This is a genomic window from Posidoniimonas polymericola, from assembly GCF_007859935.1.
Classification (GTDB): Bacteria; Planctomycetota; Planctomycetia; order Pirellulales; family Lacipirellulaceae; genus Posidoniimonas; species Posidoniimonas polymericola.
Window position 1 is genome coordinate 1 of the sequence record NZ_SJPO01000005.1, and the last position, 115343, is coordinate 115343.

The following is a 115343-nucleotide window of genomic DNA, read 5'->3' on the forward strand; positions in this document are numbered from 1 at the left end:
ACCGCCTCTAAGGCGACCAAGCCACCGCATCAAGACCAATCTTACTACTGTCAGAGGGTTAACGGCGTAAAGTGCCACCCGCCGGGCGTCGACGAGGTCGTCCTGCTCGAGGTAGTCGACCACGCGGCTGACGCCCCACGCCCAGGCAGCGATTGAGCCCCACGCGTCGGGATTGCGGGCAAGCGGGTCGCCCTCGGCGTAGAGGGCCCTCACCCCGTGGGCCGCGGCTGCGGGCGCGTCGACGTCGACGTCGCCGTAGCAGAAGCGGACCAGGCCGAAACCCTGCTCGACGATCTGTTTGGCCGGGACCTTGCCGAACCGGCTCGGCGCGGTCGCCGCCACCCGTTGGTTCGTCTGGCGGTCCCAGGCCCGCCCCACGCGTACCTCAGGGTCGTCGACGACTTGGTTGTTGGCGATGAAGCCGATCGACATCAGGACCGGCGCGGGCACGGCCGAGCTAGTCGGAGTGTAGATCAACACGTCGACCCACGGCGCAGAGTCGCCTTCCCCAAAGTGGATCGCCACCTGGCGGCGCACGGCGGCGCCGTCGAAGGCAGCCCCGCGGTCCTCGACCACCTCGTACCGCACCTCGGCCGGCTTCCCCGGCGCGTGGCCGAACTGGTAAGATGCGAAGTGCGCATGGATTTCCGCCCGCCGCTCATCCCACCATTGATCGGTGGTGGCGACCCGCTCGCCGCTGTCGGTCGCCAGCGGGTCGGGCAACTCGGTCCCGCCTGCTTTCGAGTCGGTGTAGTTCACGGCGATGCCGGCGACCTCACCGTCCGGGTAGTCGGGCAGCTCAGTGGCTCGGCAGTCGGCTACTACGCCAATCGCCAACGGCAGCAGCGTCGCCGCGAGCGATGCCAGGAAGTGTCGTGTGTTCATGCGGATGAGTTTGTTTGCTTCAAAGAAGGTTAGTGGGGCGACAAGATCCGCACCGGTCCGAGGAGGCCCGACGGCTCTAGCGTGAGCGGTCCAAAACGCAGCGTTTCGCGGGATCCCGGCAGCACGGGCGCCGCGTCGGGATCGGCGAGGTCGCCGACAATCCGGTTGGTCCACTGGTTGGTGACCTTGATCTCAATGAGGTTTTCGCCCGGCTGCAGCGAGGCTCCGGCGTCCCATCGGTACGGCGGTTTCCACTGCAGACCTAGTCGGTCTCCGTTGATCCAAACTCTTGCCAGGTCGCGCACGGCGCCCAGGTCGATTACGGAGCCGTCTGCCAAGGCCGCCGCGTCCGCAGGCAGCGTGAACCGCCCTCGGTAGGTCGCGACGCCGGAGAAGTGCTTCACGCCGGGGTCGTCTACCTCGGTGAGCGAACGGAGATCGTCCATCACGAAAGTTGGCGGGGCGCCCGAGTTGGGGGCGAATTCTATCTCCCACGGCCCATCGATTGTGGCGAGCTCTTGCAGCTCTAGCGAACGACGCGCGGGCAGCTCGGTTTCGCCGTCCGTGAAGACGACAAAGAGCGTCTCGTTCCGCTCGAGCTCGAGCCCGACCTGCGCCCGCCGGTCGGCGGCCACTGCCGGCAGCGACTCGATGGCGCCGGTGTCAGGGCGCCAGAGCTCGGCGTTGGCTCTCGCAGTGCGGAAGCGGGCTTCGAGTCTGACTGGCGTGTCCGATAGATTGGAAAGGTAGTACAGGTCAGCATTGTCGGTGCGACGGTGCGTCCACGCGATCTCGGCGCCGAGCGGGCCCGACCACTCCAGGTCCTCGCGGAGGCCGATCCGGTCGAGGGTCTTGCCGAGCGACCGCCCCCATACCACCACGCCCTGGCCGACGTAGCGGATGGTGCGGCTGGCGCCGTCGAGGTCGCCCCACAGCGAAGCGGCGAGCGTTTCGAATCGCGAGTCGGCGTCCGGCTGCCCCATCAGGCTCGGCGATCCGACAGGCCGGGGTCCGTAAATCGTCGCCCCGCGTTCTGCCAGGCTGAGCAGCTTGGCGATGACCTCGGGCCGCATCCGTGGCGCCTTAGGCAGGACGAGCACTCGGTAGCGCATCCCGTCGGGCAGGACTAGGTCGCCGTTGTCGGCCACGTCGATTCGGCTGAGCAGCGCGTCGACGTTGATGAAGTCGTGCTGGTAGCCAGGCGGCGGCGGCGGCGACACGCCATCGCCCCAGATCGGCGGCGTCGACGGCGCGCCCTCCGGCAGCAGGTACGCCAAATCAACCACCGCCCTGCCCTGCTGCAGCAGCCAGCAGATCCGGGCGAAGTACGCGTTGAGCGGCCGGGCCTGCTCGGCCCAGGTGATGTTGCGGTGCAGGTGCGTGCCGACCATCGCGTTGCAGGGCGGCGTGTCAAGAGGCTGGTGCGCGGAGGTGTGGTACACCAGCCGGTTGATGCCCAGCGACAGCCAATAGTCCGCGACCCGTTTGAGCGTGAACGGCGACTCGTAGCGGCCGCCGGTGAAGGCCTCGGCGGCGATGATTGGCTTGCCGTACGCGTGAGCGGCCGAGGCGGCGCCGCGGACGTCCTGCTCGTACATCAGCCTGGGGTGCAGGTCCCGCACCCAGAACTCGCCCATCGGGATGTCGACCCGGCTCTTGTTGAGCAGCGTGTCCTCGAGGGTCTCGAGCGACACGCCGGAGGCCTCGGAGTAGAGCCGCAGGCCGTCGGCCTGGAGCCGCTCCTGCAGCACCCCGTAGTGGTGCTCGGCGAACAGGTCGGCCAGCGTGCGGCGGAAGTCCCACAGGAACCGGTCGCTGGTCTCGGCGTCGCCCACAACGCGGCCCACCAGCACGGGCAGGTAGGGAGTTGGGTCGTAGCCGCGGAGCCGCTCAAACTCTTGCGGAAGTCGGTCGGTCCAGTTCTGGGCGCCCGCCTCCCAGCTGTCGACCAGCCAGTGGCTCAGCCGCGTGCCGTAGAGGTCGCCGACCGCCTGCCTGAGGATCGCGGAGTACGCGTCGTAGTAATCGTTGACCGCCTGCCGGCTGAGCTTGTCGACCTCGTAGCCGCGCCCCGCCGGTGCGGCGGGCCGGTTGCGGGCGCCGGTCAGCGAGTAGCCCAGCCGCAGCACGGTCCAATCCCCTTGCGGCGGGTCCCAGGCGAGCGTGCCATCCGCTTGCAGCCGGTCGGTGAGGTCAAGAACTTGAGCCGGGTCGACCGCGCCGTCGGGCCCGATCGGCTGGGTCGCGACACTGTCGTACTGGAACAGGTGTCGGAAGCCGGCCTTCTCCTCCCAGCGGTGCACCCGGGCGCCGCGGTCGAGCCGCCACTCGCACAGCGAGTAACGCTCGGCCGCGGTCGGGCGGGCTTCGCTCATAGTCTCCGCGGGGCGGATGGGCGCCCCCGTCAGATCGAGCCGGAACCGCCGGGCGGTCGTCGGCGGCACGGCGAACGTGCGGACGCGGCACTGCCGGTAGAGCTGCGGGCCCGGCAGCGTGAGCAGCGTGCGGTAATGCTCACCATCGTCGCTGGCGAGGACCCGCCCGACAGGGATGCCGCCGCGACCCGCGACGGTGATCGCCCGGATGGTTACGGGTTGATCGAACTGCTGCTCGACCCACGCCTCGGCCGTGCCCTGCGCGTCGATCTCCAGAGACGCCGCGTAGCTCGCGTCGTGCGGCAGGCCGGCGTCCTGCTGCCGGTCGCTTGTGACGACCCGGGCCGGCTCCAAGGGCCCGCCACGATCCGCCGTCGGCGTTGGGTAGGCGATCACGCGAGTGTCGCGGTAGAAGCCGGGACGGCTCGCGGCGAGGTCCTGAAACTCGCCCTCCGAAGTAGGGGGCAGCGGCAACGCGATCGGCCGGTCGGCCCCGGCGGTCACCTGAACCTCGCTCCAGACAAGCTTCTTCATCGCCTGTTCTGGCTTCACCCACGGACCGCCGGTCATGCTCCAGCCGGGCGAGCTAAACACCGCCATCTCGAGCCCCAGCCGGTCGGCCTCGCGGGCCGCTTTGCGAACGGCAGAGAGCCACGTGGCCGACCCGAACTCGACCGCCGGCTCGACCGACTGCCCGCCGCCCAGGTTCACGTCGGCCAGCTGGAAGCCGGCGATGCCCGCCCGCTTCATCCACTCAAGGTCTTTGGTGATCCCTTCTTCGGTCACCGCCCCCTTGGTCCAGTGCCACCAGGTCCGCGGCCACGCCTCCGACGGTGGCTCGGCAAAGCTGCTGCGCAGGTCGGCGAGCTCGCTGGCTCCGCCCGTCAGGCACGCACCGGCCAGGGCCGAGCAGAGAAGCACAAGCTTGGTGAGTCGAGCCATCGATGAGACCCAGCGGACCGGATGAGAAGAGGGGGCGGACGCCGCGAACGAGACAAGATCGTAACACACCACCCGCGCGGGTGCCGAATCGCACCGTCGGTTAGAGGCGTCCAAGCGTCGTGTCTCAAAAGCGACTTGAGCGTCGGGCGGGTGGTCCCTACGTTGCAGGTTTCTCTTCCCAGCCACGCCCGCCAAGGAACGCCGCCTTGCAATCGACTTCTCGCCGCCAGTTCCTCGCCACCATGACGTCGGCGGCCGCGTTCGCAACGGCGCCGTCGGTCTTCGCCGCCGACTCCACGACGCCTCGGTACCAGATCGGCGTGTGCGACTGGATGATCCTGAAGCGTCAGAAGCTCGGCGCGTTCCCCCTGGCCGAGGAGATCGGGGCCGACGGCCTGGAACTCGACATGGGCGGGCTCGGCGACCGGCCGACCTTCGACAGCAAACTCAACGACGAGGCGGGCCGTGAGCCCTTCCGGCAGGCGGCCGCGCAGCACCACCTGCGGATCTGCTCGATCGCGATGTCGGGGTTCTACGCGCAGTCGTTCGCCGAGCGTCCCACATACCGCCGCATGGTCGGCGACGCGATCCGCACCGCCGAGGCGTTCGGGGTCACCAACACGTTCCTGCCGCTCGGCGTGAAGGGCGACCTCGTCCAGCGCCCCGAGCTCCGCCCGGCGATCGTCGGCCGCCTGCAGGAGTTAGCGCCGCTAGCCGAGCAGGCGGGCGTGGTGCTCGGGCTCGAGTCCGCGCTGGACGCCGAGGGCGAGCGGCGGCTCCTCGAAGACGTCGGCTCGCCGGCGGTGAAGATCTACTTCAACTTTTCCAACCCGCTGCAGGCGGGCCGCGACCTGATTGGCGAGCTCCGCACGCTCGGCGCCGCACGCATAAGCCAGATCCACGCCACCGACCAGGACGGCGTCTGGCTCCAGAACAACGACCGTCTCGACATGCATCAGGTCCGCGCTACCCTCGACGAGCTCGATTGGCAGGGCTGGCTGGTAATCGAGCGTTCCCGCGACGCCAACGACCCGCGCAACGTGCGGCGGAACTTCTCAGCCAACGTCCGCTACCTGAAATCGGTCTTTCAGTCGTAGCAGGCAGCGGCCGGCGGCGTCCTAGGCTCTGCGCCGCCGGCGTTTGCCCTTCTTCTTCGGCCCACGGCAGGCGTCGCGTGCGGCCCGCGCGTAGACACGGTCGAGCCGCACCAGCTGGCAGCCGCGCACGTCCAGTGTGCGGTGCTGACCGCACGGCCGCTTGACCAGCACGAACGGCAGGCAGATCGACCGCACGCGGAGCGGCGTGCCCGGCTCCTGCGAGCGGATCACAATCCGCACCGGCTGGTCCGGCGGCAGCAGCGAAGGGTCGGCGTTCCAGCAGAACGAGCCGACTTCCACTACCTCGTTCAGCACGGCCACGTACTCTCCCACGCGGAGCTCCTCCGGAGCCAGCGTCTTGGCGAGCGTGGGCGTGTTGGCTTTGGTCGTGAGCACGGCAATGACCCAACGAGCGGCGCGGCGCCGCCCCTCCGAGGGCGGCCGATTCAACGCTAGGACGTTCAGCCCGGGGAAAGGTTCGCGGGCCGGACCGACGGCGCCTTCCCGACGCCCGCCCGAGCGGTAGACTTGCGGGGGTCGATCATTCCCCCCGGAGCAACCGCCGTGGCATTCACCACCCTCCTCTCCCCCGCCGACGCCGCGGCCGGCGTCGGCCGTGCTGATTGGGTCTTCGTCGACTGCCGGTTCGCCCTGGCGGACCCCGAGGCGGGGCGCAACCGCTACGCGCAGGGGCACATCCCCGGTGCGGTCTACGCGCACCTCGACGACGACCTGTCGTCGCCGATCGCAGAAACCTCGGGCCGCCATCCGCTGCCGACCCCCGAGGAGTTGGCCGCAAAGCTCGGTAACTGGGGAATCGGCCAGGGGGTGCAGGTCGTCGCCTACGACGACGCGGGCGGCGCGTTCGCGGCGCGGCTCTGGTGGCTGCTGAAGTGGCTTGGCCACGAGCTCGCCGCGGTGCTCGACGGCGGCTACCCCGCCTGGCAGGCAGCCAGTCTGCCGACGTCGACCGAGCCGGCCCGACCCGCGCCGGCAATGTTTGCCGCCCAACCCGACAACGCCCTCTGGCTCGACGCGGCGGCGGTCCAGAAGGCGGTCGATTCGGGCGGAGCCGCCCTGCTCGACGCCCGCGGGGCCGCCAGGTACCGCGGCGACGAAGAACCGGTCGACCCGGTGGCGGGCCACGTGCCAGGGGCGATCAACACGCCGTTTGCCGAGAACCTCACCGCTGACGGGGCGATGCGTCCCGCCGAGGAGTTGCACGCCCGCTTCGCACCGATCGCTGCCGGCACCGGCGAAGGGGGCGTGGTTCACATGTGCGGCTCGGGCGTGACCGCCTGCCACAACGCGCTGGCCATGGCGGCGGTTGGCCTGCCGATGGGGCGTCTGTACGCCGGCTCATGGAGCGAATGGATCCGCGACCCCGACCGGCCGGTGGCCAAGGGGTCCTGAGCGACGGGCAACTAGCCTACTTGGCCGTGAGCCGCTCGTACATCGCCGCCAGCTGGTCCTGGCTCCGCTGGCCGTCGTGCAACACGACCAGGTAGCGGAGCTTGAACGAACCGCCCGGCTGAAGGGTGACCGGTCCTTGTGGGGCGAGGTCGCTCGCCGGGAAGTGCCGTACGCCAAACGGGTTGGCGGCGAACAGGCCGTAGGTGCGGACGTGCCACAGGCAGGGGTCGTGGTCGCTATCCGGGCAGCTGAAGATGGCGATGCCCGACTGCTTGCCGTCGGCGGGACCTGAGTAGTCGACCCAGTTGGCGGCGCGGCCCCACGCCTCGCTGTCCTGCTGACCTGCGCTATTGACGATGTGCCCGCCCTGCTTGGCGTCGACCTTCATCGTGCCCGCGACCCGCACGGCGAACGCGCCCTCCTTGGTGTCGCCAAAGGTGACCGGCTGGTCCCCGGCGATGAGTTCGATCGTGCAGTCGATCAGCCGCACGCCCGACTCTGGCGCCGAGAAGCAGAACGAGCGGCGGTCGGTGCACTGCGATTCGCCGCCCGCCAGCCAATCGTTGCGGGTGACGATCGTCGCGACCTGGCCGTCGCTCTCGAGGGTCTCAAACCCCTCGTGCTTGATGAGGCAGCCGTCGTCCCCCTTGGGCTCTAGCCAGAAGTCGGCGTCGTTGACGATGCCGTGGGCGAACCACAGCGAGCGGTGATGCGGGTGGTCATCACGCTCGTCGGCGCCGCGTTCGCCGAGCGGGTAGGACCGCGTCAAGCGGTTCCCCTGGGGACCGACCAGCGGCCAGATGGCGGGCTGGTGGCCGGACCGGGTCAGGTACTCGGCGAACAGCTCACCGTCGACCTCGACAACAGCCCCGGCGTCCGATGGCTTCACGGTCAGCTCACCGCATGCCGGAGTCACGACCGCCGCGAGCAGAACAACAGACAACACCAGACCGTGGGGCTTCATCGACGCATCCTGTAGGGGTTCGCTGCGTGGGCCAGCGGCCGCCTGTGCGGGCAGCCCCCCATAGGATACTCACGCGGCAAGTCGTGCCGCTAGGATTGCAGAATTGGGCCGCCAGAGTGCGGATGATTGGCTTGCGGGCAGACGGCTGCTACTCGCCGTCGAGCAGCCGGTTCGCTTCGACAATCGCCTGCGGGTTTGTGGCGAGCACGATGTCGTCAAGCAGCCAGGGCCCGCCGTCGTTCCCAACGCCGACACGCAGCCGGTCGAACATCAGCGTGGCGTTGAGGACTTCGGCGTCGGGGGTCGCCTCGATTAGCCTGCCCGGCGCGACGTCGTACCAGACCGACACCTTGTCCGAGCGCTCGCCAAACACCATCCGCATCACCCACAGGTGCGGGGCGGTCCCTACCTGTGAGGCGCCTACCCCGATGGGCCGGTCGATGGAACGGCTGCCCACATTCGCCACGACGCCCAGCTGGTCGGTCGAGTCGATCAGGCCAACGAATAGCGGCTCGTTGAAGCGGCGGTCTTCACCGAACATGAGCGACAACCCGGCGTAGGCGCCCAGCCGCCGCGGGCTGCTCGCGCTGGTCCGCCACGCGAGCCACAGCTCGGTGTCCGAACGTCCCACCATCCCGCGTTCGGTCAGCAGACCGGCCCGCGCGAGCGAAGACTCCGGCGAGGTGTCGAGCGTCAGGAAGACCGGGCTAGTGTGCTCGACACGCAGCGATCCGGAGGAAGACATGCAACCGACCGACAGGTCGCGTTCGAAACGGAGGTCACGATCGCTGCGGAGGGCAGGCTCGGCGAACGCCATGCAGCGCTCGCCGCCAGCCGACGGGATGTCAAAGCCCTGGAAGCCGAGCAGGCCTTCGATCCGCTGCAGCTCGTAGAAGCAGACCTGCTCGCGGGCCTGCCGCGAGCCTCGCTTCGCCTCGCGCAGGTCGGCGATCTCGTCGGGGCGGACGTAGCCCCGCGTGTGCGGCAGGGTCTCGATGGTCCACCGGAGCCGCCCGTCGGCGTCGACGTACCCCGACCGGCCGGCCCGCAGCGTCCGCGAAACGGGCGGCTCGCCGGGCTCTTCCCCGACCAGGCTGGCGAGCTCAACCTCGCCCTCGTAAACCTCAACGCTCGTCTCGCCCGACTCGCCAACGCCCACGGCGAACTCGGTGCCGAGGTCGATCACCCTGGCGGTGGGGGTAGTGACGACCAATTGGTCGTCGCCGTCACCGATCCGCGCGGTCAGCCGGCCCGACCGCAAGTCGATCGACGCCGACTCGGTGAACGACAGCCGCGCTGGCGCCTGCACCACGACGTCACTGCCATCGGCCGTGGTGACCGACAGCAGCCCGTCGGTCAGATTGATCGTTTCACCGCGGAGGAGCGTTGTCCCGCGGGTCAGCACACGCGGCCCGTCCCACATCGCGTCGAACGAATCGAGCACCGTGGCGACTACGGGAGCGGTCGCCGGCTGCAGGGCCGCGGCGTCGGGTTCAGCGGTCGCCACAGCGAGGACCGATTCGTTGTCGCTGATCCCAGGGCCCGCGGAGGTCCAGACCAGGGCGGTTACCGCCACCAGCAGGCTCGCGGCCAGCAACATGCCGCTGACTGCGAGCGGCGCAGTCCACGTGCGGGCAGGTCGCTGGGCGGGGTTGGGAGTCTCGGCGCGGGTCTCGACCCAGTCGAGCGACGCCCCGATTGAGCGTTTCAATGCCGGGTCGGACGTCAGCGCCAGCTTGTCCAGCAGCCGTGGGACCGACAGGATGCTGTCGGTCAACTCGTGGACCATGCCGAGCTCGACCACCGCCCGGCTGTTTTCGGGGGTCTCCTTGACCCACGCCGACAGCCGACGCGCTTCCTGGTCGGAAAGGCGTTCGCCGTCAAAGTGAGCGTTGAGAAGTTCCAGCGGCGCTCTCACGTCGCGTCCCCCGATAGTTTCATGCGTCGCCCGATGCACTGCTTAAGTCCATAACGCACCTGCGACAGGCGAGTGTACACCGATCGGACCGTCAACCCTAGCTTTGCCGAGATCTCTTCCACTGAATTGCAGGCCAGGTACCGCAGATCAATGAGCCTGCGGGCCCGCTCTGGCAGCTGTTTCAGGCACGACTCCAGGGCGTCGTGGTAGTTGTCGAATTTGGACTCTGCCGCCAGGAAGCTTGCTTCGATGTGCTGCACGGTCTCGACGTCAAACACCATCCGCTTGTCCCGGTCGCGCTTGCGGAAGTGCTCGAACACCCGGTTTCGCGCGACCCCCACCGCCCATTCCAGGAACGGCCGCTGCGGGTCGTACTTCTCGAAGTCCCTAGCGATCGCCATGGCGGTCTCCTGCATGACGTCGTCGGCGTCGTGCACGGACGGAACAAAGATCCGTACGTAGGTCCGTAGACGCGAGTACGACTCGGCCCAGAGCGCGGCAAAGTCGCAGCGGCTATCGGTCTCATCGGGACGCTCTGCCATGACATCTGTTGTATGGCGTCGACCGACTGCTTTCATAATCAAGAAACCTGCGAAAGGTCTGAATTCACTAAAAAGAGCGGCGGTTTTCGCCCCACACCCTAGTCGAGATTCTAGTCTGTTCGGCCGCCAAGAAGAGGCACCCCCGCATGAGGTAACCCGCGAGCGATTGGGGGCGGACCGCAACCCAGGCCGGTTTCCCGCTCCGCCCGCGCCGTCGGCGTGCTTGTTTGGCCAGCGGTGCGCAAGCTGAAGGTGTTCGTGTGAATTATTGAAGGTTTTTCATTTAACTCTGAGAATCGTGCCCGCATACACCAGTGAGAGGCGGAAGATCAGGCCCGCGACCCGTTTGCGTGCCGCGGCAAGACTCTTCTAACTTTTCGGACGACAGGCCGCTGGCGGTTGGAACCCACGCGGCGTCTCGCTCGGTTGGACCCTTTTTTGAACACCTGGCTCCTGGACAGGCACGGCCCGCATTCAGCGGAACGCCGGCCAGGCCCATCAGCGGACCTCCTCGCCCTCTCGGCTGGACCTCCGGTGGGCAAGCCTCATCACGGCGACTCGGCGCAGCCTCGGCGGCGCAACCTCTTGGCACTATGTCTACTCTCTGCATCAGCATTCGAAGCGCCGCAGTCCAACTCAAGGCGATCATCGTCCTGACGCTGTTCGCCGCGTGCACCGGCCCGCAAATTGCGGCCGCGGCCGACGGGGGTATGCAGACACGCTGGGCCAAAGATCTCGACAAGAATAACGTCCTGCCTGAATACCCCCGCCCGCAGCTGGTGCGTCCGGATTGGACGAACCTCAACGGCGAGTGGGACCTGCGGGTCACCGAAGTGGGCGCCCCGCAGCCCGAGTCGTTCGATGAGCGGATCCTGGTGCCTTTCCCGGTTGAGGCCCCGCTCTCTGGGGCGACCCAGCGGATCGATGAGAATCAGGCCGTTTGGTACCGCCGCCAATTCGAGGCGCCCGAACTAACCGGCGGGCGGCTGCTGCTGCACTTCGGAGCGGTCGACTGGGACGCCACGGTCTGGGTGAATGGTCAGCAGGTTGGGACCCACCAGGGCGGGTTCGACGCCTTCTCATTCGACATCACCCAGTCGCTGCGGTCCAGCGGTCCGCAGACGCTGCTGGTCAAGGTCCTGGACCCGACGAACCGCGGCAACCAACCCCACGGTAAACAGGCGCTCGAACCTGGGAGCATTGTCTACACCGCCGTCACCGGAATCTGGCAGACGGTCTGGCTCGAGCGGGTGCCGCCAACCTACATCAGCTCGCTCAAGCTCACGCCGGACGTCGAGGCTGGCGAGCTAGAAATTGTCGCTCGGGTCATTGGCCCGAACGCGCACAACGCGGTCATCCGCGCCCGCGTCCCGCAGGGCGACCAGCTCTTCTACCGCAAGACGGGCCGCGCCGACAAACCGTTCCGCCTGAAGATCCCCAACGCCGAGCTCTGGTCGCCCGAGTCGCCCAAGCTCTACGACCTGCAGTTCGAGCTGGCGGTCGACGACGCGGCGGACGGCCGGGAGGTGATCGACTCCGTAGAGAGCTACTTCGGTATGCGTCGGGTCGAGCTCCGGATGGCCGACGACGGGTTCCAGCGGATCCACCTCAACGGCAAGCCGGTGTTCAACTTCGGCCCGCTCGATCAGGGCTGGTGGCCGGACGGGCTGTACACGGCCCCCACCGACGAGGCTCTCAAGTACGACATCGCAGTCACCAAACAGTACGGGTTCAACATGTGCCGCAAGCACGTGAAGGTCGAGCCGGCCCGCTGGTACTACTGGTGCGACAAGCTCGGACTGCTGGTCTGGCAGGACATGCCGAGCGGCGACCGCTACATCGGCTGGAACGAGCCCGACGGCGAGCGGACCCCCGATTCGGAGCGGGTCTTCCGCACCGAACTGCGGGAGATGATGGACGAGCTGCACAACTTCGCCTCGATCGTGGTGTGGGTTCCGTTCAACGAGGGCTGGGGCCAATTCAAGACCGAGGAGATCATCGGCTGGGTCAAGAACTACGATCCCAGTCGCCTGGTTGACGGCCCGAGCGGCTGGGCCGACCGCGGCGTCGGCGACCTTTACGACAAGCACGACTACCCCGGCCCCGCGATGTTCCCACCGGAACAGGGCCGCGCGTCGGTGCTCGGCGAGTTTGGCGGGCTGGGCCTGGCGGTCGAGGGGCACCTGTGGCAGGAGTCCGGCAACTGGGGCTACAACTTCTACGAAACCCGCGAAGAGCTCAATACCCAGTACCAGCAGCTTATCGACAACCTGTGGGTGCTCAAGGCCGGCGGCCTGGCCGCGGCAATCTACACCCAGACGACCGACGTCGAGGGCGAGATCAACGGCCTGATGACCTACGACCGCGAGGTCCTGAAGATCAACCCGGAACTGGCGGCGCCGCTCAACACACGGCTCTACGCCCCGGCGCCCAAGCTCACAACCATCGTGGCGACCTCGAAGGACCCCGAGGGGCACGGCGAGCTGTGGCGGTACACCACCGACGCTCCCGGTTCTGACAACTGGACCGATCCGGCCTACGACGACTCCAGCTGGAAGTCGGGCCGCGCCGGCTTCGGTGCGCCCAACACGCCCGGGGCGGTTGTTCGCACCGAGTGGACCACCAGCGACATCTGGTTGCGGCGTGAGATCGAACTCAGCCCCGCGGCCCTCACCGGCCACCTGTACCTGTTCGGACACCACGACGAAGACGCCGACGTGTACTGCAACGGCCAGAAGATCGCCACGCTCAGCGGCTACACCGAAGGCTACCGCGTCATCGTTATCCCGAGTGAGGCCCGCGAGCTGCTGCGGCCGGGACCCGCCACGCTTGCGATTCACTGCCGGCAGTTCACCGGCGGACAGTATATCGACATGGGACTAATCACCTTGGGCGACGCGCCCGAGGCCGCGAACGCCACGGCAGCGAATCCTCGAAGCCAACCGAAGTAGTGCTTTTCAGACGCCGGGGATTCCCCCAAGCGTCTTCCAAGTCAACGGCCACCGCCCGCGACACCCGACTAACTCATCCCGAGCGAAGACATCACCGCAATCAGGAGGAAACCCCAAATGCTACTCACCATGCCCGCACGCCGCACCGCTACCCTGCTCGCTCTCGCAGCGACCGTGGCGACGGCGTCCGTCTCTCAGGCAGTCAAGGTGCACAGCTACACCTTCAACGACTCTACCGCGAACGACTCGATCGGCACCGCCCACGGCACGCTGGTCGACCCTTCGGGCATCGCGTTCTACCAGGGTGGCCAGCTCCGCCTGACCGAGAACAACAACGCCAACAGCAATCAGGACTTCAGCCTCCCGGAAACCGTCGGCGCCTACGTCGACCTGCCGAACTACATCATCAGCGACGCCGCCTTCTTCGGAACCAGTGGTCAGCTGTCCCTCGAGTTCTGGGCGACCACTCAGCAGAACCGCAACTGGGCCCGGCTGGGCGACTTCGGCAACTCGATCGGCGGCGAAGACTTCTCGACCGGCGGCGGCACCAGCGAGTACATCATCGTGGTGCCCCAGACGGGCCGCGCGGGCAACACCTTCGCCACTTCGACCCACCAGCCGGATGGGCTGGGCGGCGGCCTGGAGAACTTCGTAGAGGGGACCGGCCCGCTGAGCGTCGGTGAGGAGCACCACGTGGTCGTGACGCTCGATCAGGTGGACACCTCCGTCAACCCGAACGGCACGCTTAGCCTCTACCTCAACGGCGCCCTGGTCAGCAGCGGCCCCGTGGTTGGCGATGGCAACGATGTGCCGTTCGACGCCGGCCTGATGAACGACGTCAACAACTGGCTCGGCCGCGCCCAGTGGCCCGACCCGCTGTTCGACGGCAGCTACAACGAGTTCAACGTCTACGACCACGCCCTCTCAGCCACCGAGGTCAGCGACGCGTTTGCCGCCGGGCCCGTAGCGAGTGAGGCGATCCCCACGCTGATCGTCGACCGCGCCACCGGCGAGATGACCCTGACCAACCTCGAGGGTGATTCGCTCTCCCTGGCCGGCTACAACATCAGCTCCGCAGCGGGCGCGCTAGACAGCGCCGGCTGGACTTCCATCAACGCCGGCGGGACGTTTGATCCCAACGGCAATTGGGTTGCTTCGTCGACCACCGCCGAGCTGATCGCCGAGGCCGACGGCGGCGACGGCGGCGACCTCTCGAGCGGCGAAGAAGCCTCGATCGGAGCGGCCTGGTCGCCCTCCCGCATTGAGGACGTCGCGTTCAACTTCACCCTCGTCGGCGGCACCGAGATGATCGGCGAGGTCCAGTATGTCAATGTCGACGGCGGCTACGCCCGCTCCGACCTGGACGCCGACGGCGATGTCGACGCCGACGACTTCGCCGCGTTTGTTGCGAACTCTGGCGCCGACCTGTCGGGGCTTTCGCTGTACGAGTCGGCCGTGTCGGGTGACCTCGACGGCGACGGCGACAACGACTACCGCGACTTCCGCTTGTTCAAGGCTGACTTCATCGCCGCCAACGGCAGCGTCGCCTTCGCGGCTCTCAGCGGGGCCGCGGCCCCGGAGCCGGCAGCCGCCACCCTGGCGCTGCTGGTGACCGGCGTAGTGGCCGGCGTTCGCCGCCGCCGCTAGAGCGAACCGGCGATCGAAGCCACCAGAACCGACCCAATCATATAAAGCATCGTGGAGATACAAGAAATGACGATTCAATCTTTCCGCAGCCGCGCCGCACGGCTGACCCTCGCGGTCACCGCCTCGGCGGCGATCCTCGCAGCAGGCAGCAGCCAGGCCAACACGGTCGCCTACTGGCGGTTTGAAGACGGCTCGGCCGGCGCCAACGTGGTGCACCTCGCCGGCGACGACGCCGGCAACACCTACTCGGCCGACATCGCCGACGTGTCTGGCAATGGCAACGACCTCTCGGCATGGATCACCGCCGGTTGCTGTGGCTTCGGCTACCGCGACGACACGCCCGTCGGTCAGATCGCCGCCACCGGCGAGACCAACAACCTCAGCATCCAGAACACCGGCGGCGGCCCGGGAATGTTCACCGGCGCGACCGGCATCCAGACGATTGCCCCGGCGGCCTTCACGATTGAGGCCTCGTTCAAGCCGGAAAACGGCGGCTTCCGCACCATTGTTGGCCGCGACAGTCAGGGAGCCGCCACCTCCAACGGCGACCTGGCGGCCGTCTACTTCCAGATCACTCCCGCCAACGAGCTCGCCTTCAAGTTCACTGACCAGGCCGGCATCTTCCACGAGGCCATCTCGGCGCCGGACACGATCCAGGGCTACAACTTCCCCAATTCGGCTGACGGCACCTGGTACCACGCCGCCGGCGTGAGCGACGGATCGACGATTTCGCTCTACCTGGCCGACGCGCAGCAGAACACCGGCTACCAGCTCGTGGCCGAGCTGGACCTGACCGCAAGCGGCAGCACCAACACCGCCCTGACCTCGGGCGCCGGCGACGGCGGCGACTGGGACGCGGGCAACTGGACGGTCGGCCGCGGCATGTACGCCGGCGGGCACGGTGACCGCTTCTACGGCTTCATCGACGAGGTCCGCATCTCGGACGACGCGGTTGCAATGAGCGACTTCCTGCACTTCGGCGCGTTGGCCAACCTGACGCTCGAGGTGAACACCACCAGCGGCGCGGTCACGATCCGCAACACCTCGCCGGTCGCGGTCGACCTCGACTACTACGAGGTGACCAGCGCCTCCGGCGCCCTCTCGACCGCTGGTTGGGACAGCCTAGAAGACCAGGGCGTGACCGGTTCGCTCGATGGCGACTTCAATGCCGACGGCACAGTCGACGCCGCCGACTACACCGTCTACCGCGATGGACTGGGGACCACGTACGCCGAAGGCGACTACACCGCCTGGGCGAACAACTACGGTCGTACACTCGCCCCCGGCGACGACACATGGACCGAAGCGGGCGGCTCCGACGCCAACCTGCTGAGCGAGCTGCTGCTCAATGCTGACGGCACCACCCTGGCGCCCGGCGCTTCGCTGAGCCTCGGAAATGGCTTCAGCACCGGCGGCCTGCAGGACCTCGCTTTCAGCTACGGCAAGCCCGGCGTGAACCTGTTCGCCGGCGCCGTTAGCTATGTTTCCAGCGCCTCGGCCGCGACCGCCGCTCCCGAGCCGTTCGCCGGCACGCTGCTGGCCGCCGGCATGATGATGATCGTGGGACGCCGCCGCCAGCGGTAGGGAACTTCCCGACGATTAAAGCTTCTAACCCTACCTGGATAGAGATATGAGCATCGACAGGAGTTGTGATTCTGGGGCCGCCCGGCGTGGGCAGTGTGTCCGCACCCGCGGGTACACCGGGCGGTCCCCGTTTTCTGGTCAGGCGAGCCGGGGTTTTACCCTGGTGGAGCTGCTGGTGGTGATCGCCATCATCGGCATCCTCATCGCCCTGCTGCTGCCGGCCGTGCAGTCGGCGCGAGAGGCGGCCCGCCGTACGGGTTGTACCAACAACCAGAAGCAACTTTCGCTCGCCTGCCTGAACTACGAGTCCACGTACGGGCACCTGCCGTACGGCCGCAAGGTCGACCGCTGGGACTCCTACACTTGGAGTCAGTACGTGCTGCCCTTTATGGAAGAGCAGGCCGTGCAGGACCTCTACCACGATCTGTTCGACACCAGCGGCGAAAATGCCTACCGCCCTGCCGGTCACGTCGACGCGATGAAACGTCAGGCCCGTGAGAGCTTTGTCGCCGGCTGGTACTGCCCGTCGGACCAGACGCCGGTCGGCAATGAACTCGAGTCGCCGACCTGGGGCTTCCTGCGTGGCAACTACCGCGGTTGCGTCGGCTCGGGCGACATGTACGGCAACACGCCGCTGGCCCGCGATTTCCGACGCGACGTTCAGAACGGTGTGGTCGGGTTCGGCCCTGGCTGCATGGCGATCAAGAATCTCCAGGGATACCCTGGAATCGACCCCGCCTTCAGCGGCGGGCCGCCGACTAAGGTGCGACTTGCGAAACTTTCCGACGGCACGTCCAAGACGCTGCTGATCTCTGAGGGAGTGGTTCCCACCGAGAACCTTGGCTGGGGCGGCGTGTTCGGCGAGATCATCTACGGCAACATGGGCGGCGCCCTGTTCAATACTACCTACGGCCCCAACACGGGCGAATCGGACACCGTCTACAGCCCGTGCCCAGCTTTGGAGAGCGATTACCCGTTCCAAGATCGGTGCAAGGGCAGCGGCCACCCTGGGGCGACATCTCCTGGCGGCACTGACACAGTTGCCGCGGCCCGCAGCCACCACAACGGCGGCGTGATCGGCGCAATGGCCGATGGCTCGGTGCACTTCTTCACAGAAGGTATTGAGCTACCAATCTGGCGCGCTATTGGCACGCGTGCGGGCAACATTGTTGGTGCGCCTGAAATCGCCAACGTTGAATTCTGAACCTGACTGACGCAGCCTCGCTCCGCCGTGCTATCCCATGGCCCTAAGATATGAAGACCACCTGCAACAAAGCTCCGTTGACTGCTTGGCTCGCGGCCCTGATGCTGACCGCGGCCGGGTGCGGAGGAGATTCGAGCTCCGCCTCGGTGCATGGAGTCGTGACCCTAGACGGGCAACCGCTGGAGTACGGGAGCATTCGATTCGAGATTAGCGAAACCGAGAGCTTCTCCGCCCCCATCGAAGAAGGCAAGTACACAGCGCCGAAGGCGACGGCGGGCGAGGCCACGGTTACCTTCACGTCGGACCCAAAGCCCCCGCAGGTCTCGAGCCGCGAGGAACTTGAGAAGACGGCAGGTCAGAAGGTCAACTTCCGTCCCATCCCGCCCGACAATCCGAATCAGCGTCAGCAGGTGACAGTCGAATCGGGCTCCAACGAACTGAACTTCGACCTGTAACTTCTGGGCGTCTCGACCCGGCATCCCCAAGGGTTAGTTTCCGCCTGCTGCATGTTGCGGCTGACGGGAGACAAGCCCGGGGCACGCGCCGACTACCACCCTAACAGACCGCAATGTCCCAACTAAACGCCACCTGCCGCGCACTGCTCAAATGCATGCCCATGCTGGGCGGCATGGGCCCGCGTCGGCTCGGCAGCAGCAGCATGTTTGCGGTGCTGCGTGAACCGTCCTCTACCCCAGCAATGGCGCACGTCGGGTTGATCCCCACCAATTACGGACCAGCCATCGGGCGCCCCTGGGCTCCCGCCCTGGCGTACGCGGTGGCACGCCCGACTACTGTTTTTTGACTCAGATTTCCCGCCCCCGGTGTGATTACCTACTCCGGCTCTCCCCTACGCCCGCCGCAATGGCGGAAGATCAACCCGTTTGAGACCAAGCCATGCGGAATTCCATTCTCCCACTCACGAAGTCGGCAGTGATCGCCGCGGCCGCCCTCGCGTGCCACGCCGCCCAGGCCGTGCCCCACGAGTCGGCTCCCCCGGCGACCCCGCTGATCGCCTGCGACCCGTACTTCAGTGTGTGGTCGCCCGGGCCTGAGTTGGCGGCCGCTAACACCGAGCACTGGACCGGCAAGCCGCACCGCCTGGCGAGCATCGTGACGGTCGACAACAAGCGTTTCCGCGTGATGGGCGCCGATCCCGCTGGCGTGGCGGCCATGCCGCAGACCGGGCTTGAGGTCTCGCCGACCCAGACCCGTTACACCTTCGCTGGTGCGGGCGTCGAAGTAGAGCTGAAGTTCACCACGCCTTCGCTGCCCGAGGACATCGACCTGCTGTCGCGTCCGATCACGTACCTGACCTACACGGTCCACTCGACCGACGGCGCCGAGCACGACGTGGCGATCGACTTTGTCGCGTCGTCCGAGCTGAGCGTCAACAACAGCCCCGAGGAGGCCACGGCCTCGACGACCGAGGAGAATAGCCTGGCGGTCGCCGCCATGTCGGCGGTGAACCAGCGGGTGCTGCGGAGCCGCGGCGACGACATCCGCATCGACTGGGGCACGTTCTACGTCGCCGCCAAGGCCGACCAGGCCGACGTGCAGGTCGGCAAGCGGAGCGAACTGATGAACGATCGCGACGGCGGCGGCGAGACGCAGGCCCCGGCCCGCTCGCTGGCCGGGCGGGTGTCGTTCCACCTGGACGCCGTCGGCGCCGAGCCGCAATCGCGCTGGCTCATCGCGGCCTACGACGACCTGTACTCCATTCAGTTTATGCACCAGAATCTGCGGCCCTACTGGCGTCGCAACGGGCTGGACGCGTCGGGGCTGCTCGCTGAGGCCGCGACCGACTACGCCAGGCTGCTCAAGCGGTGCGACGCGTTCGACGAGGAGCTGACCGCCGACCTCCGGGCGGCTGGCGGCGACGACTACGCCTACATCGGCTCGCTCGCCTTCCGCCAGTGCTTCGCGGCCGGCAAGTTCGTCGCGGACGCCAACGGGCAGCCGATTCAGTTCTGCAAAGAGAACCACAGCAACGGCTGCATCGGCACCTCGGACGTGTTCTACCCGATGGCTCCGCAGTTCCTGCTGTTCGGCCCGACGCTCGCCAAGTCGTTCATCGCGCCGTTCATGGAGTACGCCGCCAGCGACCGCTGGACCTTCCCCTTCGCCCCGCACGACCTGGGCACCTACCCCAAAGCGAACGGCCAGGTGTACGGCGGCGGCGAGACCAGCGAAGAGAACCAGATGCCGGTCGAGGAGAGCGGCAACATGCTGATCCTGATGGCCGCCGTCGCGCAGCTCGAGGGCAACACCAGCTTCGCCGACCGCTACTGGCCGGAGCTGACCCAATGGGCCGAGTACCTGCGTGAGGAGGGATTCGACCCCGACAACCAGCTCTGCACCGACGACTTCGCCGGCCACCTTGCCCACAACGTTAACCTGTCGGCCAAGGCAATCTGCGGCCTCGGTTCGTACGCCAAGCTGTGCGAGATGCGGGGCGACGCCCCGACCGCCAGCGAGTACCGCAAAGTCGCCGAGGAGTTCGCCGCCCGCTGGGTCGAGGCCGCCGACGACGGCGACCACTTCCGCCTGACCTTCGACCGCCCCGGCACCTGGAGCCAGAAGTACAACCTGGTGTGGGACAAGGTGCTCGGCCTGAACCTGTTCCCCGAGGCCGTGCTCGCCAAGGAGATGGCCTACTACAAGCAGGCGCAGAACGAGTTCGGCCTGCCGCTGGACAACCGCAACACCTACACCAAGCTCGACTGGGTGCTGTGGACCGCCAGCCTGACGAACAACCGTGAGGACTTCGCCGCGTTGGTCGCTCCTGTCGTCAAGTTCCTCGACGAGACCCCCAACCGCCAGCCGATGACCGACTGGTACAAGACCGACACCGCCCGCAAGGTCGGCTTCACCGCCCGCCCGGTGGTGGGCGGCGTCTTCATGCGGATGCTGTACGACGACAAGGTTGTCGAGAAGTGGGCGTCGCGTGAGAAGGTCGACGCGGGCGACTACGCCCCGCTGCCGATCCCGCCGGTCGTAACCGAGGTGGTGCCCACCGCCGCCGACCGCGGCAAGCAGGCGCCCGAGTGGCAGTACACCTTCGACCGGCCCCGCCGCGGCTGGTTCAAGCCGGGCTTCAACGCCTCGAGCTGGAAGACCGGCGCCGCCGGCTTCGGCAGCCGCGGGACCCCCAACGCCCGCAACAACACCAACTGGACCGGCGGCGCGATCTGGATCCGCCGCGAGTTTGATGTCGACGCGTCGAAGCTGAAGAACCTGCAGCTCTACGTGCACTACGACGAGGACGCCCGCGTGTACATCAACGGCGAGCTCGCCGCTCGGCTCGACGGCTACAGCACCGACTACGAGCTCGTGCCGATTTCCCCGGCGGCGATCGCCACGCTGAAGCCGACCGGCAACACGCTGGCGGTTTCGTGCCGCAACCAAAACGGCGGCCAGTACATCGACGTCGGCTTCGCCACCGTTGAGAAAGCGGGCGACAGCGTCGCCTCGAAGGAGTAGACCTAGCTAACCGCTCCACAAACAGCATGCGACAGCACCACGGTGACAACTCGATCTCCCGGCGGGGGGCGCTCAAGACGCTGGCCGCGACGACGCTCGGCGCGGCCGCGGCGTCGCGCGTGTCGGCTGCCGACGGCAAGGGGTCGGTCTTGGCGGTCGACCCGACGCCCGGGCACGAGATCTCGCCGCACCTGTACATGCAGATTATGGAGCCGCTGGGGGTTACGGACAGCTCGGTCGAGGCCTCCTGGGACCACGCCCGCAACGACTGGCGGCCCGACCTCGTCGAGGCGACCCGCCGGCTCGGGCCGGGCATGGTCCGCTGGGGCGGCATCTACACCGACTTCTACCGCTGGCGCGAGGGGGTCGGGCCACGCGACCAGCGGCCGCCGATGCACAACCTGCAGTGGGGCGGCATCGAGTCGAATCAGGTCGGCACCGCCGAGTTCGTCGACTTCTGCAGCCGCGTCGGCGCCGACCCGCTGATGTGCGTCAACTTCGAGTCCGACGGGCGGGAGCGGTACATGACCGCCGCCGGCAAGCCCCGCAGCGGCGACGCCCGCGAGGCGGCCGACTGGGTCTCGTACTGCAACGACCCGGTCAACGCCGAACGCCGCGTCCACGGCTTCGAGCAGCCGCTAACGATCAAGCACTGGCAGATCGGCAACGAGACCTCCTACGACCGCCACGGCTTCGACCTCGAGACCACGGCCCAGAAGACGGTCGAGTTCGCCCGGGCGATGCGCGAGCGCGACGCGTCCATCCGGCTGATCGGTTGGGGCGACAGCGGCTGGGCGCCGCGGATGGCGGAGGTCGCCGGCGAGCACCTCGACATGCTCGCCTTCCACCACATGTTCGACCCCGACGACCGCCGCGAACCGGTGCTGCGGGGCGAGCGGTACCGCCGCGACCCAACCGCGACCTGGGAGGTGCTGATGCGCGCCTGGGAGCACAACGACCACAAGATCCGCGAGGTCCGCGACAGCCTGGACGGCGCCGAAATGCCGTTGGCGATGACCGAGTGCCACTTCGCCATCCCCGGCCGCAACCGCTGCGACGTGCTGTCGACCTGGGCGGCGGGCGTTTCCTACGGGCGGATCCTCAACAACCACCAGCGCCACGCGGACGTGCTCAAGATCGCCACCGCGGCCGACTTCTGCGGAAACCGCTGGCAGGTCAACGCCGTGATGCTGCCAACCCCAGCCGGCTCGGGCGAAGCGTACCTGATGCCGGTGGCCCGCGTGATGCGGCTCTACAGCCACCACATCGGCACGCACACGGCCCGCGTCTCGCAGACCCCCGACGGGCTCGACGTCGTGGCGAGCAGGGCGGGCGACAAGCTGTACCTGCACGTGGTGAACTGCCAACAGACGCGGGACATCACGGCCGAGTTGGCGATCGCCGGAGAGCGGCCCGCCCGCGCGACGGCGGTGCAGATCGTGGAGGAACCGATGGTGGAGGTCTCGCACCTCAACAGCAAGGAAGTGATGACGGAACGTCGGATAGACCTACCGAGAGATGAACCTTGGCGTTTCCCGGCCGCGTCGGTGAGTGCGGTGGAGGTGTCGCTAGCGGGCTGACCTCGGCCCGCCGGCCGCGACGCAGCCGGATTGTTTTTTTCCCTTCTGTTTCCTCTTTTCAACTGTGGACGAAGCTCATGAGAATGTCATTTGTAAAACTAACGCTGTGCGGCCTGGTCGCCGCAGCGCTGACGCCGTGCGCGTCGGCGAGCACCGTCGCGCACTGGCGATTTGAAGCCGGCCCCGCCGACAGCAACATCGCGCACCTGGCCGGCGACGACGCCGGCAACACCTACTCGGCCGACGTGCCGGACGTCTCGGGCAACGGCCACGACTTGTCGGCCTGGGTGACGGGCGGCTGCTGTGGTTTCGCCTATCGGACCGAAACCCCGGCCGGCTCCGTGCCGGCGATTGGCGCCACCAACAACTTCAGCGTGCAGAACACCGGCGGCGGCCCGGGCATGTTCACCGGCCCGACCGGCATCGAGTCCATCACGCCGGGCGCTTTCACGATCGAGGCTTCTTTCAAGCTCGAGAACGGCGGCTACCGCACGGTTGTCGGCCGTGATTCGACCGACGTCGTGGACGCGAACCGCGAGCTCGCCGCGGTCTACTTCCAGGCGATGCCCAACAACCAGTTCGCTGTCAAATTTGCCGACCAGGACGGCTACTTCCACGAAGCGATCTCGCCGGAAAACGCGATCATCACTTGGGATCCGGGCTCGCAAACTTCGGACGACGCGCACTGGTACAACGCCGTTGGCGTGAGCGACGGTTCGATGCTGTCGCTGTACCTGGCCGACGCTACCCTCGGCACGGGCTACCAGCTCATCACGACCACCGACCTGACCGCTAGCGGGAGCACCAACACGGCGATGGCCACCCCGGCCGGCGCCGGTGGCGACTGGATCGCCGGCAACTGGACCGTTGGTCGCGGCATGTACAACGGCGGCCACGGCGACCGCGGCTACGGCTTCATCGATGAAGTCCGCATCAGCGACAGCGCCCTCGCCCCCAGCGAGTTCCTGTTCGCCCCCGAGCCCAGCTCGGTTTTGCTCGGACTTATTGGCGTACTCTCTTCCCTATCGGCTGCCAGGATCCGATAGTGGTGGATTGTGACCGGCGCCCCCGCCGCTTGCGGCGGGGGCGCTTCGTTTTACGCACAGTCCACGCTCCCTGGCCCCCTCCTTCCGCATGACGCCCCCCTCCCCACCCCGCGTCGTGGCCTGCCTGCTGGCGGCCCTCGCTTTGTCCCCGGCGACCCGCGCCGGAGAACCACGCGACCTCGTGCGGCACGTCAATACGCTGCAGGGCACCAACTCACGCTTCGAGCTCACCCGCGGCAACACCTACCCGACCTGCGCGCTGCCGTTCGGCATGCACACCTGGACGCCGCAGACCGGGCACAACGGCGACGGCTGGAAGTACCAGTACCACCGCGACCAGATCCGCGGCTTCCAGCAGGCGCACCAGTGCAGCTCGTGGAGCAACGACTACGCGGTGTTCTCGCTAATGCCGGTGGTCGGCGAACTGGTTGTCGACGAGAACGCCCGCGCGAGCCGGTTCCGCCACGACGACGAAGTCGGCAAGCCCCACTACTACCGCGTGACGCTCGAGAACGGAGTGGAGGTCGAGATTTCGCCAACTGTCCGCGGGGCCATGCTGCGGTTCCGCTTCCCGCCCGACCAGCCGGCCCACCTGGTGCTCGACGGCTACCTCGGCCGCAGCAAGATCCGCGTCGACGACGATCAGGACCGCCTGGTCGGCTGGGTCCGCAACGGCCGGAACCAGCCCCGCGGCTTTGTGAATCATTTCCTCGTGCAGTTCGACACGCCGGTCGAGTCGTACGGGGCGTGGCGCGGCGGCGCCAAGGGCGTGTCGCCTGGGCAGGCCGAGTCCTCTGGCAACAAGGCCGGCGCGTACGTCACCTTCGCGCCCGGCTCGGTCGTGCAGGCGAAGGTCGCGTCGTCGTACGTCAGCGCCGAGCAGGCCGCGCTGACCCTCGACCGCGAGCTCGGCCGCTACGACCAGCTCGAAGAGGTCAAAGAGGCCGCCGCCGAGGTCTGGAATCAGCACCTCGCCAAGCTGACCGTCGAGGGAGGACCGACCGAGCGGCTCGAGACCTTCTACTCGTGCTACTTCCGCGCGAGCCTGTTCCCGCGCAAGTTCTACGAGCGCGACGCCGAGGGCGAGGCCTACTACCGCAGCCCGTACGACGGCGAGGTCCACCGCGGCTACCTCTACACCGACACCGGCCTGTGGGACACGTTCCGCGCCCAGATGCCGCTCAACGCCCTGCTCTACCCGCAGATGCACGGCCGCTACATGCAGGCGCTGTTGGCGGCCCACCGGCAGTGCGGTTGGCTGCCGAGCTGGTCGTTCCCGGGCGAGGCGGGCAGCATGATCGGCAACCACGCGATCTCGCTGCTGGCCGACGCGTGGGCGAAGGGGATCCGCACGTTCGACCCGGCCGAGGCGCTGGCCGCCTACGACCACGAGTCGAGCCACAAGGGCCCCTGGGGCCCGGCCAACGGACGCGGCGGCGCCGACGTGATCGAGCGGATCGGCTACCTACCCTACCCCGAGTTCCGCGAGGCGACCGCCAAGACCCTCGAGTACGCCTACGACGACTTCTGCGGCTACTGGCTCGCCAAACAGACCGGCGACGAGGAGCTGGCCGAGAAGTTCGCTAAGCGGATGTACAACTACCGCCACGTGTTCGACGGGCAGACCGGTTTCATGCGGGGCCGCGACGCAGAAGGCGGCTGGGCGCCCAACTTCGACCCGATCGAGTGGGGCGGCCCCTACACCGAGGGCTCCGCCTGGCACTGGGTCTGGTCCGTGTTCCACGACCCGCACGGCCTGGGCGAGCTGCTCGGCGGCGACGACGCGTTTGTCGAGAAGCTCGACGCCGTATTCGCCGCGCCCGCCGAGTTCAAGCCGGGGACCTACGGCGCGCCGATCCACGAGATGCGTGAGATGGTCCTCGGCCAGATGGGGCAGTACGCCCACGGCAACCAGCCGATCCAGCACATGCCCTACCTGTACTGCTACGCCGGCCAGCCGTGGAAGACACAGCGGTGGGTCCGCGAGGTGATGCAGAAGCTCTACAACGCCACCGAGGACGGCTACCCGGGCGACGAGGACCAGGGGCAGACGTCGTCGTGGTTTGTGCAGAGCGCACTGGGCTTCTACTCGGTCTGCCCGGGCGTCGACCAGTACGTGCTGGGCAGCCCCGCGTTCGAGAAGGCGACCCTCCGCCTCGAGAACGGCAAGCGGTTCGTCGTCGAGGCCCCGGGCAACTCGGCGGAAAACGTCTACATCCAGGCCGCGACGCTCAACGGTGCGCCGCTCGACCGCAACTATCTGACGCACGATGAGATTGTCCAGGGCGGCGTGCTGCGACTCGAGATGGGCCCGCAGCCGAACCTCGACCGCGGCGTCGGCGTTGACGCCCGGCCGTTCTCGGTGTCGACGGCCGATCGGCCCTAGCGGTCGATGGTCCGCGCTAGTGGGGCGGAGGTCGCGGGCAAGGCCCCGGCGCCTTGCCCAGGGCGACGTCCAGCGACAAGATGGGGGGACCCTTTTGCCCCGTCTGTGTTTGAAGCCGTCGCATGATCTGGATCGCTCGACTCGCCACCGCCTTTGTCGCCGCCGCCACGCTGCTGCCGCTGCTGCCGTTGGGGGCCTGGTACGTGCGGGTGTGCGACTTCCCCCGGCTGCAGCTGGCCGCCGGGGCGGTCCTGCCGCTGCTGGCGGTGACGCTGATCCCCGGCATGGGCAACTGGTTCGGCGAGCGCGGCCTGCTGGCAACCGCGTGCCTGCTGGTCATCGCCTGGCAGACGTCGCACGTGATCCCCTACACCGGGCTGGTCCGCACCGAGGTGGCCGCGCCGTCGGAGCAGGACTCGGACGCCAACCGGCTGCGGGTGGTGGTGGCCAACCTCGACTACGAGAACGACCAGAAGGACGCCATGCTGGCGGCGTTGCAAGCCGAGTCGCCCGACCTGCTGCTGCTGATCGAGTGCGACCAGGCGTGGCACGATGCGCTGGCGCCGCTCAAGGAACGGCTGCCCCACGAGTGCGGCAAGGTCCAGGGCGAAGGGGTCGGGCTGATGCTGTGGTCGCGGCTCCCGCTCGAAGAAGCCGAGGTGCGGTTCCTGATCACCGAGCGGCGGCCCTCGATCCACACCCACGTGACGCTCGAATCCGGAGACCGGGTGCGTGTGGTCTGCGTGCACCCCACGCCGCCGGGCCTGCAGGACAGCACCGGTGAGGATCGTCGCGACAGCCGCGTCCGCGATGCAGAGCTCGTGGTGGTCGCCAACGAGATGAGCCAGAGCGGCAAGGAGCCCTGCATCGTCACCGGCGACTTCAACGATGTGGCGTGGTCGGCGACCACCCGCTTGTTCAAACGGCTCAGCGGCCTGCAGGACCCGAGGGTCGGCCGCGGGCTGTACAACACCTACCCCGCCAGGCACGCGCTGCTGCGGTTCCCGATCGACCACGTGTTCTTGTCGCCCGGCTTCGCTTTGGAAGAGCTGCGTCGCCTGAAGCTGCCGGGCTCCGACCATTTTGGCGTCGTGGCCGAGGTCTACGCCCCGGCGACTACCGACGAGCAGGTCGAGGCCACCCCGGAAGAATTCGAGCAGGCGGAAGAGATCCTCCAGGAGGGCAAGGAAGACGCCGAGGAGCGCGACATCAAGTCGGACGAGGCCGAGCAGCACACCCTGAACCGGCCCGCCGACCTACCGCGTCCCGCCTAACGGCTCCCCCGCCCCGCCAGGAAGAACGATGCCCGTCCCGCTACCTCTGCTGGCGGAACTCCCGACGATCTCGATCCCGAAGCTGCTGATCGCGCTGGCTCCGGCGTTGGGGGTGCTGTTCGTCCTGGCGCGGTGGTCGCTGCGGCCGTGGGCGTCGGTCACCGCGTTGGCGCGGATGCTGCTGCAGCTGCTCGCGATCGGCTACGTGCTTACCGCGGTCTTCGAGACCGACCGCCCCGAGGTCGTGGGGCTGGTGCTGACGATCATGCTGCTCGCGGCCGGAGGGATCGCGCTGCGGACCATCAACGGGCCGAGTCTGCGGCAACGCGGCATTGCGATCGCCGCGATCCTGTTCGGCGCCGGCGTGCCGCTGCTGCTCTGCACCCAGGTAGTGCTCACGCTCGACTCCTGGTTCAGCCCGCGGTACATCATCCCGCTCTCGGGCATGGCCCTGGCGAACGCCATGAACACCATCAGCCTGGCAGCCGAACGCTTCCAGGCAGAGGTCGACCGGGGAGAGCCGCGCGGCGTCGCCCGCGACGCCGCGATGCGGGCGAGCCTGATCCCGGCGACCAACGCGCTCTTGGCGGTTGGGCTGGTGTCGATCCCGGGCATGATGACCGGTCAGGTGCTGGCCGGCGTCGACCCGCTGATTGCCGCGCGGTACCAGATTATGGTGATGGCGATGGTGTTCAGCTCGGCCGGACTGTCGGCGGCGTGCTACCTATCGATTGTCGCGCGGGACAACTTCGGGGCCGCCGCGCCGCGGTAGAGCAGCCGCGGGACGCTCACTCTTGCTCGACGTCCATCCCGTTGCCCGCCCGGAACTTGCACACCAGCTCGAGTTGGTCCTTGGCGTCGTAGAAGCGGAGGATGCTGCGGACGTGGTCGCGGACCGTGTTCTCGGAGATGCTCATCGCCTCGGCAATATCGGGGCGGCGGCGGCCGTCGAGCAGATGAACAAGTACAACACGCTGCGTCGGCGTGAGCTGCGGCACGGCGTTGTCGCGGTGCTCGGGCAGGCCCGCAAAATGCAGCCAGTCGACGTTCGACAGCACGATGTGGGTGATCCGGCGGCGGCGGTCTGAGAACTTTTCCCGCCCGACGTGCCTGTAGAGGCCGATCGCGCTGCACATCTCGACACCCCCCAAGAGTGGGTAGATGCTGTACAGGAAGTCGTCGATCCCGCGGTCGAGCCGGTACTTCTTGACCGTGGGGTGGTTGTACCAGTCGTCGTCTGAGACAAGCTGGTCGCGGGTGCGGGTGTAGTGCCGCCCCTTCGCCATCTCGACAGTCAGCGGCGCATCCTCGGGCGGCGGCAGCTTGCAGGTCTGACTCGCCTCGACCCAACCATCGAACTGCGATTGGGTGAGGTCCTCGTGGATCACGCCGACGCTCATCGGCTGTTCTTTGGAGTGGTCGCAGAAGGTCATGGACCAGAGCCAACCGTCGGCCCCGGTCAGCTCCTTTAACCTCCGCATTAGCAACCGCTTACGCGCATTGACGTCACCGTCGTGGCCGGCGACTTCCCCGAGGAGCCTGGCGATCGCCACAGCGTCCTCAATGGGAATCATGCCGTCTTGTTGTTGAATCGAGTTGCCCTCGCCCACCGGAGCTGCTTTCACTTACAAACTTAATAAAGTTTTAAACTGGGTCGTTTACGGCGGCATCCCCCCAGGGGGTGATTGGAATACGCAGCGTAGCGAACAAAATCGTGCCAGGAAAGTGAGCGCGCGAATGAATCAAGGGTCTCCGCGTTTTTTTGTGGCGCCAGACGCCGTGAATAGCGATCTAGAAAGCGGAACGACAATAGGCGCCAAGACCGGCCCGCCGGCGGCGAACTGCTAGCCGAGAAAACGGCGCGCAGTGGGTCCACGGGGGGGTAACGGCGCCCTGGGCCGCCCACAACCCTGCCAGCGGGAATACTTGCCAGCAGACCATGAGCGACAGCCGTTGCGCCGCGTCCCGGCTCAATGGCGTCTGATCTACGGAACAGGCCGAAGCGAAAGCCTCCGGGGTAGACCGAGATCAGGCGCCATTCAGCCGCGGCGCGGCGGCGGCATTTAGCCGCGGCGCGGAGCCGGCGCTCAGTACGCGTTTTCCTGCTTGAGCACCACCAACGCGGTGCGGAACAAGATCTTCAGGTCCATCCAGAGCGACCAGTCGCGGATGTACAGGTGGTCGTAGCGGACGCGGCCCTGCATCTTGTCGAGGGTCTCGGTCTCGCCGCGGAAGCCCATCACCTGGGCCAGGCCGGTGATGCCCGGCTTCACCTTGTGCCGTAGCATGTAGCCGTCGATCAGGGTGCGGTACTGCTCGTTGTGGGCCGTGGCGTGCGGCCGCGGGCCGACCAGGCTCATCGTGCCCTGAAGCACGTTAAACAGCTGCGGCAGCTCGTCGAGCGAGGTCTTCCGTAGGATGGCGCCGAGCGGCGTGATGCGGCTGTCGTGCTTGGTCGCCTGGCGGACGACGGGGCCGTTGTCTTCGGTCCGCATGGAGCGGAACTTCCAGACCATAATCTCGCGGCCGTCTAGCCCGTAACGCTTCTGACGGAAGATCGCCGGGCCGCGGCTGGTGAGCTTCACCGCGGCGGCGATCAACGCCATCGGTACGGCCAGCAGGGCCAGCAGCAGCGACCCGAAGAACAAGTCGCAGCTTCGCTTGAACAGCCCGTCGACGCCGTGCAGCGGGTTCTCGTGAACGCTGACCGCGGGCAGGCCGTCGATGTTGGTCCAGCGGGCGTGCATCAGCTCGAAGACAAAGAAGTCCGGCACGATGTAGACGCTGGCGGTGGTGTCGGAGAGCTTGCTGAGCACGCCGCGGATGCGCTGCTCGGCACGCATCGGGAAGGTAATGTAGACCGACTCGACCTTGCCGCTGCGGCAGTCGGCGACCAGCTGGTCGAGGTCGCCGGTGCGGCTGTTGGCGTTCTGGGCGACGCGGCCGACTTCGGCCAGGCGGTCGTCGTAGAAGCCGCCGACCCGCAGGCCGAGGCTGGGGCAGCCGTTGAGGTTCTCGGCGAGCTGCACGCCGAGTTCATTGGTTCCGCAGATCGCGACCGAGCGGGTGTTGTAGCCGCGGCTGCGGAGTGCGGCCTGGGCGCCGCGGATCGCGACCCGCACGCCCATCATCGCGGCGGGGGCTCCGAGCAGCCAGGCGATCTTGGTCTCGTAGCTGAAGCGGACGTTGTAGTGGGTCAGCAGGCCGATGCCCAACAGGCCGGCGACCGCGTAGCCCCAGGTCATGGCGATGCAGGCCAGCTCGCGACGCAGCCGGTCGCCCCGCCAGCTGTGGTACAGGCCGGTCGCCTCGGCCGCGACGTGCATCGCCAGCACGGCGGCGGCGGTAATGATCACCAATTCGTTAGCCAGCGAGTTGCCCGCCTCGCCTCCGACCGGGGTCGCCTGGAGGGCGACGAACAGGACTCCGGCAATCACGGCCGCGTCCAGCAGGCGGTGGACGCTGTGCAGGACCGAGCTGTGCTGACGGATGCCGCGGGAGATTGGGTTCATCGACGAGTGCCGGGCTGAGGTCGGGGGGTGGAACACCGGCAGACAGTGCAACGCCGGCGCCAGAACCCGCGGCGGGCAGAATACACGGCGTTTTCGGCCCCGGAACGCCCTGCAGGGCCCGCCGCGATGCGAATTGTCAACACGGCTGTCGCCGCCCGCCAACAGCGGCGGGCCGGCTGTGGCAGGCCGTTGGCGGCGCCGCAGGGAACTCCCTGCTACCTCAGAGCGTCTGACTTGCGTATCCTGTCCCTCGACGGACCTCCCCTGCCTAACGGAACACTCAGGCGCCATGATCCCACGGAAGAAGCTGTTTCTGCTGTTGCTGCCCGCCGCGGCCCTCCTCTCAATGGCCTTCGCCCAAAACCAGCCCCCGCTGCCGCCGGCCGGCGGGCAACAAGCCGCCGAAGACGGCAACTGGCGCCAGGCCTACAACGACCTGCGCAGCGGGCTGCTCAACCAGACGCTGCCCGAGGGCGAGATCACGCCCGCGATCGCCCAGGCGGTCCGCTGCCTGGCGGAGCTGAACCGTGTCGCCGAGAGCGACGCCTTCCTGGAGGACGTCGCGGGGCAGTACCCGCAGAGCGCCGCGGTGCTGCTGAAGGTCGCCCAGCAGTACGAGAACCTGCCGCACTACGGATCGATGGTCAGCGGCGAGTTCCACCGCGGCAACATGCGCGGCCGCGCCCAGGTCGCCAACGCCTACTCCCGCGACCGCGTCCGGGCGTTGCAGCTGCTGCGCGAGGCGACGCGGCTCGAAGGCGATCCTTCCTCTGCCGCGGCCGTGGCCCGGTCGCTGGCCGATGTCATGATGGGGAGCCGTTTTCAGAGCCAGCCCTGGCAGCTGCAGCTGCTGACCGACATCGACCAACTGCCCGACTACGAGGAGGGCTGGGGGCACTCGCGTGGGTCGAACCAGGGCGCGCCGGTTGGCGCCGATGGCGAGCCGCTGTTCTACGCATTGCCCGAATCATGGGACGCCGCCCGCAACGACGGCGAGCGCTGGCGTTGGGCCTGGGAGCAGTACGCCCAGCAGGGCGACTACGAGCGGACGCAGGAGCAGCTCGCCCGGGCGAGGTTCCTCGAGAGCCAGTTCGGCGTGCCGACGCTCGCCCAGTACCTGCCGCTGCTGGCCCGCCAGGGCGAGGGTGACTCCGACGCCAGCATCTTCACGCTGCACACGCTCGCCGAGGACGAAACGCTGGCGCGGCTCGCGACCGGCGTGCGGCGATTCAAGCTGCCCGACGAGCACAACCACTTGAAGCTGTACCAAGAAGTCTTGGCCAGCGGCGCCGCAAAGTCGCTCAAGCAGCCCGCGCTGGACGCCGCCAACCAACTCGCCGGCCTGTTCCAGAACCGCCGCCAGTACCCGCGGGCGGTGGAGTACCTGGACCAGGCGATCGAGTTCGCCCCCAGCGAGCAGCATCCTAGTCTGAAGCAAAGCCGTGACCAGATCACCAAGCCGTGGGGCGAGTTCCAGCCGGCCGAAACCCAGCCCGCTGGCCAGGGCGCCACGGTCGAGCTGCAGTACCGCAACGCCGAGTCCGTGGAGTTCACGGCCCGCCCGATCAAGCTGCCGCAACTGCTCGCCGACGTGAAGGCGTACCTCGAATCGCGGCCCGACAAGCTCGAGGGCGAGCGGCTCAACATCGACAACCTCGGCTACCGCATGCTGCAGGAGGGGCAGGAAAAGCACCTCGGCCCGGCGGCGGCCGAGTGGAAACTCGACCTCGCCCCGCCGGCCGGCCACTTCGACGACCAGGTGACGGTCACCACGCCGCTGCAGCAGGCGGGCGCCTACTGGGTGACCGCCAAGCTGGCCGACGGCAACACGTGCCACACGGTGCTCTGGCTCGCCGACACGGCCATCGTCCGCAAGCCGCTCGACGGCAAGCAGCTGTACTTCGTCGCCGACGCCAAGAGCGGCCGGCCGGTCGCCAACGCCACGGTCGAGCTGTTCGCCTTCCGCCAGCGGCCCGACGAGAACCAGCCCAACCGCTACTTCGTCGAAACACAGAAGTTCGCCGAGAAGACCGACGCCAACGGGATGATCGAGGTCGAGAACTCCAAGGACGATGAAAACCGCGGCTACCAGTGGCTCGCCACGGTCGCCACGGCCGACGGGCGATACGCCTATCTTGGCTTCGACGGCTTCCGCCGCGCGACGCTGCTGCACGGCAACTACAACCAGACCAAGGCGTTCGTCGTGACCGACCGGCCGGTCTACCGCCCCGGGCAGAAGGTGCATTACAAGGCCTGGATCCAGCGGGCCCGCTACGGCGTCGACGACCCGGCGTCGGAGTTCGCCCACAAGTCGTTCCGCGTCGAGCTGATCGACGGTCGCAACGAGAAGGTGCAGCAGCTGACGCTCACCGCCAACGCTTACGGCGCAGTCGAGGGCGAGTACGCCCTGCCGAACGGCGCCACGCTCGGCGGCTACCGGCTGAACGTGCTCGGGCACGGCTCGGGCGGTTTCCGGGTCGAGGAGTACAAGAAGCCCGAGTACGAGGTCACGGTCGACGCGCCCACCGAGGGCGTTGCGCTGGGCGAAGAGTTCACCGCCAAGATCCAGGCCAAGTACTACTTCGGCGCGCCGGTCGTCAACGCGACGGTCGCGTACAAGGTTACCCGCACCAAGAAGCAGGCCGACTGGTTCCCGCCGCGGCCGTGGGACTGGCTGTACGGGCCGGGCTACGGCTGGCTCGGCTGCGACTTCGACTGGCACCCCGGCTTCCAACAGTGGGGCCTCCGCTGCCCGTCGCCGGGCTGGCTGCCGTGGCGGCAGCCCGACCCGCCGGAGATCGTCGCCGAGGCCGAGTCGCCGCTCGACGCCGAGGGTTCGCTCGAGGTCAGCATCGACACCGCGCTCGCCAAGGCGCTCTACGGCGACTCCGACCACAACTACCACATCGAGGCCCAGGTCCGCGACGAGTCGCGCCGCACGATTGTTGGCACAGGCGATGTGCTCGCCGCCCAGCAGCCGTACCGCTCGTACGTCTGGACGACCCGAGGCCACTACCGCGTCGGCGACCCGGTGGAGGTCCGCATCGCGGTCCGCACGGCCGACGGCCGCCCGCTCGCCAAGACCGGCGACCTCAAACTACTGAAGCTCGCCTACTCCGACGACAACCAGCCCCCCAAGGAGACCGAGGTCCGCAAGTGGGAGCTCGCCACCGCCGCCGACGGCGGGGCGGGCCTGCAGATCAAGGCCTCCGAGCCGGGGCAGTACCGGCTGTCGTTCAAGTCGCAGACCGCCGCGGGTGAGGTGATCGAGGGGGGGCACGTCTTTTGCATCGCCGGCGAGGGCTTCGACGGCGCCGGCTTCGCTTTCAACGACCTCGAGATCGTCCCCGACAAGGCCGAGTACCGCCCCGGCGAGAAGGTCCGCCTGCAGGTCAGCACCGCGCGGACCGGCTCGGCCGTGCTGCTGTTTGTGCGTCCCGAGAACGGCGTCTACCCGGCGCCGCGGCTCGTCCGGCTGGACGGCAAGAGCACGTTCGTCGAGATCGACGTGCAGCCGACCGACATGCCAAACCTGATCGTCGAGGCGACCGCCGTTGGCGGAGCCCGCGTGCACCAAGCGGTCCGCGACATCGCCGTGCCACCGGTCAGCAAGGCCCTGAAGCTCGAGGTCTTGCCGGGCGCCCAGGCGTACAAGCCGGGGCAGGAGGCGACCGTCAAGCTCCGCCTGACCGACCGCGACGACCAGCCCGTGGTCGGCGACGCCGCGCTGACGATCTACGACAAGAGCGTCGAGTACAGCTCCGGCGGCTCGAACGTCGGCGACATCCGCAAGCACTTCTGGGACTGGCGCCGCACCCACTACCCCAACCGCACCGACAACCTCGGCCAGTACAGCTACAACCTAACCCCGCCCGGCGAAATCGGCATGCGCCCGCTCGGAGTGTTCGGCGGCCGCGTGCCCGCCACGGAGACCATGACCCGTGACAAGACTTTGACGTTGTCGCGGGCCATGCCGATGCGGCGTGGCATGGCGGGGGGCGATATGTACTTCGGCGTCCCGATGGCGATGGCGGCCGAGGCCGCTCCAATGGAGGACGCGGAAGCCGACGGCATCGGCGGCGGTGGTGGACAGGCGCCGCTAGTCGAAGCGACCGTCCGCACCGAGTTTGCCGACACGGCCCTGTGGGACGGCACGCTCGAAACCAATTCCGACGGCATCGCCGAGGTAACGCTCACCATGCCCGAGAACCTCACCACCTGGCAAGTCCGCGCATGGGGTGTCGGGCACGGCGCCCGCGTCGGCGAGGGCGCCGCCGAGATGGTGACCCGCAAGAACCTAATCGTGCGGCTGCAGACGCCGCGGTTCCTGGTCGAGACCGACGAGGTCGTCCTGTCGGCCAACGTGCACAACTACCTCGGTGAGGCGAAGCAGGTCACTGTGCGGCTGGAGCTGGAGGGGGGCGTGCTCGAGTCGCCCTCGCAGCTCAGCCAGCAGATCGAGGTCCCCGCGGACGGCGACCGCCGTGTCGACTGGCGGGTGTCGGCGATGAAGGAGGGCGGGGCGGTGGTCCGGGCCTTCGCCCTGACCGACGAAGAGTCGGACGCCATGGAGCTGACCTTCCCGGTCCGCGTGCACGGCATCCTCAAGCAGGACGCGTTCAGCGGCGCGATCGCCGCCGACGGCAGCCGCGGGACGTTCGAGATCGACGTCCCCACGAAACGCCGGCCCGAGCAGACCCGGCTGGAGGTCCGCTACTCGCCGACCCTGGCCGGAGCGATGGTCGACGCACTGCCCTACCTGATCGACTACCCGCACGGCTGCACCGAGCAGACGCTCAACCGGTTCCTGCCGGCGGTCCTCACCCAGCAGACTCTGATCGACCTCGGGGTCGACCTCAAGGCAATCCAGGACAAACAGACCAACCTCAACCCGCAGCAGTTGGGCGACGCCGCGGAGCGGGCCACGGGCTGGAAACGTTACGACCGCAACCCGGTGTTCGACCAGGCCGAGCTCGACAAGATCGTCAAGGCGGGCGTCCGAAGGCTGACGGACATGCAGCTTTCGGACGGCGGCTGGGGCTGGTTCAGCGGCTACGGCGAGCACAGCTCGGCCCACACCACCGCCGTGGTGGTGCGGGGCCTGTCGGTTGCGCGGCAGAACGATGTGGCCCTGCTCCCCAACACGATCGAACGGGGGGTGGAGTGGCTGAAGAACTACCAGCAGGGTGAGCTCGCGAAGCTCCGCAACGTCGACTCCGACGGCAACCGCATTGACGACGCCAAGCCCGCCAAGCAGAAGGCCGACAACCTCGACGCCCTCGTGCACCTGACCCTGGTCGACGCGGGCGGCTCGGACGCCGCGATGCGTGACTTCCTGTATCGCGACCGGACCTCGCTCGCCCCGTACAGCCTGGCGACCCTCGGCCTGGCCCTGCACCAGGAGGAGGGCCAGACCGACAAGCGTGACATGGTCATCCAAAACCTCAAGCAGTACGTCCAGACCGACGACGAGAACCAGACCGCCTGGCTCAACCTGCCGGGCGGCTCCTGGTGGTACTGGTACGGCAGCGAGTACGAGGCCCACGCCTACTTCCTGAAGCTGCTGGCCGCCACCGAGCCCGACGGCGACCTGGCCGCGGGGCTGGTGAAATACCTGCTCAACAACCGCAGCCACGCCACTTACTGGAACAGCACCCGCGACACGGCCCTGGTAGTCGAGGCGATGGCCGACTACCTCAAGGCGACCGGCCAGGCGAAGCCCGACCTGGCGGTCGAGGTCTGGCTCGACGGCGAGAAGCGTAAGGCAGTCAAGATCACCGCCGACAACCTGTTCACGTTCGATGGCGTGCTGGTGATCGAGGGCGCCGCCCTAACGCCGGGCCGCCACACGGTCGAGATCCGCAAGCAGGGCGATGGCCGGCTGTTCTACAACGGCTACCTGCAGAACTTCACGCTGCAGGACGACATCCGCCGCAGCGGGCTCGAGGTCCGCGTGACCCGCGAGCTGTACAAGCTCGAGCGGGTCGACAACGAGGAGCAGGTTGCCGGCGGCCGCGGCCAGGCGGTCGGCATCCAGACCGAGAAGTACCGCCGCCAGCGGGTCTCCAACCTGGCCGCCGTGGCGAGCGGCGACCTGGTCGAGGTCGAGCTGACGCTAGAGAGCAAGAACGACTACGAGTACCTCTTGATCACCGACCCCAAGGCGGCCGGCTTCGAGCCGGTCGAGGTGCAGAGCGGCTACAACGGCAACGAGATCGGCGCGTACGTCGAGTACCGCGACCAGTCGGTCAACCTGTTCGCCCGCCAGCTCGCCCGCGGCAAGCGGAGCGTCAGCTACCGGCTGCGGGCCGAGACGCCGGGCAAGTTCAGCGCCCTGCCGACCCAGATCGAGGCAATGTACGCCCCCGAGCTGCGGGGGAACAGCGACGAGATCAAGGTGCGGGTGATTGACGGGGGTGAGGGGTAGGTTGCCTGTCGCCGTCGGAGACGCCTCCTACCAAGTTGTGAGAGCGATCTCTGACCGCGATAGAAGCGTTGCCTGAACGCGGCGGATTCTTGTAGAGGCCCTCTGCTATCCGTGGTCTAATGCAGGCACGCGCGAGCTCTCTAGCCTCGCGCCCGCCAGACCGCTTTAGCCGCGGGGCGTTAGCCCCCGGTTAGAAACGCACAAACCGGGGGCCAACGCCCCGCGGCTGGTGAACTGCTGCGCGATGTTAAAAACTCAAGAGCCTCTGGTGACGCGGTCGCCGTCGGAGACGCCCCCTACCAAGCTGTGGGAGCGGCGGACAAAACCCCGGCCTCGCCCCGGAGGACCATCGCCAAAAACATCACTATGGGAGCCTGAAACGCACCTCGGGGCCAAACTCGGCCGGGGGTTTTGTCCCCTCCGATCGAATATTCGGACTCTACCCGCGCGGCCACGCCAAACCGCTGCCGGCGCCCCGGTGATGCGTTGGCCGGGGCGCGTTAGAATCGCCCGTTCTCACCACGAACCACCCCCGTCAGGAGGACAACATGACGCTGGTCGCCGAAGAACAGGTGCTAGTCATCCCCACCGAGCTGTTCCACTCGCTGGGCCACTTCCAGGGCTTCTCGCCCGAGGTCGACCGCTACCTGAAGCCGATCCTCGAGAGCGGCCAGATCAGCTACCGGCCCCGTGGCCAGATGGAGGCCGACCCCAGCTTCAAGCAGCTCATCCCGTACTGCGTGTTCCGGTTCGTGGACGCGGATGGCGTGGCGCGGATCCTCAACTACCAGCGGGGCGGCGGCGGGGGCGAGGCCCGGCTGCGGGCCAAGCGGAGCGTCGGCGTGGGGGGGCACATCTCGACCCTCGACCACCAAGCGAGCGAAGCCGCAGAGCACTCAAAAACTCAGGATTCGGCCGCGGTGTACCGGGCGGGCCTGATGCGGGAGCTCGACGAGGAGGTGTCGATCAACGCCGGCCACACCGAGTCGTGCATCGGCATGATCAACGACGACGAGACCGACGTCGGCCGGGTGCACCTCGGCGTGGTGCACGTGTTCGACATGCAGCAGCCGGCGGTCGACGCCCGCGAGGACGACATCCAGGACGTGCGGTTCACGCCGCTCGCCGAGATCGCCGCCGACCTGGACCACTACGAAACCTGGTCGCAGATCGCGGTAAGAGCGTTGGTGGAGCAGCAGAAATAATCGCTACAACGCCAAGTAGGGGGTTCCCCTCTGCAGCCTACGGCGGAAGCCTTAGGTTTTCGTTCGCAACACTGTTAGCGCTAGCAAACCCGCGGCTTCCGCCGTGGGCTGCTGGGCGGATGCAAGCGTAGCCCAAGAGTGCCCCGATGCGCGTCTACATGGACAACCACGCCACGACGCGCGTCGACCCACGGGTCGTCGAGGCGATGCTGCCGTACTTCACCGAGGAGTACGGCAACCCGGGAAGCGTCGGGCACGAGGCGGGCGACGCCGCCCGGGAGGCGGTCGAGCAGTCGCGGGCGACAATTGCCGCGGCGATCGGCGCCATGCCTGCAGAGGTGGTGTTCACCAGCGGCGCGACCGAGAGCAACAACCTGGCGATCGCCGGCGTGGCGACCCGTCGCCGCCGGCGGGGGGACCACCTGGTGAGCGTCGCCACGGAGCACGCCGCCGTGCTCGGGCCGCTGCGGCGGCTCGAGAAGCAGGGGTACGGGCTGACGCTGCTCGAGGTCGAGCAGCACGGCAGCCAGAGCGCCGGGCGACTGCGGCCCGAGGATCTGGCCAGCGCCCTGACCGACGAGACCTGCCTGGCGAGCGTCATGCTGGCGAACAACGAGATTGGCGTCGTGCAGCCGGTCGCGGAGCTGGCCCTGTTGTGCCACGGACGGGGCGTCCCCCTGCACTGCGACGCCACGCAGGGCGTCGGCCGCCTGCCGGTCGATGTCGGGCGGCTCGGCGTCGACCTGATGAGCTTCACCGCTCACAAGCTGTACGGGCCCAAGGGCATTGGCGCGTTGTACGTGCGGGGTTCGGGGTCGGGGGATCGGCCCGCCGTGCGGCTCGAGCCGCAGATTGTCGGCGGTGGGCAGCAGCAGGGTCGGCGGAGCGGCACATTAAACGTGCCCGGCATCGTCGGCTTCGCCAGGGCGGTCGAGCTGGCGGTGGAAGAGCTGGCGGCCGAAGTCCAACGGCTGGCCGCATTGCGGGACGACCTCTGGCGGCGGCTCGAGGCCCTGGGCCTGGGCGCCGAGTTGTGCGGGCCGGGCCTCGACGCCGTGGACCAATCGGGGGGTCCGCTGCGGCTGCCGGGCAACCTGGACGTGACGTTCCCGGGCCTGGACGGCGAGTCGCTGCTGCTGCGGCTGGGCGGTTTGGCGGTCAGCAGCGGCGCGGCCTGCTCGTCGTCGGACCCGTCGCCGAGCCACGTGCTGCGGGCAATCGGCCTGAACGAGGACCAGGCCCGCAGCAGCCTGCGGTTTGGGCTGGGGCGGTTCAATACCGCGGGTGATGTCGAGTTTGCAGCGGAGAAAGTAGCGGCGGCGGCGGCCGAGCTCAAACGCTTGGGCTAGCCACGGGGCGTTTCCCAGCTCTTCCCGCTGTGGCCGGCGTGGTATAATCTAAGAGTTCATGCGCCGCCGGGCTCGCAGGTCTTACCGGACGGCCACACTAACGCGGAGGAGAATAGAGATCATGGGAGTCACCCTCACCGAACGCGCCGCTCAAGAGGTGCAGCGGATTGTCGAGCAGCAGAAGCTGGACGAGGGGCACGTGCTCCGCGTCGGCGTGACTGGCGGCGGCTGCAGCGGTTTTAGCTACGCCCTGGGCTTCGACGACAAGTTCGACGAGTCGGCCGATAGCAAGTTCGAGTGCCACGGCGTTGCGGTCGTGGTCGACAAGAAGAGCGCCCTGTACCTCGACGGCACCACGGTCGACTTCTACGACGGCATCGAGAAGCGCGGCTTCACGTTCGACAACCCGAACGCGGTGAAGTCTTGCGGCTGCGGCAGCTCGTTCCAGGCCTAAGCGGCCGGGCGACAGAATATTGAGCACGGTCATCGGAACAACCGAGGCCGGCGGGTAATGCCCGCCGGCCTTTTTTTGTCGGCCTGTGCGGCACAACCGCTACGACCGGCTTGGTGGCGACGCGGACTAGTGCAGGCTGACGCGTTATCGACCCGGGTCGGTTGCCCGAACCGAAAGTAGAGCTAGGCTTCCAACAGAGGGCGAGACCCTCTCGAGGGTGTGGAGCTCGGGCACAGCCACACGACTCGCCGCGTGTCAGCCCCGCGTAGGAAGCCGCGGGGGGCATCCTTCACCACCAACCTGTGCCACGCCAATGCGCCAAGCAATCCTCACATTTCTGAAGAGCGAAGACGGGCCAACCGCGGTCGAGTATGCGGTGATGCTCGCGATGATCGTCGTGACGTGCATCGGCGCGGTCAACGGGATGGCGAACGCCACCGCGGACAGCTTCGACGACTCCTCGACTGCGATCAATTCCGCCCTGGGCTCCTAGGCCCCCGCAATTGCCCTGTGGGAGACCTTGCGGCCTCGCGCCGTCGGATACCACGGGTCTGGTTTGCAAAGCAGCGATTGAATCGATAAAGTCCAGATCTGCAGTGGTCGATTATACGATCAGAGGTTGGCAAGGTTGCCTGCTTGAGCACGCCCCGGCTGCTCGCACAACCGCCACCACGATCCACAGCGGCTCTTTCAGGTCTGGGATTACCTGCCCCAATCCCCGACGGAAAGGGCCGCTTTTTTTATAGGATCAGCATGGCGTCGCCGTAGCTGTAGAAGCGGTAACGCTCTGCTATCGCCTCGTGGTAGGCGGCCCGGATCAGCTCCGGCCCGCCAAACGTCTGGACCAGCACCAGCAGCGTGGTCGACGGGAAGTGAAAGTTGGTGAGCAGGGCGTCGACCGCCCGGAACTGGTAGGGCGGGCGGATAAACAGGTCCGTTTCGCCGCTCCAGGGCTGCAGCGGCCCGCCCTCGGGCGAGTGGCCCGCAGCGGTCTCCAGCGTCCGCACGGCGGTCGTGCCGACCGAGATCACGCGGCCGCCAGACTCGCGGGTGGCATTGATCTCGGCCGCGGCTGCGGCGGAGAGTTCGCACCACTCGGAGTGCATCTGGTGCTCCTCGATCGAGCCGCCCGAGATCGGGCGGAAGGTCCCCAGCCCAACGTGCAGCGTGAGGGCAGAAAATTCCACCCCACGACTGGCGGTTGACTTGAGCAGCTCCTTGGTGAAGTGCAGCCCCGCGGTTGGCGCCGCCACGGCCCCCGGCCGCTTGGCGAACACCGTCTGGTAGCGGGTGACGTCCTCGTCGACCATCTGGCCGCCGCGGATGTAGTGCGGCAGCGGCACCCGGCCGAGCCTCGTGAGGGCCTCTTCGGTGGGCTCCTCGGGCTGCAGGTGGGCCAGCCACTGCCCTGCCTCGAGGCGTTCGAGCAGCCACAGCTTGCTCGACGGGCGGCCCTCACGGTCGTCGAGGACTACCGACTCGCCCGGCTCCAGCCGGCCCCGGGTCTTGCACACGACGCGCCAGTGGCCCTCTTCGGTGGAACCGAGGTACAGCCCCTGCCAGCGGCCACCCGTTGCGGCCCGCCGTCCAGCAAGCTGCGCTGGGACGACCCGCGTGTCGTTGAGCACCATCCGATCGCCGGGCACCAGCAGCTCCGGGAGGTCGCGCACATGGTGGTGCGATACGGCCTGCTTCTGCCGGTCGATCACCATCAGGCGGGCGTCGGCCCGGTTGCGCAGCGGCTGCTGGGCGATCAGGTCGCGGGGCAGGTCGAACTCGAATAGCAGCGGGTCTTGAGGCATCCAGTAGCAGCGGGTCGTCGGTGTAGTACGGGTTCAGGAACAGACCTCGCATGGTATCGCATCAGGCCCCGGGCCGCGACGCGCACGCTGCTGCGGGCCGGCGGGAAATTTGCGAAAAAAACCTCCGGGGCCGGTGGGGGTTCGTTTCCCGGGGATCAGCTCGATTCTGGTCTGCTGTCGCTGAACAGACGCGCAGACCTGCTGGCGCCGCGTGATGTTGACCGACGAGCAGGGGGTTCTATGTTGTACCGATGGCTCCTCCGGCGGGAGCGCAAGTCCCGCCGCAACGGCCGAACGGCCTGCCGCGGGCGGGGTGATCTGGCCACGTTCACCCCGCCCGCGCGGCCCCGGCCACTTCTCTCGGCACGCCAGGTCCCCCTGTTCTGCTAGCGTCCCGCAGGCGATCATCACGCCTTGCGACAACCGCCGAGAAACGCTACTAACCCACCCCTGCATTGCAGCCCATGTCGACCGTACACGTCCCTGTCTTGCCGACCGAAGTGGTGGACCTGCTGGCGCCCCAGCCAGGCGACATCATCGTCGACGGCACCCTCGGGGGCGGTGGGCACGCCGAGCTGCTAGCAGAGAGGGTAGGACCGGCCGGCCGGGTGATTGGGCTCGACCGCGACCCGGCCGCCGTCGAGCGGGCCGCCGAGCGGCTCGCCGGGCTGCCGGTGGACGCCTACCACGCGAACTACATCGACCTGCCCGAGCTGCTCAAGGAGCTTGAGACGCCGCTTGTGAACGGCGTGCTGCTCGACCTGGGGCTCTCGAGCGACCAACTCGAAGACGACGAACGAGGATTCAGTTTCGACAGCGACGGTCCCCTCGACCTGCGGTTCGACACCAGCCGGGGCGAGCCGGCCCACCGGCTGGTGGCGAGGCTCAGCGCCGAGCACCTGGCCGACCTGATCTACAACTACGGAGAAGAGAAGTTGAGTCGACGGATCGCACGCAAGATCGTCGAGGCCCGACGCCGTGAGCCGGTGCACACGTCGCGTCAGCTAGCGGCGATTATCCGGTCCGCTGTAGGCGGGCGGTACGAGAAGCGGCTCAACCCGGCGACACGGACGTTCCAAGCACTGCGGATCGCCGTCAACGACGAACTCAAGTGCGTCGACGACGCCGTCCGCCGGCTGCCGGATTGCCTGGCCCCCGGCGGACGCATCGCAATCATCAGCTTCCACTCCCTCGAAGACCGACGAGTAAAACAAGCGTTCCGCGCAGACGACCGGCTGCGGCTGATCACCAAGAACGCCGTGCGGCCTGGCGAAGAAGAAACAGCGAACAACCCGCGTGCGAGGAGCTCCCGGCTCCGCGTCGCCGCGCGGGTGGCAACCGACGAATAGCCGAATGATGAACGACAGCCCCAACGCATCGCCCCACCACGAGCGAACAACCATCACCGCACGGACCGTAGGCTGGGCCCTCAGCGCCGCCACGATTGGTTCGCTGCTGCTGGGCCTGATGGTCGTGGAGTACTTCGGAAAGGTCTCCGACCGACCGCCGATAGAGCGAGAGCCGGAGCCCCTGGTGAGCCAGAAGCCGACACTCCCGCCACCGCCTACCAAGCTGCGCTCGATGAGTCGCCGCGGAAGCAGCGAGGCGCCGCAGGAGGGCTTCGAATGGATTGCGCCGGCAGAGGCCGCCCCGGCGTCACCGGACGATTACGGCGCCCGACTCGGCGATGCCGCCACCGCGCCTGGCCTGCACTAAGTACTAGCCGCTACTCCCTGATCGGGGGCAGCAGCTTGAAGGCGTCGGCTTCCGGGCCAGTCTGGACTTCCTGCACCGCCACGCTTTGACTCCGCCGGACCGGTTCGGGGTCGACCGTCGACTGCGGGGCCGAGGCGACCTGCATGCCCACCGCCGGCCCGAGCGACTGCAGCGAAGTCGCCGCGGCTGTCAGGGTCGGATCGATCCGCACGGCGTCTCGGAAGCAGACAGCGGCGGCTTCTACTTCTCCCTTGGCCGCCAGCAGCTGGCCGAGGTTGTACTTCGCGGCGCCGGCCGGGTGTACCGCCGCGAGGTGGCTCTCGGCCGCGGCGGGCTCGCCCAATTCGATCAGCACCTTCGCGATGTTGTTCCGGTAGAGCGTTTTCTCCGGCCGCAGTGAGACGGCCGAGCCTAGCAGTTGGGCCGACTCGGTCAGCCTGCCCTGCCGGGCGCAGCAGAGTGCCAGGTCGTTCAGCAGGGCCGGGTTGCGTGGGGAGGTCGCTAGGGCGCGGCGGTACATCTGCTCGGCCAGGCCGAGCTGCTCGCGGCGGTCTTCGAAGTGGCCGATCTCGCGCAGGGTAGCCGCGTCGTTCGGAGCCTTCTGAAGCGCTTGGCTGAAGCACTGCCGGGCGCCGGCGTAGTCCTGCTGCATCTCCGCGAGCTGCGCCTTAACGACCCAGGCCTTGGGCGAGAGGTCGCCGGTGGGGTTCTGCAGTGAAACGACGCCAGGCTTGGCGGCGCCCTGCACGCGGTCGAGGCCCGACGCCCCGGCCGCCGTGGAGCCGACCCGCGGCGACCACCAAGCCCGTGCGTTCTCCGCCGCAGCGGTTGACGGAGCGACGGCCGACGGTTGCGGGGCAGGCTGGTCATCGCCACGCCACAGCTTCGACCAGAAGCCCTGGCCCGACGGCTGAGCCGGAGCGGCCGCGGAGTGGATCATGCCAGGGGCGGCCAGGCACGACTGGCCCGCCATGGCGACAATGATGGCGGTCGCAAAGTTCTTGACGGGCACGACGGGCCTCCCTGCTGACCGGCTGTTCCGCCGGCTTGTGGCGTTGACGCTACGCGCCACGGAATCCTTTCCGCGGCCTCCACTTGTCGATCGGCGACGGCTGCTACTCGTTCTCTCCGGTGCTGACCGGCAGCGTCGGCACCCGCATGTTCTGGCGGAACTGCGTGTTCACGAAGTCAACCGTCGATGCGGGCCGCCCCTCGGAGACGATGTGCGTTTCCGCGACCCGCGGCGCCTCGCCGTCCTGGGCGATGAGCTCCGCGTACTTGGTGATGGTGTCGATCCGGGTCTTGGTGACCTCCGGGTCGATCGACCGCTCGACGAACATCCGCCGGTAGGCGGGCGGAGCCTGGGTCATGATCCACTGGATCTTGAGTTCGCCGGCCTGGGTGAGCTCGGACGAGTCGGTCTTGAAGTGGTGCTCGGCCATCAGGTTCTGACGCCGCCAGCCGTTGCTGACCATGGCGTTGAAGGGGGAGTGGGCGGTGACCCGGTCCGGGCAGACGTAGGGCGACGGCCAGGGCCGGTTGATGTTGTAGATGTCGTGGCAGTAGTCGAAGGCCGTCTGGGCCGGCCGCGGGGTAGGAGCAGCCCCGCACGACCCGACGCAGCCGGCGCAGTTGTCCCCCCACCAGAAGCCGCTGACGGGGGTGGTGAGCGTTACGCACGCGGCCAGCACGACGCTGCTGAGGCAGAGATTCCGATCCATGGTTCTCGTTTCCGGCTTGAGTCTAGAGTCGACGGCCCGCCTTGAGCGACGCCCATCCGCGGCGTTTGAAGGCGCCGGACCACACCGTGGATATCGACGCGCTCGAAGCGACAACTGCGGAACTTCTAGACGTACCCATGCAACCGCTACGGCTTGCCCAGGCTCCCACCGGGATGCAACGCCAGCAGTGCTGGCGCTAGTTGCCCTGCATCGCCGGGAACATCTCGTTGATCATCGTGATCGCGGCGGGACCCACCAGCACCACGAAGATCGCCGGGAAGATGAAGATCACCAGCGGGAAGATCAGCTTCACCGCGGTCTTGGCCGCCTTCTCTTCGGCCATCTGGCTCCGGCGGGTCCGCATGGAGTCGCTCTGCACGCGGAGCGCCTGCGCCACGCTGGAGCCGAACTTGTCTGCCTGGATCAGGATTGCGGATAGCGCCTTCAGGTCGTCCACGCCGGTCCGCTGACCCAGATCGTGCAGCACGTCGTTGCGGGCGCGGCCCATCTGCAGGTGCAGGTTGCACAGGCCGAACTCTTCCGCAAGCACCGGGTACGACTTGGCCATTTCGTCGCTCACCTTGCGCATCGCCTGGTCCAGGCCAAGACCCGCCTCGACGCACACCACCATCAGGTCGAGCGCGTCGGGCATGCCGTAGAAGATCTGGTCCTGGCGGCTCTTCTTGATGAAGTGCACGACAATGTCCGGCAGGTAGAACATCAGACCGGAGATCGCGACAGTAATCATGCCCGCCTCTTGGGTCAGGCCCTTGATGACCGCCATCGACCCGCCGCCGACAAAAAAGCCGACCACCAGGCAGAGGAACTTCATGCCGAGGAAGACGCTGGTGGCGGTCTCGCCGCGGAAGCCGGCGTGCTGCAGTCGCTGCTTCAGCTTGCCTTCTTCGGCCTCGGTCTTGGGCTGCAGCGGGGCCGCCAGCCTGGGCGACGCCGACTTCAACATCTTGGTCATCGACGAGTCGCGTTGCTTGTCGCCGTGGCGTGTGCGGGGGTCGCTCAACTCCGCCAGACGCTCGGCGGTGCGGGCGTTGCCGCCGCCTCCGAAGAACTCGAAGAGACCCCACATACCGGCCACGACAGCGCCGAAGATGGCGAATTTGGTCAGGAGCGCAGAGCTGATGACGGCGGCGAGCACGAGCATGGCGTTGACTTGGGTTGTCTGTACGGTCGTTGACGTGACGCGGGGCAGGCGCCCGACGTTAGACTCGGATGTTGATAATCTTGCGGATCACGATCGCGCCGAGCAGCTGCATCACCACGCCGCCCACCAGCATCTTCTTGCCGAGTTCGTCAGTGAACAGCAGCATCAGGTAGTCGGGGTTCATCTGGTAGACCGTGGCAAACAGCGTCGGCGGCAGCGCCAGCAGCACGATGCCGGACAGCCGGCCCTCGCCGGTGAGCGCCTGGACCTGGCCCCAGATCTTGAAGCGTTCGCGGATCAGGCGGCCGATCTTGTCGAGGATCTCCGCCAGGTCGCCACCGGTCTGGCGTTGCAGCACGACCGCGGTCACGAAGAACTTGAGGTCGAGGTTCGGCACCCGGTCGGCCAGGTGGTCGAGGGTTTCTTCCATCGGCATGCCGAGGTTCTGCTCCTCGAACGCGCGGCCGAACTCTTTGGCGATCGGCGCGGACATCTCCTGGGCCACCAGGTTCATGCCGGCGCCCAGGCTGTGGCCGGCGCGCAACGCGCGGGCGATGAGCTCGAGCGCTTCGGGGAGCTGGGCGGCAAACTTCTTGAGCCGGCTCTTCCGCTTCATCATCAGCCACAGGAACGGCAGGAAGAGGAAGATCGCCGCCACGATCGGGGCGAACTTGACTGGCAGCCCGGCCAGCGTCGGCAGCACGAAGCCGATCGTCCCGCTCACCACACAGACCAGCAGAAACTTGCTGACCGTGAACGAGACGTCCGCCTGCTCGAACATCATCTTCAGGTTGAGGTACTTGACGAGCGACTTCTCCAGCAGGCCGGCGCCCTCGACCGACACCCGCATCATGTCGCCGGCGACCGAGGCTTCGGCGCCCGCCTTGCCGGCAGACTTCTGGCCCGTCAGGACGCTCAGCCGGTCCTCCATGTCCGCGTCTTTGTCGCCGCGGAGCAGCGCCGACACGGCCGCGACCATCAGGGCCACGCCGCCAAAGACGCTCGCGTATATGATCCAAGGAGACATAAGAGAACCGACTCGTGATTCAGGATTTGCTAGTGGTTGGTCGCTTGCGTTCGGGCGGGTTCAGGCGGCCCCACCGCGGAACGGCCTAGTCGCGCATCATGATCCGTTCGCGGAACGTGCTAGCGGGGAGCCTCACGCCGGCCTGCTCCAGCCGGTCCATGAAGGCGGGCCGGATGCCGGTCGAGATGAAGTGCCCGATGGCGCGGCCGTTCGCGTCGACGCCGTCCTGCACCCATTTGAAGATGTCCTGCATCACGATCGTGTCCTGCTCCATGCCGAGGATCTCCGTGATGTGGGTCACCTTACGCGGACCGCCCTGCAGGCGGTTCGACTGGACAACCAGGTCGACCGCGCTGGCGATCTGCGTCCGCATCGCCTTGGCCGGCATCTCGAAGCCGGCCATCATGATCATGGTCTCCAGACGTGAGATCGCGTCGCGGGGGGTGTTCGCGTGGCAGGTGGTCAGCGAACCCTCGTGGCCCGTGTTCATCGCCTGGAGCATGTCGAGCGTCTCGCCGCCACGACACTCGCCGATGATGATGCGGTCGGGTCGCATACGCAGGCAGTTCTTGACCAGGTCGGTCGCGCTGACGCGGCCCTTGCCCTCGATGTTGGGCGGGCGGGTCTCGAGCCGGACCACGTGCTCCTGCTGCAGCTGCAGCTCGGCCGCGTCCTCGATCGTGACGATGCGGTCGTCGTTCGAGATGAAGCTCGAGAGCGTGTTGAGCAGCGTCGTCTTACCGGAGCCGGTGCCGCCGGAGATGACCAGGTTGAGCTTCGCCTTCATGGCGCCCTCGAGGAGCATCACCATCTCGGGCGTCATCGACTTGTAGTTGAGCAGGTCCTCGAGCTTGAGCGGGTTGGAGCCGAAACGCCGGATCGTCATGCTCGGCCCGTCGAGGGCCAGCGGCGGGATGATGGCGTTCACACGCGAGCCGTCCTGCAGGCGGGCGTCCACCATCGGGCAGACCTCGTCGACGCGGCGGCCGATGCGAGACACGATGCGGTCGATCACCTGCATTAGGTGCTTGTCGTCGCGGAACACGACGGGCGTCTTGACCAGCTTGCCGCTCTTTTCGACAAACACGGTCTTCGGGCCGTTGATCATGATTTCGCTGATCGAGGGGTCCTTCAGCAGCAGCTCGAGCGGGCCGAGGCCGAAGGTCTCGTCGAGCACCTCGTCGATCAGGCGGTCCCGCTCGTTTCGGTTGAGGAACGTGTCCTCGGTGTCGCACAGGTGCTCCACCACCATGCGGATCTCGCGGCGCAGGACGTCGCCCTCAAGCTCGCCCACCCGCGACAGGTCGAGCTTGTCGACCAGCTTGGTGTGGATGCGGCGCTTGATGTTCTCGAACTCGGCTTCTTTTTCTTTGGCGGAAAGCGAGGCCGGTCCTGTCGCGATCTTGGTCATGGCGGTGTGCGTTGGCGTGGGGGAATGCGTGACCTTGGGCCCGCGTCAGCGCAACGTGGGCTCCTGCCAAACCATAGCTCAGCGGGCGCGGCGTGTTAGAAAAGAAACAACCTAGGTGCGGTTGCGAGGGTCGCGCGGCTCGCAGCGGAGCCGCGGGGAGGGCGGGCGCCGCTACTCGGCACTCTGGGCGGCGGCCTCGGGGGCCTTGGCGCCCTTGCCCCACAAGCCGAGCCAGTTGCGGCCCTTGCCGGCCAGCTCGGCGGGCGCGACCGACGACTGCTTGCCGGTAAGGCTGTCTGCCAGCTGGCTGATCGACGACGTGATCGCGGCCTTCGGGGCCTGCTCGATCAGCGGCACGCCGTTGTTGCGCACCTCGATCATGGTCTTGTAGTCGTTGGGCAGCTGCCAGTAGATCTCGCGGCCGAGGGTCTCCTGAGCCTTCTTGATGCTGATCGACGCCCCGCCCTGCCCGACGCGGTTCACGACGATCTTGATCTTTTCGTTGAGGCCGCCCATCTGCTCGAACGACATCAGCAGCCGCACCACGTTCCGCAGGCAAGGCAGGTCGAGCTGGGTCACCATCAGGACGTTGTCGGCCTGCTCCATGGCAAGCAGGTCGAGCGACTGGAAGCTCTTCGACGCGTCGATAATGAGGTGCGAGAAGGTCGCCTTGAGCAGGCCGATCACCCGCGTCAGGTCGTCGGTGGTGACGAGCTGCGAGTCCTCCAGCTGCACCGGGCGCGGCAGCAGGTAGAGGTTGGTCGAGTGCTTGGTCAGCGACCGCTTCAGCAGGGTGAAGTCGAGCCGCGTGATGTTCTGGGCGACGTCCGTGAGCGTGTACTCGGGGATCGAGTCGAGGAACACGTCGGCGTCGCCGAGCGCCAGGTCGAGGTCGAGCAGCACGACGCTGTTGCTCGGGTCCGAGGCGAGCTGGCAGCCGAGGTTCACGGCCAGGCTGGTAGCGCCGACGCCGCCGGTGGCGCCGGCGACAACTGTCACCTGGCACCCGCGGTTTTTGCCGTCGACCGCTCCAAACTTGGTCCGCGACACACGCTGCAGCGCCGACGCCAGGTCCTCGGGCTTGATCGGGTTCGGCAGGAACTCCTTCGCCCCCGCCCGCATGGTCCGCAGGATCAGGTTGCCGTCGGTTGAGCTGCTGGAGACCAGCAGCGATACCGACGGCTTGGCGTGGGCGAGCTCCTCGACCAACCGCACCGCCTCGTCGGGGTCGCCGTCGATGGCGATGAACCCGACGTCCGGGTTGGTCTGCTCGAGGACGTCCTTGAAGAACGCGTAGCGCGAGCACTCCGCCTCGAGCCAAACCGTCTCGAGTCCCATGAGCGTTGATTTCAACGACTCACGGGTAGCGTCGTTGGGGTCGACGATGGCAAGGCGGAGGACGTTGGACATGGGGTGCGTTCCGATCAACGCCGGGTTTCACCGGGCGCGTGGCTGCTGGTATAGAGTGTGCTACTCGAAGGTAGCTCACTTATTCCAGGTCGTAGCCCACGGGTCCGATAAGTCCCCCGGTTCCCGGCTGCGGTGCGGCCCCCCCCTGCTGGGTTTGCGGGTTGAACGGCTCGGACGGCTGGCGCCGGTACTGCGGCGGCCGGGACGCGGTGTAGTGCTGCGTCGGACGCTGGCTCAGGTGCGACATAGCGCGGCCGCTGCGGTCGATCTCCGGGCCCTGGACCCGGTCCACCGGGGCCGACGCCCCCGCGTCTGGCGGCAGCACAAGCTCGCCGTGGCGGCCCGCCGGCATCGGGGCCGGCAAATCGACCGGGGTCGGCTCCAGTCCCTCGGCATAAGGAACCTCTTCGTACCCCTGCGGGTAGCCCGTCTGACCGGCGCTGTCGTACTCGCCAGCATAACCGTACTGGCCGGCGTAACCGGTGGGCGGCATGTCGAAGCCGCTTCCGCAGGACCCGTCGCTGCACTGGCCGTTCAGGCAACCGGCGCTGCCGCTCGGGCAGCAAGGCACCTGTCCGTGAGAGGGGACGCAGGGGTAGCCGCCGCACGTGCCGCATGGGTTCGGCACCTCCATCTGGCCCTCGCAATAGAGTTCCCTGTTGTCCGGCACGATGGTCCCGGACCCCGGGTAGCACTGCGGGACCTGATGCGGGTCGAGGGCGTCGACAAACTCAGGCGTGGCGAGCACCAGCAGTTCGAACTCCTCAGTCTCGTTGCGGGTGGATCGGAACGGCACGCCGAAGAAGGGAATGTCCGCCAGGATCGGCAGGCCGGTCTTCACGCCCTGGGTGCGTTGCTGGATCAGACCCGCCAGCGCGAAGGTCTGGCCGGCCCTGAGCTCGACCGCCGTGTCGACCTCTCGCACCTTCAGGGCGGGCACCTGCTCGCCGTTGAGGATGATGCCGTTGGCGTAGTCGAGGTCGCTGATCCGGGGACGGACTTCCAGGCGGATGTTGCCGTTGCCCAGCACGATCGGCAGGAAGTCGACCTGGGTGCCGTAGGGCTTGAACTCGATGCTCGACGTGCCGAGGCTCTGCGGGACAAGGATCGGGATCTCGCCGCCCTCGTTGAAGCTCGCCGGGCGGCCGCTGACAGCCACCACGTTCGGCTCCGCCATGATCTTCGCGACGTTGTTCTCCTGCAGCGCCCGCATGAACACGTGGAAGCTACTGTTCCCGTTCACGACGCCGTAGGCGAAGGTGTCGGTGCCGGTGAGTTCGGCTCCAAGCGAGCTGCCGGCGGCGTTGGCCGTCGTCTGGATGATGTCGCTCACCGAGCTGATCACCGATCCGCCGCCGTTGCCGAAGTAGGTCCAGTCGACGCCCAGCTGGCGCAGCTTTGTGCGCGACACCTCGAATACCTTGACCTTCAGCAGCACCTGCTGCACCCCGCCCACGCTCATGTTGTTGATGATCTTGGGCGAGTAGTCCTGGGCCAATTCGACGATCGGCGTGACGTAATCGGGGCGGTCGATAAAGCCGGCCAGCACCAGCGAGTTGCTGTAGCGGTAGACCCGCACCGAAGAGTTGGGGAACTGCGTCTTGAGGGCGTGCTCCAGCTCGCGGACGTCGCCGTAGATGAAGACGTCCACCGTGTGGATGTTGCCCTCTTCGTCCCACAGGTTGACCGCGGTGACGCCGGCCTTCTTGGCCGAGACCTGGATCTGGGTCGCGCTGAGCGCCGTTACCGACAGCAGCTCGGGGTTGTTGACCTGCACGCGGGGGATGCGGGTCTCGAGCGTCAGGATCCGACTCGTGTTGGTCGTGATCTCCAGCTTGTCGTTCGTGCCGCTGACCTTGCGGATCAGCGACGCGTCCTGCTGGATTACCTGTGCCGGGGCGCCGCCGGCCAAGAGCAGGGCCGTGACGATCGCCAGGATCGGGTTGCGCGGGCGCACTTTGGTAGCGGGCGTTGCTTCGTACATCCTTGTACTTCCTTTTGTAGCGCCGCCCTACAGGACGGCGCTGCCGCCGCGGGGGCTGGCTGCGATCAGCAGCAGGCCCCGTTGGCTCCCCCCAAAATTGGATCTGACCGGTCGTTCCCTCGGCCGGTCAAGCAGGTATTCGCGTCGCTACTCTCCGTCGAACTCGATCGGAAAGTCTTCCATCGAAGGGGCGTCATCGGCGGCCGACGACGCTCCCCCCGACCCCGATCCGCCGGAGTCGGACGAGTTACGCTTGTCGTTGTAATCGCGGAGCGGCTTGCCGGTGTTCGCGTCGAAGTACTCGACGGAAACCTCGTCGGCCATCACGATCTCGATTTCAAACGGCGGCCGCTCCTTGGCGGTCCGCTTCATCATGCTCAGGACGCCGCCCAAGAAGCTCCCCTTCGGCCCCTCCTCGACGGCGGTCTCGTCGCGGGCCTGCTCCTTCTCACGGTCGTTCTTCTCGACGGCGCCGTCGAACAGCTGGTCGAAGTTGATCGCCGAGTCCATTGCAAGCCCCTCGTCGTTGGGGTTGCGAGGGATCAGCGACAACTCGCCGATGTGCTGGGCGAAGTCGATCTTGGTGGCCTGCTCAGGCGTAACCAACAGCGAAACCGTCTTCGGAATGGTGCGGGCCTCGCCGTCGCCGGACCGCTGAACGGCCTGCTCGATGGCGAACACGCGGATGTTCTGCAGGAAAATCTTAGTGGCCGCTTCGCTGATGCCGTTGCGGGGGTCGGCCCGCACAAACAGCTGGATGTCGACCCGGTCGCCAGGGCTCAGCAGGCCCGCCGCGCTCTTCTCGGCGTCCACGCTGATCGTGGAGAGCCGCATGTTGGGCGGCACCGAGCTGAGCGGGTCGGCCTGCTCGCCCTGGGCGAGCAGCTTAGCGTCCAGAATCGGCTCGCCGGCGATGATGTTGGTCCGCGGGCGGCGGCCTTCGAGGTCCTCGAGCGACGTCAGTGCGCCGGGCGGGACCTTGTCCTTCGGCCACTCCTGCAACGAGATCATCGTCGCGTCGATGGGGTCGCCCAGGTTGATGTTGTGCAGCGCGACATAGATCGAGGTGGTCTCGACCGAGGGCCCGCGGGACTTGTTGCCTTCCATCACCTGGCTGATGCCAATGGATGCAACCAGGCCACAGCCGAGCGCAAGCGCAAGAAGTATGAGAGATTTAGGTCGCATGACACCCCCCGGGCAGTCGCTAATGACGCTCGATGACGCGGCTGGCGCCGCGGCTCGAGGCGGTGAGTACCGGTGACGGCACGGCGGTAATAACCACCGCCATCGGGCCTCAACGGTTTCTTCGGCAGGACCGGTGCAGCCGGTCCAGTTAATTTAGGCGGCCCACTGCGGTCACCCCGCAACTGGCGTTGGGCGCCCCGCTAGCGGGGCGCCCTCGGCCGGTTGAATCAAATCGTACGCGTCGCTCGGAGACCCGGATCAGACAAGCATCCCGGCCCAGCCAAAGTAGGCGATGGTGCCGATCGCGATTGGGATCCCGTAGGGCAGGAGCATCATCCGCGGCTTGCGTTCAGCGGCGATCTCGGCGAGCTTCTCTGGGTTCTTCACGCTGAGGATCTCGTTCCAGATCATCCAGAACTGACCGTGGTGCTTGTCCCAACGCTTGTTGGTCAGCACCATGCCGACGGCGATCACGCCACCCACCACGGCCGAAACCGCGAATGAGTAGAGCGTCACGGTGCCCCAGACCCAGGCGCCGATGCCGGCCATCAGCTTGACGTCGCCGGCGCCCATGCCGCCGATCGCGTAGGCCGGCAGCAGCAGGGCCAGGCCGACCGCGGTGCCGATCAGGCTGTAGACCAGGCCCTCCCAGCCGGGGTACGGGCTGAGCGTGGCGCTCCACACCCAGCCGCTGATGATCATCGGGAAGGTAATCCAGTTGGGCACCTTGAGCTGCATGCCATCGATGACAGCGGCGACGACCAGGGTGACCGTGACAAACCAGACCGGCCAATTGGCGACCACCGCCTCGGCGAGTTGTGAAGCATCAAACATGGCGCAGATTCCGTCTTCAGCGTGTAAGTTGTTGTTCGTGTACCTAGGGCGACCGCTCTGCCGCCGCCGCTGCGCAAAGGTAGCACGCGATCCTCCGAGGCAACCCACCGAGCACCCTGATTGCCCAACCTTCCCTACCCGACTCTCGCGACCCTGACGGTTGGCGGGAGGCTGCGGGTCGGAACGGTTGTGCCGGCGCCGGCGGCGGGCGTAAAAAAACCCCTCGCCCGTGGACACGGGCGAGGGGAATAACTTGCTCGGGCAAACAAGTAGGGCGATAGCCGTTAGCTACCAAGCTGGGTCGCTACGCTGTTGAACGTAGTGTTGGCGTTGGTGCCGATCGACTGGATGGCCGTCAAGCAGACGATGACGATGAGTGCGAGCATAACCGCATACTCAACCGCCGTGGGGCCATCTTCCGACTTGAGGAACTTCTGGACCTTGGTTGCGAACTTCTTCATAGTAGCTTCCTCCGGATTCGCGGGCCGACCGTGTGGTCATGCCCTACTTGTTGACGGGAGTTTCAAGGCTCCCGGTGGATGAACCTGCCGTCAGCTCCACGGCCGGTTGGCCGTGGTGAGCTCACCAGATGCTGGCGGCGAAGTCCTAAAAATTTAACGATCCTGCGTAGTCACCCTGCGCGAGGCGTTTCCTTACTACAACCAATCGCGGAAACGATTTGGTCGCAACTTCCATCGGCAGCCAGGCTGCCAGCAAGCGTTGCTCACTGGCCCTTAGCTTTGCGTCCCGGACTCGCGTCCGGTTTGCCCTTCTCGTGGACGAAGACGCTGGCAAGCTCGAAGTCGGTGGGCGTGGGCCACACGGGCTCACGTGAAAAGGTAGGTTTGATAAGCGGTGGGAAGAGTTAGCGTCAGGAGATTTTTTGGTTCGGCGTGTCGGCCGTTTCCTCTGACACTTGAAACCTATGTCAGTTTCTTCCGGAGTCAAACAAACCGCCCAAAAATTTCCCATCCCGCAAATAACCCCGGGATTTGGGCACTTTCCCGCAGCTTTTCCCCCGCCCCACAGGTCTGCCTGGACGAAATAGAAGCCATGAGCTGGACCGCAGACCTTACAGAACGCGTCGTGAAGGCGATCCCCGGCGGGTACGCGGCGGGCGGCCCGGTCGCCTCCGAGCCGATGGCCTGGGCGGCCGTCTGCCTGGCGGAGCGGGGTCGCGTCAGGGAGGCCCGGCTTGCCGGCGACTGGCTGGCAAAAACCCAAGCACGCGACGGTTCGGTCGGCGTGACCGGCCAGGAGCCGACGCCCGCCTGGCCAACCGGCCTGGCGATGCTAGCTTGGCGGTCGGTCGAAGCGGTCCTCCACAAGGCGGTCTACCAGGACAACATCCGACGCGCCGCCGACTGGGCGTTGGCGGCCGAAGGCCGCACGGTTGAACGGAAACGCCAGATCGGCCACGACACGACCATCGTCGGCTGGTCGTGGGCGGCCGACACCCACTCCTGGCTCGAGCCGACCGCCTTCTTTGTGAAAGCCCTGACCCGCATTGGCTACGGAGACCACCCCCGCGTGCAGGACGGCGTGCGGCTGCTCGTCGACCGACTGCTGCCGGCCGGCGGTGCGAACTACGGCAACACGATTGTCCTCGGCCAGGAACTGCTGGCGCACGTCCAACCGACCGGCATCGCCCTGTGGGCGTTGGCCGAGACCCCGGCCCAGAGCCCGCTGATTGAGAAGGCGATCGAGTTCCTTGACGCCAGCGTCTCGGCCGACACGACGACCGCCTCGCTCAGCTACGCCGTGCTGGGGCTGACCGCGCAGGGCCGCCGCCCCGCGGCGGCCGACGCCTGGCTGCACGCGGCCTGCGACCGCGAGCTGTCACGCGCGACCAACCTCTACAAGCTGGCGCTCCTCGCGAACGCCAGCCCCGCAAGCACCACGTAAACCGCCTGCCATGTCCGCCCACGACAAGAGCTTGATCGATCGCCGCTCGCTCCTCGGCCTCGGCGGCCTGGCCGCCGCCGGTCTGGTCGCCGTGCCCGCCATCGAGAAGATGCGGAAGAGCCAATCCCCGGTGTTCATCGCCAAGGGCAAGACCTACCAGAGCGATCTCGCGGCGACGATCCGAGACGGCCTGCTGGCCTGCGACGTGCAGGCCGGCTCGTTCAAGGGCAAGCGGGTGTTGCTGAAGCCCAACCTGGTCGAGCCAACCCGCAAGTCGCCCCACATGACGACCCACCCGGCGATGATTGTCGCGGCGGCTGAGGTGTTCCGCGGCTGGGGCGCCGAGGTCAGCGTCGGCGAGGCGCCCGGCCATGTCCGCGACACCGAGATGGCCCTGGTCGAATCGGGCGTCGGCGAGGCCCTGAGCGACGGCGGGCTGAAGTTCGCCGACCTGAACTACGAGGAGGTCGGCTGGCGCCGCAACCGAGGCAAGTACAGCGGGCTTAAGGGGATCTACCTGCCCAGGTCGGTGCTCGAGGCCGACGTGGTGGTCTCGATGCCGAAGATGAAGACGCACCACTGGGTCGGCGTGACCTGCGGCATGAAAAACATGTACGGCGTGATGCCCGGCATCAAGTACGGCTGGCCCAAGAACGTCCTGCACCACAACGGCATCCCCCAGACCGTGGCCGACATCAACGCCACGATGACGCGGACCATGACCATCGTCGACGGCATTGACTGCATGGAGGGCGACGGCCCCATCCTCGGCACGATGAAGCACATGGGCCTGGTGGTGGTCGGGGCCAACCTGCCGGCGGTCGACGCCACGGTTGCGAGGATTATGGGGCTCGACCCTACGAAGATCGAGTACCTGCAGCTCGCCTCGCACTACCTCGGGGCCATCGACGACGACTACCTGGTTCAGCGCGGCGAGAACTGGCGGGAACTGGTGTCGCCGTTCCACATCCTCGACGAGTCGCACCTGCAGAAGCTCCGCGCGACGCCCGAAGGCGACCTGGTTTCGTAGCGCGTCAATGCGGCCGATAGGATGCGGCCCAAGTTGGTTTGCTTACTCCCCCACGCCGGGGTCGGCCTCGTCTTCGAGGTCCAGCACGTTGCGCCGCGGGGCGAACGCCCTCCCCTGCCGCAATTCCAGGCCCTGCTCCGCGATCGCCTCGGCAACCCAGCCGCACGCGTCGACCTCATCGCGGGTCGCCCAGCTCGCGTCCGCCGCCAGCAGGCTTGCGCCGCAGTGCGGGCAGGGCAGGTCGTCGCCGGCTAACGGCTGCGGCGGCTGGGTCAGGTTTGCGTCCGGCCAGACGGAGTCGCACTCGTCGCACAGGACCACGATCTGGTTGCACCCGCCGCACTTGCGCAGCCCGAGCGGGCCGGTCGAGCAGACGCGGCACTCGCCAATGAAGCACATCGGCTCCGGTGAATCGCCCATGCCGCTATCCTTCGCTAGGGTATTAAGGGGTAGGACGTAATCAGCTTGCGCCCGACCAGGACCATCTGCAGGTGATGGGCGGCGGGGTGGCCGCGACGCTCGCCGCTCTGTCCCCCGACATAGCCGATACGACGCCCCATATCGACGACATAGATTGTGCGGTCGCCCTCCTGGCGTTTGCGAGTGTGGTCGCCGTCCAGCGCCATGCGGTACGCCTCGTCGACGAGGTCGACAATCGTCTGCACGTCGTCGCTGTCGAAGACCCCGTGCTGCCCGGGCCGGTCGGGGTCGTCCTCGGCGTGCGCCATCAGGTGCCGCAGGTGGTGCCCATGCTGGGTGCCCCGGGAGTAGGTCAGCCCCGCCGGCGAGGTGTAGGTCTCGCGGTCGCTGCGGATCAGGTCTTCAACGCTCGAGCCACCCGACTTCGGGCCGCCGGACCGCGAGGCCTCTCCCTGGCGATTGGGGGTGGGCGGCGCCTTGCCGCCGCCCGACGGATTCCCGTCCCGTTCCGCTGCCGGGCCGCCCGACGGGTAGGCGTGAACCCCGGGAAGATCGACTCCCCAGGAGGCCTCGAGCGTGGGCTCTAAGAACAGGTAGCCACCGATCAGCAAGCACCCGACCAGCAGCAGCGGTGTCGGCGCCCTGCCCTTGCCCGTGCTGAGCATCCGCTGCAGCACGCGGGCGATTGATTCGATCTCACGGCTCATGGGCGTTGCGGGTTCCTCTTGGTAGTCGTCTGGCCCGGGCAAGGCGTGCTGGCGCCAGCACAATTATCGTCGATCCCAGCGGGTGTGTCGATGCTGCCGACATCGGGCTGGAGGCCCCATGTCGCATCTTCCGATGCAATCGATACGAACGCCGCCCGCGCGACGCCCGCGTACTAGCACGCCTTGGCCTTACCGCCCCGAGACAGGAATCGAACCAATGAAACGCCTGCTGCGAGTCGCCTGCTGGGCCGTCGCCCTCCTGCCAGCCCTCAGCAGTGGGCGTGACATCTACGTCAACAACCTGGCCGGCGACGACCGCCTGTCGGGGCTGAACCAGGAGCTGTCGGGCGACCACGGCCCGGTCGCCAGCATCTGCCGGGCTCTGAAGATCGCGGCTGCGGGCGACCACGTGATTGTCGCCAACACGGGCGAGCTTTACCGCGAGCAACTCTCCGTGTTCGGGTGCAACCTGCGCGGGTATGAGGACCGCCCGCTCACCATCTCCGGCAATGGGGCGACCCTCGATGGGACCGTGATGGCCGCCGACGGTTCCTGGCGGCACGTCGACGGCGACGTGTTCGCGATGTCGCCGCGGCGGCTGACCTTCCAACAGCTCTTTAAGGCCGGGTCGCCGCTGGCGCGGGTGCGGGTCGCGTCCGCGACCGACGCCGATCAAGCCCTGCAGCCGCTGCAGTGGGCCATGACCCAGAACGAGATCCTGCTGCGTGTTGACCGAGGCCGGCTTCCCGAGCAATACGAACTCCGCCACGCCGGCATGCAGACCGGCATCACGCTCTACAACACCCGCCATGTCGTGGTGGAGGACTTCGTCGTCCAGGGCTTCCAGCAGGACGGCGTCAACGCGCACACGCTGGTCAACGACTGCGTGCTCCGCCGGATCGAGTGCCGCGCAAACGGCCGCAGCGGCCTCAGCGTCGGCGGGGCGTCCCGCGTGCTGGTCGAAGAGTCGGGCTTCTACGACAACGGCCGTGCCCAGGTGCGGGTCGAGGGGCACGCGAAGCTGACCCTCGACGGCTGCGAACTCGACGACGACCAGGACGCGGCGCCGTACCTGCTGCAACGAGGCGACCTCACCATCGACGGCGAGCGTCTACAGAGTCGGTAGTCCGATCACGGCGGCAATCAGGCCGCTTCCGGCTGTGATTCGACCTCGGCCAAGGTGCGTTTGACGAGCGCCTGGTGCGTGAGGTAGTAGGGCGCCGTGATGCAGGCGACGCACACGGTAACCAGCCGGTACCCAAAGGCGACGAACGAGCCGTTCCCAAAGCCGGCGCCAAACCACTGGTAGAAGTAGTCGAGCGTCCCCTCAACCGCGCCGAGTCCGGCGGGGAAGATCGGGATCGAACCCGACAAACACGCGAACGGCACCATGAAGGCGTGCGCCAGCCAGCCCGGAGATTCGAGCGGCAGCCCCTTGGCGACCAGGTAGTAGCAGCTCACCAGCACCAAGTGCCCGACCACGCACATCCCCAGGGCCATAAACAGGTAGCGCGCCCCCGCGCGGTAGTCGGACCAGCACCAGAGGCTCTGCGAGAGCACACCGCCGACCAGGGGCAGCCGCTGGACCCTCGAGATCAGGGCCGGCGAAACCACCCCAGGCGCCAGCAGGACCGCCAATACCAACGGGGCCCCAACCGCCACCCCCACGGCTATCCAGCCTGCAACCTGAGCGTCCATCGGGAGCGGCGGGCCAAATCTCCGCACGAACAAAAACCCGAAGGCGGCGAACCCCAGCAGCGACACCAGCGCCAACGCCCGATCGACCACCACGGTCGTGATGGCGGCGGTGCGGCGTCCCGGCCGGTCTCGTGCGAGAACGGCCGCTTTGAACAGGTCGCCGCCGACCGAGCCGGGGCTAACAAAATTCAGGGTGAAGCCAAGCGAGCCAAGCCGCAGCGCCTCGCCGACCGACAGCGGGACCCCGGCCGCCAGCGCGACGATCCGCCACCGCAGGAACGACAACGCGGTCGTGAAGCAGGCCCCTAAAAACGCCAGCAGCAGCATACCCCAGCGCTTTTCACCGGCGACTAGCTCGTGAAACTTGTCATTCTGTTGAGCGTGCCAGGCGAGCCAGCCGATAATCAGACCACCCACCAGCAGTTTCACCACGGTGAGGGCGTGTCGGAGCGCTAAAGACCGTTTTTGAGGCATTGGCGAGCAGGCGTTGACAGTCGGCGGAAAGCCTGATTTACTGGTGGTCTGGGTTGGGGGTTCGCCCCCAGGCCATCGTGTCCCCGCATCATTGGGGAACCACGAAAACCCGGGGGATTAGCTCAGTTGGGAGAGCGTTTGGCTGGCAGCCAAAAGGTCAGCGGTTCGAGCCCGCTATCCTCCACTCACCCCGCCGCGTTGCAAATCGGCTTGTTGCACGACGGCCCGTTACCAGTGGGGCCCGTTATCAGCGGCTTGCTTCCACTGGTGCTCCTGTTAGCAGCTCCATCAGCCCTTGCCATGCAAGGGCTTTTTTTGTGGCCCACACCTGTCGCGGTCCCGCCCCCTTCGGCCGCGCTAGCCGCCAGTCGCGGACCACCACCACGTTGGCTGCCATAGTGTAGCCCACAGCCGCCCCGCCGCCGTGCCCCTACCATCCGCAGAAGCCTCACCGCCCGACCCCCTGACCTCCACCGGCCTGCACTGGCGGTTGTCGGTCATGATGGCGCTGCAGTGGGCCACGATCGGCGCCTGGACGGCCACCCTGGCCACGTACATCGGCGCCAACACCCAGCCCCTGGGCGACGCGATCTTCGGGGCCTCGTTTGTGGGAGACATCGGCGCCGCGGCGGCGTTCGGAGCCTTGTTCTCTCCCGTGCTGTGCGGGATTCTGGTCGACCGCTGGTTCAACATCGAGCACGTTCTCTCGGCGCTGAACATCCTTGCATGCGGGCTGCTGATCGCGATGTCGTTCGCGGATCAACAGGGCCTGTTCTTCATGATCTCGGTCGCGTACTACCTGGTCTACGCGCCGACCGGCGCCCTGTGCAGCAGCATCGCGCTCCGCAGGCTGCCGAACTCCGCCCGCGATTTCCCCCGCGTCCGCGCGATGGGAACCGTCGGCTACATTGTGTCCGCCAGCCTGGTCGGGCTGTGGCCGCTGCTGACCGGGCACAGCATCGAGGCGACCGTGGTCCCGATGTGGATCGGCGGGGTCGTGCACGCCGCCTACGCGGTCTACGCGCTGACGCTCCCCCTGACGCCGCCGGAGGAGACCGAGTCCGGTGGTCAGTTCAGCGGCGTGCAGAAGTTGTGGCGTAGTCGCGGGGTGCTGCTCTTTCTGGGCTTCTCGGTGCTGGCGGCGATCCCGTTCCGCGGCTACGAGTCGTTTATCAACCTCTACCTGAATCAGAACGACTACACGTTTCCGGCCTGGGTGCAAACCTTCGCCCAGTACTCCGAGGTGCTGGTGATGGTGGCCATCCCACTGCTCACCGCCCGCTTCAGCCTCAAGAGCCTGCTGCTGGTCGGCGTGCTGGCCTGGGCGGCCAGGTTCGCCCTGCTGGCGTTCTCTAACGGAGCCGCCTACCCGTGGATGACCTACACCGCGATCATGCTGCACGGCTTCAGCTTCGTGCTGGTGTTCATCCTCGGCCAGCTCTACATCGACCGCCTGGCGCCGGCCGGCGCTAGGGCTTCGGCCCAGGGCATGCACGTGCTGGCCGTGTTCGGCATCGGCACGCTGATTGGTTCGCGCCTGACAGGCTGGGCGCAGTCGGTTTGGCTGACCCCGCTGGGCGTCGATCCCCCGCCCTACGAGTGGCAGAAGTTCTGGCTGCTGCAGTGCGGCGTGAGCCTGGCCGCCGCCGCTATGTTCGCAATCTTCTTTATCGAGACGCCCCTCACCACCGGCGACGCATCCGCCAGCCCCCAACCGCCCGAGCCCGGCCCGGAAGAACTCGCCGAGGCCGAGGCCCACAACCCCACCGCGTAGCCCCCGCCCCACCCCGGATCCGGCGCCGGGGTTTTGTTCCATTTTCGTTGTGTCCAAAGAGTTGTGTCCAAAAACACGAGCGGAGGGGACAAAACTCGGTCCAATCTCTCTGCCCGGATCGCGTTTCACGCTGGTATCACAGCGTTAGGGCGCCCGAGACCGTGCGGCCCCGGGGGGTTTTGTCCGCTAGGTCGCCACGTTTTGTCTCCTGCATCGGTGAGCAGCCGCCAAGACCCAGCCCCAACATCCCCCCCACCAACCGCGCAGCAGCTTCCCCAGCCCACGGCGCCAGCCGTGGGACAAACCGGGGGAAACGGCGTACTTGCACGCCCCCCATTAAACCGCGCCAGGTGGCCTCATTTCTACAAGAATCACCTGCCCACTAGCTCCACAGCTTCCGGTCCAGCATCCGGTAGTTCACCGCCTCGCTGATGTGCTCGGCGCCGATTGTTGCGTCCCCCGCTAGGTCGGCGATGGTTCTCGCCACCCGCAGAACCTTGTCGTGCGCCCGGGCCGACAGGCCGAGGTGGTGCACGCTCTCCCGCAGCAATTCCGCGCCCCGGGCTTCGAGCCCACAGTAGCGGCGGACCTCCTGCGGGCTCATCGTGGCGTTCGTCACAGCCGCGGTCCCCTCGAACCGCCGCATCTGCACGCGACGCGCCTCGGCAACCTGGTCGCGCATCGACGCGCTGCTGGTGCCCTCCACACTCGACGAGAGCTCCTGGTACTCGACCGCTGGCACCTCGATGTGCAAATCGATGCGGTCGAGCAGCGGGCCGGAGATCTTGCTCATATAGCGTTCGACCTGCATCACCGAGCAGTGGCACTCGCGTCGCGGGTCGTTGCGGTAGCCGCAGGGGCACGGGTTGAGCGAGGCAATCAGCATGAAATCTGCCGGGAAGCGGTTGCTGGCCAGCGCCCGGCTGATCGTGACGTGCCCGTCTTCGAGCGGCTGGCGCAGCACCTCCAGAGTCTGCCGGTTGAACTCCGGCAGCTCGTCCAGGAACAGCACGCCGTGGTGCGCGAGGCTGATCTCGCCGGGCGAGGGGGTCGAGCCCCCTCCGACCAAGCCGGCGTTGCTGATCGTGTGGTGCGGCGCCCGGAACGGCCGCTGGGCCATCAACGCCTGCCCCTCCTCCAGCCGGCCGACCGCGCTGTAGATCCTGGTGGTGTCGATCGACTCGTCGGCCGACAGGTCGGGCAGGATTGTCGGCGCCCGCTTGGCGAGCATCGTCTTGCCCGACCCAGGTGGCCCGAGCATCAGCAAATTGTGGTTGCCGGCCGCGGCGATGGTCATCGCCCGCTTGGCCATCTCCTGGCCGCGGACATCGGCGAAGTCGACGCTGTAGCCGCCGTGCACGGCGAACAGCTCGTCGACGCGGCACGGCTGGGGCTCGATGTCGATCTGCCCCGCAAAGAACCCGGCCGCCTGCGCCAGGCTCTCAACGGCGATCACCTCCAAGCCCTTCACAACCGCCGCCTCCGGAGCGTTCTGGTGCGGCACCACCAGCCCCCGCACGCCAGTCTGCCGCGAGGCCGCCAGCGCCATCGACAACGCCCCCTTCACCGGCCGCGTTGCGCCGTCGAGCGCCAACTCACCGACCACGGCGTAATCCCGCAGCCGCTCGGGCGGCACCTGACCGCTGCCCGCCAGCACGCCCAGCCCAATTGGCAGGTCGAACGAAGCGGCCTGCTTGGGAAGCTCGGCAGGGGCGAGGTTGATCACAATCCGATCGTGCGGCCGGACGAAGCCGCTGTTCACCATCGCCCGCTCGATGCGGTGCGTGCTCTCACGGACCGCGGCCTCGGGGAGTCCTACGAGGATCGTCTTGGGGACGGCGCCGGGCGAGACGTCCACCTCGGCCACGACCGGCAGGGCGTCAATTCCTAGCAGGCTGTAGGTGTGCAACTTGGCAAGCATGTTCTGGCCCTCCGGGGATACTGTACACGCGGACAGTATGCCGCGACCGGGCGGGCGATGCAAGCAGTTTTCTCGTAGAAACCGCAACCCACCGTGCGTGCCCCCGGGCACGCCCCCTGTTGTAGCCTCTATACTGGGTCCATCTCGAGTTGAGTTGCTCCTCTCCGCCTCGCCACCTGAGCGTGCTTAATGATCTTGCGATTTCTCGTTCCCGGCCTGCTGCTGACCGTGGCATTCTGGTCCTGCCTGCCGAGCTCCGCGGCTGCCGAGGGCTCTGGCGCCAAGCGCCCCAACATCGTGTTCATCATGGCCGACGACCTCGGCTTCGCGGACCTCGGCTGCTACGGGCAGCGAGTGATCCAAACGCCCTGCATCGACCGGCTGGCTGCAGAGGGCATGCGGTTCAGCCAGTGCTACGCGGGTTCGACCGTCTGCGCCCCGTCGCGCAGCGTGCTAATGACTGGGCTGCACACCGGGCACACCACCGTGCGGGGCAACAACGGCCTCGGGGGGGTAGTCGGTCTGGGCGGCGCGAAGGGCCGCGTCCCGCTGCGGGAAGACGATGTCACGGTGGCTCAGGTCTTGAAACAGGCGGGCTACGCCACCGGGATGGCGGGCAAGTGGGGCCTCGGCGAGCCCAACACCTCCGGCGAGCCCGGCAGGCAGGGGTTCGACGAGTTCTTCGGCTACCTCAACCAGCGCCGCGCCCACCACTACTACCCCGACTTCCTCTGGCACAACCAGCGGCGGGTCGAGTTGCCGGGCAACGCCGGGGGTCGGCAGCAAGCGTACTCACACGCCCTGATCATGGACCACGCGCTGCGGTTCATCCGCCAGCACCAGCACGGGCCGTTCTTCCTGTACCTGCCGATCTGCCTGCCCCACGACGAGTACGAGGTTCCCTCAACCGATCCCTACCACAATCCAGCCTGGACCGAGACCGAGCGGGCGTACGCGGCTATGGTTTCGCTGATGGACCGTGATGTCGGGCGGGTCGGCGACCTGCTGGAGGAGCTCGGCCTGGCCGGAAACACGCTGCTGTTCTTCTGCTCCGACAACGGCGCCGCCCTGCGGTTCGAGGGCCGCTTCGACAGCAGCGGCCCGCTGCGGGGCGCCAAACGAGACATGTACGAGGGGGGCATCCGCACGCCAATGATTGTCCGCTGGCCGGGAAAGATTGAAGCGGCAAGCGAGAGCCAACTCGTGTGGAGCTTCGCCGACGTGCTGCCGACACTGGCCGACGCGGCCGGGGCCGAGCCGCCGGCCGACCTCGACGGGCAGAGCGTGCTTCCGACGCTGCTCGGCGGGCCGCAGGACCTCTCCGATCGCCTGCTGTACTGGGAGTTCTTCGAGGCCGGTTTCCAGCAGGCGGCGCGGCGCGGCAAATGGAAGGCGGTGCGTCCGGCGGCCGACAGTGAACTCGAGCTGTACGACCTCGATGCCGACCCGGGCGAGGCCAACAACGTCGCGGCCCTGCACCCTGAGGTGGTGCGGAGCTTCGAACAGCAATTCCAGACCGCCCGCACGCCTTCGCCCCACTGGCCCGCGCCCGGCGATCAGCAGTAGCAGCTACCCGCGGCACAATTCCTGCAACTTGAGCACGGTGTTCCAGTTGCGGGCGGTGGCGGCGACCTTCAGCGACCGCTCGGCTCCGGCGGCGAGCTTCGAACGGCCGATCCCGTCGGGGGCGTGTAGGAAGAACGCGCCGTCGGAGATCTGCCATGCCTCGGACTTGGAGCGGGCCGCGTCGAGCGCCGCAAGGTCGGCGTCCTTCGGCGCTGCTTCCAGGAAGTAGAGGTGCAGCGATTTTGGCTCGGCGGCCGCCGCGGGGAACGGGTTCGCTGCGATCAGCGCGGCGAGCCGCGCAGCCGAGAGCACGAGCGTAGCGGGCCGGAAGCCGTGGGACGCGTCGACCTGATCGGCGATGTCCTTTGCGAGTCGCCCGGCGTCCTTGCGCGTCGATTCGAATACCGCGTTGCCACTCTGGATGTACGTGCGGGCGTTCTTGCAGCCGAGCGACTCGAGCCCCGCCGCCCACTCCGTCATCGGCAGCTTGTTCTTGCCGCCGACATTCACTCCGCGGAGCAGGGCAATCCAGGTCGCCAAGGGCAGACTCCAGAGGGGAGATTCCGTAAGTAGGGTTACAAACGGATCACTAGTACCGGGGCACGCCGGGATCGATCTCAACCGCCCACTGATCGATCCCGCCGGCCATGCTCTGCGCGGCGGTAAAGCCCTGCGAACGCAGCCAATTGGCGACCTGGGCGCTCCGCATGCCGTGGTGGCAGTACACGACGACCGGCGTGTCGCGGTGCGGGTCGAGCTCGCCGACGCGGGCCTGAATCCCGCTCATCGGCAGCAGCGTGGCTCCGTCGATCACACCGATCGCGAACTCACTCTCCTCGCGGCAGTCGAGCAGCACCAGCTCCTCTCCCGCGTCGAGGCGGCGTTTGGTCTCGCCGCAGGTCACTTCGAGTGGGAGGTCGCTCATTGTGCCTCACCGGGGTTCGCGTCAGCGGGCGCAGAAACCGCGGGCGGAGTGTCAACGACCGGCGTCCCCTCGGCCTCGGGGCCGTAGTGCAGCGCGTACAGCATTGGGGCGATGATCATCGCCACGACGCTGATCAGCTTCAGCAGGATGTTGATCGACGGGCCGGAGGTGTCCTTGAACGGGTCGCCAACCGTGTCGCCGGTGACCGTCGCCTTGTGCATCTCCTCGTACTCGTCGCCCCACTTGGTGTGGCCCTCGTCCTTGGTCTGCTTCTTGGCGTTGTCCCACGCGCCGCCGGAGTTGGCCTGGAAGATCGCGAGGCAGACGCCGGAGATCGTCACGCCGACCAGCAGGCCGCCGAGCATGTCCGGCGAGTAGACGCCCACCGCCACGGGGGCGATGACGGCCATCAGGCCGGGGGCGACCATCTGCTTGATCGCGGCCGCCGTGGCGATCTCGACGCAGTGCGAGTACTGCGCCTTGCCGTCGGCGGCGGCGATGATGGCGGCCTCTTCTTCGGTGGGGTCGCGTTCTTCGCTCTCGGCCCGCTGCGCGGCGTCGAGTGCCGGACGCAGCTCGGGGATCTCGCGGAACTGGCGACGGACCTCCTGGATCATGTCCTGGGCGGCGTTGCCGACCGCGACCATCGCCATCGCGGAGAAGCGGAACGGCAGCATGCAGCCGATCAGCAGACCGACCAGCACGTACGGGTCGGCCGCGTTGAGGTTGACCTGACCCTGCATCTTGACCAGGTAGGCGGCGGTCAGGCTGAGCGCGGTGAGCGCCGCCGAACCGATCGCAAAACCCTTGCCGATCGCCGCGGTGGTATTGCCAACCGCGTCGAGCTTGTCGGTGCGGGCGCGGACCTCGCGGCCGAGTTGGGCCATCTCGGCGATGCCGCCGGCGTTGTCGGCAATCGGCCCATAGGCATCGGTGGCGAGCTGGATTCCGAGGGTCGATAGCATGCCGATCGCTGCCATCGCGATGCCGTACAGGCCGGCGAATTCATACGCCACTACGATCGCGGCGCCGATCACCAGGATCGGCAGCGTGGTCGAGTTCATGCCTACCGCGACGCCCTGGATGATGGTCGTCGCGCTGCCGGTCCGCGAGGCCTCGACGATGGTCTCGACTGGCTTCTTGTTGCAGGCGGTGTAGTACTCGGTGATCATGCCGACCGCGATGCCGGAAACCAGACCCGCGACCACCGCGACAAAGATGCCGAACGGACCGAAGTCGCCCGCCCGGTTGACCACGACGTCCTCGTAGTGGACGGCGCCCGGGATCAGCCAGTAGATGGCGGCCAGCGTGCCGACGATCATGATGCCGCCCGACACGTACATGCCGCGGTTGAGCCCGCTCTGGGGGTCGCCCCCCTCCTCGGTCGTGACGAACTTGAAGCCGATGATCGAGGCCACCGCCCCAATCACCGCCACCACCAGCGGCAGGTAGACAGCGTTCATGCCAGTCCCCGTCTGGACCGCCTCGAGGCCCTTGTACCAAGCGGCGCCTAAGATCATCGACGAGATGATTGCTCCGACATAGCTCTCGAACAGGTCGGCGCCCATGCCCGCCACGTCGCCGACGTTGTCGCCCACGTTGTCGGCGATGGTGGCCGGGTTGAGCGGGTGGTCCTCGGGGATGCCGGCCTCGACCTTGCCGACCAGGTCGGCGCCGACGTCGGCCGCCTTGGTGAAGATGCCGCCGCCGACACGCGCGAACAACGCAATGGACGACGCCCCCAGCGAGAAGCCCGACAGGATGTTCAGCACCAGGTTGGTCGCCGTGCCGCCCTCGAGTGAGCCCTCGTACATGTTCACGTAGGCCAGAAGAAGTCCGCCGAGGCCGAGCAGCGCCAGGCCCACCACCGACAGGCCCATCACCGAGCCGCCGGCGAACGCCACCTGCAACGCCGAGTTGAGGCCGGTCCGAGCGGCCGACGCGGTGCGGGTGTTGGCCAGGGTGGCGGTCTTCATGCCGAAGAACCCGGCCAGGCCCGAACAGAGGGCGCCGAGCACGAAGGACAACGCGATAAAGCCGTTGGTCTCGGGGTTCTCCTGCCCAACGCTCATCTGGTGATTGACGAACCCGAGCAACGCCGCCACGACCACCACAAAGATGGCCAGCGTGCGGTACTCGCGGGAAAGGAACGCCATGGCGCCGTCGGCGACCCAGCCGCCGATCTTCTGCATCCGCTCGTCGCCGCCGTCCTGCCCCTTCACCCAGGCGGCGCGACTCATCGCGTAGGCCAGGGCGGCGACCGCCACAACCGGAACAACGTACAGCACAGCACCACCCATGACTCAACTCCTGCAGAATCTATAACAAGTCTAAGGATCGTCTCTCGACCGCGGGCGAACGGCCCGCGTCTCAACGATTGTCTTGGTTAGGACGCGAAGTGAAAATGCCAAATGGCCAACCACGCCCCATCGAGTAGCCCTCACGAGCGCGACGCCAGAGCGGCGCTTTCAACCATAGAGTGCGGGCAAACTACTCCAGGTCATCAAAGTCTGTCAACAAGGCAAAATTCGGTAGATTGCGGACTCGCCGGGCGTCATTGTCGGATCATCTGGGCCCGCCACAGATTGGTGAGCCAGGTCTGCACGAGCGTCGCTTGATTGGCGTTCCGCCCCAGCGCGGTCTCTGCCGCGAGGCACGCGTCGATGCAGCGTACGGCGGTCTCGGGGGCGACCGCGTCGGTCGCTTGGCCGACCATCGCCCCGCGGTAGTGGCTCACGGCGGTGTCGATCAGGCGCGAAAGTCTTGCGCGTTTTTCTGCCGGCTCTGCCCCCCCTTCCGCCGAGTGGGCCACGGCCTCGGCGGCGAGTCGAATCGGATCAAAGCCGCGGTTGCTCAGGCGCCGGAGGAGCGTCTCGGCGAAGTCGGCGGCCGCCGAGTCCCGCGCGGCCAACGCGGTCGCCACACTGCCCCCCGAGGCGGCGGCCAGCGTCCCCGCGTTGTCGCCCTCCTCAAGCAGGTCGCTCTCGGTCAGCACGCGTGCGACGGTCGCCTCGCCGAGCGGGCCAAACCGGACCACCTGGCACCGCGAGCGGATTGTCGGCAGCTGCCGGCTGAGCGACTCGCCTACCAGGATCAGCACCGAACGGGGTGGCGGCTCCTCGAGGGTCTTCAGCAGGCAGTTCGCGCTCTCGACGTTCAGGTCGTCGGCGTCGTCGATGACCGCGACCCGCCGGTTGCCGAGGTACGGCTTGAGAGAGATCTCGTGACAGAGCCCCTGCTGATTGCGGTGCTCTTTGTCGCCAATAAAAAGGTCAATCGGCAGCACCGACTTGCCTTCGGGCCGCGCGACCTCGATCACGTCGGGGTGGTTGCTGGCGGCCAGCAGCCGGCACGACTCGCACGCGCCGCACGGGGAAAGCGACTCGTCGGCGGCCTGAGAGCACAGCAGCGACGCGGTCAGCAGCCGGGCGAACCGCCGCTTGCCGACGCCCGCAGGCCCTACAAACAGGTACGTGCTCGCAAGCCGGTTGTGGGCGAGCGTCCGCCGGAACCGGGTGAAGACCTCATCGTGCTCATAGACGTGAAACGACATCCGTGCCAACAGGTCGAAGGTGTTGGAAGCAGGAGTAGCTCCCTAGATGATCAACCTTCGAGCCGCCCGTGACAAGAGTCGGACGGGGCCTAAGAGTTCGGCCTCAGCTCGCGGCGGCCTTGGCGGTCCGGGACAGCACGACCGCCTCGCGGAGTTGCCGCAGCTTGATCGGCATCGCCAGGCAGCGGCGGTGGTCGGAGGTCACGGCGTGCGACTTCCACGACTTCTGGGCCTCGTCCAGCAGCAGCACGGCGGGCAGGTCGCGGGTGGCGGTCTCCTCGCCAAAATGGTTGAACATCTCGAGGGCGGGCTGGCCGATCTCGCCGGTGCAGAACACCACGATCTCGGCGGTCGTCGGGTCGCTGCGGAAGCGGTCGAGCGCCCGCTCAGGGTCGGTCGTGACCAGCACCCGGTAGCCGTTGCGCTTAAACAGCTCGCGGAGCACGTCCTGCCGCTTGATCGAGGACTCGACCACCATCAGCTTGCGGGGCTGGCCGTCGGGCCCCAGGCCCTCGGTGCCGACGGTCTTGTCCTGCTTCTTGGCTTGCTCGGCTCCGGTCTCGGCCCGCTTGATGGCGAGCTTCAGATCGGCCAGCATCTCGCCGGGCGTCTGGTAGCGTCGCGCCGGGTCGAACTCGATCGCCTTGTTGATGACCATTGTCAGAACCGGGGGCACATCAGGAGCGATGCTGGCCAGCGGAGCAATCTCCTGGTAACGCGTCTTGGCCAACCGCTGCATGCGGTCGCGGGTCTCGGACAGCGGCGGCCGCCCACTGACCATCTGGTAGAACATGCATCCGGCAAAGAAGATGTCGCTGCGGGTGTCGTCCTTCCGCATGCCGGTCGCGCGCTCGAGCCCGGCGTAGTCGATCGCGCGGGCGTTGGCGGCTTCTCCGTCGGCGACCTCTTCCTCGAGCGCGGCCAGGCCGAAGTCGACCAGCATCGCCTTGCCGGTGCTCGAGACCAGCACATTCGACATCTTGAGGTCGCGGTGCGTGACGCCCAGCTGGAAGGCCCCGTTGAGCCCCGCCACGACATCGGCGGTGATGTTGGCGGCCTCGATCGGGGCGAACTGCTTGCGGACCTTGTACAGCTCGCGGAGGTTCCGCCCCTCGACAAAGTCCATCACGATGTAGTGGACCCCGGCCTTCGAGTAGACCTCGTGGATCGGCACGATGTTCGGGTGCTTGAGCGTCGCGCCCAGTTCCCCCTCGCGCCGGAACAACTCGGTCTCGTTGGGGTCGTTGCTCTTGCTGGTCCGCAGCACCTTAACGGCAAACACCTCGCCGGTTTTGCGGTGCACGGCGCGGAACACACGGGCGAACGTGCCGGAGCCTACCGAATACTGGACCTTGTAGTCGCCGTAGAAGAAGCCGTTCCGCTGGCCCTTCATCAGCCGGTCGAGCTGGTAGTTGGTGACCAGGCCCTTCCGCACCAAGACCTGGGCGAACGTGTCGAGGTCGACGTTGCGCGAGCCGAGTTCGCTCCAAACCGATTGGGCCTGTTGCTCCGTCAGGACGTTGACGTCTTGGGCCCTTTGCGAGAGCTGCTCGGCGGTCGTAACGCTAGACATCGATTGATTCAGCAGGCGGTTGCGCCTGAGCAGGTCGAAGGGGTTCCTGGCGGCGGGTGCTGGCCATGGGCGTCCGAGCGGGGCGCCCTCCAGCAGCGGCAGACCATCCCGCGGTCTGCCGCACGCAAAGCAATCAGTCCTCGAGCTTGGAGCGGTAGTCGTCCCGCTCGCGGCGGGTCGCTTCGAGGTCGAACATCAGGTACTTCATGTCGAGCCGAAGCTGGCTGAGGGCGTCTTGCACCAGGGTCAAGATCCGACGCCGGCGTCCCGTGCTCTCGACAACTCGGTCGAGCAGCGGAAGGACTTCTGCCCGCTGGGGCTCTGGGAGGTTTTGAATCGCGGTGACGAGTTGCTGCAGATCAGCGGGGAGCTGGGCGGCGGTTTCCGAGGCGAGGCGTTGCGTTTCTGGCATTGGGTAGATCTCCGAGGCGGGTTGAACACCAGCCTCAATTTGCAGCTGGCGCGCCACAGCCCGCCAGATAGCCATTTACGAAAGCCCCAACTGATTCTACGCAAACGGGTTACGAATAATCAAGCGGTTGGCGCCAGCGACGGACCCCAATTGCCCAGATGATGCGTCTTTTCATCAATCGATCTCGCTAACGGCCCAAGACCCTGCTAAAAACCCGTGAATTTGGCTCCCGCGGCCGGGTTCGACGCCCGTTGCACAACGGCAACACGGCCCGCCGCCCCACGATTCGAAAATCCGACTCCGCGCTCGGTTCCACAACCGCCGCAGCGGGCAAACCACCAAGACACCCAATATGCCGCTCTGGCGTCTGCTCATCCTCTGCGCGGTACTGCTGGCGCCCCAGCCGACCAGCGCCGAGCCTGCGCTGCTCGAGCGGTACGACGGGCCGACCACCACCTGGAACCCGGTCCCCAACCGGTTTGGCGTCCGCGTCCTGCAGCACGAACGCGTGCGGCAAGACTCGCAGCACGGCACCGGCGCCGAGCTGGTCCGGCTCACCGGGCCGCCCGGCTACTCCGGCATGCTGCTGACCCCAATCGGTCGGGCGCCGATTCTCGAAGACCTGTCGGTCCAGGTCCGGCTGCGGTGCGACCACCCCGGCGTTCAGCTCGCGCTGCGGGTAGTGCTGCCCAGAGAGGTCGACCAGCGGACCGGGCTGCCCGTCAAGGCGATTGTCCGCGGCGACGCCCGGGCACGGGGCACCCACGAGTGGGAGGACCTCACGCTCGACCAGACGCCCACCGCTGTCCGCCGGCACGCGCGGGCGATTGGCAGCACGGTGGGGCACTCGATCGACTGGAGCGGCGCGTACGCCGACGCCGTGGTGTTGATTGTCCCCTGCGACCCGCGGGGCGCCTCGCTGTGGGTCGACGAGCTCGCCATCTCGGGCCTCATCCAGACCACTGCGAACGAAGGGGCCGACCCCGCTGGGGCCCGCAAGGCCATCGCCCAGCCACGAACGGTGCGGCTGTCGCAGGAGGGGCTGTTCATCAACGACCGGCCATTCTATCCGCGGATCATCACCCACTACGGCGAGCCGCTGGAAGAACTCCGCAAGCTCGGCTTCAACACCATCGCGTTCGAGACCCCGCCCACCGGCGAGCTCCGCCGCGACTGCAGCAAGCTCGGGCTGCAGGCGATCTGCCCGCCGCCGGGCCCCGATGTGCTGTCCGACGCGGCGACCGCCGTGGAGTGGGACGTCGCACTGGCCTGGTTGCTCCCCCAGCGGACCGACCAGCACTCGCTCGATTCCACAATGGCCCTGGCGGATTCACTCCGGCAGAGCGACGCCACCCTGGCCCGGCCGCTGATTGCGTGGCCGGTTGCGGCCTGGAGTTCGTGGAGCCGGTTGGCCGACGGCCTGGTGGTCGAGTCCCCCTGGTCCGCGCCCGAAAGGATGCTTTCCGGCTGCCAGGGCCGCATCGCCGAGGCGACGCGTTTCGGACGTCCCGGGGCGCCGCTGTTCGCGGCCATTCCGCTCTCCCACTCCGACCAGTTCGTGCAGCAAGTGACGTCGTTCGCGCCGGCCGGGACGGTCGACGCGTGGCGGTCGCCGTCGGAGGTCGCGGTCGAGGCCATGGCCGCCGCGACGGACGGCGCCCGGGGCATCTGGGTGACCCGCGGCGCGCCGCTCACCAACGCCGAGTCGGACAACCGCGTCCGCCAAGGGATGGCCCTGCTCAACCTCAACCTCACCCTGCTCGAGCCGTGGCTGCGGGACGGGCAGCGGGCCGGTGAAATCTCTGCCCAGCAACCCGGCTACGCCGCCACCGTGATGACGCGTGGCCGGACACGGCTGCTCATCCCGCAACCGGCCGACGAGCAGACACGCCCATCCGCGACCGTCACCTACGTCACGCCCGGCGTCGCCGAGGCGGCCAAGGCGTACGAGTTCACTCCGGTAGGGATGCGGCCGCTGCCCCTCAGCCGGCTGGCCGGCGGGGCGCACGTCACGACCAACAACCCGGCCGCCTGGCTGCTGATCACCGAGGACACCCGATCCGCGGCCGAGGTGTCACAGCGGGTCCGGTCGGTCGCCCGCCGGGCCGGCGCCCTGCAGGAGGCAATCGCCATCTCGGAGCTCCGTCACGCCGAGGCGCACCTGTCGCCGCTCGTGATGGCGGCCGGGTCTAACTCGCCCGACGCGGCGGTGCTGGCCGACGCGCGTCGGAAGATCAGCGCCGCCAAATCCGCCCAATCCGCCGGCGCGATCGACGCCGCCTTCGCCCACGCCGCGGCCGCCACGAATCAGCTCGCCAGCTGGAGCCGCGGGCGGGTCGCGACGGCCCGTTCTTCCCAACAGCTCGACAGCTCGCCGCTGGCCGCCCAGGCATCGACGATCATCGACCACCACCGACTGCTGCAGCTGATCGAGCCCCTCGTCCGCCGCGACAACCTGCTGCCGGGCGGCGACTTCGAAGACCACGGGAACGCCACCGCGTCCGGTTGGAGGCACACCGCCCGAGAAGACGCCGGCGGGGCGGCGGTGGTTTCGTTCTCCGGCGATCAGCCCGCAGAGGGAACCCGCTGCCTGCGGATCGAGTGCCCGGCCGGCGAGCAGACTACCCCCGCCACCACACTCGTGGAGATCGACTCGCCCGAGGTGAACGTCAACGCCGGCGGACTCTACGAGATCACCGGTCAGGTGCGGGTCGAGCAGGCGAGCGGGCAGGGCGCGCTGGTCGTGTCGGACAACCTGGGGGGCGAGGAGCTGTCATTGGTGATCGACCGACCCTCGTCCTGGCGGCCGTTCCGGCTGCTGCGGCGGGCCACCACGGACACCCAGCTGCGGCTCCGCTTCGCGGCCGTTGGACCGGTGACCGCCGAGCTCGACGCGGTGATGATCCGGCCGGTCGAACTCCCCACCTCGGTCAAGGCGGCCGTGCTCGGCGCGCCGGCGCTTCAACGGAAGTAGCCGACCGCGTTCTCGAAGACCTTCAGACCGACGCCGCCGTCGATCCCGCCCCGCGTCCAACGCGGGTGCTGCGTGTGCTCGACGAACCGCTCCGGGTGCGGCATCAAGCCAAACACGCGGCCCGTGGAGTCGCAGACGCCGGCCACGTCGCCCATGGCGCCGTTGGGGTTGGCCGGGTAGCCCGCCGGCGACGAACCGTCGGCCGCCGTGTAGCGGAGCACAAGCCGCCCGGCCGAAGCAAGTTGGTCGAAGACCGCCTGGTCGCGGGCGACAAACTTGCCCTCGGCGTGCGCCACCGGCAGCTCGATGTCGCTCAGCCCCTGGAGGAAGACGCACTCGCCCGGCTCGACCGCCATCCGCACCCAACGGGCCTCGAAGTGGCCGCTGTCGTTGAGGGTCAGCGTGGCGAGCGGGCCCTGGTCGTCGTCGACGTCCAACAAGCCGGTCTTCATCAGCACCTGGAAGCCGTTGCAGATGCCGAGCACCAGCTTGCCGGCCTCCTTGAAGCGGTTGCAGGCGTCGGCCAGGTGCAGCCGCACCTCGTTGCCGAGCACCCGCCCGGCCGAGACGTCGTCGCCATAGCTGAACCCGCCCGGCAGGCACAAGATCTGAAAGTCGTCGACCAGGCTCGGGTTCTCCAGCAGCCGGCGGATGTGGATCGACTCGGTCTTGGCTCCGGCGAGCTCAAACGCGTAGGCGCTCTCGACATCGCAATTGGCGCCGGGCGATCGCAGTACAAGGACGTTAGGGGCGGTCATTCCGTTGGACTCGGGTTGGACGCTGTCTGGTGGGGCTGGGGACGGTCGTCGCGGGTCACCACGCGAGCGGCGACTTCCACGCCGCCTTCAGCTGATCAAGCGGAGCGCTGACGACCGCGCCGCCTGGGCTCTCGATCGTCAACTTAGGATCCTCGGTCACGACGCCGACCTTGGCGGCCCGCCCGCCGAGCGCGACGGTGAACGCCGCTTCATTTTCCGGCGCGACCTCGCACAGGAAGCGGGTGTTGGTCTCGCTGAACAGCCGGGTCGCGACCGTATCTCCGGGGCCCGCGAACGGAACGCTCGAAAGGTCGATCTGGGCGCCAAGCTCGCCGGCGAACGCCATCTCAGCGGCGGCCGCCGCCAGGCCGCCCTCGCTCAGGTCGTGGCACGATCGGACCAGCCCGCCGCTGATCGCCCGGTGCATGGCGAGGAACGTCTCGCGGGCGGCAAGTCCATTGACGTTCGGCGCCGCGCCGCCGGTCAGGTTGTTCACCAGGGCGAAGTGCGAACCGCCAAGCTCGTCGCGTGTGTCGCCAATCAAGTACAGGGCGTTGCCCGCCTGCTTCAGGTCCATCGTCACGCAGCTCTCGACGTCGGCCACCTGGCCCATCGCGCTGATCAAGAGCGACGGCGGGATGGCGATCGTCTGCTTCTGCCCGTCGGATTCGTAGCTGAACTCGTTGTTCAGGCTGTCCTTGCCGCTCACGAAGGGGGTCTCGAGCTCGAGCGACAGGTCGTGGCAGGTGATCGCGGCCCGGACCAGCGAACCAAGGGTCTCGGGCTTCTCGCAGTCGCCCCAGCAGAAGTTGTCCAGCACCGCGATGCGGGTCGGGTCGGCCCCCACGGCGACGCAGTTGCGGACCGCCTCGTCGATGGCGCTGGCGGCCATGCGGCCGGTGTCGAGGTCGCCGTAGCGGGGGTTCATGCCGCAGCTGATCACCATGCCGCGACGCGAAGCGAGCTTTGGCCGCACCACGGCGGCGTCGCCCGGGCCGTCGGACTTCACGCCGACCAGCGGCTTGACGACGCTGCCGCCCTGCACCTCGTGGTCGTACTGCCGGATGACCCACTCCTTGCTGGCGACGTTCAGCGAGCCCAGGATCTTCAGCAGGTCGTCGGTGTAGTCGGCCTTGTCGGGTGGGTTGAGCGGCTCGATCGGGGCCGGCGTGTAGCTCGCCTGACGCACCACCGGCGGGCGGCCGTCGTGCAGCAGCGACATCGGCAGCTCGCCGACGACCTCGTCGCCGTACTTGAGCAGCAGGTTGCCGGTCGGCGTGTAGCGTCCGATGACGATCGCCTCGACCCCCTCCGACCCGCACAGCGACTGGAACTCCTCGAGCTTCTCCTCGGGCACCGAGAACACCATCCGCTCTTGGGCCTCGGAAATCCAGATCTCGGTGTAGGACAGGCCGTCGTACTTGAGCGGCGCCTTCTCGAGCCAAACCTCGGCGCCGATCTCCTCGCCCATCTCACCGACGGCCGACGAGAACCCGCCGGCGCCACAGTCGGTCACGGCGGTGTACAGCCCGCGGTCGCGGGCCTGCAGCAGCACGTCGAGCACGCGTTTTTCTTCGATCGCGTTGCCGATCTGCACGGCGCCGCCGGAGAGGTCTTCGCTCTCGCTGGTCAGCTCGGCGCTGGAGAACGTGGCGCCGTGGATGCCGTCGCGGCCGGTGCGGCCGCCGATCGCCACGGCCAGGTCGCCCGGCAGCGGCTCCTTGAACGACTTGTCGCGGGGGATGATGCCGGCGTTGCCGCAGTAGACCAGCGGGTTGCCCAGGTAGCGCTCGTCGAAGTAGACCGCGCCGTTGACCGTGGGGATGCCCATCCGGTTGCCGTAGTCGCGGACCCCCTCGACCACGCCCTGCATGACGCGTCGCGGGTGGAGCACGCCCGGCGGCAGGTCGGCGGCGTCGGCGGTCGGCGGGGCGAAGCAGAAGACGTCGGTGCTGCAGACCGGCTTGGCGCCGAGCCCGGTGCCGAGCGTGTCGCGGATCACGCCCCCCAGGCCGGTGTTGGCGCCGCCGTACGGCTCGAGGGCCGACGGGTGGTTGTGGGTCTCAACCTTGAAGGCGATGTTGTCCTCATCGTCGAAGCGGACGATGCCGGCGTTGTCCTTGAAGATGCTGACGCACCAGTCGTCGTCGCCCCACCGCTCGCGGAGCGCGAGGGTCGCGGCGAAGATCGTCTCCTTCAGCATGTTGTCGAAGGTCCGCTCGCCGTTCTCGTCGCGGTACGCGATGCGGCCGGCCAGCGTCTTGTGGCTGCAGTGCTCGCTCCAGGTCTGGGCGAGGGTCTCGAGCTCGATGTCGGTCGGCTCGCGGCCCAGGTCGGCGAAGTAACGCTGGATGGTCTGCATCTCGGCGAGCTGCAGGTAGAGCTGGCCCTCCTTGCTAAGCCGCATCAGGGCGGCGTCATCGAGGCCGCTAATTTGCACGTGCTGCAGCTTGAACTCGTAGGCGCCGCCCGCGTCGAGGTGGTCGACCGACAGCGGCCCCAACACCGCCTGCTCGATGGCGTCGTTGGCCAGCAGCCGGTCGCTAATCGACTGGGCGGTCGCCGCGTCGACGCCGGTCAGCCAGTACTTGTTGAGGGTCCGGACCAGCGGGCGTTCGACGCCGAGGTCGGCGATGGCGGTCTCGGCACTGAGCGCGACCGGGTCCATCACCCCCGGCTTGGGCAGCACCTGCACCAGCGTAGCGTCGCCGGTCAGCCGCTCGGGCGTCGCGACCAGGCGGTCATCGCCGACCGGGGCAAAAACCGCCTGCTCGACCACGCGGTCGCACAGCAGCTGGTCGCAGATCCGCTGCAGCTCGGCCTCGCCGAGGTGCTCGCCCTGGACCAGGAACGAGCGGGCGGTGGCCGCCTGCAGGTTTTCGGAGTAGCCGGCGGCCCGGGCCGATGCGATCAGCCGTTCGGCGGCGCGGTCGGCCTGCGAGGCGGCAGGGTGGATATCAACTTCCCAGAGCATCTCGGCGGAGCTTCCCTTCTTCGAGGCATCGGTAAATAGCGTCGCGGTCGTGGTCCGCAATCGCCTGCTGCAGCCGGCCGAGCTGCTGGCTAAACGCGTCTAGTGCGGCGAGGGTGGCCTGTGGGTTGTCCAGCAGGATGTCCCGCCATAGGGTCGGGCTCCCAGCGGCAACCCTCGTCGTGTCACGCCAGCCGCCGCCCGTCAGCCCCAGCAGGTCTTCCGGGGTTGCGTTAGCCAGTGCGGTAGCGATCACGTGCGGCGCGTGGCTGGTGCGGGCCAACGCGGCGTCGTGGTCGACGGGCGACATTGGCTCTACCCGGGCGCCGAGGGCGGTCCAGAGCTCGCAAACCCTGCTCAGGGCCTGGCTGTCGGTCTGGTCGGTCGGAGTAACGACGACCACCCGGCCTGCTAGCAGTTCGGCCCTGGCAGATTCTGGCCCAGACTTGTGGTCGCCTGCAAGCGGGTGGCTGCCGACAAACTTAACGCCAGAGCCGGCGAGCGTTGCGTCGACCTCGGCGACCAGCCGCTCTTTGGTGCTGCCGGCGTCGGTGATGATCGCGCCGGACCGGGCCGCGGCCGCCACCTGCTGGCAGTGGGCCGGCACGTCCGCCACCGGGGTGCAGACGATCGTCAGGTCAGCTTCGGCCGCCGCGGCGGCCAGGTCTTGCGTCGTCTGGTCGACCACGCCGGCCTGCACGGCACGTTCTGCCGAGCGATCCGACCGCACCACGCCAACCACGCGGTCCGCGAGCCCCCGAGCCTTCAACCCCAGTCCGATCGACCCACCGATGAGCCCCGGCCCGATTATCGCTACTACGCCGAAGGTCGCCATAAGTTGCGCGGGCTGCAGGGTCTGGGTAGTGTCCAGTTGCGGTGGTTGCGCCGCGGGGCGCGGCCCTGATCTCTTTTGATCGAGGATATCAGTCAGAATTTTGGGGAACCGGGCCGATTCTATCAGACAAGGGCGTCAGCGGCATTGGGGCAACCTAAGCTTTCCGCGAGCAGGGGATAATTTGGCGCAGTAAATGCCCTTCCCAACTCAAGCGGAAACGTGAGAATGGGCGCATAGCGGGACCGGACACCCGTACCAGCGGCTGCCCATTGTAATATCCAATGGCGCCCTGACCGCATGAGCTGCGGTGGTCGCGAGTCAGATTTTAGGAGCGAGCCTGCGATGTATCTGCGAGCGTGCCTGTTGCTGCTAGCCACCGTCGTCCTGGCCCCCGTGGCCCACGCTCAGCAGTGGGCCAAGGAGATGTTCGACAAGGTCGATCACGACTTTGGCTCCGTCGCCCGCGGCTCGGACACGGTCTACCGATTCGAGGTGACCAATAAATACAAGGAAGACATCCGCCTGCTGAGCGTCCGCTCGAGCTGCGGCTGCACCTCCCCTTCGGTCGAAACCACCGACTGGATCAAGACTTGGGACAAGGGCTACGTCGTCGCCAAGTTCAACACCCGGACCTTCACTGGCATCCACAGCGCCACGCTGACGGTTGACATCGAGGTCAAGAGCCCGAAGGTCTCGACCTACCGCGGCCAGGTCCAGCTCCGCGTGCACGGCAACATCCGCGGCGATGTGGTGTTCGAGCCGGGCGCGATCGAATTCGGCGAGGTCGAGCAGGGCGAGTCGCTCGAGAAGCGCGTGACGGTTACCTACTCCGGCCGCTCCGGCTGGAAGATCGAGGACGTCCGCAGCGCCAGCGAGAACCTCGAGGTAGAGCTGACCGAGCGTCAGCGCTCCGGCGGCCGCGTGGTCTACGACCTGCTGGCCCGCCTCAAAGAGGGCGCGACTCCGGGCATGGTCAAGGAGCAGCTGGCGATCGTGACCAACGACTCCAACAACCCACGCGTCCCGATCGAAGTGCAGGGGCGTGTCGTTCCCGAGATCTCGGTCGCACCGGCCCACCTGGTGTTCGGTAAGGTTGCCGAAGGCGAGTCCGCCACCAAGCGGCTGATCGTCCGCGGCAAAACGCCGTTCCGCATCGTCAGCATCGAGTGCAAGGACGACTGCTTCAAGTTCACTTCGGATGAGGACTCCAAAGAGCGTCACATCGTGACGGTCGCGTTCGCCGCCGGCGCCAAGCCGGGCGAGATGAAGGCCCCCATCATCATCCACACCGACCGCGGCGACGCCTACGCGGCCAGCTGCACGGCCTACGCCACGGTCGAGCAGGCCGCTGAGCCGGCCTCGGCGAAGCCCCAGGAGGAGGTCGCCGGCTCCTCGCAGGGCGCCCTGCCAACCACGACGCCGCTCAACAGCGGGCTCGCCCAGGACCTGTAGGTCGGGCGTCTGAAAGACATCTCTAGGGGCCCCGGAGCAGCAATTGCCGCTCTGGGGCCCTTGGCGTTTGCCGCTAGCACAACCGCGACTCCGCCGCCTACGCTCGCTCGCCGCCGGCGTTGACTCCATCGCCACGGGACGCTACCCTCCGCCGCCCGAAACCCGCTGACGGCCCCTGCGTGGCAGGACCTGCCCCGCGGCGAGGGCTCATCGTTCCGGAGATCACCGTGCCGAGAGTGCTACACCGCGCTATGGCGTTGCTGCTGGCGGCCCTTGCCGTCACCGCCCTGGGGACTTGTCTAGCCGCTCAGCCTGCCCGGTCGGTCTCCGGTCCAGGCGAGCCGCTGCCGCCGCCGGTTCCGACCCACCAGCCAGAGCCGATCGACGCCCCCAGCCTCTTCGCGCCCAATCCGCCAGAGGCGGTCAGCGAGTTTGCAGCGGCCGAGGATTGCCCCGACTGCTACGGCGATGCCGACTGCTACACCGATGCCGAATGGCAGATGAACTCCGGCGAGTGGCTCACCAACTCGCTCGCCCGGTTCCATGAATTCACCTCCCGCAATTCGGCGACCCACGGCCGAGCTACCGGGTTAGGCCGCCCCCTCCGCGGGACGAGCTGGCTGAACCGCCCGTACGAAGCCTCGCTCGACTTTGGGGCGTTCCTGATGACCAACCACCCCGCGGCGGGCGTCCAGGGGGCGCACGACAAATTCGCCGCGCTAACGCTCGGCTGGGACTGGGACCACTACTGGGGAACCCAGGCCCGCCTAGGCTGGTCGACCCCCGAACTCGGCAACAGCGAGGGCGGCTCGGACAACCTGCTGCTGACCGACCTCAGCCTGATGTACTACCCGTGGGGCGACTCGGCAGTCCGGCCCTACTGGCGGATGGGCATGGGACTCACCGACATCGAATTCACCAACGTCAACGGCGTCCGTCAGCAGGAGTTCTTGTTCACCATCCCCTTTGGCGTCGGCATGAAGTACCAGATTCGACGCTGGGCCGCCTGGAAAGTCGAAATGGTCGACAACCTGGCGCTCGGCGTGAACGGCGCCAACACGATGAACAACTTCACCCTGACCTGTGGCTTCGAGGCCCGCTACGGCGGCCGCCCCGGCGGCTACTGGGCCTGGCAACCCCGCGGCTACAGTTGGTAGCCACAGCTCGCTAACCCGCGATCGGTCGACCCTACTGGCGGTCTTTCTCCCGCTGCTCCATCTCTTCGACCGCGGTCGCATCCCTGGGGTACTGCCCCGGGTGCTCGACGTAGAGCTGCTCACCACACGCTGGGCAGGCAGGCGCCCCGGGCTCAACTGGGGCCCCGCAAGACGGGCATACAGGGCGATCACGATTCTCGGGTCCGCTTGGCATGGTCTCGATTCTCCCAGGAGTCCACTAGCATTGACACTGACAACGGCACGTTAGCCCGGGGCAGGCGTTTGCCCAGGGGAAAGCCTCCCCGGCTTCAGGCCCACGACCTAGCCAGGTATGCTGAGCGTTCCGCAATCTTCGCGCCACCCAAGCCACCATGTCCGAGAACCACGCCCCCCGACGCATCGCGATCATCGGCGGCGGCGTGGCAGGCCTGGCCGCCGCCGTGCGGCTGACAGAACTCTCGCCCCGGGTCGAGCCGGTCGTCTTCGAGGCGGAGCCGCAGGCCGGCGGCGTAATCCACACCGTGCACGACGGCGAGTGGATGATCGAGAAGAGCGCCGACAACTTCCTCACCAAGGCGCCCCACGGCACGCGGTTCTGCGAAAAGCTGGGCTTAACCCCAGAGCTGCTCGAGACCGATCCGGCCCGACGGCGTGCCCTGGTCGTCAGCAACGGCCGCGTCACGCCAACGCCCGAAGGCTTCCTGCTGATGTCCGCCCGGGCAATCCTGCCTATTCTGCGGACGCCGGTGCTTAGCTGGCGGGGGAAGCTGCGGCTGCTGAGCGAGCCGTTTGTGCCCCGCCGCAAAGACGACTCGGACGAGAGCGTCGCGGACTTCGCCCGCCGCCGCGTTGGTCGCGAGGCGTTCGAGCGGCTAGTGCAGCCCCTGCTGGCTGGCATCTACACCGCCGACCCAGAGCGGCTCAGCATGCGGGCGACGATGCCACAGTTTGTGGAGAACGAACAACAGCACGGCAGCCTGTTCCTCGCGGCCCGGCGCCAGAAAAAGCAGGAGAGGCAGCAGACGCCGGAAAGCGGAGCGCGGTACTCGCAGTTCGTCGCCCCCCGCGGAGGTATGCAGGCGATCATTGACGCCGCGGTCGCGAAGCTGCCCGAGGGCGCCGTCAGGCTGTTGTCACCCGTCCGATCGGTGAGCCAGGTCGACGCCCAATGGCGGCTGGAGTTCGAAGGGCGAGAGCCGGAGGAATTCGACGGGCTGATCGTCGCGACGCCGGCATACCACGCGGCCCGCCTCCTCGCGGACGCCGACGAGCGGCTGGCGTCGCTGCTCGAGCAGATCGAGTACGCCGGCTCGACGATCGTGTGCCTCGGCGTGCGGGTCGACCAGCTGCCCGAGCTGCCGACTGGTTTTGGCTTCGTTGTCCCGGCGGTAGAACGCCGCAAGATCATCGCGGCCAGCTTCTCGAGCCTCAAGTTCCCCAACCGCACCCCACACGACCGGCTGCTGATCCGGGTGTTCTTCGGCGGCGCCCTCCAGCCAGAGCTGGCCGAGCTGCCCGACGACCAGCTGATCGAGCTGGCCAAGCAAGAACTCGGCGAACTCTGTGGGCTAACGGGCGAGCCTGAACAGGTGTTGGTGGCGCGGTGGCCGCGGCGGATGCCGCAGTACCACCTCGGCCACAACGAATTGGTCGATCAGATCGAGCTTCAGGCGGCTTCGCACCGCGGTCTCGCGTTGGCGGGCGCCGCGTACCGCGGGGTAGGGGTGCCGCAGTGCATCGACAGCGGCGAGTCGGCCGCGGAACGCCTGCACGCGCAGCTCGCCTCGACGCCTAGCGGGTAAGAATGTTCTCCCCGAAGCACAAAAAAAGAGCCGCCGGGCGACGCCCGGCGGCTCTTGAGTTTCGGCAGTGTTGGGACAGGCCAGGTTGGGACAGGCCAGGTTTAGACAAGCCAGCGGCTACCGCTGAGCCGTCCGCATGACCGCCTGGCTCTGCTGAGCCGAAGCCTGCAGGTTCACGAAGCTGAGGTCCATCGAGCTGAGCCGGCTGAACGCGACCGTGCTGGTGCGGCCGTTGGCCTTCAGCAGCTTGATAGCGCCGTCTCCAACGCTCACCAGCCGGGCCCGCGTACGGTAGAGTCCGGTGTTGTCGACCCAGGTGCGCATCTCGGGGCTGTTGAGTCCGCCCGGCTGACGCAGGATTGGGCCTGCCTTGCCGAACACGTCCTCACCGAAGAAATCGCCGAAGCCGTCCGACTCTTCTTCGGCCGGGGCCTCTTCTGCGGCGGGCTCCTCGTCGGCTGGCTCCTCGCCACCAAACAGGTCGTCGGATGACTCGTCGCTCGCCGCGGGCTCGCCGAAGAGATCGTCGGCCGGAGCTTCCTCAGTCATCGGCTCTTCTTCGCCACCAAACAAATCATCGCTGGCGGGCTCGTCCGCTGGAGCGGAATCGCCAAAGAAGTCATCGGCGGGGGCCTCTTCGGCCATCGGCTCAGGGGCGTCGCCGAACAGGTCGTCGTCATCCGGCTCCTCAGCAGGGGCGGGCTCGCCAAACAGATCGTCGGCCGGGGCCTCTTCGACCATCGGCTCGGGGGCGTCGCCAAACAGATCGTCGTCAGCCGGCTCCTCAGCAGGGGCGGGCTCGCCAAACAGATCGTCGGCCGGGGCCTCTTCGACCATCGGCTCAGGGGCGTCGCCAAACAAGTCGTCGTCGGCCGGCTCCTCAGCAGGGGCGGGCTCGCCGAACAGGTAGTCGGCGGGAGCCTCTTCGGCCATCGGCTCGGGGGCGTCGCCAAACAGGTCGTCGTCGGCCGGCTCCTCAGCAGGGGCTGGCTCGCCAAACAGGTCGTCGGCCGGAGCCTCTTCGGCCGGGGCGGGCTCTTCCACAAGTTCGGGGAGCGGCGGGGTTTCTTCTTCGATCATCGGCGGGGGCGTGACCGACTCGGGTTCGGGCTGCACTTCGACCGGCACCGGCGCGGGCTCGGGCTCGGCAGGGCTAGGCGCCTCGGCATCGGCGGGGCTCTCTTCGACCGGCGCCGAAGACCAATCCTGCTCTGGCTTAAAAGTCGCGGCCGGCGTAGGCGACGGGGGCTCCGGCTGCTCGGCGGGCGCCGACTCAACCACAACGCCCTCAGTCGCATCGCTGCAACCACAATCGGCGGGAGCCGGATCGCTCACCACCACTTCCTCTACAGAACCGCAACAGACCGGCTCCGCGACTTCGCAGCAGGAAACCGGCTCGCAGCAGGGAGCTGGTTCACAGCACGGGTCTGGCTCGCAGCACCGACGGAACAACCAACCGGCAGTGGCGTAGTCGATTGAAATGCCGAGGGTCAGCACGGCGACCAGCAGGGCGTTGAGGCACTTACGCATGGGAAGCAAATCTCCGAAGTCGGGGCGTGAACGCGACGAATCGCGGCGTTCGCGAGACGGATGCAGTCTGGCTAGGATCCCCTCATCCTAGTCGCCCCAGGCAGCCTAGGCAACGAACTCTGGCCAGCCCGGGAGGGTTGCGGGAACGGTTTTGGCCGCGCAGCAGGTGCAGCCGGCACAACCCGGTTTCAATTCGATCAGATGCTCAGCACCGGGAACTCGACCGCGTAACGCCGCATCAGGATTTCTTCGGTGCGGGCCGCAAGATCCCGGACCAGTTCGGCCTCGCGGGCGTGCTGCGATCGGGAGGTCTCGAGCGAACGCTGCAGCTCCTCGGTGGGGGCGTCGGCGATCCGGCCCTCCCAGATGGCAGCGGCCCGCTCGTACAACTCGGCCCCAGACCGGTACCACTTGGCGATGCGGAAACCTGCATCAACGGCCTGAGGGTCAACTTCCCCCGCGTCGACGGATTCAATCGCCCGGGCGCCGTAATCGAAGGCCCGCTGCCGGATGCCGAACACCATCGACGCGGTGGCGGGCTCGAGGGCCAGCTCGACGCTGTCGTGCAGATCGGTCACCTCGGTGGCGATCTGCCGCAGGCGGGTCCAGTAAGCCAGGGTCGCCTGGCGCCGCACTGGGGGCGCTTCGGCGAAAGTCGTAGGGAGTTCGCGGACTAAGTCGGGGCTGCTTTCCTGAACATCGTGGCGGAGCGAGGCGACCTCGCTGCGGAGGTTCTCCAACTCGCTGCGGAGGTCGAGCGCCCGCTGCTCGAAACTCACCTGACCTTGGGCGTCGCCCAGCTCTGCCATCGGCGGCTTTGGCCGCCACTGCTCAGGGATGTGGTCGATGACCTTAGCCTCGTCGAGGGCCGTGTAGGCCAGGTGCTCGACATCAACGCCGACGTACTCGGCGCCCAGCCAGGCGCCCAGCCCGGCAACAAGGATAAAGGTCACGACCTGGAACGAGGTTCCCCCGGTGCGTGACGACGCGGTTTGGTTGTAACGAATCATAGTTGTGTGTCCCCATTCGAGCCGACTACACAACACACGGCGCAAAACGCGGCGTTGCTGCGGGCTCCAAGGGGAGTCTAGCTCGCCTGTGACGACTGGCCGCAAACGAACCCGACGGAATGCCGGCCGCGACGGTTGCGCCGGTTATCACGCCATCGCGTTCGGCCACGAGCCGTCACACCTGCGCCAGCCGGCGTGACTCTCGCCTCCGGTCGGACTCCTTCAGCAGCAGTTTCCGGATGCGGACGCTGCTGGGCGTGACCTCGACCAGCTCGTCTTCGCCGATGTACTCCAGGCACTCCTCGAGCGACATCCGCCGGGCGGGGCGCACCTGCGAGTTGTCGTCCTTGCCGGAGGCCCGCATGTTGGTGAGCTTCTTGCCCTTCACCGCGTTGACGACCAGGTCGCCCGCCTTGCAGTTCTCGCCAATGACCTGCCCCTCGTAGACCTCGTCGCCCGGGTCGACGAAGAAGACGCCGCGGTCGTACAGGGCGTCGAGCGAGTAGGCCGTGATCGAGCCGGCTTCGCTGGCCAGCAGCACCCCGTTGGCCCGGTCGGGCAGCTCGCCACGTGACGGCTCAAAGCCGATCACCGTGTGGTGCATGATGGCGTTGCCCGCCGTGGCGGTGAGCACTCGGCTTCGCAGGCCGATGAGCGAACGGGCCGGGATTGAAAACTCCATGTGCGTAAAACCAGTAGCGCCCGACTTCCGGCCCATCTTGAGCATCTGGGCGCGGCGGTCTCCGAGCAGGGCCATCACCGCGTTGGTGTGGTCGTCGGGGACGTCGATCACGAGCTGCTCGATCGGCTCGAGCGCCTGGCCGTCCTCTTCCTTCATCACGACCTGCGGCTTGCCGACGCAGAGCTCGAAGCCCTCGCGGCGGAGGTTCTCGATCAGGATCCCCAGGTGCATCAGGCCGCGGCCTGAGACGCGGAACTGCTCCATGGTGTCGCCGGTCTCGACGCGGAGCGCGACGTTCGAGCGGAGCTCTTTCTCAAGCCGCTCCTTCAGCTGCCGGCTGGTTAGAAACTTGCCCTCGCGGCCGGCGAGCGGGCCGTCGTTCACGCGGAAGGTCATGTGAAGCGTGGGGACGTCGATCTCGACGCCCGGCAGCGCTTCGGGGTTGTCGAGGTCGCACACGGTGTCGCCGATGTTGATCGGCTCCAGGCCCACCACGGCGCACAGATCGCCGGCCGGCACGGACTGGGTCTCTTTGCGATCGAGGCCGTCAAACGTGAACAACTGCCCAATCTGCTGCTTGGTCGGCGTGCCGCTACGGTCGATGACGGTCACCTTCTGCCGGTTGGTGAGGGTGCCGCGGCTGACCCGGCCGATGCCGATACGCCCCACAAACTCCGAGAAATCGATGGTGGTGATCAGCATCTGGGCGGGGCCGTCGGCGTTGACCTCCGGGGGCGGCACGCGGTGAACGATGGTCTCGAGCAGCGGACGCATGTCCTCGGGGCGGTTGTCCAGGTCTTCCGACGCCCAGCCCTGGCGGGCCGAGGCGTACACCGTCGCGAAGTCGAGGGCCTCGTCGTCGGCGCCCAGGTCGACTAGCAGGTCGAACACCTCGCTCACGACCTCGTCCGGCCGCGAGTCCGGGCGGTCGACTTTGTTGATTACCACGATTGGCCGCAGCCCCAGCCCGAGCGCCTTCTGCAGGACGAATCGCGTCTGCGGCATCGGCCCCTCGAACGCATCCACGACCAGCAGCACCCCGTCAGCCATGGTGAGCACCCGCTCGACCTCGCCTCCGAAGTCGGCGTGACCCGGCGTGTCGATCAGGTTGAACCGCAGGCGACGCCCCGAGAGGTCCTCGTACTCGACCGCACAGTTCTTGCTGAAAATGGTGATGCCGCGTTCGCGTTCCAGGTCATTGGAGTCGAACACCAGGCCGTGCTGGCCGCCGGCGAGCTTGTCGAGCGCCTCCTGGCGGTAATGGCCAGATTGGTACATCAGCTTGTCGACCAGCGTGGTCTTGCCGTGGTCAACGTGGGCGATAATCGCAACGTTCCGCAGCAGAGCGGGGTCAGAGTCCATTCGGGAGAGCTTCGGGGAGAGGGGGTGTGGGGAGTTGCCGCATCGGCACGCGGGGCGGGCTCGGGCGGGGACGTTCTGTAGGGTTGGGGGGGCTGGCAGCGGCTGACTGGCGGAGAAATTCCCCGCGTCGGCGCCCCATCGGGTGGATCGTTCCGGCAACGGGGCCGATGAATCTTAGGGGAGCCGTGCGGCCTACGGTGGCCGTTCAGCTTGTGAGCCCTAGCAGGGGCCCCTATAATTCGTTTGAGGGACGGGTCTGTCGGCCCGTCGAGATTGTACCCCCCAGACCACGCGGCGCCAGTTCCGCCCACGCGGGACGACGGCCGTACCCACCCTCCCACAGGTCGCGGCGGTGTCGGATCCCACCGGGTCAAGCAGGCCTCAACCACCAAGCGACGCCGATTCTCCGTCCCCAGGGGAGTCGCCCGAGCAACCCGAAACGTCCGGTCCCGCGCCGCCCGAGCACCTGCGGGTGCTCTGCCTAGGCTCTGCGGAGCGTTCCGCCGCCAACCTCCGGGACTGCTTCGAGCAGCCGAACGTCGAGGTGGTGAACGTCTCGTCCCCGGTCCGCGCCCTCGCCCTGCTTACCAAGGGCGACTTCTCCGCCGTTTACGCCGACACCGAGATGTTCGCCAGGGCGCTCGACCCGGGCAGGCTGCTGCAGAACGAGCGGATCCTGCAGGGCATGCCGGACGGGGTCGTGCTGCTGAACACCGAGAACATCGTGATCTGGGGCAACGGCAAGCTCCGCGAGTGGACCGGCGAGCAGAGCGTCCTCGGCCGCAACTTCTACGCCCTGCTCGGCAACCCCGAGATCCTGGGTCCCGACTTCTGCCCGTTCCACACGGCGTTCGCCTCGGGCCGGCCGAGCGCGTCGACCCTGCAGAGCGACGACAACACCTACTATCGCGTCCACGCCGCGCCGATCATCGACATCGACAGCGGCCGCGCCGAGCACCTGGTCGTCACGATCCGCGACGTGTCCGACGAGATGCTGCAGCAGCAGAAGATTGCGGCCATCCACCAGGCGGGCGTTGAGCTGGCCGACCTGACGACCGACGAGGTCGCCGAGATGGACGTCCAAGAGCGGATCGACCTGCTCAAGGAGAACATCCTCCACTGCACCCAGGCCGTGCTCAACTTCGACGTGGTTGAGATCCGGATGCTCAACCAGGACACCGGCACGCTGCAGCCGCTGCTGGCTGTCGGCATGAAGCCCGAGGCCGAGACCCGCCAGCTCACCGCTTCGGACCGCGACAATGGCGTCACCGGCTTTGTCGCGGCGACCGGCAAGAGCTACCTGTGCGAGGACATCAGCGAGGACCCGCTCTACATCGAGGGGGCCCAGGACGCCCGCAGCTCGCTCACCGTGCCGCTCATGCTGCACGACCAGGTGATCGGCACGTTCAATGTCGAGAGCCCCGAGACCGCCGCCTTCACCGAGAGCGACCGCCAGTTCCTCGAGATCTTCGCCCGCGACCTCGCGGTCGCGCTCAACACGCTTGAGCTGCTCGCCGCCGAGAAGGCGACCACCGCCGCCGCCAGCGTCGAGGCGATCCACAGCGCGGTCGCGATCCCGGTCGACGAGATCCTCAACGACGCCGTGAACGTGATGGAGCGGTACATCGGGCACGAGCCCGACGTCGCCGAGCGGCTGCACCGCATCCTCCGCAACGCCCGCGACATCAAGCAGGTGATCCAGAAGGTCGGCCAGTCGCTCGCCCCGATCGAGGCCCGCGCCGCCGGCTCCCGCATCGAACCGCACCCGGTGCTCGCCGGCAAACGCGTGCTGGTGGTCGACGAGGACGACACGGTCCGCTCCGCCGCCCACGACCTGCTGGAACGCTACCTGTGCGTCGTCGAGACCGCCCACGACGGCAACGAGGCGATCTACATGGTCCGCAACCTCGGGCCGGGCCACGAGTACGACGCCATCCTCGTCGACATCCGACTGCCCGACATGAGTGGATTCGAGCTGCTCACCAAGCTGCAGGAACACATCGATATCGGCACGATGATCCTGATGACCGGCTTCGGCTACGACCCGGGCCACTCGATCGTCAATGCCCGCAAGGCGGGCCTCAAGGCAGTGCTGTACAAGCCCTTCCGGCTCGACCAGCTGCTGCAGACGGTCGAGCAGATCGTCTCGGACCACCAGCGGGCGACGCCGCAGGCCGAGTCCTGATCCCGCCAGCCCTCGCGCCCTCCCCTTCTGCGACCCCGTCCCCTCCAGCGACCCCGTCCCTTCCAGCGACACGACGCGACGCCCCGCCGGCTTATGCCCCCGCTACCGCTACTCGTCTTGATTGGCTTGGCCTGCATCGGCCATGTGGTGTTCTGGGTCGGCTTCGTCAACCGCACCCACGCTTGCGGGTGGAACCACCGAGTAGTCGACGCGCTCACCGCGACCAGCGCCGTGATGCTCGTCGCGCCGCCGCTCGCCGCGGCGTGGCTCTACTGGTCGGGGGGCTGGCCCGCCCTGCAGCAGTCGATGCTCCTTTCGGCTTATGCTTGGGTGATGGCGCCACTGGCTGTGTTCGCCGCGGTGCATCAAGTCTGGCTCGCCGTCCACCCCGAACGCCGCACGGTCCACAAGCAGGTGCAGGCCAAGCGGCTTGATTTCCTGCCGGAGCTCGGCCTCGAGATCGCCCGCCCGGTCCCCCGGATGTTCCTCCGGATCCCTGGTAACCAGGCGCTGCAGCTCTCGGTCGAGGAGATGTCGCTCGCCCTGCCCCGCCTGCCGGCCGGGCTCGCGGGGCTGAAGATCGCCCTCCTGGCCGACCTGCACATCTCCGGTCGGTTCGGCGTCGAGCTCTACAAACGCGCCATGGACCAGGCCGCCGCATCGCGGCCCGACCTGGTGGTGCTGGCGGGCGACTTGATCGAGAAGGACCACTGCCTCCCCTGGGTGAACGAAACCTACGGCAAGCTTTCGGCGCCGCTCGGCGTCTACTACGTGCTCGGCAACCACGACAAGAAGGCCGACCACCCCGGCATCCGCGCGGCGCTCGACGCCCTCGGCTTCGTTGACGTGAGCCGCCAGGCCGTGCGGCTCGACCACCACGGCGAGTCGATCGAGATCGTCGGCAACGAGCTCCCCTGGTTCGGTCCTCCCACTACCTTCTCCGACCAGCCCGCCAGCCTGCGGCTGGTGGTCGCCCACAACCCCGACCAGTTCGGCTGGGCCGTCGCCCACGACGCCGACCTGATCCTCGCTGGGCACAACCACGGCGGCCAAGTCCGCTTCCCGCCGATCGGCCCGGTGCTGACCCCCAGCCTGCACGGCACCCGCTACGCGTGCGGCACCTTCCGCCGCGGCGACACCGTGATGCACGTCACGCGCGGCGCCGGCTCGCTGGCGCCGTTCCGCTTCTTCTGCCCGCCCGAGCTGACGCTGATCACGCTCCAGCAGCAAACTTCCTTGTCGGGCGCCATGCCTGTGTGAAGCTCAGGAGTTTCACTTCGGAGCGTCGAAAAACTGGGCTCAATGTCGCTGAAGTTGGGCACACCGCGGGCAGTTGGAGGTGCCGACGACGTGCCTAACGTCTTGCCGCTCAGCCGCCGGCGAAGCCGGTCGGCTGCAGCGGTTTGTTGGACTGCCTGCTCAGATTATCCATGGCGAAGGACTCCCCTCGAAGGTGATCTGCATCGACTCGTACTGATCCGAGCTGTCTTCGAGGTGCATGGAGATGCCGTTATCGAACTCCAGGACGATGAGCCGGTCGCCCTTGATGTCGCAGCGACGCACTGCCGTGTTCATGATCTCGTAGAACCCCGCGTCTGGCCACCGCCCGTCCTCCCAGTGGGCCACGATTTCGCCGTTGCGGAAGAGGTTCACCGGAGACTGGACGGCGAAGTTCACGGAACCGAACGTGAACTGGAGATCGAACTGACCGACGCGCACCTGCGTCGTGAATTCACCGACAACCGGTGAGAGATCAAGATCGCGGGGTATTCGGTACATTCCTGTCAGTCCAACGGCCGGGATCACCGAGCCGCCGGAGACACATTCTCCATTGGCAAACCGCGCGATCGGCGGCTTCGTGTGCATCCCATTGTTCTGTCGCGTCTTTTGGTCACCAAGCGATGATGTGCCCGGATCGATGATCGTAAATCTCGGCCTGCCAGTAGTGCGGGTCATTTACATCTCGCCGATCCATTCCGTCAGGAGTTTTGGCCGTGACGGGTCTCGCTAGGCGAACAAACACACTGTTTTCGTCTGGCCATCCTTTTGATGTTTCAAGGATAGCGTTTCCGTTCTTGATTTCGGAGTCGATTATATCATTCAGCGCGGCACAAAGTAGGCAGCGGTGGTATGCGATCAGGAGCGCGCGGGCGGCACGATCACAACGTGGCGGGTTACCCGGCAAGCCCATCGACGAATGTTCGAGTTTCGTCAAGTGCCTGCCAAGTGCATATTGATCGGCGTCCGCCAGCAGTATTTCGGCGATAGTGGGAATGTACGAATCGTACTCGTCGCGCGCTTCGGGATTAGCACGTACACCAATTGGGTCCCAACTGCGTAGTAGGGTATCGCGAATGGTTTGGTCAAGTTGGTAGCGTGTGTCGGCCATTGTGATGACGGGCCATGCAGCGACAGAACGTAAAAGGCTCAGTTGCCGGCCGCCCGCGGGAGCAGGCGTTCAACCGACAACACTATTGTCCATCGCGGGCGTCGCCGGTCCACTGCAGCCGGTGGTTAGTGGGCTTCTTTCGGTGCTGCTTTGGTCGACAAACAATGCGAGCCCGGCGTCGAATATAGGTCAGGGCGGCTGCGCCATTCATGTCTAATCCCCCGCATGAGTAAAGCGCAGTCTAGCTCGACGGAACCACTCGGAAATCTGTCTGAGTCGTCAAAGAAACAGGACCGAGCCGTCTCAATCGTGAGCGGCGACACGCTCCAGTCGAGAGAATGAAGTTCCATCCCGTGATAATGATTCTCGGTGTCAGTAGCAGAATAACCCGTCGCACCCAGCGAGAAGAAATTGGCAGACTCATCAAGTGATGAAAATATGCTTTCTGTGGAGAATTGGGCCGCTTTGCGACCCGAGAAGGCTATCTCCTCGCGACCATCTTCCCTGATAATCCTAACGAAAACGTCTGTGTCTGAATCCTTTGTCTCAAACTTGCTTCTCTGAAATATCCCCGGGAACAATCGGCCACCAAGTGTTTTATTAAACCATGAGTTGGTGTCTCGTCGAGGAATGTAAACACCCTCTCGATGCGCACCGTCTTGGGTCCATTGAACCGCAATTCGGTGCGCCGCATTCTCCGAACCCAGGCCGAAAAACTGCGGGACGTAATGAGGTCGGAGTTGCTTGAATCGGATCATGCAAACGCCGCCCACCCCATACCCGTCATGTAGCTTCGGTTGGAATGGTTGCGGCAACACTCGACTTAATACCGTCGGATCAATGCGGTAGTTCAGCAGAACACGTCGGTCGATGATGCCGTGAATAGTGTCGAGGATCATGCAACTAAGCCATGCCCACTAACTTGTTATTAGACAGAAACTTCTTCAGTATGCCCGGCATATTGAAGGTGACCTTCAGTAAGCAGACTGCCATTCTAGCGGGCTACCGCGTGCCTTCTCAAGCTACGTGCTTCTCGACAGCATTGGCACTCTCCTACGGCAATCGGGCAGGCATCTAGCGCGCTGAGGTTGTCACAACCTCGATCAGTATCGCGACTCCCAAAACTACACCGGATTCATCGTCCCGCGCGCTACTCAAACTCCCCTCGGCGCCTCACACCAGCACAGCCGCGAAATACTGCTCCGGGTGCCGGGGGCGCTCCCGATAGGGAAGCCCCCGACCTTCAGCCGAATGGGGATGGGTACCTCTCGGGGGCTTCCGCTGTCGCGGAGCGCCCCCGGCACCCGCTTTCTTGGACGCTACACCTCTTCTTCCACCACCGGGTTCGTCAGCACCCCGATCCCCTCAATCTCCACCGACACCGTGTCGCCCGGCTGCAGCCAGACCGGCGGCTGGCGGGCGAAGCCGACGCCGTGGGGCGTGCCGGTGAAGATCACCGTGCCGGCCCGCAGGGTGGTGCTGCCGCTCAGGAAGGCGATCAGCTTGGGCACGCTGAAGATCATGTCGGCGGTGGTCCAGTCCTGCATCACCTGGTCGTTTAGTGTGGTCTTGATCGCCAGGTTGTTGGGGTCGGTCAGCTCGTCGGGCGTCACCAGGCAGGGGCCCATCGGGGCGAAGGTGTCGAAGGTCTTGCCGCGGCAGAACTGCCCGCCGCCCCACATCGACTGCCAGTCGCGGGCGCTGATGTCGTTGCCGCAGGTGTAGCCCGCCACGTAGCCGAGGGCGTCCTCTTCGGTAGCGTTCTTGCAGTCGCGGCCGATCACCACCACGAGCTCGCACTCGTAGTCGACGCGGTCGCTCCGCAGGGTGCGGGGCAGCACGACCGGGTCGCCGGGGTTCTGCACGGCCGAGGTGGTCTTCATGAACAGCACCGGGTGCTCGGGGCACGGCTTGCCCCCCTCCTCGGCGTGCTTGGCGTAGTTGAGGCCGATGCAGAGGATGTCCACCGGCTCGATCGGCGCCAGCAGCTTCGCGACGTTGGCCGGCTTGCCGGTGTCGACCGGCGAGTGCAGCGGGTCGCCGTCGACGAGCGTGGTGCTCCCGTCCGCGTGGAGGCAGCCGTACGAAATGTGGCCCACCGGGTCTTCGAAACGAGTGATCTTCATGCACGCAACCTTCTGCTAGAATACGCCTTCTGCGTCGCCCAAATGCTGTTGTTCGAGAGCTTACCGCTCGCCCGCCCTCACGTACACTGCCCGCCAACGGTGCCCGCCCGAGCTATGTCCCTCAAATCGCCCGCGACCTGCCTGGAACTGCTGCAGGCAATGGTCGGCATCGAGTCCGTGACGCCCCGCACCTCGGGCCGGCCCGACGCCGAGCAGGAAATCGGCGCCTACCTGGCCGGCGTCGCGAGCGGCTGGGGCCTGGCCGTGACCGAGCTGCACGTCGAGGGCGGCGCGCCCAACGTGCTGATCACTGCCCCGACAAAGCCCGATGCGCCGTGGTGGATGTTTGACAGCCACCTCGACACGGTCGGCATCCAGGGGATGACGGTCGACCCGTTGGCCGCCGAGGTCAAGGACGGCCGCCTGTACGGCCGCGGCGCGTGCGACACCAAGGGCACCGGCGCCGCGATGCTGTGGGCCCTCCGCCAAACGGTCGCCGACGGAACCGCGCCGGCCAACATCGCGATGCTGCTGACCGTCGGCGAGGAGGCACGCCAGGTCGGCGCCCGCTCGTTCTTGGAGCGTGACCTTAATCAACTCGGCTGGTCCCCCGCGGCGGTAGTGGTCGGCGAGCCGACCATGATGAATGTCGTCCGGGCGGCCAATGGTTATGTCCGTATTCGGCTGGTGACCCTCGGCCGCGCGGCTCACTCGAGTTCTCCCGAAAAAGGTCTCAACGCGATCAGCACGATGGCCCGCGCCGTGACCGCGATCGAGCAGGACTACATCGCCCGGCTCGACGCGACGCACCCGCTCACGGGCCGCTCGACCTGCAGCATCAACGTGATCCGCGGCGGCTCGGAGCACAACGTGGTGCCGCCCCGCTGCGAGGTGACGATCGACCACCGCCTGACCCCCGGCCAGGACGGCGACGCCGCAGTGGCCGGCATCCGCGCCGCCCTCGACCGACTGGCTGCCGAGGACGACCGACTCGAGTACGCCTTCGATGACGTCGAGACCGCCCCGCCGCACGGCCCCGAGCTCAACGGCCCGCTCAGCGAGCACGTCGCTGGGCTGCTCGGCCAGGTCGGCATCGAATCTTCCATCCACGGCGCGCCCTACACCACCAACGCCAACCACTACGCCGGCGCCGGCCTCAAGTGCGTGGTCCTCGGCCCCGGCGACATCGCCCAGGCCCACACCCGCGACGAGTGGATCGCCCTCGACCAACTCGACCTCGGCGTCCGCGGCTACCGCAAGCTCATGGAGAGCCTGCCGGAGTAGCCGGCGTTGGCTGTTGGCTCTCGGCTGTTGTCTGTCCGTTGGGTAGCCCGTCAGAGCAATGCCGCGAAGTGGCGCGCGCAAGTCCCTCTCCCCCAAGGGGGGAGAGGCTAGGTGAGGGGGCCCCAGAAAACAGCGGAGCGCAGCTCCTCCATCTCCCCAGAGTTTTGTCCCCCACTCCTCCCCCGGACAAAACCACCCACGCCTTCGTCGAACTCGTAAGCCATTACACAGAAAGCACATACGAATCGCTCTCGCATCCCACCGCCCGCAACGTTGAGTCCAAAACATCCAGCGAAGGGGACAAAACCCCGCGCAAGGTTTCTCCCTCACCAACGCCTTTGGGCCCCGCCAAACTAGCAGCCAACCCCCATTGGACCCCGCGGGCTGGCTCTTTGCTACGAGAAAACCTCGCGATCGAGCCCCTGACGAGCCCGATCAGCCCATCCCGCCAGGGGTGGGACCGACCCACCAATCCCTGCCCCATCCGAATGCCATAGCTCCCCCCTAGCAAAATTGGTATCCCACGCCTGGAAAACCGTCACCAGCGAGCACAGGCAACCGATGCAAAGGCGTTCCCACCACGGTTCGATTCAGCGACTAACGTTGGCGGCCGTGCTGCTCACGGCCAACGCCGCCCGCGGCCAGGAGGCGGCCGTGACGCCGCTTCCCGACCTGTCGTCGCCGCCGATGGTCGACCCCCAGGTCCAGCCAGCAGGCTACGGCTCTTCCGGCGGGGGCTCGCCTGCCTGCACTGCCTGCTACGACCCGTGGTCGGCCGGCGTGGAGTTCGGCATCACGCGGTTCGTGCACACCAACGGCAACTTCGCCCTGATCGACGACGAGGTCGGCGCCTCGTTCCGGCCGTACCTTGGCTACGAGACCCCCGAGGGGGTCGGCGTCCGCGGGTCGGTGTTCATCGCCGCCGCCGAGAGCGTCGCAATCGACGCCGACGACAGCAGCCTGTTCGAAGCCAATCCGGTCGCCCTCAGCATCGATATCGAGCTCTACCGCCGGCTCCGCTTCGACAGCTTCGAGCTGCTGCTCGGCGCCGGCGCGCAGGGCGCCGGCTACGGCTTCGAGTTCCCCGACGGCGGCGACACGACCTGGGCCGGCGGCGGTGGGTCGCTGATGGCCGAGGGCCGCCAACTTATCCACGTCAGCCCGTGCAGCGAGTGGAGCGTGATCGGCGGCGGCCAAGTCGGCTACCTGCTGGGCGAAAAGTCGTACTCCTCCCCGCCCGGCTACGACGACGTCGGCCTGACGATGACCACCGGCAGGGCGTACCTTGGCTTCGAGTACCGCCGGCATTTGTCCCGCGGCGACCTCCTCTTCCAGCTCAAGGGCGAAACCCAGGTCTGGCGAGCCGACGGCATGCCCGGCATGGGCCTCGACACCACTGGGTTCCAGTTCGGGGCTGCCTGGTAGGCCCCGCCAGTTCCAAGAGTCAGCTATCAGGCGCGGGGGCTGGGTAGCTCCCCATTTGCGACGCTCGCGGCGCATCGATCGGGTCTATTGTCCGCAGACAACGGCCTGCGTCCTAGCGACGCATCGGCGAAAACCTGAAATCCCTCTAGTTCAAGTGCTTGATCTCGGCATTCAAGTGCTTTAGCATGGGCGAAGTGAGGTTCCGGCGTGCGGCTTCGCAAAACGCCCGTCGACTTCTCATTGAGTTCTCTTCTGACACTTGCTCACAAGCGCCGTTGAATCTTCTCTTTCTCCTCTCTTGCATGGCATCGGGTGACTCATGAAAGCAGTGCTCCGCTTCAATTCCTTGTTCTGCCTCGTGGCGGCGACCGCGTGCGGCGTCTCGCAGGCCGAAATGCTGGTGAATGATTTCGGGGACGGGGTCCAGAGTTGGCGATTCGACTTTGGCAGCCCGCTCACGCCGATTCTGTCGCAGGACCCGTCGCAAGGCTCGCCCAATAACGCGCCCGGCGCGCTACGGATGGAGATGAACTTCGCGTCGAGTCAGGGGGGCAGTAATAGCTTTGCGTTTACTGGCGACCTCTTTTTCCCGGCGACCGACTTGTCGGGCTTCGATTCGGTCGAGTTCGACCTGATGGTCGCGCCCGGAGCGGCGTTGGACGCCTTCGGCAACCACGGCTACTTCCAATTCGTCTCACGCGAGACCGACGGCTACAGCTACAACTCGGTGCTCGGGGAGAACCTCCCACCAGTCACCGGGCAGTGGCAGCCCTACTCGGTCCCGGCGGATTCCATGACGGCAACGCGGGCATTTACCGTCCAGTTGTACGGCGGTCCGTCCCAGGATATCGATGGACCGATCACACTCTTTATCGACAACATCCGCCTGACCAACGCGGTCCCGGAACCAACCTCGCTCGCGTTGGTAGGTCTGATGAGCGCCGCGGCGTTCGCCAGCCGCCGCCGCTGAGCAGCGCAGGGATCGATAGCAAAACGCCTTCATTAGCGACACCTGATCGGTCCACCTCCAGATCGGCCCGCAGAGGAATCGCGTATGCCGCCACTTCCGGAACGCCGCGTTTCACGCACGCTCGCCATCGCGTTCGCCTTGGGCATGACGCTCTCGACCAGCGTTAGCGCCGGCGATCCGGACGTCTACCAGCCCAACACCGACCCGGCAGTCGGGTTCAACTTGATCTCTTGGGCCAATTTCGGCGGGTCGGGCGCCAACCGGTGGCGTGAAGCCGTCCGCGGCCTTCACGAGGCCGGGTTCAGTGAAGTCTCGATCAGCCCGGTCCGATTCGTTAACCCAGCCACCGGAGTGATTGCGAGTTCGTCTTCGAAGGGTCCGGAACTGAGCCACATCGCCGCCGGCGTGGCCGAGGCGAAGAGCCTCGGGATGCGGGTGACGGTCAACCCTTTCGTGGAGCCGGAGAACTTTGCCTTCTGGCGGGGCCAGTACGACCCGAACCCGGGCTCCCAGAGCTGGAGCACGTTCTGGCAAGACTACGAAGACTACTTGGTTGAGGTCGCCGTCGTGGCGCAAGCCAATGGGGCCGATGCGTTGAACGTCGGCACCGAGCTCCGCGCGATCACCCGCAACAGCGGCAACAACGGGAAGTGGGCGTCTGTCATCGCGGCGGTCGACGACGCCTTCACCGGTGAGCTCGGCTACGCCGCCAACTGGGACAACTATCGAAATGGCAACCTGACCGACGCGGTTTGGAAGAATCCGGCAATCGACTACTTGGGCATCGACGCCTACTTCCGCGACACGACCTCCAACGCCGAGTCCGACGCGTCGGGCGCCGACCCCAACGAGGCGTTCATCACGCAAGTGGAGCAGGGGTGGAACGATCGGCTCGACAACGAGATCCTGCCCTTCGCCGCCTCCCTCCGTGCCGGCGGCGGACTCCCAGTGGTGCTCACCGAGGTCGGCTACCTGCCCTATAACCGCACGACCGTGACCCCCCAAAACAACTCGGGCGCCGTCGATACCGACGAGCAAGTCATGGCCTTCAAAGGGCTCACCCGAGCCCTCAACGGCCGCAAGGCTGAGCTGGGCGCGATTCACGTCTGGCAGTGGGGCATGGCGGGCTCCAACGGCAGCCAGTGGAACATTGCTGCGGGCGCCCCGTCCGACCAGCCAAACAACATCCCCTTGGGGAAGTGGCTGTCGGGCTTTGTCTCGGCGCCCGCTTTGGCCGGCGACTTCAACGGCGACAGCGTCGTCGACGCGGCCGACTACGCCACTTGGCGTGACGGCACGCGTCCCGTTAGCGACTACCAAGTCTGGGCCGAGCGTTACGGGGACGCGTTGGTTCTCCCTGGCCAAGTGGTCTCAATCCCTGAACCGCTGGGGGTGAGCCTCGCACTTTCGGCTAGCTTGGCTGCGATTTGGCGGGGCTTCTACTAGTGATGCCAACGCCCCCAGACCGACCAACGGGAGGCCGTCCTAGCCGGTAGGCTCTGTCGCCCGGAAACCGGCGGCGCCGATGGCGAGTAGGTGCAGCAAGATGCCCGGGAAGATAAACGGCACATAGCCAACGAGGGTCGCCAACAGCCACAGGCCGCCGGCGAACCTCCGGCCCTCGTAGAACTGCCCTAAGCCCGGCAGGAGGACACTAAGCGCCATCGGCAGTCCCGGCTGGAAGCGGTAGATTTGCTGATTCGACGGCTGATTGGCTCGATCAGGATCGGATGCGGGGCGGGATGCGGTTTCCATGGGACTCCGGGGCTGGCTGCGTCTTCGCTGGCTGGTTTACAAGGCCGATAACGCCTATCTATGCCGCAAGACTGGCGCCAAGCGTCGGCGGATTTCTCGAAAAAACGCCTAACCGGCAACTGCTCATCGCGCTCTGTGGACGCTATCTCGCCGCCGACGTCGCGGCTCGCTTGAGCGGAAGCTGGACCTCGTGAAACTGGTTCTTGCGTCCGACCATCGGGCTGTTGTAGCCCATCACGCGCAGTGGTCCGCTCACTTCGTATTTCGATTGGTCAGCGACCCACCGTTCAAGACGGGCGTTGGCGTCCTCGATGACTTGGGATCCGACGCCACCTCGGACGCCGAGGGCCACGACTTCCGTGGGCTCCCGATCGACCACCGTTACCGCACCCCGTTCGCCTGGTTTTCCAATCTCGGGGCTGGCGTAGAAGAAGGCCATCGACTGCTGCTGAGGTCTTCCCGCTGCTGACGCCTCGTACTCCATTTGGACCGGCGCCGTCATCGCGATCCCGTTGGTCGAGATATGCCCGAACAGGGTCATGAACTGCTTGGCCATCGCCATACGCTGCTTGGGGTAGCGTTTTACTTCAATCATGCCGACCGGCGTGTACGTGGGAAATCCCTCGGGGAGCTTGGCCTCGCCTAGCGGCACGAAGGCGAGCATTTCCGCCACCCGCTGCAGCCGCTGCTTTAGCTCAGGAACCGTCAGCTCCTGGTCGGTCGCGGCGCCGCCCGCCGAGAGTTCGTCGGCGATCGGGCTGCTGGATGGGACCAACGCTTTGAGCTGGTCGACTGCCGATAGCAGGGCAGCGCCGTCCTCCTCCGCCAACGCCGCCTCAACCAGTTGGCGAGCTGTCGCGGCTTCGCCGTCGGGCTCTGGGTAGCCCGACTCATCCTTCGCGTTCAGCAGCGAGGCCCATGAAAAAGTGAATGCTAGCAGGAGTAGGAGTTTGCGCATGCTTGCCGTCCGGTAGTTAGGTAACCTTCGAACTTTAGCCGGCCGCAAGAGATTGCCCAGGGTGGGCCCGCCACGGCTGAGCGGCCCGTGGCCAGGGGACGCTGCTCTCTGCTGCAAGCAATCGGCCGGCGGCGGGGCGCCTTCAGGGCTTCGTTGCTTGTCCTGGGTTCCGGATCCGGCCCAGCAGCCCCGCGGCGACGCAGGCGATCAGCGCCGCTGCCGCCCCTGGCTCGGGCGTGGCGTCGATGGCGCCGGCGGCGGTCCCGAGACCGAAGTTGGTCCGCCAGACGAGGTAGTCATCGGCGTCGACCACCCCATCGCCGTTCCCGTCGGCCGGCAGGTAGGCGCCGGTCAGATTCTCTGCGTCCCGCCACAGGGTGTAGTCGGCCGCGTCGACGACGCCGTCGAAGTTGTAGTCGCCCGGCAGCACGTCGGCGACGGCGAGCGCCAGGTACTGGTCGGCGGACACATCGTACGCGTACTGGACCGTGCCGTCGGGCCACACGACCAGCAGGGTGTCGATTGTGTCGGCCGCGCCGAGGCCGAAGTGCACCGGCAGGTCGCTCTGGTTGAACGTGCCGGCGTTGGTGTTGGCCTCGCGGCGGAGCGTGCGCTCGTCGGCCGTTCCCTCGTTGATGGTGGCGTACAGCACGGCGCCGATGGCGGTGGTGTTCTCGGTGCGGCCGTCGAGCTCGACGTACAGCCAGTGGTTGCCGTTCTCGGCGGCGTCGCTGAGGAACACGCGTTCGTTGTAGCTGGACCCGGTGGGGGCGATCAGGTCCTGGTCACCGTCGCGGTCGAGGTCGCCCCACACGCTGTCGTAGCCGCCGACGTTCTGCTCGTCGAGGCCCTCGGCGACGGTCACGTCGGTGAACTGCCAGTCGCCGTCGTTGCGGTAGAGCTTGCGGGCCTGGTCCTTTGAGCCGACAAGGTGGTCGTGGAAGAAGAGGTCGAGGTCGCCGTCGTTGTCGTAGTCGACCGCCTTGCCGCCGCCCAGGTCGCTCGAGACGTCCGACAGCAGCGCGTGGCCGGTGATTGCATCGACGTCGGTGAACTGGTTGCCGCCGTCGTTGCGGAAGATCTTGGTCGGCCGGGCGTCGGCGCCCACGACAAACAGGTCGAGGTCGCCGTCGTCGTCCATGTCGACGAACTCGGCGCCGTAGCTGTTCTGGAAGTTCTGCGTGCCGTTCGAGTCGGCGATGTCGACGAAGCTCAGCACGCCGGTCTGGGCGAGCTGGTTCTCGTAGAAGTTGTTGCGGATGTTGTTGTTGCTGCGGCAGGTCGAGATGTAGATGTCGAGGTCGCCGTCGCCGTCGGTGTCGCCGATGGCCATGCCGTAGCCCTTCGTGCCGAAGTCTTCCTGGACCCCGACCAGGGCGCCGACCGGATCGAACGTGCCGTCGGCGGCCTGCAGGTAGATCTCGTGCTTCTCGGGGCCCTCCATGCCGATGATCAGGTCGAGGACGTGGTCGCCGTCGATATCGTTCCAGGCGACATTCTGGTGGAAACCGGGGTCGTTGAGCCCCACCGCCACGCTCGAGTTCGAGAAGCTGAATCCGGCGTTGTTGTGCAGCGAGTCGCCCGAGGCGCCGATGTTCGACTGGCCGACAAAGATGTCAACAAGACCGTCGCCGTCGTAGTCGCCCCACGCGGCGCTCCAAGAGGGGCCCAGCCCGCCGGGCACAACCAACGAAGTAAGGTCGGTGAAGGAGAGGTGGCCGTTCTCGACCAGGTTGTTCCGGTAGAACCGCTGCGCGCTGCCGCCCCCTTGGAAGAAGAGGTCGAGGTCGCCGTCGTTGTCGTAGTCGCCGAGCGACGCGCTGCGGCCGTCGACGTTGGCGGAGAGGACCGCCGTGCCGGAGTTGCTGAACGTCTGGGCGGCGGCCTGGCGGCTGGGGGCGCCGGACGCCAGCAGCGCGGCGATCAGGGCAACGAGCGTGGGGCGACGCAGAGCGAGACTCATAGGACCGCCTTGGCGAGAATCGGTTCGCTGGGGGGGGAGGACGCCCTACCAGCGTAGCCGGCCCCCAACCACGGTGCAAACAAGCCGCGACCGCTGGAACGCCGCCGGGCGACAGAACCGAAGGCCTCAACATGGGGGGCTCTACGGCCCCTTCGCCCAAAAGAACCCGGCCACGACGCCGGCGCCGAGCAGCAGCAGGTGGATAAAGTTGATCTGGTGCAGGTGGGCGAGGAAGAACGGCAGGCTCGGATCGGCCATGAACGGCAGCGCGTACCACTCGGCCAGCACCGAAGCAACCAGGCCGGCGACCAATGCGATGACGCCGGTCGCCAGGTTACGGTCGCGGACTGCCAGCTGCACGCCCCACCCTGCCCCGGCGCCCATCAGCATGCCGGCGTGCAGTCCGGCGCGGGCGAGCAGGATGAACACGACCGCCCCGGCGACAGCGCCGCCGATCGCGCCGGCGGCTGCTTTGACGTAGTCCATTGAACCTCTCGGTGGATGAGCTCGAATTGGGGACTGGCTCTCGTCCGCCGTGCGGAACGTTGCCTGGGATCGATTCTGGGGCGGTCGAGTGCCTGTCCCCATTTTGAGCGGGCCATCCAAGGGAGACGCGATCGGATGGTCCGTCGAAAAACGGGGACAGGCACGCCGCATCAACGCGTGCTTCAGGCTACGGGAGCAACTGGCGGCGAGCCAGTCCCCGATTTTCGACTCGTGGGCTCAGATCTCACCGCTATCGTCTCCGTCCGTTAGTGTGCTGGTTCTTGGGGTGGCGGTGCGGCGCCCGCTCGGCCTGGCCGGTCATCTCGTACAGGAAGCGGCTCGGCAGGGTGTCGCGGGCCTTGCCCCACTTGCGACGGGTGAGGGCGAGCGACAGCGTGAGCCGATCCTGCGCGCGGGTCACGCCGACATACGCGAGTCGGCGTTCCTCGTCGATCGATTCGTTCTCGGCCTCGATCGAGCGGCGGTGCGGCAGGATGCCCTCCTCCATGCCGACCAGGTAGACGTGGGGGAACTCGAGCCCCTTGGCGGCGTGCAGGGTCAAGAGCGCGACCGAGTTCTGGTCGAGCTGCGACTCCTTGTCGTTGTTGTCGCCCGGCCCGCCGAGGGCGATCTCCTCGAGGAACCCGTCGAGCGGCCGCGCGGTGGGGTCGTCGTCGTCATCGTCCTTGGCGTCGTACGATGCGGCGGCGTTGACGATCTCGCCGAGCGCGGCGAGCCGGGCGTCGCGCTCGTTCGGGTCGGGGTAGATGCGGTCGAGCTCCTGGCGGTAGCGGGCCTCGTCGATGACGCGGTTCACGAGCCGCTCGACCGGGCCGTCGTCCTTGCGCCACGACTCCACCATCTGGACGAGCGCCGCGCAGCCCTTCTTGGCGGCCGGCGTCAGCCCTTCGACGTTGGCGAAGTCGGCCACGACCCGCCACAGCGGGACGCCGCGCGACACGGCCTGCTCCATCATCCGCTTGCGGGCGGTGTCGCCGATGCCGCGGGGCGGGGTGTTGAGCACCCGCAGCAGCGACGGCTCGTCGTCGGGGTTGGCGGCGAGCTTCATGTAGGCCATGACGTCGCGGATCTCGCGGCGGTCGTAGAAGCTCATGCCGCCGATCAGCACGTAGGGGACGTCCTGCGCGCGGAGCTCGGCCTCGAACGCGCGGGGCTGCTCGTTGGTGCGGAACAGGATCGCGACATCGCGGTACCGCAGCTTGGTCTGCTCGACCTTGCGGCGGATGTCGAACACCACCTCCTTGGCCTCGGTGAGCTCGTCCTTGTACTGCATGATGCGGGGGGGCTCGCCGCCCCCCTTGGCGGGCCGCAGCACCTTGTCGTGCCGGTGCGCGTTGTGGACGATCAGCGTGTTGGCGTAGTCGATGATCGGCTTGCGGCTGCGGTAGTTGGCCTCCAGCCGGACAGTCTTGGCCTCGGGCCAGTCTTTGTTGAACGTGAGGATGTGGGTCACCTCGGCGCCGCGCCACGAGTAGATCGACTGGTCGTCGTCGCCCACGACGCACAGGTTGCGGTGGCCCATCGCCAGGCCGCGGACAATCTCGTACTGGCTGTGGTTGGTGTCCTGGTACTCGTCTACCAGCACGTGGTCGAAGCGGCCGGCCTCCTCGCGGCGGAGGGTCGGGAACTTGCGGAACAGCTCCTCGGTCAAATACAGCAGGTCGTCGAAGTCGACCGAGCCGCTGTTCTTCAGGTGGTTCTGGTACCTGCGGTAGGCCGATGCGGCGAGGTGCTCGCGGTCGGTCTCGGCGATGCCGCCCGCCTGCGAGGGCGTCACCGAACGCATCTTCCACTGGCTGATGATCGCCAGCAGGTCGCCCGGCTTGAGGGCGTCGTTGGGGGCGCGGATCTCACGCAGGGCGGTGCGGGCGTGGCTCTCCTGGTCGCCGCGGTCGGCGATGGTGAACTTCTCCGGGTACCCCAGGTGCGTGGCGTGCCGCCGCAGGATCCGCACGCAGAGCGAGTGGAAGGTGCTGATCTCGGGCTTGGGGGTCCCCCGCTTGCGGCGTTTCCGCTTGCCTCCGTTCAGGAGCTCGGCGGCCCGCTCCTGCATCTCGCCGGCCGCCTTGCGGGTGAAGGTGACCGCCAGGATGCGGTCGGCGGCGACCCCGCTCTTGATAAGCTGGGCGATCCGGAAGGTCACGACGCGGGTTTTGCCCGTGCCGGCCCCTGCCAGCACCAGCAGGGGCCCGCGGAGCGTCATCACGGCGTCTTGCTGGGCGGGATTGAGGCCGGCGGGCATAGGGATTGGGGAAATCGGGGTTAGCCCGTAATATAGAGTGCTTCGGGCGGCAGCGAGGCCGCCCATGATAGATTGCCAACCGCAAACATTAAATCGCCCTATGGACTCCCAACACCGTCACGAACTCGCCGAGAACGAGCTGGCCCACTGGCTCGAGGACTTCATCGAGAACGTGAAGCCGTACGCCTCGCTGATCTTGATCGGCGTGATCGGCGCCATCGCGCTCTTCACCGCTTGGGGGTACTACCAGAAGTCCAACAAGGCGAGCCGCGCCGCCGACTGGAGCCTGTATACCATGACGGCCCTGGAGGGCGTGCCGCGGATGAGCACCCTCGAGACCGCCGCCCTCGAGCTTGACGACGCCGGAGCCCCGGCCAACTTTGCTAGCATCACCTGGGCCGAGGGCAAGCTGTACGAGGCCTCCGAGAGCGTCCTCACCGACCGCGACAACGCCCTCAAGGCGACCGACAATGCCCGCCAGAAGTTCGAACGGCTGCTGCAGGCCAAGGGCGTCAGCCAGGAGATCCGCGACCGGGCCCAATTCGGCCTGGCCCGTAGCTACGAGCTCGACAGCGACTACGACAAAGCGATCGAAGCCTACAAGGCGACCAAGGGCGTCTTTGCCGAGCTGGCCGCCGAGCGGGCCGAGGAGCTCGCCAAGGATTCCCTCAAGGAAGACCTGCAGTGGCTGGCCGCCGCCAAGGCGCCGCAGTTCAGCATGCCAAGCGGCCCCGGCGCCCCGGGCCAGCAGCCCGACTTCAGCCCCGACGACCTCGACCTCGGCGCCGCTGGTCAGGCCGAACCGGAATCCGACATCACCCTCGACGACCTGCTCGAGAGCTACCAGGGCAGCGCCGCCGCTGAGGACGAGCCCATGGCCGACGAAGAACCCGCCGCAGAAGAGGCGGCAGGTGACGAAGCCGGGGAAGGCGATGAGGCGCCCGCAACCAAGTCCGCAGCAGCCCCTGAAGCTGAATCCGCCGACGCCGAATCTGAGCCGGCCGATGCCGAATCGACCGACGACGCCGAAGGCGAGCCGACCGACGAGTAGTTCGACTCCGGAAAAACGGGCGCCGGTGGCGCTCTCACCAGGCGAGCCACCGACGGCTCGCATTCCGGACCATGAAGCATGGGGAGCTTCCGCTGTCGCGGAGCGCCCCCGGCGCCCCGTGTTCTCTACGCGGCGATTCACGTTCTATGCCTGCATCGCCGCCCCACGAGCTGCCCGCCGACCTCACGGTCGATGAAGCCGACCACGGCAAGCGGATCGACGCGTTCATCGCCGCCGCCCTGCCGGGCTTCAGCCGCAGCCTGCTCCGCAAGGCGATCGACACCGGCGCGGTCGCCGTCGACGGCACGAAGCGGAAGCCGTCGTTCCGCGTCGAGACCGGCATGACCGTGCGGGTCGACTCGTTCGAGCTGCCGCAGGAGGGCCCCGCCCCGCAGGCGATCGCGCTGGACATTCTGCACGAGGACGACGACCTGATCGTCGTGAACAAGCCGCCCGGCATGGTCGTGCACCCCGCCAAGGGGCACTGGGAAGGGACGCTTGCCAGCGCGCTGGCGCACCACTTCGGCCAGCTCTCTGACATCGGCGGGGCCGCCCGGCCCGGCATCGTGCACCGCCTGGACCGCGACACCTCCGGCGTGCTGGTGGTCGCCAAGCACAACCGGGCGCACGAGCACCTGGCCGCCCAGTTCCACGACCGCACCACCGAGAAACGCTACCTGGCGATCACCCAGGGCGTGCCCGACCGCGACGAGGATGTGGTCGACAAGCCAATCGGCGACCACCCCCACAGCCGGGAAAAAAAGGCGGTACGCATCGGCCACCCCTCGAGCCGCGACGCGCTCACACGGCTCAAGGTGCTCGAGCGGTTCCGCGGCTTCGCGCTGGTCGAGTGTATGCCTAAGACCGGCCGCACCCACCAGATCCGCCTGCACCTGGCCCACATCCACTGCGCGGTGCTGTGCGATCGGCTGTACGGCGGCCGCAACCAGATCACCGAGGGCGAGCTCACGACCGGTCGCCCCGGCGGCGAGGTCGTGCTCGCCCGCCAGGCGCTGCACGCCACGCAGCTCTCGATCGATCACCCCACGACCGGCGAGCGGGTGACCTTCCAGGCCAAGTTGCCGACCGACATCGAACAGACGGTTTCCCGGCTGCGGGCGGCGAAGTGAATCCGTGGGTGCTTGCTGCAGAATTGTCAGCGGCTACATTGGCTTGTCGCCGAGAAGCTTGAAACGGGGGCTGGCTCGCGGCCGCGCGGCAAGTGGTTGCCAAGCAGCAGGCTTTATCGCGGCCGAGTGCCTGTCCCCGTTTCAAGCGGCGCCTCACGAGAGAACCGAAACGACTAGGTTGGTCCGTCCAAAAACGGAGACAGGCACGGCGCGAGCCAAGTGAAAATGGGCTCGGTCCCGTCGAACGCTTCGAGCCAGTCCCCGTTTTCGGACGCGTCACCCCTACAGCAAGGAGCCCGCGATGGGCCTGATTGCCGAGTTCAAAAAGTTCGCCCTCCGCGGCAACGTGGTCGACCTGGCGGTCGGCATCGTGATCGGCGCCGCGTTCAAGGACATCGTCACGGCGTTGGTCGACAAGATCATCATGCCCGTGATTGGCGCCATCACGGGCGGCATTAACTTTGGCGACAGAGCGTTTAAGCTGCCGGTGCCGGGCCTCGACGCCGCCGACCAACCCGAGATCGGCTACGGCGCCCTCCTGCAGGCGTCGATCAACTTCTTGATCATTGCCTTTGCGCTGTTCCTGGTTATTAAGGCGATCAACAAGGTCGAGGAGCAGTTCGCCGACCCGGGCCAGCCCGACCCCGCGCCGCCGCCCGAGGACATCAAGCTGCTCCGCGAGATCCGCGACGCGTTGGTGAAGAACGAGGGCTGACTTCGATCCGATCCAGGCCCAGCTTATCCCCCTCCCCGGCAGGGGGAGGGGCTAGGGGAGGGGGTTCGCCCCGGTTTTCGGCAGCGTTACGGCTCCTAAGAACAAGAGGTCGCAGAGAGAAGCGGGCGCCGCACGCTATGCTAATTTGTGCAACCGCTTCTACAGCAAGACGAGTCTGTCAGGCAAACTCTGCCTTACTGCCTTGACGAGCGTAGAGCAGCTTCGAAATCGGTCGCAAAAATTGCGAATTGATCGTGCCATCCTTCACCTTCAGCGATCTGCTGGATAGGCCCCGATGACGAGAAGTAGTGCTCTAGTTGTCGATGATCGAAAGCCTTCCTCTTGCCGATTGCTTCGATAGCGATCGCAAGATCCATTGCGATATCGGCGTCGCTAAGCCCATCGATGGACCAACCGTTCTCGCACTTTTCTAGGCGATTCTTCGTCTCAGCCAGGCATGTCAACAGTCGTGAGGAATTCATACTGGCAGTCTGAAGAGGATTTTCTTCGAGACTGAATATTGCGTAGGAAACAGGAGGACGCAGAGAAAGCAGAGAAGAGTCGGCCGCGCGTGCTCTGCTCTCTCTGCGTCCTCCTGTTCTCTGATTTAAATGCGGGTGGGCCTGGCGGCCCACGCTAAGCGTTTTCTTATCCGCGGCCGCCGATCGTGACCTTCCGCCCCTCAACGTGCACGCGGCCGTTGGCCAGCAGCTTCAGCACGTGCGGGTAGGCTTCCTTCTCGGCCTCGAACACGCGGGCGGCGAGGGTGTGGGCGTCGTCGTCGTCGAAGACCGGCACCGGCTGCTGCCAGATGATCGGGCCGTTGTCGTACTCGTTGTCGACAAAGTGCACCGTGACGCCGGTCACCTTGGCGCCGTAGTTCAGCACTGCCTGGTGCACGCGGTCGCCGTACATGCCGTGCCCGCAGAACGACGGGATCAGCGACGGGTGGATGTTCACCACGCGGCCCTCGAAGTCGGGCGGCACCGGGGCGAACTTCAGGAAGCCGGCCATCACGACCAGGTCGACCCCGGCGTGGCGGCAGGCGGCGAAGATCGCCTCGCCGTAGGCCTCGTGCGAGTCGAAGCCCTTCCGCTCGATCACCTCGCGGGCGATGCCGGCGTCGTCGGCGAACTGCTGGCCGGTCGCTTGGCCGCTGCTGGCGACGACCAACTTGATCTCGACCGGCAGCGAGCCCTCCCGCGCGAGGTCGATAAAGTTCTTCAGCGTCCGGCCCGAGCCAGAGATCAGGACGGCGATTTTCATCTTGGACGCGTCAGGCATGTTCGATTGGGTTGGTGAGAGTCTTCTGCCAGTAGCCGACATCGATCCAGCGATCGAACTTGTAGCCTACCTCCGTGTAGTGGGCCGCCTTGACGAAGCCGAGCCGCTCGTGCAGCGTCACGCTCGCCGCGTTGGGCAGGGCGATCCCGGCCATCAGCACGTGCACGCCGCGGCCCTCGAGTCGCCGTAGCAACTCATCATACAGTCGCCTGCCGTGCCCGTTGCCGCATGCGGCTGGCGAAAGGTAGACGCTGGTCTCCAGGGTATGCCGGTAGGCGGCCCGGGCGTGCCAGCGGCTCGCGTAGGCGTATCCTACCACCCCTTCGCCCGTTTCCAGCACCAGCCAGGGGTTATCCCGCGTCACGGTTTCGATGCGGCGTCCGATTTCCTCGGGCGTGACCGGTTCGAGCTCGAAGGTAACCACCGTGTTGGCGATGTAGTGGTTGTAGACTGCGGCAATGGCGTCGAAGTCGGCCGGCGTGGCGTCGCGGATTTTTGTCGGAACCATAGAATGCTCGTGTCGCACGCGGGCCCGACCTAAGCCAGCAGCGAGCCCTCCCGAGCTTCGGTCCAGGGGTTGGCGTCCCTGGCTACGTGCTGTCGGCCTTACGGGCCTGGGCCGATCAGCTACGCCAACCGTCTCACATACAGCTTGGCCGCGTGGTCGCCTAGCGCAATGTCGACCGGCTCAACGCCGCTCAGCGGCTGGAGCAAGAGCTTGTCGGCTAGGGTTTCGCCGGCGAGGTACTCCTGGTGCTGCTCGACCGCCTGCCGGACCGGTTGGGCGTCGGTCTCGACGCCGATCTCGATGCGGTCGGTGAACTCGCAGCCGATCTCCTTGCGGCGGTCCTGGATGGCGCGTTTCAGGTCCTGGGCCAGGCCCTCGGCGATCAGCTCGTCGGTCAGCTCGGTGGCCAGCACCACCACGACGCCGCGGTCGTTGGCCGACGCCCAGCCCTCCTTGGCGGTGATGCGGATCTCGACCTCCGCCGGCAGCAGCTCGACCTCCTGGCCCTCGACCGTCAGGTTGATCTTGCCGTTGTCGCGGAGGTTGGCCAAGAGCTCGCTGCCGCTCGCCTGGTTGAGCGCAAACTTGACCTTCGGCATCAGCTTGCCGAGCTTCTTGCCGAGCAGCTTGAAGTTCGGCATCACCTCGTGGTCGACGTACTTCTCGGGGGCGTCGCTGTAGGCGACCGCCTTGACGTTGAGCTCGTCCTGGATGACGCCGGCGTGCTCCTCGAGCCACGCCTGGTGCGTGTTGTCGGCCAGGATCACCTCGACGGTCGAGAGCGGCTGCCGCACCTTGAGGACGGCGCCTTCGCGGGCGCGGCGGCCGAGTGAGCTGATCAGCCGCACCAGGTCCATCCGCTCGGAGAGGTCTTCGTCGACGACCTTGGAGTCGGCCTCTGGGTAGTCGCACAGGTGCACGCTCTCCAGAGCGGCGCCGTCGAACACGCCGGCGAGGTTCTGCCAAAAGTTCTCGGCCAGGAATGGCGTGAACGGGGCGATCAGCTTGGCGCTGGTCACCAGGCACTCGTACAGCGTCCAGTAGGCGTCGAGCTTCTCGGCCGAGCGTTTGTCCTTGGCCCAGAAGCGGTCGCGGCTGCGGCGAACCCACCAGTTGGAGAGCGCGTCGACAAACGTGGTGATCGCGTCGCAGGCGCCGTAGTTGTCGTACGCGTCCATCCGATCGGTCACCAGGCCGGCCGTGCGGTGCAGCTCGCTGATGATCCAGCGGTCTAGCTCGGCGCGGTCGGCGAGCGGGCGGTAGGAGTCCGCGGCGGCGAAGTCGCTCGGGGCGAGCTGCCCAATCCCCCTCCCTTGCAGGGAGGGGTTAGGGGAGGGTAGAGCGTCGCCCGTAGTTGCAACCGTCTTCTGATTTGCGGCCGTACCCCCTCCCTCAGTCCCTCCCCCCGAGCGGGAGGGAGGCTGGGGCGCGGCTCCACCGCCTAGTTCGGTCGCCGGATCAAACTCGTCGATATTGGCGTAGATCACGAAAAAGCTGTAGCAGTTCCACAGCCGCAGCAGGAACTCCGGGATGCTGTCCTTGATCGCCTGCTCGCTGTAGCGGATCGAGGTCCACGGCGGCTGGTTGGCGAACAGGTACCAGCGGAGCGCGTCGGCGCCGTACTTGTCGAAGATCTGGTTCGGCTCGCGGTAGTTCCGCTTGCTCTTGGACATCTTCTGCCCGTCCTCGCCCAGCATCAGGCCCAGCACGATGCAGTTCTTGAATGGGTGGGGATACGATTGCGGATCTCGGATTGCGGACTGCGGATTCTCTGGGCTCTCGCCCCAGAGCATGGTTGAAATCGCCAGCTGGCTGTAGAACCAGCCGCGGGTCTGGTCGATCGCCTCGGAGATGAAGTCGGCGGGGAACTGGCTCTCGAAACGCTCGCGGGGCTCGCCCTCGGCCTCGCCCTTGAAGCCCCACTGCGCGAACGGCATCGCGCCGGAGTCGTACCAGCAGTCGATCACCTCGGTGACGCGGCGCATGCGGGCGCCCTTGGCGTGGGGGCTGTCGTAGGTGACCTCGTCGATGTACGGCTTGTGGACCTTGAGGTCCTCGGGCAGTTCGGGGTTGGCGGCCTTGGCCTGCTCCCACGCCTGGGTCCCGGCGACGCCGGGCTTGGCGAGAAGCTCCTCGTAGCCGCCGATCGCCTCCTGCTTGCCGGTTTTTTCGCACTGCCAGATCGGCAGCGGGGTGCCCCAGTAGCGTTCGCGGGAGAGCGCCCAATCGACGTTCGACTCGAGGAACTTGCCCATCCGGCCGCCCTTGATGTGCTCGGGCAGCCAGTTGATCTGCTGGTTGTTGGCGATCATCGCGTCCTTGAACGCGGTGGTCTTGATGAACCAGCTCTCGCGGGGGTACTGGATCAGCGGGTCGTCGTCGGCCCGCCAGCAGAACGGGTAGTCGTGCAGGTACTGCTCCTGGTGGAACAGCAGGCCGCGCTCTTTCAGCTTGCGGGTGATGTCCTTGTCGCAGTCCTTGACCCAGCGGCCGCGGACGAACTCGGGCGCCTCGGCGGTAAACTTGCCGTCGGGGCCGACGCAGTTGATCAGCGCGGGGCCCTGCCCCGGCTCGAACAGCTCCTGCTGGGCGACCAGCACCTCGTAGTCGACCTCGCCGAACGCGGGCGCCTGGTGCACCACGCCGGAGCCGCTGTCGGTAGTGACAAAGTCGGCCGGCACGACCCGCCAGGCGGTGTAGGCCTCGCCGCCCGACTTGAGCCGGCCCTGCTGGCCTCCGCCGAGGTCGAATGGCGTGGTGTCGGGCTGGCTGCCTTCTTGCTCGCGGAGCATTTGTCGCCGCTGCGCCGCGGCCAGGGTGTAGTAGCACTCGAACGGGGGGATGTACCGCAGACCGACCAGGTCGGCGCCGGGGAAGGTCTCCTCGACGGTCAGCTCCCGCTTGAGCTTCTCGGCGAGCGGCTGGACGAGGTCCTTGGCGAGGATGTAGGAGCCGCCCTCTTCGGCGTCGGCGACCTTGGCGTACTCGATCTCGGGGTGCACGGCCGCGAACTGGTTGGACGGCAGCGTCCACGGCGTGGTCGTCCAAACGATCAGCGAGGTCTTGGACGGCACGCCCTCCTCAAGCAGCGGGAACTTGACGTACACGCTCGGGTCGGCGACCTGGCGGTAGCCCTGGCCGACTTCTCCCGCGCTCAGCGCGGTGCCGCCCTGGGCCCACCACCAGACGATCTTGTGGCCCTGGTACAAGAGGTCGCGGTCGAAGAGCTGCTTGAGGCTCCACCACACACTCTCGACGTAGCTCTGGTGGTAGGTAACGTACGCCTTGTCGAGGTCGACCCAGAAGCCGAGCCGCTCGGTCAGGCGTTCCCACTCCTGCATGTAGCGCCAGACGCTCGCCTGACACTTCTGGATGAACGGCTCGACGCCGTGGGCCTCGATCTCCTCCTTGGAGTGGATGCCGAGCTCTTTGCAGACCTCGACCTCGACTGGCAGGCCGTGTGTGTCCCATCCCGCCTTGCGCTCGCAGCGGTAGCCGCGCATCGTCTTGTAGCGGGGGAAGACGTCCTTGATCGCGCGGGTCAGGCAGTGGCCCGGGTGGGGCATGCCGTTGGCCGTCGGAGGCCCCTCGTAGAACACAAACGGCTCGGCGCCCTCGCGGCGGTCGAGCGACTTGTGGTAGACATTGTTCTCTTTCCAGAACCGCAGGACGTCTTCTTCGAGCTGCGGGAAGTTGGGCGATCCGTCGGCGGGTTTGAACATTGTTGGGCGCTGGTCGTTGGGCGTAGGTCTTGGGGACGCTGGGAGGGCGAGCCGGCTGAGCAACGAGCGGGCCGCCTCAACCACATCCGCAAAACGGCATCACTCCGCCCCCCAACGACTCGCGGCACGGCGGGTCACTCGTCGTCGAAGT

At 67.0% G+C, this 115343-nt stretch carries 86 protein-coding genes, 1 tRNA gene, 1 pseudogene and 1 riboswitch (1 of these 89 running past the window's edge); of the genes and pseudogenes, 39 read left to right on the forward strand and 49 right to left on the reverse strand.

The window, feature by feature from the left end:
- Together Pla123a_RS11060 and Pla123a_RS11065 are read right to left on the reverse strand one after the other, a co-directional pair.
- A pseudogene (locus tag Pla123a_RS11060) lies at positions 1–885 on the reverse strand (hypothetical protein); the annotation flags it as partial.
- Positions 886–914: 29 nt separating this feature from the next.
- Positions 915–4202, reverse strand: coding sequence for a glycosyl hydrolase (locus tag Pla123a_RS11065; RefSeq protein ID WP_146586868.1), 3288 nt, complete (start codon positions 4200–4202; stop codon positions 915–917).
- A 206-nt stretch (positions 4203–4408) separates the two neighbouring features.
- Between Pla123a_RS11065 and Pla123a_RS11070 the strand changes: the two genes are divergently transcribed.
- Positions 4409–5299 carry a sugar phosphate isomerase/epimerase family protein gene (locus Pla123a_RS11070; protein ID WP_197527874.1) on the forward strand — a complete coding sequence of 297 codons (891 nt, stop codon included), beginning with the start codon at positions 4409–4411 and terminating at the stop codon, positions 5297–5299.
- A 21-nt stretch (positions 5300–5320) separates the two neighbouring features.
- Here the strand turns inward: Pla123a_RS11070 and Pla123a_RS11075 are convergent, their stop codons facing one another.
- The gene (locus Pla123a_RS11075; protein WP_146586870.1) at positions 5321–5695 is read right to left on the reverse strand and encodes a hypothetical protein; all 375 of its coding nucleotides are present in this window, start codon (positions 5693–5695) and stop codon (positions 5321–5323) included.
- 168 nt (positions 5696–5863) lie between these two features.
- Between Pla123a_RS11075 and Pla123a_RS11080 the strand changes: the two genes are divergently transcribed.
- Complete coding sequence (locus Pla123a_RS11080; protein ID WP_146586872.1) at positions 5864–6712, forward strand: sulfurtransferase; 849 nt, start codon at positions 5864–5866, stop codon at positions 6710–6712.
- Positions 6713–6728: 16 nt separating this feature from the next.
- Here the strand turns inward: Pla123a_RS11080 and Pla123a_RS11085 are convergent, their stop codons facing one another.
- The 3 genes from Pla123a_RS11085 to Pla123a_RS11095 all read right to left on the reverse strand — a co-directional run bounded on the left by Pla123a_RS11085 (position 6729) and on the right by Pla123a_RS11095 (position 10136).
- Entirely contained in the window at positions 6729–7676 is a 948-nt protein-coding gene (locus Pla123a_RS11085) for a DUF6807 domain-containing protein (protein WP_146586874.1), read from the reverse strand.
- Between the two features lie 148 nt (positions 7677–7824).
- Positions 7825–9594: a FecR family protein gene (locus Pla123a_RS11090; RefSeq protein WP_146586876.1), complete on the reverse strand. Its 1770-nt coding sequence runs from the start codon at positions 9592–9594 to the stop codon at positions 7825–7827.
- Positions 9591–10136: a sigma-70 family RNA polymerase sigma factor gene (locus Pla123a_RS11095; protein WP_197527875.1), complete on the reverse strand. Its 546-nt coding sequence runs from the start codon at positions 10134–10136 to the stop codon at positions 9591–9593. The genes Pla123a_RS11090 and Pla123a_RS11095 overlap by 4 nt, the downstream gene beginning before the upstream one ends.
- 593 nt (positions 10137–10729) lie before the next feature.
- On the opposite strand from Pla123a_RS11095, the gene Pla123a_RS11100 reads away from it, so the two are divergent.
- The 11 genes from Pla123a_RS11100 (at position 10730) to Pla123a_RS11150 (ending at position 28060) form a co-directional block, all read left to right on the forward strand.
- Entirely contained in the window at positions 10730–13087 is a 2358-nt protein-coding gene (locus Pla123a_RS11100; protein WP_146586880.1) for a glycoside hydrolase family 2 protein, read from the forward strand.
- 117 nt (positions 13088–13204) lie between these two features.
- Entirely contained in the window at positions 13205–14734 is a 1530-nt protein-coding gene (locus Pla123a_RS11105; protein ID WP_146586882.1) for a LamG domain-containing protein, read from the forward strand.
- A gap of 66 nt (positions 14735–14800) precedes the next feature.
- Positions 14801–16318, forward strand: coding sequence for a LamG domain-containing protein (locus tag Pla123a_RS11110; protein ID WP_146586884.1), 1518 nt, complete (start codon positions 14801–14803; stop codon positions 16316–16318).
- A 46-nt stretch (positions 16319–16364) separates the two neighbouring features.
- Positions 16365–17522: a DUF1559 domain-containing protein gene (locus Pla123a_RS11115; protein WP_146586886.1), complete on the forward strand. Its 1158-nt coding sequence runs from the start codon at positions 16365–16367 to the stop codon at positions 17520–17522.
- 50 nt (positions 17523–17572) lie between these two features.
- On the forward strand, positions 17573–17977 hold the full coding sequence (locus Pla123a_RS11120; RefSeq protein ID WP_197527876.1) for a hypothetical protein: 405 nt from the start codon (positions 17573–17575) through the stop codon (positions 17975–17977).
- Positions 17978–18416: 439 nt separating this feature from the next.
- Positions 18417–21002 (forward strand): glutaminase family protein, encoded by a 2586-nt coding sequence (locus Pla123a_RS11125; protein WP_146586889.1) that lies wholly within the window; start codon positions 18417–18419, stop codon positions 21000–21002.
- Positions 21003–21028: 26 nt separating this feature from the next.
- Positions 21029–22582: an alpha-L-arabinofuranosidase C-terminal domain-containing protein gene (locus Pla123a_RS11130; RefSeq protein ID WP_146586891.1), complete on the forward strand. Its 1554-nt coding sequence runs from the start codon at positions 21029–21031 to the stop codon at positions 22580–22582.
- Between the two features lie 77 nt (positions 22583–22659).
- Positions 22660–23628, forward strand: coding sequence for a LamG domain-containing protein (locus tag Pla123a_RS11135; protein ID WP_146586893.1), 969 nt, complete (start codon positions 22660–22662; stop codon positions 23626–23628).
- Between the two features lie 88 nt (positions 23629–23716).
- The gene (locus Pla123a_RS11140) at positions 23717–26014 is read left to right on the forward strand and encodes a GH92 family glycosyl hydrolase (RefSeq protein ID WP_146586895.1); all 2298 of its coding nucleotides are present in this window, start codon (positions 23717–23719) and stop codon (positions 26012–26014) included.
- Positions 26015–26136: 122 nt separating this feature from the next.
- Positions 26137–27288 (forward strand): endonuclease/exonuclease/phosphatase family protein, encoded by a 1152-nt coding sequence (locus Pla123a_RS11145; RefSeq protein WP_146586896.1) that lies wholly within the window; start codon positions 26137–26139, stop codon positions 27286–27288.
- Positions 27289–27316: 28 nt separating this feature from the next.
- Complete coding sequence (locus Pla123a_RS11150; RefSeq protein WP_146586898.1) at positions 27317–28060, forward strand: ABC transporter permease; 744 nt, start codon at positions 27317–27319, stop codon at positions 28058–28060.
- Between the two features lie 16 nt (positions 28061–28076).
- Here the strand turns inward: Pla123a_RS11150 and Pla123a_RS11155 are convergent, their stop codons facing one another.
- Positions 28077–28913 (reverse strand): helix-turn-helix transcriptional regulator, encoded by an 837-nt coding sequence (locus Pla123a_RS11155; RefSeq protein ID WP_231956397.1) that lies wholly within the window; start codon positions 28911–28913, stop codon positions 28077–28079.
- 462 nt (positions 28914–29375) lie between these two features.
- Positions 29376–30800 carry an undecaprenyl-phosphate glucose phosphotransferase gene (locus Pla123a_RS11160; RefSeq protein ID WP_146586902.1) on the reverse strand — a complete coding sequence of 475 codons (1425 nt, stop codon included), beginning with the start codon at positions 30798–30800 and terminating at the stop codon, positions 29376–29378.
- Positions 30801–31089: 289 nt separating this feature from the next.
- Between Pla123a_RS11160 and Pla123a_RS11165 the strand changes: the two genes are divergently transcribed.
- The 5 genes from Pla123a_RS11165 to Pla123a_RS11185 all read left to right on the forward strand — a co-directional run bounded on the left by Pla123a_RS11165 (position 31090) and on the right by Pla123a_RS11185 (position 40728).
- Entirely contained in the window at positions 31090–37227 is a 6138-nt protein-coding gene (locus Pla123a_RS11165) for an alpha-2-macroglobulin family protein (protein ID WP_197527877.1), read from the forward strand.
- Between the two features lie 548 nt (positions 37228–37775).
- A complete protein-coding gene (locus Pla123a_RS11170) occupies positions 37776–38432 on the forward strand; it encodes a phosphoesterase (RefSeq protein ID WP_146586906.1) in 657 nt (218 codons plus the stop codon).
- Between the two features lie 146 nt (positions 38433–38578).
- Positions 38579–39781 (forward strand): cysteine desulfurase family protein, encoded by a 1203-nt coding sequence (locus tag Pla123a_RS11175; protein ID WP_146586908.1) that lies wholly within the window; start codon positions 38579–38581, stop codon positions 39779–39781.
- 121 nt (positions 39782–39902) lie between these two features.
- Positions 39903–40235: a HesB/IscA family protein gene (locus tag Pla123a_RS11180; protein WP_146586910.1), complete on the forward strand. Its 333-nt coding sequence runs from the start codon at positions 39903–39905 to the stop codon at positions 40233–40235.
- A gap of 313 nt (positions 40236–40548) precedes the next feature.
- Positions 40549–40728 (forward strand): Flp family type IVb pilin, encoded by a 180-nt coding sequence (locus Pla123a_RS11185; RefSeq protein ID WP_146586912.1) that lies wholly within the window; start codon positions 40549–40551, stop codon positions 40726–40728.
- 247 nt (positions 40729–40975) lie between these two features.
- Here the strand turns inward: Pla123a_RS11185 and queA are convergent, their stop codons facing one another.
- Complete coding sequence (gene queA / locus Pla123a_RS11190) at positions 40976–42037, reverse strand: tRNA preQ1(34) S-adenosylmethionine ribosyltransferase-isomerase QueA (protein ID WP_146586913.1); 1062 nt, start codon at positions 42035–42037, stop codon at positions 40976–40978.
- 464 nt (positions 42038–42501) lie between these two features.
- Between queA and rsmH the strand changes: the two genes are divergently transcribed.
- Both rsmH and Pla123a_RS11200 read left to right on the forward strand, forming a co-directional pair.
- A complete protein-coding gene (rsmH, locus tag Pla123a_RS11195; RefSeq protein ID WP_146586915.1) occupies positions 42502–43386 on the forward strand; it encodes a 16S rRNA (cytosine(1402)-N(4))-methyltransferase RsmH in 885 nt (294 codons plus the stop codon).
- Positions 43387–43393: 7 nt separating this feature from the next.
- On the forward strand, positions 43394–43753 hold the full coding sequence (locus Pla123a_RS11200) for a hypothetical protein (RefSeq protein ID WP_146586917.1): 360 nt from the start codon (positions 43394–43396) through the stop codon (positions 43751–43753).
- Positions 43754–43763: 10 nt separating this feature from the next.
- On the opposite strand, the gene Pla123a_RS11205 is transcribed toward Pla123a_RS11200, so the two are convergent.
- The 10 genes from Pla123a_RS11205 to Pla123a_RS11250 form a co-directional block, all read right to left on the reverse strand.
- Positions 43764–44765 (reverse strand): tetratricopeptide repeat protein, encoded by a 1002-nt coding sequence (locus Pla123a_RS11205; RefSeq protein ID WP_146586918.1) that lies wholly within the window; start codon positions 44763–44765, stop codon positions 43764–43766.
- 103 nt (positions 44766–44868) lie between these two features.
- Positions 44869–45474 carry a hypothetical protein gene (locus Pla123a_RS11210; RefSeq protein WP_146586920.1) on the reverse strand — a complete coding sequence of 202 codons (606 nt, stop codon included), beginning with the start codon at positions 45472–45474 and terminating at the stop codon, positions 44869–44871.
- A 196-nt stretch (positions 45475–45670) separates the two neighbouring features.
- Positions 45671–46636 carry a type II secretion system F family protein gene (locus tag Pla123a_RS11215; protein ID WP_146586922.1) on the reverse strand — a complete coding sequence of 322 codons (966 nt, stop codon included), beginning with the start codon at positions 46634–46636 and terminating at the stop codon, positions 45671–45673.
- Between the two features lie 58 nt (positions 46637–46694).
- On the reverse strand, positions 46695–47663 hold the full coding sequence (locus Pla123a_RS11220; protein WP_146586924.1) for a type II secretion system F family protein: 969 nt from the start codon (positions 47661–47663) through the stop codon (positions 46695–46697).
- An 85-nt stretch (positions 47664–47748) separates the two neighbouring features.
- Positions 47749–49074: a CpaF family protein gene (locus tag Pla123a_RS11225; protein ID WP_146586926.1), complete on the reverse strand. Its 1326-nt coding sequence runs from the start codon at positions 49072–49074 to the stop codon at positions 47749–47751.
- A 171-nt stretch (positions 49075–49245) separates the two neighbouring features.
- Positions 49246–50484, reverse strand: a complete 1239-nt coding sequence (locus Pla123a_RS11230; protein WP_146586928.1) for an AAA family ATPase — start codon at positions 50482–50484, stop codon at positions 49246–49248.
- Positions 50485–50563: 79 nt separating this feature from the next.
- Positions 50564–52468, reverse strand: coding sequence for a type II and III secretion system protein family protein (locus Pla123a_RS11235; RefSeq protein ID WP_146586930.1), 1905 nt, complete (start codon positions 52466–52468; stop codon positions 50564–50566).
- 147 nt (positions 52469–52615) lie between these two features.
- The gene (cpaB, locus tag Pla123a_RS11240) at positions 52616–53653 is read right to left on the reverse strand and encodes a Flp pilus assembly protein CpaB (RefSeq protein ID WP_146586932.1); all 1038 of its coding nucleotides are present in this window, start codon (positions 53651–53653) and stop codon (positions 52616–52618) included.
- 258 nt (positions 53654–53911) lie between these two features.
- Positions 53912–54487 (reverse strand): A24 family peptidase, encoded by a 576-nt coding sequence (locus Pla123a_RS11245; protein ID WP_146586934.1) that lies wholly within the window; start codon positions 54485–54487, stop codon positions 53912–53914.
- A 284-nt stretch (positions 54488–54771) separates the two neighbouring features.
- A complete protein-coding gene (locus Pla123a_RS11250) occupies positions 54772–54948 on the reverse strand; it encodes a Flp family type IVb pilin (protein WP_146586935.1) in 177 nt (58 codons plus the stop codon).
- A gap of 233 nt (positions 54949–55181) precedes the next feature.
- A riboswitch (cyclic di-GMP riboswitch) is annotated at positions 55182–55266 on the reverse strand.
- 274 nt (positions 55267–55540) lie between these two features.
- Between Pla123a_RS11250 and Pla123a_RS11255 the strand changes: the two genes are divergently transcribed.
- Positions 55541–56392: a hypothetical protein gene (locus Pla123a_RS11255; RefSeq protein ID WP_146586937.1), complete on the forward strand. Its 852-nt coding sequence runs from the start codon at positions 55541–55543 to the stop codon at positions 56390–56392.
- A 10-nt stretch (positions 56393–56402) separates the two neighbouring features.
- On the forward strand, positions 56403–57422 hold the full coding sequence (locus Pla123a_RS11260; protein ID WP_146586939.1) for a DUF362 domain-containing protein: 1020 nt from the start codon (positions 56403–56405) through the stop codon (positions 57420–57422).
- 42 nt (positions 57423–57464) lie between these two features.
- On the opposite strand, the gene Pla123a_RS11265 is transcribed toward Pla123a_RS11260, so the two are convergent.
- Entirely contained in the window at positions 57465–57842 is a 378-nt protein-coding gene (locus Pla123a_RS11265; RefSeq protein WP_146586941.1) for a hypothetical protein, read from the reverse strand.
- A 14-nt stretch (positions 57843–57856) separates the two neighbouring features.
- Complete coding sequence (locus Pla123a_RS11270; protein WP_146586943.1) at positions 57857–58549, reverse strand: hypothetical protein; 693 nt, start codon at positions 58547–58549, stop codon at positions 57857–57859.
- A 217-nt stretch (positions 58550–58766) separates the two neighbouring features.
- On the opposite strand from Pla123a_RS11270, the gene Pla123a_RS11275 reads away from it, so the two are divergent.
- A complete protein-coding gene (locus tag Pla123a_RS11275; RefSeq protein WP_197527878.1) occupies positions 58767–59675 on the forward strand; it encodes a right-handed parallel beta-helix repeat-containing protein in 909 nt (302 codons plus the stop codon).
- Positions 59676–59692: 17 nt separating this feature from the next.
- Here the strand turns inward: Pla123a_RS11275 and Pla123a_RS11280 are convergent, their stop codons facing one another.
- On the reverse strand, positions 59693–60679 hold the full coding sequence (locus tag Pla123a_RS11280; RefSeq protein ID WP_197527879.1) for a lysylphosphatidylglycerol synthase transmembrane domain-containing protein: 987 nt from the start codon (positions 60677–60679) through the stop codon (positions 59693–59695).
- A 153-nt stretch (positions 60680–60832) separates the two neighbouring features.
- On the opposite strand from Pla123a_RS11280, the gene Pla123a_RS11285 reads away from it, so the two are divergent.
- Positions 60833–60905, forward strand: a tRNA-Ala gene (locus Pla123a_RS11285).
- A 240-nt stretch (positions 60906–61145) separates the two neighbouring features.
- Positions 61146–62495 carry an MFS transporter gene (locus Pla123a_RS11290; RefSeq protein WP_146586949.1) on the forward strand — a complete coding sequence of 450 codons (1350 nt, stop codon included), beginning with the start codon at positions 61146–61148 and terminating at the stop codon, positions 62493–62495.
- 382 nt (positions 62496–62877) lie between these two features.
- Here the strand turns inward: Pla123a_RS11290 and Pla123a_RS11295 are convergent, their stop codons facing one another.
- Entirely contained in the window at positions 62878–64416 is a 1539-nt protein-coding gene (locus tag Pla123a_RS11295) for a YifB family Mg chelatase-like AAA ATPase (protein ID WP_146586951.1), read from the reverse strand.
- A gap of 189 nt (positions 64417–64605) precedes the next feature.
- Here Pla123a_RS11295 and Pla123a_RS11300 point away from each other — a divergent pair, with 189 nt between their 5' ends.
- Positions 64606–65982, forward strand: a complete 1377-nt coding sequence (locus tag Pla123a_RS11300; RefSeq protein WP_146586952.1) for an arylsulfatase — start codon at positions 64606–64608, stop codon at positions 65980–65982.
- Between the two features lie 3 nt (positions 65983–65985).
- On the opposite strand, the gene Pla123a_RS11305 is transcribed toward Pla123a_RS11300, so the two are convergent.
- The 6 genes from Pla123a_RS11305 to Pla123a_RS11330 all read right to left on the reverse strand — a co-directional run bounded on the left by Pla123a_RS11305 (position 65986) and on the right by Pla123a_RS11330 (position 72445).
- Complete coding sequence (locus Pla123a_RS11305) at positions 65986–66522, reverse strand: DUF1697 domain-containing protein (RefSeq protein ID WP_146586955.1); 537 nt, start codon at positions 66520–66522, stop codon at positions 65986–65988.
- 49 nt (positions 66523–66571) lie between these two features.
- Positions 66572–66907, reverse strand: a complete 336-nt coding sequence (locus tag Pla123a_RS11310; protein WP_146586956.1) for a rhodanese-like domain-containing protein — start codon at positions 66905–66907, stop codon at positions 66572–66574.
- Positions 66904–69207: a V-type H(+)-translocating pyrophosphatase gene (locus tag Pla123a_RS11315; protein ID WP_146586958.1), complete on the reverse strand. Its 2304-nt coding sequence runs from the start codon at positions 69205–69207 to the stop codon at positions 66904–66906. The genes Pla123a_RS11310 and Pla123a_RS11315 overlap by 4 nt, the downstream gene beginning before the upstream one ends.
- Positions 69208–69461: 254 nt before the next feature.
- On the reverse strand, positions 69462–70460 hold the full coding sequence (locus Pla123a_RS11320) for a DNA polymerase III subunit (protein WP_146586960.1): 999 nt from the start codon (positions 70458–70460) through the stop codon (positions 69462–69464).
- Between the two features lie 103 nt (positions 70461–70563).
- Entirely contained in the window at positions 70564–72033 is a 1470-nt protein-coding gene (locus tag Pla123a_RS11325) for a serine/threonine-protein kinase (protein WP_146586962.1), read from the reverse strand.
- A 133-nt stretch (positions 72034–72166) separates the two neighbouring features.
- Positions 72167–72445, reverse strand: a complete 279-nt coding sequence (locus tag Pla123a_RS11330; RefSeq protein WP_146586964.1) for a transcriptional regulator — start codon at positions 72443–72445, stop codon at positions 72167–72169.
- 352 nt (positions 72446–72797) lie between these two features.
- Between Pla123a_RS11330 and Pla123a_RS11335 the strand changes: the two genes are divergently transcribed.
- Positions 72798–75419: a hypothetical protein gene (locus tag Pla123a_RS11335; RefSeq protein ID WP_146586965.1), complete on the forward strand. Its 2622-nt coding sequence runs from the start codon at positions 72798–72800 to the stop codon at positions 75417–75419.
- Here the strand turns inward: Pla123a_RS11335 and purQ are convergent.
- Genes purQ through Pla123a_RS11350 form a run of 3 tightly spaced genes read right to left on the reverse strand, consistent with a single transcriptional unit; the run spans position 75407 to position 79983 of the window.
- Positions 75407–76177, reverse strand: a complete 771-nt coding sequence (gene purQ / locus Pla123a_RS11340) for a phosphoribosylformylglycinamidine synthase I (RefSeq protein WP_146586967.1) — start codon at positions 76175–76177, stop codon at positions 75407–75409. The genes Pla123a_RS11335 and purQ overlap by 13 nt on opposite strands.
- Before the next feature lie 55 nt (positions 76178–76232).
- The gene (gene purL / locus Pla123a_RS11345; RefSeq protein ID WP_146586969.1) at positions 76233–79151 is read right to left on the reverse strand and encodes a phosphoribosylformylglycinamidine synthase subunit PurL; all 2919 of its coding nucleotides are present in this window, start codon (positions 79149–79151) and stop codon (positions 76233–76235) included.
- Positions 79135–79983 carry a prephenate dehydrogenase gene (locus tag Pla123a_RS11350; RefSeq protein WP_146586970.1) on the reverse strand — a complete coding sequence of 283 codons (849 nt, stop codon included), beginning with the start codon at positions 79981–79983 and terminating at the stop codon, positions 79135–79137. The genes purL and Pla123a_RS11350 overlap by 17 nt, the downstream gene beginning before the upstream one ends.
- A 342-nt stretch (positions 79984–80325) precedes the next feature.
- Between Pla123a_RS11350 and Pla123a_RS11355 the strand changes: the two genes are divergently transcribed.
- Entirely contained in the window at positions 80326–81435 is a 1110-nt protein-coding gene (locus tag Pla123a_RS11355; RefSeq protein WP_197527880.1) for a DUF1573 domain-containing protein, read from the forward strand.
- A 227-nt stretch (positions 81436–81662) separates the two neighbouring features.
- Positions 81663–82592 (forward strand): outer membrane beta-barrel protein, encoded by a 930-nt coding sequence (locus Pla123a_RS11360; protein ID WP_146586974.1) that lies wholly within the window; start codon positions 81663–81665, stop codon positions 82590–82592.
- Between the two features lie 31 nt (positions 82593–82623).
- Here the strand turns inward: Pla123a_RS11360 and Pla123a_RS25275 are convergent, their stop codons facing one another.
- The gene (locus Pla123a_RS25275; protein WP_146586975.1) at positions 82624–82806 is read right to left on the reverse strand and encodes a zinc ribbon domain-containing protein; all 183 of its coding nucleotides are present in this window, start codon (positions 82804–82806) and stop codon (positions 82624–82626) included.
- Between the two features lie 157 nt (positions 82807–82963).
- Between Pla123a_RS25275 and hemG the strand changes: the two genes are divergently transcribed.
- Entirely contained in the window at positions 82964–84394 is a 1431-nt protein-coding gene (gene hemG / locus Pla123a_RS11370) for a protoporphyrinogen oxidase (protein ID WP_146586977.1), read from the forward strand.
- A 117-nt stretch (positions 84395–84511) separates the two neighbouring features.
- Here hemG and Pla123a_RS11375 read toward each other — a convergent pair whose 3' ends face one another.
- From Pla123a_RS11375 to typA, 3 genes are all read right to left on the reverse strand, one after another.
- Entirely contained in the window at positions 84512–85924 is a 1413-nt protein-coding gene (locus Pla123a_RS11375) for a nucleoporin (RefSeq protein ID WP_146586979.1), read from the reverse strand.
- A 197-nt stretch (positions 85925–86121) separates the two neighbouring features.
- Positions 86122–86934, reverse strand: coding sequence for a hypothetical protein (locus tag Pla123a_RS11380; protein ID WP_146586981.1), 813 nt, complete (start codon positions 86932–86934; stop codon positions 86122–86124).
- A gap of 175 nt (positions 86935–87109) precedes the next feature.
- Positions 87110–88978, reverse strand: a complete 1869-nt coding sequence (typA, locus tag Pla123a_RS11385) for a translational GTPase TypA (protein WP_146586983.1) — start codon at positions 88976–88978, stop codon at positions 87110–87112.
- 352 nt (positions 88979–89330) lie between these two features.
- On the opposite strand from typA, the gene Pla123a_RS11390 reads away from it, so the two are divergent.
- Together Pla123a_RS11390 and Pla123a_RS11395 are read left to right on the forward strand one after the other, a co-directional pair.
- Positions 89331–91163 carry a hybrid sensor histidine kinase/response regulator gene (locus Pla123a_RS11390; protein ID WP_231956398.1) on the forward strand — a complete coding sequence of 611 codons (1833 nt, stop codon included), beginning with the start codon at positions 89331–89333 and terminating at the stop codon, positions 91161–91163.
- A 117-nt stretch (positions 91164–91280) separates the two neighbouring features.
- Entirely contained in the window at positions 91281–92423 is a 1143-nt protein-coding gene (locus tag Pla123a_RS11395) for a metallophosphoesterase (protein ID WP_197527881.1), read from the forward strand.
- Positions 92424–92582: 159 nt separating this feature from the next.
- On the opposite strand, the gene Pla123a_RS11400 is transcribed toward Pla123a_RS11395, so the two are convergent.
- From Pla123a_RS11400 to Pla123a_RS11415, 4 genes are all read right to left on the reverse strand, one after another.
- The gene (locus tag Pla123a_RS11400; protein ID WP_197527882.1) at positions 92583–93029 is read right to left on the reverse strand and encodes a hypothetical protein; all 447 of its coding nucleotides are present in this window, start codon (positions 93027–93029) and stop codon (positions 92583–92585) included.
- Between the two features lie 25 nt (positions 93030–93054).
- Complete coding sequence (locus Pla123a_RS11405) at positions 93055–93552, reverse strand: hypothetical protein (protein WP_146586989.1); 498 nt, start codon at positions 93550–93552, stop codon at positions 93055–93057.
- A gap of 125 nt (positions 93553–93677) precedes the next feature.
- Complete coding sequence (locus tag Pla123a_RS11410; protein ID WP_146586991.1) at positions 93678–94451, reverse strand: DUF2071 domain-containing protein; 774 nt, start codon at positions 94449–94451, stop codon at positions 93678–93680.
- Between the two features lie 420 nt (positions 94452–94871).
- Entirely contained in the window at positions 94872–95678 is an 807-nt protein-coding gene (locus tag Pla123a_RS11415) for a fumarylacetoacetate hydrolase family protein (RefSeq protein ID WP_146586993.1), read from the reverse strand.
- Positions 95679–95792: 114 nt separating this feature from the next.
- Here Pla123a_RS11415 and Pla123a_RS11420 point away from each other — a divergent pair, with 114 nt between their 5' ends.
- The 4 genes from Pla123a_RS11420 to Pla123a_RS11435 all read left to right on the forward strand — a co-directional run bounded on the left by Pla123a_RS11420 (position 95793) and on the right by Pla123a_RS11435 (position 100803).
- A complete protein-coding gene (locus Pla123a_RS11420; RefSeq protein WP_197527883.1) occupies positions 95793–96962 on the forward strand; it encodes a M20 family metallopeptidase in 1170 nt (389 codons plus the stop codon).
- Between the two features lie 561 nt (positions 96963–97523).
- Positions 97524–98387, forward strand: coding sequence for a hypothetical protein (locus Pla123a_RS11425; RefSeq protein ID WP_146587010.1), 864 nt, complete (start codon positions 97524–97526; stop codon positions 98385–98387).
- Between the two features lie 319 nt (positions 98388–98706).
- Positions 98707–99357 (forward strand): PEP-CTERM sorting domain-containing protein, encoded by a 651-nt coding sequence (locus Pla123a_RS11430; RefSeq protein ID WP_146587012.1) that lies wholly within the window; start codon positions 98707–98709, stop codon positions 99355–99357.
- A gap of 84 nt (positions 99358–99441) precedes the next feature.
- A complete protein-coding gene (locus tag Pla123a_RS11435; protein ID WP_146587014.1) occupies positions 99442–100803 on the forward strand; it encodes a glycoside hydrolase family 113 in 1362 nt (453 codons plus the stop codon).
- Between the two features lie 39 nt (positions 100804–100842).
- Here Pla123a_RS11435 and Pla123a_RS11440 read toward each other — a convergent pair whose 3' ends face one another.
- From Pla123a_RS11440 to Pla123a_RS11460, 5 genes are all read right to left on the reverse strand, one after another.
- Positions 100843–101022: a hypothetical protein gene (locus Pla123a_RS11440; RefSeq protein WP_146587016.1), complete on the reverse strand. Its 180-nt coding sequence runs from the start codon at positions 101020–101022 to the stop codon at positions 100843–100845.
- 232 nt (positions 101023–101254) lie between these two features.
- The gene (locus Pla123a_RS11445; RefSeq protein ID WP_146587018.1) at positions 101255–102070 is read right to left on the reverse strand and encodes a heme-binding protein; all 816 of its coding nucleotides are present in this window, start codon (positions 102068–102070) and stop codon (positions 101255–101257) included.
- 142 nt (positions 102071–102212) lie between these two features.
- Positions 102213–104033: an FG-GAP-like repeat-containing protein gene (locus tag Pla123a_RS11450; protein WP_146587020.1), complete on the reverse strand. Its 1821-nt coding sequence runs from the start codon at positions 104031–104033 to the stop codon at positions 102213–102215.
- Between the two features lie 141 nt (positions 104034–104174).
- Positions 104175–104519, reverse strand: a complete 345-nt coding sequence (locus Pla123a_RS11455; RefSeq protein WP_146587022.1) for a hypothetical protein — start codon at positions 104517–104519, stop codon at positions 104175–104177.
- 250 nt (positions 104520–104769) lie between these two features.
- A complete protein-coding gene (locus Pla123a_RS11460; RefSeq protein WP_146587024.1) occupies positions 104770–106782 on the reverse strand; it encodes an ATP-dependent helicase in 2013 nt (670 codons plus the stop codon).
- Positions 106783–106882: 100 nt separating this feature from the next.
- On the opposite strand from Pla123a_RS11460, the gene Pla123a_RS11465 reads away from it, so the two are divergent.
- The 3 genes from Pla123a_RS11465 (at position 106883) to mscL (ending at position 109678) form a co-directional block, all read left to right on the forward strand.
- Positions 106883–107833, forward strand: a complete 951-nt coding sequence (locus Pla123a_RS11465) for a hypothetical protein (protein ID WP_146587026.1) — start codon at positions 106883–106885, stop codon at positions 107831–107833.
- Positions 107834–107979: 146 nt separating this feature from the next.
- Positions 107980–108963, forward strand: coding sequence for an RluA family pseudouridine synthase (locus Pla123a_RS11470; protein WP_146587028.1), 984 nt, complete (start codon positions 107980–107982; stop codon positions 108961–108963).
- Between the two features lie 301 nt (positions 108964–109264).
- Positions 109265–109678, forward strand: a complete 414-nt coding sequence (gene mscL, locus Pla123a_RS11475; protein WP_146587030.1) for a large-conductance mechanosensitive channel protein MscL — start codon at positions 109265–109267, stop codon at positions 109676–109678.
- Between the two features lie 648 nt (positions 109679–110326).
- Here mscL and purN read toward each other — a convergent pair.
- The 4 genes from purN to Pla123a_RS11495 form a co-directional block, all read right to left on the reverse strand.
- Positions 110327–110962: a phosphoribosylglycinamide formyltransferase gene (gene purN / locus Pla123a_RS11480; protein ID WP_146587032.1), complete on the reverse strand. Its 636-nt coding sequence runs from the start codon at positions 110960–110962 to the stop codon at positions 110327–110329.
- Positions 110955–111470 (reverse strand): arsinothricin resistance N-acetyltransferase ArsN1 family B, encoded by a 516-nt coding sequence (locus tag Pla123a_RS11485; protein WP_146587034.1) that lies wholly within the window; start codon positions 111468–111470, stop codon positions 110955–110957. The genes purN and Pla123a_RS11485 overlap by 8 nt, the downstream gene beginning before the upstream one ends.
- 119 nt (positions 111471–111589) lie before the next feature.
- Positions 111590–115192, reverse strand: a complete 3603-nt coding sequence (gene ileS, locus Pla123a_RS11490; RefSeq protein WP_146587036.1) for an isoleucine--tRNA ligase — start codon at positions 115190–115192, stop codon at positions 111590–111592.
- A 134-nt stretch (positions 115193–115326) separates the two neighbouring features.
- Positions 115327–115343, reverse strand: partial view of a hypothetical protein gene (locus Pla123a_RS11495; RefSeq protein WP_146587038.1) — the end only. 370 nt of this gene lie beyond the right edge of the window; the window shows 17 of its 387 coding nt (coding positions 371–387); its start codon lies beyond the right edge, outside the window; the stop codon is at positions 115327–115329.

Excerpts from the sequence above, each read along its gene's own strand:
- typA (WP_146586983.1), bottom strand. The coding sequence starts at position 88,978 with ATGGACTCTGACCCCGCTCTGCTGCGGAACGTTGCGATTATCGCCCAC.
- mscL (WP_146587030.1), top strand. The coding sequence starts at position 109,265 with ATGGGCCTGATTGCCGAGTTCAAAAAGTTCGCCCTCCGCGGCAACGTG.
- Pla123a_RS11455 (WP_146587022.1), bottom strand. The coding sequence starts at position 104,519 with ATGGACTACGTCAAAGCAGCCGCCGGCGCGATCGGCGGCGCTGTCGCC.
- Pla123a_RS11235 (WP_146586930.1), bottom strand. The coding sequence starts at position 52,468 with ATGTACGAAGCAACGCCCGCTACCAAAGTGCGCCCGCGCAACCCGATC.
- ileS (WP_146587036.1), bottom strand. The coding sequence starts at position 115,192 with ATGTTCAAACCCGCCGACGGATCGCCCAACTTCCCGCAGCTCGAAGAA.
- Pla123a_RS11460 (WP_146587024.1), bottom strand. The coding sequence starts at position 106,782 with ATGCCCGCCGGCCTCAATCCCGCCCAGCAAGACGCCGTGATGACGCTC.
- Pla123a_RS11440 (WP_146587016.1), bottom strand. The coding sequence starts at position 101,022 with ATGGCGCTTAGTGTCCTCCTGCCGGGCTTAGGGCAGTTCTACGAGGGC.
- Pla123a_RS11120 (WP_197527876.1), top strand. The coding sequence starts at position 17,573 with ATGAAGACCACCTGCAACAAAGCTCCGTTGACTGCTTGGCTCGCGGCC.
- Pla123a_RS11310 (WP_146586956.1), bottom strand. The coding sequence starts at position 66,907 with ATGAGCGACCTCCCACTCGAAGTGACCTGCGGCGAGACCAAACGCCGC.
- Pla123a_RS11465 (WP_146587026.1), top strand. The coding sequence starts at position 106,883 with ATGGACTCCCAACACCGTCACGAACTCGCCGAGAACGAGCTGGCCCAC.
- Pla123a_RS11410 (WP_146586991.1), bottom strand. The coding sequence starts at position 94,451 with ATGATCCTCGACACTATTCACGGCATCATCGACCGACGTGTTCTGCTG.
- Pla123a_RS11415 (WP_146586993.1), bottom strand. The coding sequence starts at position 95,678 with ATGAAGATCACTCGTTTCGAAGACCCGGTGGGCCACATTTCGTACGGC.
- Pla123a_RS11445 (WP_146587018.1), bottom strand. The coding sequence starts at position 102,070 with ATGCGCAAACTCCTACTCCTGCTAGCATTCACTTTTTCATGGGCCTCG.
- Pla123a_RS11130 (WP_146586891.1), top strand. The coding sequence starts at position 21,029 with ATGCGACAGCACCACGGTGACAACTCGATCTCCCGGCGGGGGGCGCTC.
- Pla123a_RS11450 (WP_146587020.1), bottom strand. The coding sequence starts at position 104,033 with ATGAGTCTCGCTCTGCGTCGCCCCACGCTCGTTGCCCTGATCGCCGCG.
- Pla123a_RS11275 (WP_197527878.1), top strand. The coding sequence starts at position 58,767 with ATGAAACGCCTGCTGCGAGTCGCCTGCTGGGCCGTCGCCCTCCTGCCA.
- Pla123a_RS11270 (WP_146586943.1), bottom strand. The coding sequence starts at position 58,549 with ATGAGCCGTGAGATCGAATCAATCGCCCGCGTGCTGCAGCGGATGCTC.
- Pla123a_RS11175 (WP_146586908.1), top strand. The coding sequence starts at position 38,579 with ATGCGCGTCTACATGGACAACCACGCCACGACGCGCGTCGACCCACGG.
- Pla123a_RS11400 (WP_197527882.1), bottom strand. The coding sequence starts at position 93,029 with ATGCACACGAAGCCGCCGATCGCGCGGTTTGCCAATGGAGAATGTGTC.
- Pla123a_RS11375 (WP_146586979.1), bottom strand. The coding sequence starts at position 85,924 with ATGCGTAAGTGCCTCAACGCCCTGCTGGTCGCCGTGCTGACCCTCGGC.
- Pla123a_RS11350 (WP_146586970.1), bottom strand. The coding sequence starts at position 79,983 with ATGGCGACCTTCGGCGTAGTAGCGATAATCGGGCCGGGGCTCATCGGT.
- Pla123a_RS11435 (WP_146587014.1), top strand. The coding sequence starts at position 99,442 with ATGCCGCCACTTCCGGAACGCCGCGTTTCACGCACGCTCGCCATCGCG.
- Pla123a_RS11125 (WP_146586889.1), top strand. The coding sequence starts at position 18,417 with ATGCGGAATTCCATTCTCCCACTCACGAAGTCGGCAGTGATCGCCGCG.
- Pla123a_RS11315 (WP_146586958.1), bottom strand. The coding sequence starts at position 69,207 with ATGGGTGGTGCTGTGCTGTACGTTGTTCCGGTTGTGGCGGTCGCCGCC.
- Pla123a_RS11115 (WP_146586886.1), top strand. The coding sequence starts at position 16,365 with ATGAGCATCGACAGGAGTTGTGATTCTGGGGCCGCCCGGCGTGGGCAG.
- Pla123a_RS11180 (WP_146586910.1), top strand. The coding sequence starts at position 39,903 with ATGGGAGTCACCCTCACCGAACGCGCCGCTCAAGAGGTGCAGCGGATT.
- Pla123a_RS11485 (WP_146587034.1), bottom strand. The coding sequence starts at position 111,470 with ATGGTTCCGACAAAAATCCGCGACGCCACGCCGGCCGACTTCGACGCC.
- Pla123a_RS11265 (WP_146586941.1), bottom strand. The coding sequence starts at position 57,842 with ATGGGCGATTCACCGGAGCCGATGTGCTTCATTGGCGAGTGCCGCGTC.
- cpaB (WP_146586932.1), bottom strand. The coding sequence starts at position 53,653 with ATGCGACCTAAATCTCTCATACTTCTTGCGCTTGCGCTCGGCTGTGGC.
- Pla123a_RS11170 (WP_146586906.1), top strand. The coding sequence starts at position 37,776 with ATGACGCTGGTCGCCGAAGAACAGGTGCTAGTCATCCCCACCGAGCTG.
- Pla123a_RS11430 (WP_146587012.1), top strand. The coding sequence starts at position 98,707 with ATGAAAGCAGTGCTCCGCTTCAATTCCTTGTTCTGCCTCGTGGCGGCG.
- Pla123a_RS11145 (WP_146586896.1), top strand. The coding sequence starts at position 26,137 with ATGATCTGGATCGCTCGACTCGCCACCGCCTTTGTCGCCGCCGCCACG.
- purL (WP_146586969.1), bottom strand. The coding sequence starts at position 79,151 with ATGCTCTGGGAAGTTGATATCCACCCTGCCGCCTCGCAGGCCGACCGC.
- purQ (WP_146586967.1), bottom strand. The coding sequence starts at position 76,177 with ATGACCGCCCCTAACGTCCTTGTACTGCGATCGCCCGGCGCCAATTGC.
- Pla123a_RS11245 (WP_146586934.1), bottom strand. The coding sequence starts at position 54,487 with ATGTTTGATGCTTCACAACTCGCCGAGGCGGTGGTCGCCAATTGGCCG.
- Pla123a_RS11380 (WP_146586981.1), bottom strand. The coding sequence starts at position 86,934 with ATGATTCGTTACAACCAAACCGCGTCGTCACGCACCGGGGGAACCTCG.
- Pla123a_RS11300 (WP_146586952.1), top strand. The coding sequence starts at position 64,606 with ATGATCTTGCGATTTCTCGTTCCCGGCCTGCTGCTGACCGTGGCATTC.
- hemG (WP_146586977.1), top strand. The coding sequence starts at position 82,964 with ATGTCCGAGAACCACGCCCCCCGACGCATCGCGATCATCGGCGGCGGC.
- Pla123a_RS11405 (WP_146586989.1), bottom strand. The coding sequence starts at position 93,552 with ATGGCCGACACACGCTACCAACTTGACCAAACCATTCGCGATACCCTA.
- Pla123a_RS11425 (WP_146587010.1), top strand. The coding sequence starts at position 97,524 with ATGCAAAGGCGTTCCCACCACGGTTCGATTCAGCGACTAACGTTGGCG.
- Pla123a_RS11065 (WP_146586868.1), bottom strand. The coding sequence starts at position 4,202 with ATGGCTCGACTCACCAAGCTTGTGCTTCTCTGCTCGGCCCTGGCCGGT.
- Pla123a_RS11210 (WP_146586920.1), bottom strand. The coding sequence starts at position 45,474 with ATGGATCGGAATCTCTGCCTCAGCAGCGTCGTGCTGGCCGCGTGCGTA.
- Pla123a_RS11140 (WP_146586895.1), top strand. The coding sequence starts at position 23,717 with ATGACGCCCCCCTCCCCACCCCGCGTCGTGGCCTGCCTGCTGGCGGCC.
- Pla123a_RS11200 (WP_146586917.1), top strand. The coding sequence starts at position 43,394 with ATGAACGACAGCCCCAACGCATCGCCCCACCACGAGCGAACAACCATC.
- Pla123a_RS11355 (WP_197527880.1), top strand. The coding sequence starts at position 80,326 with ATGTATCTGCGAGCGTGCCTGTTGCTGCTAGCCACCGTCGTCCTGGCC.
- purN (WP_146587032.1), bottom strand. The coding sequence starts at position 110,962 with ATGCCTGACGCGTCCAAGATGAAAATCGCCGTCCTGATCTCTGGCTCG.
- Pla123a_RS11295 (WP_146586951.1), bottom strand. The coding sequence starts at position 64,416 with ATGCTTGCCAAGTTGCACACCTACAGCCTGCTAGGAATTGACGCCCTG.
- Pla123a_RS11110 (WP_146586884.1), top strand. The coding sequence starts at position 14,801 with ATGACGATTCAATCTTTCCGCAGCCGCGCCGCACGGCTGACCCTCGCG.
- queA (WP_146586913.1), bottom strand. The coding sequence starts at position 42,037 with ATGCCTCAAGACCCGCTGCTATTCGAGTTCGACCTGCCCCGCGACCTG.
- Pla123a_RS11105 (WP_146586882.1), top strand. The coding sequence starts at position 13,205 with ATGCTACTCACCATGCCCGCACGCCGCACCGCTACCCTGCTCGCTCTC.
- Pla123a_RS11135 (WP_146586893.1), top strand. The coding sequence starts at position 22,660 with ATGAGAATGTCATTTGTAAAACTAACGCTGTGCGGCCTGGTCGCCGCA.
- Pla123a_RS11250 (WP_146586935.1), bottom strand. The coding sequence starts at position 54,948 with ATGAAGAAGTTCGCAACCAAGGTCCAGAAGTTCCTCAAGTCGGAAGAT.
- Pla123a_RS25275 (WP_146586975.1), bottom strand. The coding sequence starts at position 82,806 with ATGCCAAGCGGACCCGAGAATCGTGATCGCCCTGTATGCCCGTCTTGC.
- Pla123a_RS11225 (WP_146586926.1), bottom strand. The coding sequence starts at position 49,074 with ATGACCAAGATCGCGACAGGACCGGCCTCGCTTTCCGCCAAAGAAAAA.
- Pla123a_RS11420 (WP_197527883.1), top strand. The coding sequence starts at position 95,793 with ATGTCCCTCAAATCGCCCGCGACCTGCCTGGAACTGCTGCAGGCAATG.
- Pla123a_RS11150 (WP_146586898.1), top strand. The coding sequence starts at position 27,317 with ATGCCCGTCCCGCTACCTCTGCTGGCGGAACTCCCGACGATCTCGATC.
- Pla123a_RS11255 (WP_146586937.1), top strand. The coding sequence starts at position 55,541 with ATGAGCTGGACCGCAGACCTTACAGAACGCGTCGTGAAGGCGATCCCC.
- Pla123a_RS11165 (WP_197527877.1), top strand. The coding sequence starts at position 31,090 with ATGATCCCACGGAAGAAGCTGTTTCTGCTGTTGCTGCCCGCCGCGGCC.
- Pla123a_RS11100 (WP_146586880.1), top strand. The coding sequence starts at position 10,730 with ATGTCTACTCTCTGCATCAGCATTCGAAGCGCCGCAGTCCAACTCAAG.
- Pla123a_RS11320 (WP_146586960.1), bottom strand. The coding sequence starts at position 70,460 with ATGTCGTTTCACGTCTATGAGCACGATGAGGTCTTCACCCGGTTCCGG.
- Pla123a_RS11085 (WP_146586874.1), bottom strand. The coding sequence starts at position 7,676 with ATGAAGCCCCACGGTCTGGTGTTGTCTGTTGTTCTGCTCGCGGCGGTC.
- Pla123a_RS11095 (WP_197527875.1), bottom strand. The coding sequence starts at position 10,136 with ATGGCAGAGCGTCCCGATGAGACCGATAGCCGCTGCGACTTTGCCGCG.
- Pla123a_RS11215 (WP_146586922.1), bottom strand. The coding sequence starts at position 46,636 with ATGCTCGTGCTCGCCGCCGTCATCAGCTCTGCGCTCCTGACCAAATTC.
- Pla123a_RS11185 (WP_146586912.1), top strand. The coding sequence starts at position 40,549 with ATGCGCCAAGCAATCCTCACATTTCTGAAGAGCGAAGACGGGCCAACC.
- Pla123a_RS11470 (WP_146587028.1), top strand. The coding sequence starts at position 107,980 with ATGCCTGCATCGCCGCCCCACGAGCTGCCCGCCGACCTCACGGTCGAT.
- Pla123a_RS11220 (WP_146586924.1), bottom strand. The coding sequence starts at position 47,663 with ATGTCTCCTTGGATCATATACGCGAGCGTCTTTGGCGGCGTGGCCCTG.
- Pla123a_RS11325 (WP_146586962.1), bottom strand. The coding sequence starts at position 72,033 with ATGTCTAGCGTTACGACCGCCGAGCAGCTCTCGCAAAGGGCCCAAGAC.
- Pla123a_RS11260 (WP_146586939.1), top strand. The coding sequence starts at position 56,403 with ATGTCCGCCCACGACAAGAGCTTGATCGATCGCCGCTCGCTCCTCGGC.
- Pla123a_RS11230 (WP_146586928.1), bottom strand. The coding sequence starts at position 50,484 with ATGTCCAACGTCCTCCGCCTTGCCATCGTCGACCCCAACGACGCTACC.
- Pla123a_RS11160 (WP_146586902.1), bottom strand. The coding sequence starts at position 30,800 with ATGAACCCAATCTCCCGCGGCATCCGTCAGCACAGCTCGGTCCTGCAC.
- Pla123a_RS11335 (WP_146586965.1), top strand. The coding sequence starts at position 72,798 with ATGCCGCTCTGGCGTCTGCTCATCCTCTGCGCGGTACTGCTGGCGCCC.
- Pla123a_RS11330 (WP_146586964.1), bottom strand. The coding sequence starts at position 72,445 with ATGCCAGAAACGCAACGCCTCGCCTCGGAAACCGCCGCCCAGCTCCCC.
- rsmH (WP_146586915.1), top strand. The coding sequence starts at position 42,502 with ATGTCGACCGTACACGTCCCTGTCTTGCCGACCGAAGTGGTGGACCTG.